General features: G+C 33.1%; 138 protein-coding genes, 2 pseudogenes and 1 riboswitch (2 of these 141 only partly in view). Of the genes and pseudogenes, 34 read left to right on the forward strand and 106 right to left on the reverse strand.

Features of this window, described 5'->3' with window-relative positions; translation table 11 throughout:
- The 11 genes from ABID96_RS12235 to ABID96_RS12285 all read right to left on the reverse strand — a co-directional run.
- On the reverse strand, window positions 1-273 hold the 5' portion of the coding sequence (locus tag ABID96_RS12235; RefSeq protein WP_192602285.1) for a bifunctional cystathionine gamma-lyase/homocysteine desulfhydrase. Its footprint begins 882 nt before the window's first position; the window shows 273 of its 1155 coding nt (coding positions 1-273); its start codon is at window positions 271-273; its stop codon lies off the left edge, out of view.
- A 1-nt stretch (window position 274) separates the two neighbouring features.
- Window positions 275-1198 carry a PLP-dependent cysteine synthase family protein gene (locus ABID96_RS12240; RefSeq protein ID WP_192602286.1) on the reverse strand — a complete coding sequence of 308 codons (924 nt, stop codon included), beginning with the start codon at window positions 1196-1198 and terminating at the stop codon, window positions 275-277.
- Between the two features lie 184 nt (window positions 1199-1382).
- Entirely contained in the window at window positions 1383-1913 is a 531-nt protein-coding gene (locus tag ABID96_RS12245) for a spore maturation protein (protein WP_087999357.1), read from the reverse strand.
- Window positions 1914-2507 carry a nucleoside recognition domain-containing protein gene (locus ABID96_RS12250; RefSeq protein ID WP_192602287.1) on the reverse strand — a complete coding sequence of 198 codons (594 nt, stop codon included), beginning with the start codon at window positions 2505-2507 and terminating at the stop codon, window positions 1914-1916.
- Window positions 2500-3645: a D-alanyl-D-alanine carboxypeptidase family protein gene (locus tag ABID96_RS12255; RefSeq protein WP_192602288.1), complete on the reverse strand. Its 1146-nt coding sequence runs from the start codon at window positions 3643-3645 to the stop codon at window positions 2500-2502. Before ABID96_RS12255 ends, ABID96_RS12250 begins: the two co-directional genes overlap by 8 nt.
- Before the next feature lie 286 nt (window positions 3646-3931).
- The gene (locus ABID96_RS12260; RefSeq protein WP_192602289.1) at window positions 3932-4855 is read right to left on the reverse strand and encodes a superoxide dismutase; all 924 of its coding nucleotides are present in this window, start codon (window positions 4853-4855) and stop codon (window positions 3932-3934) included.
- A 108-nt stretch (window positions 4856-4963) separates the two neighbouring features.
- Window positions 4964-5944, reverse strand: a complete 981-nt coding sequence (locus ABID96_RS12265; RefSeq protein ID WP_192602290.1) for an aromatic acid exporter family protein — start codon at window positions 5942-5944, stop codon at window positions 4964-4966.
- 201 nt (window positions 5945-6145) lie between these two features.
- A complete protein-coding gene (locus tag ABID96_RS12270; RefSeq protein ID WP_192602291.1) occupies window positions 6146-6640 on the reverse strand; it encodes a DUF3907 family protein in 495 nt (164 codons plus the stop codon).
- Between the two features lie 17 nt (window positions 6641-6657).
- On the reverse strand, window positions 6658-7056 hold the full coding sequence (locus tag ABID96_RS12275) for a hypothetical protein (protein WP_087999351.1): 399 nt from the start codon (window positions 7054-7056) through the stop codon (window positions 6658-6660).
- 73 nt (window positions 7057-7129) lie between these two features.
- Complete coding sequence (gene scpB / locus ABID96_RS12280) at window positions 7130-7711, reverse strand: SMC-Scp complex subunit ScpB (RefSeq protein WP_087999350.1); 582 nt, start codon at window positions 7709-7711, stop codon at window positions 7130-7132.
- Entirely contained in the window at window positions 7711-8481 is a 771-nt protein-coding gene (locus ABID96_RS12285) for a segregation/condensation protein A (RefSeq protein WP_192602292.1), read from the reverse strand. The genes scpB and ABID96_RS12285 overlap by 1 nt, the downstream gene beginning before the upstream one ends.
- A 417-nt stretch (window positions 8482-8898) precedes the next feature.
- Here ABID96_RS12285 and ABID96_RS12290 point away from each other — a divergent pair, with 417 nt between their 5' ends.
- Both ABID96_RS12290 and ABID96_RS12295 read left to right on the forward strand, forming a co-directional pair.
- Entirely contained in the window at window positions 8899-9009 is a 111-nt protein-coding gene (locus tag ABID96_RS12290) for a YjcZ family sporulation protein (protein WP_087999348.1), read from the forward strand.
- A 108-nt stretch (window positions 9010-9117) separates the two neighbouring features.
- Window positions 9118-9621 (forward strand): DUF309 domain-containing protein, encoded by a 504-nt coding sequence (locus ABID96_RS12295; RefSeq protein ID WP_192602293.1) that lies wholly within the window; start codon window positions 9118-9120, stop codon window positions 9619-9621.
- A gap of 36 nt (window positions 9622-9657) precedes the next feature.
- Here the strand turns inward: ABID96_RS12295 and ABID96_RS12300 are convergent, their stop codons facing one another.
- Window positions 9658-10017: a GNAT family N-acetyltransferase gene (locus tag ABID96_RS12300; protein ID WP_087999346.1), complete on the reverse strand. Its 360-nt coding sequence runs from the start codon at window positions 10015-10017 to the stop codon at window positions 9658-9660.
- A gap of 637 nt (window positions 10018-10654) precedes the next feature.
- Here ABID96_RS12300 and ABID96_RS12305 point away from each other — a divergent pair.
- Window positions 10655-11281 (forward strand): cupin domain-containing protein, encoded by a 627-nt coding sequence (locus ABID96_RS12305; protein WP_192602294.1) that lies wholly within the window; start codon window positions 10655-10657, stop codon window positions 11279-11281.
- A gap of 55 nt (window positions 11282-11336) precedes the next feature.
- Here ABID96_RS12305 and ABID96_RS12310 read toward each other — a convergent pair whose 3' ends face one another.
- On the reverse strand, window positions 11337-11774 hold the full coding sequence (locus tag ABID96_RS12310) for a peptidylprolyl isomerase (protein ID WP_087999344.1): 438 nt from the start codon (window positions 11772-11774) through the stop codon (window positions 11337-11339).
- Window positions 11775-11964: 190 nt separating this feature from the next.
- On the opposite strand from ABID96_RS12310, the pseudogene ABID96_RS12315 reads away from it, so the two are divergent.
- Window positions 11965-12832 (forward strand): annotated as a pseudogene (locus ABID96_RS12315) (DUF1002 domain-containing protein).
- 58 nt (window positions 12833-12890) lie between these two features.
- Here ABID96_RS12315 and ABID96_RS12320 read toward each other — a convergent pair.
- From ABID96_RS12320 to ABID96_RS12370, 11 genes are all read right to left on the reverse strand, one after another.
- The gene (locus tag ABID96_RS12320) at window positions 12891-14351 is read right to left on the reverse strand and encodes a spore germination protein (protein WP_377896879.1); all 1461 of its coding nucleotides are present in this window, start codon (window positions 14349-14351) and stop codon (window positions 12891-12893) included.
- Window positions 14326-14910 carry a stage V sporulation protein SpoVABEA gene (spoVAEA, locus tag ABID96_RS12325; RefSeq protein WP_087999342.1) on the reverse strand — a complete coding sequence of 195 codons (585 nt, stop codon included), beginning with the start codon at window positions 14908-14910 and terminating at the stop codon, window positions 14326-14328. The genes ABID96_RS12320 and spoVAEA overlap by 26 nt, the downstream gene beginning before the upstream one ends.
- A 3-nt stretch (window positions 14911-14913) precedes the next feature.
- Window positions 14914-15264 carry a stage V sporulation protein AE gene (gene spoVAE / locus ABID96_RS12330; RefSeq protein WP_192602297.1) on the reverse strand — a complete coding sequence of 117 codons (351 nt, stop codon included), beginning with the start codon at window positions 15262-15264 and terminating at the stop codon, window positions 14914-14916.
- A gap of 11 nt (window positions 15265-15275) precedes the next feature.
- A complete protein-coding gene (spoVAD, locus tag ABID96_RS12335) occupies window positions 15276-16283 on the reverse strand; it encodes a stage V sporulation protein AD (protein ID WP_192602298.1) in 1008 nt (335 codons plus the stop codon).
- 12 nt (window positions 16284-16295) lie between these two features.
- A complete protein-coding gene (spoVAC, locus tag ABID96_RS12340; RefSeq protein WP_192602299.1) occupies window positions 16296-16748 on the reverse strand; it encodes a stage V sporulation protein AC in 453 nt (150 codons plus the stop codon).
- A 12-nt stretch (window positions 16749-16760) separates the two neighbouring features.
- A complete protein-coding gene (locus tag ABID96_RS12345; RefSeq protein ID WP_192602300.1) occupies window positions 16761-17177 on the reverse strand; it encodes a stage V sporulation protein AB in 417 nt (138 codons plus the stop codon).
- Window positions 17167-17793: a stage V sporulation protein AA gene (locus ABID96_RS12350; RefSeq protein ID WP_192602301.1), complete on the reverse strand. Its 627-nt coding sequence runs from the start codon at window positions 17791-17793 to the stop codon at window positions 17167-17169. Before ABID96_RS12350 ends, ABID96_RS12345 begins: the two co-directional genes overlap by 11 nt.
- A gap of 162 nt (window positions 17794-17955) precedes the next feature.
- Complete coding sequence (gene sigF / locus ABID96_RS12355; RefSeq protein ID WP_087999336.1) at window positions 17956-18711, reverse strand: RNA polymerase sporulation sigma factor SigF; 756 nt, start codon at window positions 18709-18711, stop codon at window positions 17956-17958.
- Window positions 18712-18723: 12 nt separating this feature from the next.
- Window positions 18724-19164 carry an anti-sigma F factor gene (gene spoIIAB, locus ABID96_RS12360; RefSeq protein WP_087999335.1) on the reverse strand — a complete coding sequence of 147 codons (441 nt, stop codon included), beginning with the start codon at window positions 19162-19164 and terminating at the stop codon, window positions 18724-18726.
- Entirely contained in the window at window positions 19164-19514 is a 351-nt protein-coding gene (gene spoIIAA, locus ABID96_RS12365) for an anti-sigma F factor antagonist (RefSeq protein ID WP_087999334.1), read from the reverse strand. The genes spoIIAB and spoIIAA overlap by 1 nt, the downstream gene beginning before the upstream one ends.
- A gap of 121 nt (window positions 19515-19635) precedes the next feature.
- Window positions 19636-20799, reverse strand: a complete 1164-nt coding sequence (locus ABID96_RS12370; RefSeq protein WP_192602302.1) for a D-alanyl-D-alanine carboxypeptidase family protein — start codon at window positions 20797-20799, stop codon at window positions 19636-19638.
- A 188-nt stretch (window positions 20800-20987) separates the two neighbouring features.
- Between ABID96_RS12370 and ABID96_RS12375 the strand changes: the two genes are divergently transcribed.
- Genes ABID96_RS12375 through ABID96_RS12385 form a run of 3 tightly spaced genes read left to right on the forward strand, consistent with a single transcriptional unit; the run spans window position 20988 to window position 23251 of the window.
- A complete protein-coding gene (locus ABID96_RS12375; protein ID WP_192602303.1) occupies window positions 20988-21371 on the forward strand; it encodes a GntR family transcriptional regulator in 384 nt (127 codons plus the stop codon).
- Window position 21372: 1 nt separating this feature from the next.
- Window positions 21373-22251 (forward strand): ABC transporter ATP-binding protein, encoded by an 879-nt coding sequence (locus tag ABID96_RS12380; RefSeq protein ID WP_192602304.1) that lies wholly within the window; start codon window positions 21373-21375, stop codon window positions 22249-22251.
- Window positions 22244-23251 (forward strand): ABC transporter permease subunit, encoded by a 1008-nt coding sequence (locus ABID96_RS12385; protein WP_192602305.1) that lies wholly within the window; start codon window positions 22244-22246, stop codon window positions 23249-23251. Before ABID96_RS12380 ends, ABID96_RS12385 begins: the two co-directional genes overlap by 8 nt.
- A gap of 49 nt (window positions 23252-23300) precedes the next feature.
- On the opposite strand, the gene ABID96_RS12390 is transcribed toward ABID96_RS12385, so the two are convergent.
- From ABID96_RS12390 to spoIIM, 10 genes are all read right to left on the reverse strand, one after another.
- Window positions 23301-24599 carry an NCS2 family permease gene (locus ABID96_RS12390; RefSeq protein WP_377896881.1) on the reverse strand — a complete coding sequence of 433 codons (1299 nt, stop codon included), beginning with the start codon at window positions 24597-24599 and terminating at the stop codon, window positions 23301-23303.
- A 208-nt stretch (window positions 24600-24807) separates the two neighbouring features.
- Window positions 24808-26115, reverse strand: a complete 1308-nt coding sequence (locus ABID96_RS12395; RefSeq protein ID WP_087999328.1) for a pyrimidine-nucleoside phosphorylase — start codon at window positions 26113-26115, stop codon at window positions 24808-24810.
- A gap of 111 nt (window positions 26116-26226) precedes the next feature.
- Window positions 26227-27045, reverse strand: a complete 819-nt coding sequence (locus ABID96_RS12400) for a purine-nucleoside phosphorylase (RefSeq protein WP_192602307.1) — start codon at window positions 27043-27045, stop codon at window positions 26227-26229.
- Window positions 27046-27057: 12 nt separating this feature from the next.
- The gene (gene deoB, locus ABID96_RS12405; protein ID WP_192602308.1) at window positions 27058-28239 is read right to left on the reverse strand and encodes a phosphopentomutase; all 1182 of its coding nucleotides are present in this window, start codon (window positions 28237-28239) and stop codon (window positions 27058-27060) included.
- A gap of 216 nt (window positions 28240-28455) precedes the next feature.
- On the reverse strand, window positions 28456-29154 hold the full coding sequence (locus tag ABID96_RS12410; RefSeq protein WP_192602309.1) for a TerC family protein: 699 nt from the start codon (window positions 29152-29154) through the stop codon (window positions 28456-28458).
- Window positions 29155-29513: 359 nt separating this feature from the next.
- A complete protein-coding gene (gene map, locus ABID96_RS12415) occupies window positions 29514-30260 on the reverse strand; it encodes a type I methionyl aminopeptidase (protein ID WP_192602310.1) in 747 nt (248 codons plus the stop codon).
- A gap of 103 nt (window positions 30261-30363) precedes the next feature.
- Window positions 30364-31290: a site-specific tyrosine recombinase XerD gene (xerD, locus tag ABID96_RS12420; RefSeq protein WP_192602311.1), complete on the reverse strand. Its 927-nt coding sequence runs from the start codon at window positions 31288-31290 to the stop codon at window positions 30364-30366.
- Between the two features lie 6 nt (window positions 31291-31296).
- Window positions 31297-31515: a YqzK family protein gene (locus ABID96_RS12425; protein ID WP_192602312.1), complete on the reverse strand. Its 219-nt coding sequence runs from the start codon at window positions 31513-31515 to the stop codon at window positions 31297-31299.
- 226 nt (window positions 31516-31741) lie between these two features.
- Window positions 31742-32191 carry a ferric iron uptake transcriptional regulator gene (gene fur / locus ABID96_RS12430; RefSeq protein ID WP_087999321.1) on the reverse strand — a complete coding sequence of 150 codons (450 nt, stop codon included), beginning with the start codon at window positions 32189-32191 and terminating at the stop codon, window positions 31742-31744.
- Window positions 32192-32258: 67 nt separating this feature from the next.
- Entirely contained in the window at window positions 32259-32909 is a 651-nt protein-coding gene (gene spoIIM / locus ABID96_RS12435; RefSeq protein WP_192602313.1) for a stage II sporulation protein M, read from the reverse strand.
- A gap of 170 nt (window positions 32910-33079) precedes the next feature.
- Between spoIIM and ABID96_RS12440 the strand changes: the two genes are divergently transcribed.
- Window positions 33080-34375 carry a methyl-accepting chemotaxis protein gene (locus tag ABID96_RS12440; RefSeq protein WP_192602314.1) on the forward strand — a complete coding sequence of 432 codons (1296 nt, stop codon included), beginning with the start codon at window positions 33080-33082 and terminating at the stop codon, window positions 34373-34375.
- A gap of 68 nt (window positions 34376-34443) precedes the next feature.
- Here the strand turns inward: ABID96_RS12440 and ABID96_RS12445 are convergent, their stop codons facing one another.
- The 3 genes from ABID96_RS12445 to ABID96_RS12455 all read right to left on the reverse strand — a co-directional run bounded on the left by ABID96_RS12445 (window position 34444) and on the right by ABID96_RS12455 (window position 36888).
- Window positions 34444-35355 carry an alpha/beta hydrolase gene (locus ABID96_RS12445; protein WP_377896882.1) on the reverse strand — a complete coding sequence of 304 codons (912 nt, stop codon included), beginning with the start codon at window positions 35353-35355 and terminating at the stop codon, window positions 34444-34446.
- Between the two features lie 239 nt (window positions 35356-35594).
- Window positions 35595-36275, reverse strand: a complete 681-nt coding sequence (locus ABID96_RS12450; RefSeq protein WP_192602316.1) for a DUF975 family protein — start codon at window positions 36273-36275, stop codon at window positions 35595-35597.
- Between the two features lie 67 nt (window positions 36276-36342).
- Entirely contained in the window at window positions 36343-36888 is a 546-nt protein-coding gene (locus tag ABID96_RS12455) for an NUDIX domain-containing protein (RefSeq protein WP_192602317.1), read from the reverse strand.
- Window positions 36889-36975: 87 nt separating this feature from the next.
- Between ABID96_RS12455 and mciZ the strand changes: the two genes are divergently transcribed.
- Window positions 36976-37125, forward strand: coding sequence for a Z-ring formation inhibitor MciZ (mciZ, locus tag ABID96_RS12460; protein ID WP_087999315.1), 150 nt, complete (start codon window positions 36976-36978; stop codon window positions 37123-37125).
- 37 nt (window positions 37126-37162) lie between these two features.
- The gene (locus ABID96_RS12465; protein ID WP_192602318.1) at window positions 37163-38071 is read left to right on the forward strand and encodes an aldo/keto reductase; all 909 of its coding nucleotides are present in this window, start codon (window positions 37163-37165) and stop codon (window positions 38069-38071) included.
- A 24-nt stretch (window positions 38072-38095) separates the two neighbouring features.
- Here ABID96_RS12465 and ABID96_RS12470 read toward each other — a convergent pair whose 3' ends face one another.
- A complete protein-coding gene (locus tag ABID96_RS12470; RefSeq protein ID WP_192602319.1) occupies window positions 38096-38602 on the reverse strand; it encodes a GrpB family protein in 507 nt (168 codons plus the stop codon).
- 232 nt (window positions 38603-38834) lie between these two features.
- Between ABID96_RS12470 and ABID96_RS12475 the strand changes: the two genes are divergently transcribed.
- Together ABID96_RS12475 and ABID96_RS12480 are read left to right on the forward strand one after the other, a co-directional pair.
- Window positions 38835-39299, forward strand: coding sequence for a MarR family winged helix-turn-helix transcriptional regulator (locus tag ABID96_RS12475; protein WP_192602320.1), 465 nt, complete (start codon window positions 38835-38837; stop codon window positions 39297-39299).
- 18 nt (window positions 39300-39317) lie between these two features.
- Window positions 39318-40835, forward strand: coding sequence for an MFS transporter (locus ABID96_RS12480; protein WP_192602321.1), 1518 nt, complete (start codon window positions 39318-39320; stop codon window positions 40833-40835).
- Between the two features lie 116 nt (window positions 40836-40951).
- Here ABID96_RS12480 and ABID96_RS12485 read toward each other — a convergent pair whose 3' ends face one another.
- From ABID96_RS12485 to ABID96_RS12540, 12 genes are all read right to left on the reverse strand, one after another.
- Window positions 40952-41149 carry a tautomerase family protein gene (locus ABID96_RS12485; protein WP_192602322.1) on the reverse strand — a complete coding sequence of 66 codons (198 nt, stop codon included), beginning with the start codon at window positions 41147-41149 and terminating at the stop codon, window positions 40952-40954.
- Window positions 41150-41162: 13 nt separating this feature from the next.
- Window positions 41163-41933 (reverse strand): 2-keto-4-pentenoate hydratase, encoded by a 771-nt coding sequence (locus tag ABID96_RS12490; protein WP_377896883.1) that lies wholly within the window; start codon window positions 41931-41933, stop codon window positions 41163-41165.
- Between the two features lie 3 nt (window positions 41934-41936).
- Window positions 41937-42965 (reverse strand): 4-hydroxy-2-oxovalerate aldolase, encoded by a 1029-nt coding sequence (dmpG, locus tag ABID96_RS12495; protein ID WP_192602324.1) that lies wholly within the window; start codon window positions 42963-42965, stop codon window positions 41937-41939.
- Window positions 42966-42995: 30 nt separating this feature from the next.
- On the reverse strand, window positions 42996-43877 hold the full coding sequence (locus ABID96_RS12500) for an acetaldehyde dehydrogenase (acetylating) (RefSeq protein ID WP_192602325.1): 882 nt from the start codon (window positions 43875-43877) through the stop codon (window positions 42996-42998).
- A 14-nt stretch (window positions 43878-43891) separates the two neighbouring features.
- A complete protein-coding gene (locus ABID96_RS12505; protein ID WP_192602326.1) occupies window positions 43892-44674 on the reverse strand; it encodes a 2-keto-4-pentenoate hydratase in 783 nt (260 codons plus the stop codon).
- Window positions 44675-44693: 19 nt separating this feature from the next.
- Window positions 44694-46166, reverse strand: coding sequence for an aldehyde dehydrogenase (locus tag ABID96_RS12510; protein WP_192602327.1), 1473 nt, complete (start codon window positions 46164-46166; stop codon window positions 44694-44696).
- A gap of 200 nt (window positions 46167-46366) precedes the next feature.
- Window positions 46367-46828, reverse strand: a complete 462-nt coding sequence (locus ABID96_RS12515) for a RidA family protein (protein WP_192602328.1) — start codon at window positions 46826-46828, stop codon at window positions 46367-46369.
- Window positions 46797-47837 carry an amidohydrolase family protein gene (locus ABID96_RS12520; protein ID WP_192602329.1) on the reverse strand — a complete coding sequence of 347 codons (1041 nt, stop codon included), beginning with the start codon at window positions 47835-47837 and terminating at the stop codon, window positions 46797-46799. Before ABID96_RS12520 ends, ABID96_RS12515 begins: the two co-directional genes overlap by 32 nt.
- Window positions 47822-48361: a 3-hydroxyanthranilate 3,4-dioxygenase gene (locus ABID96_RS12525; RefSeq protein WP_192602330.1), complete on the reverse strand. Its 540-nt coding sequence runs from the start codon at window positions 48359-48361 to the stop codon at window positions 47822-47824. Before ABID96_RS12525 ends, ABID96_RS12520 begins: the two co-directional genes overlap by 16 nt.
- 39 nt (window positions 48362-48400) lie before the next feature.
- Complete coding sequence (locus ABID96_RS12530) at window positions 48401-49147, reverse strand: IclR family transcriptional regulator (protein ID WP_087999301.1); 747 nt, start codon at window positions 49145-49147, stop codon at window positions 48401-48403.
- 104 nt (window positions 49148-49251) lie between these two features.
- Window positions 49252-50727: a 4-hydroxyphenylacetate 3-hydroxylase family protein gene (locus ABID96_RS12535; RefSeq protein WP_192602331.1), complete on the reverse strand. Its 1476-nt coding sequence runs from the start codon at window positions 50725-50727 to the stop codon at window positions 49252-49254.
- 55 nt (window positions 50728-50782) lie between these two features.
- On the reverse strand, window positions 50783-51253 hold the full coding sequence (locus tag ABID96_RS12540) for a flavin reductase family protein (protein WP_192602332.1): 471 nt from the start codon (window positions 51251-51253) through the stop codon (window positions 50783-50785).
- A gap of 803 nt (window positions 51254-52056) precedes the next feature.
- Here ABID96_RS12540 and ABID96_RS12545 point away from each other — a divergent pair.
- Window positions 52057-52785 (forward strand): hypothetical protein, encoded by a 729-nt coding sequence (locus tag ABID96_RS12545; RefSeq protein ID WP_192602333.1) that lies wholly within the window; start codon window positions 52057-52059, stop codon window positions 52783-52785.
- Between the two features lie 70 nt (window positions 52786-52855).
- Here ABID96_RS12545 and ABID96_RS12550 read toward each other — a convergent pair whose 3' ends face one another.
- The 8 genes and pseudogenes from ABID96_RS12550 to ABID96_RS12585 all read right to left on the reverse strand — a co-directional run bounded on the left by ABID96_RS12550 (window position 52856) and on the right by ABID96_RS12585 (window position 57525).
- Window positions 52856-53674: an MBL fold metallo-hydrolase gene (locus tag ABID96_RS12550; RefSeq protein WP_192602334.1), complete on the reverse strand. Its 819-nt coding sequence runs from the start codon at window positions 53672-53674 to the stop codon at window positions 52856-52858.
- 185 nt (window positions 53675-53859) lie between these two features.
- Window positions 53860-54102, reverse strand: coding sequence for a hypothetical protein (locus tag ABID96_RS12555; RefSeq protein ID WP_192602335.1), 243 nt, complete (start codon window positions 54100-54102; stop codon window positions 53860-53862).
- A 161-nt stretch (window positions 54103-54263) separates the two neighbouring features.
- A pseudogene (locus tag ABID96_RS12560) lies at window positions 54264-54736 on the reverse strand (DUF2798 domain-containing protein).
- Between the two features lie 215 nt (window positions 54737-54951).
- Window positions 54952-55377, reverse strand: a complete 426-nt coding sequence (locus ABID96_RS12565) for a GNAT family N-acetyltransferase (RefSeq protein ID WP_192602336.1) — start codon at window positions 55375-55377, stop codon at window positions 54952-54954.
- Between the two features lie 226 nt (window positions 55378-55603).
- Entirely contained in the window at window positions 55604-56137 is a 534-nt protein-coding gene (locus ABID96_RS12570) for a permease (protein ID WP_192602337.1), read from the reverse strand.
- Complete coding sequence (locus ABID96_RS12575) at window positions 56134-56616, reverse strand: hypothetical protein (RefSeq protein WP_192602338.1); 483 nt, start codon at window positions 56614-56616, stop codon at window positions 56134-56136. The genes ABID96_RS12570 and ABID96_RS12575 overlap by 4 nt, the downstream gene beginning before the upstream one ends.
- Window positions 56609-56950: a PadR family transcriptional regulator gene (locus ABID96_RS12580; RefSeq protein ID WP_192602339.1), complete on the reverse strand. Its 342-nt coding sequence runs from the start codon at window positions 56948-56950 to the stop codon at window positions 56609-56611. The genes ABID96_RS12575 and ABID96_RS12580 overlap by 8 nt, the downstream gene beginning before the upstream one ends.
- A gap of 248 nt (window positions 56951-57198) precedes the next feature.
- Window positions 57199-57525 (reverse strand): hypothetical protein, encoded by a 327-nt coding sequence (locus ABID96_RS12585; protein WP_192602340.1) that lies wholly within the window; start codon window positions 57523-57525, stop codon window positions 57199-57201.
- A gap of 213 nt (window positions 57526-57738) precedes the next feature.
- Here ABID96_RS12585 and lepB point away from each other — a divergent pair, with 213 nt between their 5' ends.
- The 4 genes from lepB to ABID96_RS12605 all read left to right on the forward strand — a co-directional run bounded on the left by lepB (window position 57739) and on the right by ABID96_RS12605 (window position 60252).
- Window positions 57739-58371: a signal peptidase I gene (lepB, locus tag ABID96_RS12590; protein WP_192602341.1), complete on the forward strand. Its 633-nt coding sequence runs from the start codon at window positions 57739-57741 to the stop codon at window positions 58369-58371.
- Between the two features lie 176 nt (window positions 58372-58547).
- Window positions 58548-58838: a hypothetical protein gene (locus ABID96_RS12595; RefSeq protein ID WP_192602342.1), complete on the forward strand. Its 291-nt coding sequence runs from the start codon at window positions 58548-58550 to the stop codon at window positions 58836-58838.
- A 169-nt stretch (window positions 58839-59007) separates the two neighbouring features.
- Window positions 59008-59436 (forward strand): SRPBCC family protein, encoded by a 429-nt coding sequence (locus tag ABID96_RS12600; RefSeq protein ID WP_192602343.1) that lies wholly within the window; start codon window positions 59008-59010, stop codon window positions 59434-59436.
- Between the two features lie 630 nt (window positions 59437-60066).
- Window positions 60067-60252, forward strand: a complete 186-nt coding sequence (locus ABID96_RS12605) for a hypothetical protein (protein WP_087999286.1) — start codon at window positions 60067-60069, stop codon at window positions 60250-60252.
- Between the two features lie 111 nt (window positions 60253-60363).
- Here ABID96_RS12605 and ABID96_RS12610 read toward each other — a convergent pair whose 3' ends face one another.
- The gene (locus ABID96_RS12610; RefSeq protein ID WP_192603136.1) at window positions 60364-61485 is read right to left on the reverse strand and encodes a low temperature requirement protein A; all 1122 of its coding nucleotides are present in this window, start codon (window positions 61483-61485) and stop codon (window positions 60364-60366) included.
- Window positions 61486-61671: 186 nt separating this feature from the next.
- Between ABID96_RS12610 and ABID96_RS12615 the strand changes: the two genes are divergently transcribed.
- The 3 genes from ABID96_RS12615 to ABID96_RS12625 are packed head-to-tail and all read left to right on the forward strand — an operon-like array spanning window position 61672 to window position 65345.
- Window positions 61672-63096, forward strand: a complete 1425-nt coding sequence (locus ABID96_RS12615) for a spore germination protein (RefSeq protein ID WP_192602344.1) — start codon at window positions 61672-61674, stop codon at window positions 63094-63096.
- 39 nt (window positions 63097-63135) lie between these two features.
- Window positions 63136-64224, forward strand: coding sequence for a GerAB/ArcD/ProY family transporter (locus ABID96_RS12620; protein ID WP_192602345.1), 1089 nt, complete (start codon window positions 63136-63138; stop codon window positions 64222-64224).
- A 5-nt stretch (window positions 64225-64229) separates the two neighbouring features.
- A complete protein-coding gene (locus ABID96_RS12625) occupies window positions 64230-65345 on the forward strand; it encodes a Ger(x)C family spore germination protein (RefSeq protein WP_192602346.1) in 1116 nt (371 codons plus the stop codon).
- Window positions 65346-65738: 393 nt separating this feature from the next.
- On the opposite strand, the gene ABID96_RS12630 is transcribed toward ABID96_RS12625, so the two are convergent.
- The 6 genes from ABID96_RS12630 to ABID96_RS12655 all read right to left on the reverse strand — a co-directional run bounded on the left by ABID96_RS12630 (window position 65739) and on the right by ABID96_RS12655 (window position 70842).
- Window positions 65739-67121 carry an L-cystine transporter gene (locus tag ABID96_RS12630; protein ID WP_192602347.1) on the reverse strand — a complete coding sequence of 461 codons (1383 nt, stop codon included), beginning with the start codon at window positions 67119-67121 and terminating at the stop codon, window positions 65739-65741.
- Between the two features lie 330 nt (window positions 67122-67451).
- Window positions 67452-68018, reverse strand: coding sequence for a hypothetical protein (locus ABID96_RS12635; RefSeq protein ID WP_192602348.1), 567 nt, complete (start codon window positions 68016-68018; stop codon window positions 67452-67454).
- A 115-nt stretch (window positions 68019-68133) separates the two neighbouring features.
- On the reverse strand, window positions 68134-68412 hold the full coding sequence (locus ABID96_RS12640; protein ID WP_192602349.1) for a PspC domain-containing protein: 279 nt from the start codon (window positions 68410-68412) through the stop codon (window positions 68134-68136).
- 337 nt (window positions 68413-68749) lie between these two features.
- On the reverse strand, window positions 68750-69394 hold the full coding sequence (locus ABID96_RS12645) for a hypothetical protein (protein ID WP_192602350.1): 645 nt from the start codon (window positions 69392-69394) through the stop codon (window positions 68750-68752).
- A gap of 66 nt (window positions 69395-69460) precedes the next feature.
- Window positions 69461-70240, reverse strand: a complete 780-nt coding sequence (locus ABID96_RS12650) for a GNAT family N-acetyltransferase (RefSeq protein WP_192602351.1) — start codon at window positions 70238-70240, stop codon at window positions 69461-69463.
- Window positions 70241-70584: 344 nt separating this feature from the next.
- A complete protein-coding gene (locus tag ABID96_RS12655) occupies window positions 70585-70842 on the reverse strand; it encodes a YqkE family protein (RefSeq protein WP_087999277.1) in 258 nt (85 codons plus the stop codon).
- A gap of 149 nt (window positions 70843-70991) precedes the next feature.
- Here ABID96_RS12655 and ABID96_RS12660 point away from each other — a divergent pair, with 149 nt between their 5' ends.
- Window positions 70992-71237, forward strand: a complete 246-nt coding sequence (locus ABID96_RS12660) for a zinc ribbon domain-containing protein (RefSeq protein WP_192602352.1) — start codon at window positions 70992-70994, stop codon at window positions 71235-71237.
- Window positions 71238-71258: 21 nt separating this feature from the next.
- Complete coding sequence (locus ABID96_RS12665) at window positions 71259-72191, forward strand: alpha/beta hydrolase (protein ID WP_192602353.1); 933 nt, start codon at window positions 71259-71261, stop codon at window positions 72189-72191.
- Window positions 72192-72260: 69 nt separating this feature from the next.
- Here the strand turns inward: ABID96_RS12665 and ABID96_RS12670 are convergent, their stop codons facing one another.
- Window positions 72261-73424: an iron-containing alcohol dehydrogenase gene (locus ABID96_RS12670; protein ID WP_192602354.1), complete on the reverse strand. Its 1164-nt coding sequence runs from the start codon at window positions 73422-73424 to the stop codon at window positions 72261-72263.
- A gap of 69 nt (window positions 73425-73493) precedes the next feature.
- Window positions 73494-74069: a GNAT family N-acetyltransferase gene (locus ABID96_RS12675; protein WP_192602355.1), complete on the reverse strand. Its 576-nt coding sequence runs from the start codon at window positions 74067-74069 to the stop codon at window positions 73494-73496.
- Between the two features lie 161 nt (window positions 74070-74230).
- Between ABID96_RS12675 and ABID96_RS12680 the strand changes: the two genes are divergently transcribed.
- The 3 genes from ABID96_RS12680 to ABID96_RS12690 all read left to right on the forward strand — a co-directional run bounded on the left by ABID96_RS12680 (window position 74231) and on the right by ABID96_RS12690 (window position 76248).
- Window positions 74231-74431 carry a CDGSH iron-sulfur domain-containing protein gene (locus tag ABID96_RS12680; RefSeq protein ID WP_087999273.1) on the forward strand — a complete coding sequence of 67 codons (201 nt, stop codon included), beginning with the start codon at window positions 74231-74233 and terminating at the stop codon, window positions 74429-74431.
- Window positions 74432-74601: 170 nt separating this feature from the next.
- Window positions 74602-75624 (forward strand): processed acidic surface protein, encoded by a 1023-nt coding sequence (locus ABID96_RS12685; RefSeq protein ID WP_192602356.1) that lies wholly within the window; start codon window positions 74602-74604, stop codon window positions 75622-75624.
- A gap of 3 nt (window positions 75625-75627) precedes the next feature.
- Window positions 75628-76248 (forward strand): class D sortase, encoded by a 621-nt coding sequence (locus ABID96_RS12690; protein WP_192602357.1) that lies wholly within the window; start codon window positions 75628-75630, stop codon window positions 76246-76248.
- Window positions 76249-76285: 37 nt separating this feature from the next.
- Here the strand turns inward: ABID96_RS12690 and ABID96_RS12695 are convergent, their stop codons facing one another.
- From ABID96_RS12695 to ABID96_RS12750, 12 genes are all read right to left on the reverse strand, one after another.
- Window positions 76286-77227, reverse strand: coding sequence for a phosphotransferase (locus tag ABID96_RS12695; RefSeq protein WP_192602358.1), 942 nt, complete (start codon window positions 77225-77227; stop codon window positions 76286-76288).
- 138 nt (window positions 77228-77365) lie between these two features.
- Window positions 77366-78181 (reverse strand): lipid II flippase Amj family protein, encoded by an 816-nt coding sequence (locus ABID96_RS12700; RefSeq protein WP_192602359.1) that lies wholly within the window; start codon window positions 78179-78181, stop codon window positions 77366-77368.
- A 38-nt stretch (window positions 78182-78219) separates the two neighbouring features.
- A complete protein-coding gene (locus tag ABID96_RS12705) occupies window positions 78220-78510 on the reverse strand; it encodes a hypothetical protein (RefSeq protein WP_192602360.1) in 291 nt (96 codons plus the stop codon).
- Window positions 78511-78532: 22 nt separating this feature from the next.
- A complete protein-coding gene (locus ABID96_RS12710) occupies window positions 78533-79030 on the reverse strand; it encodes a GNAT family N-acetyltransferase (protein WP_192602361.1) in 498 nt (165 codons plus the stop codon).
- A 347-nt stretch (window positions 79031-79377) separates the two neighbouring features.
- Window positions 79378-79872, reverse strand: coding sequence for a DinB family protein (locus ABID96_RS12715; RefSeq protein ID WP_192602362.1), 495 nt, complete (start codon window positions 79870-79872; stop codon window positions 79378-79380).
- A gap of 161 nt (window positions 79873-80033) precedes the next feature.
- Complete coding sequence (locus ABID96_RS12720) at window positions 80034-80486, reverse strand: BclA C-terminal domain-containing protein (protein WP_192602363.1); 453 nt, start codon at window positions 80484-80486, stop codon at window positions 80034-80036.
- Between the two features lie 244 nt (window positions 80487-80730).
- Window positions 80731-80913, reverse strand: a complete 183-nt coding sequence (locus tag ABID96_RS12725) for a hypothetical protein (RefSeq protein ID WP_192602364.1) — start codon at window positions 80911-80913, stop codon at window positions 80731-80733.
- A 321-nt stretch (window positions 80914-81234) separates the two neighbouring features.
- Window positions 81235-82068: a Cof-type HAD-IIB family hydrolase gene (locus ABID96_RS12730; RefSeq protein WP_192602365.1), complete on the reverse strand. Its 834-nt coding sequence runs from the start codon at window positions 82066-82068 to the stop codon at window positions 81235-81237.
- A 390-nt stretch (window positions 82069-82458) separates the two neighbouring features.
- Window positions 82459-82674 carry a DUF2922 domain-containing protein gene (locus tag ABID96_RS12735; protein ID WP_192602366.1) on the reverse strand — a complete coding sequence of 72 codons (216 nt, stop codon included), beginning with the start codon at window positions 82672-82674 and terminating at the stop codon, window positions 82459-82461.
- A gap of 17 nt (window positions 82675-82691) precedes the next feature.
- Complete coding sequence (locus ABID96_RS12740; protein ID WP_192602367.1) at window positions 82692-82916, reverse strand: DUF1659 domain-containing protein; 225 nt, start codon at window positions 82914-82916, stop codon at window positions 82692-82694.
- A gap of 82 nt (window positions 82917-82998) precedes the next feature.
- Complete coding sequence (locus ABID96_RS12745) at window positions 82999-83331, reverse strand: YolD-like family protein (RefSeq protein ID WP_192602368.1); 333 nt, start codon at window positions 83329-83331, stop codon at window positions 82999-83001.
- A 278-nt stretch (window positions 83332-83609) separates the two neighbouring features.
- Window positions 83610-84872 carry a Y-family DNA polymerase gene (locus ABID96_RS12750; protein WP_192602369.1) on the reverse strand — a complete coding sequence of 421 codons (1263 nt, stop codon included), beginning with the start codon at window positions 84870-84872 and terminating at the stop codon, window positions 83610-83612.
- A 166-nt stretch (window positions 84873-85038) separates the two neighbouring features.
- On the opposite strand from ABID96_RS12750, the gene ABID96_RS12755 reads away from it, so the two are divergent.
- On the forward strand, window positions 85039-85233 hold the full coding sequence (locus tag ABID96_RS12755) for a YqzH family protein (RefSeq protein WP_087999260.1): 195 nt from the start codon (window positions 85039-85041) through the stop codon (window positions 85231-85233).
- 57 nt (window positions 85234-85290) lie between these two features.
- Here ABID96_RS12755 and ABID96_RS12760 read toward each other — a convergent pair whose 3' ends face one another.
- The 3 genes from ABID96_RS12760 to ABID96_RS12770 all read right to left on the reverse strand — a co-directional run bounded on the left by ABID96_RS12760 (window position 85291) and on the right by ABID96_RS12770 (window position 86720).
- Window positions 85291-85587 (reverse strand): DUF2653 family protein, encoded by a 297-nt coding sequence (locus ABID96_RS12760; RefSeq protein ID WP_192602370.1) that lies wholly within the window; start codon window positions 85585-85587, stop codon window positions 85291-85293.
- A gap of 16 nt (window positions 85588-85603) precedes the next feature.
- Window positions 85604-86041 carry a hypothetical protein gene (locus ABID96_RS12765; RefSeq protein ID WP_192602371.1) on the reverse strand — a complete coding sequence of 146 codons (438 nt, stop codon included), beginning with the start codon at window positions 86039-86041 and terminating at the stop codon, window positions 85604-85606.
- A gap of 76 nt (window positions 86042-86117) precedes the next feature.
- A complete protein-coding gene (locus tag ABID96_RS12770) occupies window positions 86118-86720 on the reverse strand; it encodes a metal-dependent hydrolase (protein WP_158093213.1) in 603 nt (200 codons plus the stop codon).
- Window positions 86721-86938: 218 nt separating this feature from the next.
- On the opposite strand from ABID96_RS12770, the gene tatC reads away from it, so the two are divergent.
- Entirely contained in the window at window positions 86939-87673 is a 735-nt protein-coding gene (tatC, locus tag ABID96_RS12775; RefSeq protein ID WP_192602372.1) for a twin-arginine translocase subunit TatC, read from the forward strand.
- Between the two features lie 51 nt (window positions 87674-87724).
- Here tatC and ABID96_RS12780 read toward each other — a convergent pair whose 3' ends face one another.
- Together ABID96_RS12780 and ABID96_RS12785 are read right to left on the reverse strand one after the other, a co-directional pair.
- A complete protein-coding gene (locus tag ABID96_RS12780) occupies window positions 87725-88042 on the reverse strand; it encodes a hypothetical protein (protein WP_192602373.1) in 318 nt (105 codons plus the stop codon).
- Between the two features lie 248 nt (window positions 88043-88290).
- Window positions 88291-88686: an FtsB family cell division protein gene (locus ABID96_RS12785; RefSeq protein WP_192602374.1), complete on the reverse strand. Its 396-nt coding sequence runs from the start codon at window positions 88684-88686 to the stop codon at window positions 88291-88293.
- A 430-nt stretch (window positions 88687-89116) separates the two neighbouring features.
- Here ABID96_RS12785 and ABID96_RS12790 point away from each other — a divergent pair, with 430 nt between their 5' ends.
- The 3 genes from ABID96_RS12790 (at window position 89117) to ABID96_RS12800 (ending at window position 90601) form a co-directional block, all read left to right on the forward strand.
- Window positions 89117-89461 carry a YojF family protein gene (locus ABID96_RS12790; protein ID WP_192602375.1) on the forward strand — a complete coding sequence of 115 codons (345 nt, stop codon included), beginning with the start codon at window positions 89117-89119 and terminating at the stop codon, window positions 89459-89461.
- Between the two features lie 16 nt (window positions 89462-89477).
- A complete protein-coding gene (gene bshB2 / locus ABID96_RS12795) occupies window positions 89478-90152 on the forward strand; it encodes a bacillithiol biosynthesis deacetylase BshB2 (protein ID WP_087999252.1) in 675 nt (224 codons plus the stop codon).
- Window positions 90153-90217: 65 nt separating this feature from the next.
- Window positions 90218-90601, forward strand: a complete 384-nt coding sequence (locus ABID96_RS12800) for a VOC family protein (protein WP_377896885.1) — start codon at window positions 90218-90220, stop codon at window positions 90599-90601.
- A gap of 63 nt (window positions 90602-90664) precedes the next feature.
- Here ABID96_RS12800 and ABID96_RS12805 read toward each other — a convergent pair whose 3' ends face one another.
- Both ABID96_RS12805 and ABID96_RS12810 read right to left on the reverse strand, forming a co-directional pair.
- On the reverse strand, window positions 90665-91795 hold the full coding sequence (locus tag ABID96_RS12805; protein ID WP_192602376.1) for a GerAB/ArcD/ProY family transporter: 1131 nt from the start codon (window positions 91793-91795) through the stop codon (window positions 90665-90667).
- A gap of 206 nt (window positions 91796-92001) precedes the next feature.
- On the reverse strand, window positions 92002-92937 hold the full coding sequence (locus ABID96_RS12810; RefSeq protein ID WP_192602377.1) for a VanW family protein: 936 nt from the start codon (window positions 92935-92937) through the stop codon (window positions 92002-92004).
- A gap of 159 nt (window positions 92938-93096) precedes the next feature.
- Here ABID96_RS12810 and ABID96_RS12815 point away from each other — a divergent pair, with 159 nt between their 5' ends.
- Complete coding sequence (locus ABID96_RS12815; RefSeq protein WP_087999249.1) at window positions 93097-93288, forward strand: hypothetical protein; 192 nt, start codon at window positions 93097-93099, stop codon at window positions 93286-93288.
- 89 nt (window positions 93289-93377) lie between these two features.
- Here the strand turns inward: ABID96_RS12815 and ABID96_RS12820 are convergent, their stop codons facing one another.
- The 7 genes from ABID96_RS12820 to ABID96_RS12850 form a co-directional block, all read right to left on the reverse strand.
- On the reverse strand, window positions 93378-94049 hold the full coding sequence (locus ABID96_RS12820) for a GNAT family N-acetyltransferase (protein ID WP_192602378.1): 672 nt from the start codon (window positions 94047-94049) through the stop codon (window positions 93378-93380).
- A gap of 16 nt (window positions 94050-94065) precedes the next feature.
- Complete coding sequence (locus ABID96_RS12825; RefSeq protein ID WP_192602379.1) at window positions 94066-94737, reverse strand: GNAT family N-acetyltransferase; 672 nt, start codon at window positions 94735-94737, stop codon at window positions 94066-94068.
- Between the two features lie 25 nt (window positions 94738-94762).
- A complete protein-coding gene (locus ABID96_RS12830) occupies window positions 94763-95626 on the reverse strand; it encodes a carbon-nitrogen hydrolase family protein (protein ID WP_192602380.1) in 864 nt (287 codons plus the stop codon).
- Between the two features lie 155 nt (window positions 95627-95781).
- Window positions 95782-96783 carry a zinc-dependent alcohol dehydrogenase family protein gene (locus ABID96_RS12835; RefSeq protein ID WP_192602381.1) on the reverse strand — a complete coding sequence of 334 codons (1002 nt, stop codon included), beginning with the start codon at window positions 96781-96783 and terminating at the stop codon, window positions 95782-95784.
- A gap of 128 nt (window positions 96784-96911) precedes the next feature.
- Entirely contained in the window at window positions 96912-97469 is a 558-nt protein-coding gene (locus tag ABID96_RS12840; RefSeq protein ID WP_192602382.1) for a TetR/AcrR family transcriptional regulator, read from the reverse strand.
- Entirely contained in the window at window positions 97470-98168 is a 699-nt protein-coding gene (locus ABID96_RS12845; protein WP_192602383.1) for an MBL fold metallo-hydrolase, read from the reverse strand.
- Between the two features lie 167 nt (window positions 98169-98335).
- Window positions 98336-99784, reverse strand: coding sequence for an amino acid permease (locus ABID96_RS12850; RefSeq protein ID WP_192602384.1), 1449 nt, complete (start codon window positions 99782-99784; stop codon window positions 98336-98338).
- Window positions 99785-99982: 198 nt separating this feature from the next.
- A riboswitch (Lysine riboswitch) is annotated at window positions 99983-100160 on the reverse strand.
- Between the two features lie 233 nt (window positions 100161-100393).
- On the opposite strand from ABID96_RS12850, the gene pdxK reads away from it, so the two are divergent.
- Complete coding sequence (gene pdxK, locus ABID96_RS12855) at window positions 100394-101209, forward strand: pyridoxine/pyridoxal/pyridoxamine kinase (protein WP_192602385.1); 816 nt, start codon at window positions 100394-100396, stop codon at window positions 101207-101209.
- Window positions 101210-101274: 65 nt separating this feature from the next.
- Here pdxK and ABID96_RS12860 read toward each other — a convergent pair whose 3' ends face one another.
- The 13 genes from ABID96_RS12860 to ABID96_RS12920 form a co-directional block, all read right to left on the reverse strand.
- A complete protein-coding gene (locus ABID96_RS12860; protein ID WP_087999240.1) occupies window positions 101275-101982 on the reverse strand; it encodes a nitroreductase family protein in 708 nt (235 codons plus the stop codon).
- Window positions 101983-102098: 116 nt separating this feature from the next.
- A complete protein-coding gene (locus ABID96_RS12865; RefSeq protein ID WP_192602386.1) occupies window positions 102099-102521 on the reverse strand; it encodes an RrF2 family transcriptional regulator in 423 nt (140 codons plus the stop codon).
- Window positions 102522-102873: 352 nt separating this feature from the next.
- The gene (locus ABID96_RS12870) at window positions 102874-104382 is read right to left on the reverse strand and encodes an MDR family MFS transporter (RefSeq protein ID WP_087999238.1); all 1509 of its coding nucleotides are present in this window, start codon (window positions 104380-104382) and stop codon (window positions 102874-102876) included.
- A 35-nt stretch (window positions 104383-104417) separates the two neighbouring features.
- Entirely contained in the window at window positions 104418-104600 is a 183-nt protein-coding gene (locus ABID96_RS12875) for a hypothetical protein (RefSeq protein ID WP_192602387.1), read from the reverse strand.
- Between the two features lie 297 nt (window positions 104601-104897).
- A complete protein-coding gene (locus ABID96_RS12880) occupies window positions 104898-105440 on the reverse strand; it encodes a hypothetical protein (RefSeq protein ID WP_192602388.1) in 543 nt (180 codons plus the stop codon).
- A gap of 3 nt (window positions 105441-105443) precedes the next feature.
- A complete protein-coding gene (locus ABID96_RS12885; protein WP_192602389.1) occupies window positions 105444-106880 on the reverse strand; it encodes an FAD-binding oxidoreductase in 1437 nt (478 codons plus the stop codon).
- A gap of 97 nt (window positions 106881-106977) precedes the next feature.
- Entirely contained in the window at window positions 106978-108399 is a 1422-nt protein-coding gene (locus tag ABID96_RS12890; RefSeq protein WP_192602390.1) for a PH domain-containing protein, read from the reverse strand.
- Window positions 108389-108868, reverse strand: coding sequence for a PH domain-containing protein (locus tag ABID96_RS12895; protein WP_192602391.1), 480 nt, complete (start codon window positions 108866-108868; stop codon window positions 108389-108391). The genes ABID96_RS12890 and ABID96_RS12895 overlap by 11 nt, the downstream gene beginning before the upstream one ends.
- A 243-nt stretch (window positions 108869-109111) precedes the next feature.
- Window positions 109112-109789, reverse strand: a complete 678-nt coding sequence (locus ABID96_RS12900; RefSeq protein ID WP_192603138.1) for a 3-oxoacid CoA-transferase subunit B — start codon at window positions 109787-109789, stop codon at window positions 109112-109114.
- Window positions 109771-110400 carry a CoA transferase subunit A gene (locus ABID96_RS12905; RefSeq protein WP_377897061.1) on the reverse strand — a complete coding sequence of 210 codons (630 nt, stop codon included), beginning with the start codon at window positions 110398-110400 and terminating at the stop codon, window positions 109771-109773. The genes ABID96_RS12900 and ABID96_RS12905 overlap by 19 nt, the downstream gene beginning before the upstream one ends.
- A gap of 65 nt (window positions 110401-110465) precedes the next feature.
- The gene (locus ABID96_RS12910; RefSeq protein ID WP_192602393.1) at window positions 110466-111794 is read right to left on the reverse strand and encodes an aspartate aminotransferase family protein; all 1329 of its coding nucleotides are present in this window, start codon (window positions 111792-111794) and stop codon (window positions 110466-110468) included.
- A gap of 167 nt (window positions 111795-111961) precedes the next feature.
- Window positions 111962-112750, reverse strand: coding sequence for an SDR family NAD(P)-dependent oxidoreductase (locus tag ABID96_RS12915; protein ID WP_192602394.1), 789 nt, complete (start codon window positions 112748-112750; stop codon window positions 111962-111964).
- Between the two features lie 11 nt (window positions 112751-112761).
- Window positions 112762-113742 (reverse strand): MBL fold metallo-hydrolase, encoded by a 981-nt coding sequence (locus ABID96_RS12920; protein ID WP_192602395.1) that lies wholly within the window; start codon window positions 113740-113742, stop codon window positions 112762-112764.
- A 504-nt stretch (window positions 113743-114246) separates the two neighbouring features.
- On the opposite strand from ABID96_RS12920, the gene proC reads away from it, so the two are divergent.
- Both proC and ABID96_RS12930 read left to right on the forward strand, forming a co-directional pair.
- Window positions 114247-115086, forward strand: a complete 840-nt coding sequence (proC, locus tag ABID96_RS12925) for a pyrroline-5-carboxylate reductase (protein ID WP_192602396.1) — start codon at window positions 114247-114249, stop codon at window positions 115084-115086.
- Window positions 115087-115166: 80 nt separating this feature from the next.
- Window positions 115167-115343, forward strand: partial view of a hypothetical protein gene (locus tag ABID96_RS12930; protein ID WP_192602397.1) — the 5' portion only. It continues 87 nt past the right edge of the window; the window shows 177 of its 264 coding nt (coding positions 1-177); it begins with the start codon at window positions 115167-115169; its stop codon lies off the right edge, out of view.

A 115343-nucleotide genomic window follows, 5' to 3' on the forward strand; every position in this document is an offset into this window, starting at 1 on the left:
AATATGATCTCCCGTTTTAAACAAACTAAATACCGTATGAATTGCCGCCATACCTGAAGCAAATGCAAAACCAGCTACACCGTGCTCAATATCTTTCATTAATTCTTCAAGCGCATGACGTGTTGGATTGCCTGTTCTGGAATATTCAAAGCCTCTATGCTTGCCAACAGCATCTTGCTTATACGTACTCGTTTGATAAATTGGAACACTAACTGCACCCGTAGCTTCATCTCTACTTATTCCTCCATGAATTAACGCTGTCTTTTTCTTCATATTAATATCCTCCGCTATATATGTTTTTACTTAGGTATCTTTCACTGCTATCTGGAAAAATTGTTACAATTGTACTTCCTGGTTCAGCTTTTTCAGCTTCTTTTAAACTTGCATAAAGTGCTGCCCCAGAAGAGCTTCCTACTAGTAAACCTTCTTTTCTTGCAATTTCTTTTACTAAATGAAAAGCATCTTGATCAAGTACGGTATAGATTTCATCAAATAAATTAGTATCTACAAAACCTGGAATAAATTCCATTCCAATACCTTCTGTATCGTGTGAACCGGGCTCGCCTCCATTTAATATAGAACCTTCTGGCTCAACGATTACAGTTTTTACATTCTTACAATTTTCTTTTAAATACTGGGCTGTTCCAGTAAATGTTCCACCACTGCCAGCTCCAGCGACGAATACATCTATTTTGCCTTCCAATTGTTCAACAAGTTCCGGCGCTAACGTTTTATAGTAAGTTCTAGGATTTGCTTCGTTACTAAATTGAGAAGGTACAAATGAATTTGGTATTTCTTTTGATAACTCATTTGCTTTTTTAATTGCACCAGTCATACCTTCTGACGTTGGAGTGTTTACAATTTTTGCACCAAGCGCTCTCATTAAAGTTTGTTTTTCCACGCTAAACTTCTCTGGTACAACGAAAATAGCATTCACTTCATACTTTAGAGCTGCTAGTGCTAAACCAATACCAGTATTACCTGCGGTCGGTTCAATTACTGTGCCTTCTTTTTTTAGCTTTCCCTCTTTAAATGCACTTTCTAGTAATTCCATCCCAAGTCTGTCTTTTACACTTCCACCAGGATTACAATATTCTAGTTTTGCAAATAGTCTAGTGCCTTTTGGTAAAGGAAAAGATGTAATTTCAAGTAATGGTGTTGATCCAATCAGTTCGTGTACTGACTTTACAACTTTCATAATTTCAAGCTCCTTTATGCCACAAAAAAAGGTTAGTTTCTTCCAATCCATTATATGCAACATGGGTAAAATTGAACGTTGTCTTAATACCAACTATTCTTATTGGTATTATAAGATATTTATTTTTATCACGCAATAAAAAAGTACTTTTATACCTTTCTATAAGGAATAAAAGTACTTTACATTAAGTAAAGAATATCGTTACAAATACAATAGAAAAGATAATGCTAAGTGCGTCCGCAAGTAAGCCAACCTTTAAGGCATCTCCCATTTTTCGAATCCCTACAGCACCAAAATATACCGTTAAAACATATAAAGTTGTATCAGTACTACCTTGCATAGTTGACGCAAGTCGTCCGATAAAAGAATCTGGTCCATACGTTTTAATTAGATCAGCTGTAATACTTAAACCTGCCGATCCAGATATTGGGCGAATAATCGCCAGAGGAAATACTTCTGCTGGTATACCAAGAGAGGCTAGTAAAGGGCGGAGAAGTTCAACACAAAATTCTAAGGCACCAGAAGCTCTAAATATTGATATTGAAACTAACATTCCTACTAAAAACGGAATTAATTGAACTGCAATTGTAACGCCTTCTTTTCCACCTTCTACAAATGATTCGTATGTAGGAACCTTTTTCCATGTTCCATGAATTAAGATGACTGCAATGATAAAGGGAATGATATATAGCGAGATTGTATTCATAACCCCCATTTATCTTCTCCCCTTTCGATTCCTTCTTCTTGCAAAAAAGCTATTTATCAATAATCCACCAATAAATGAAACGACTTGGGCAAGAATCGTAACCCCGACAATTTCAGTCGGATTAGCTGAATGATAAGACATTCTTATTCCGATTACGGTAGTTGGGATTAAAGTTATTGCACATGTATTAAGCGTAAGAAACGTAATCATATCATCACTTACTTCTTGGCTATTTTTATTTAATACCTTTAATTGCTCCATTGCTTTAATACCTAGTGGAGTAGCAGCGTTACCTAGACCAAATAAATTCGCAACCATATTTGACATAATATAACCAAGGGCAGGGTGGTCTTTTGGAATTCTCGGAAACAAAAACGTAAGAAATGGCTGAAATATCTTTGATAAAATTTTTAATAATCCTGATTCTTCTGCGATTCTCATTAATCCTAACCAAAATACAAGCACACTGACTAACCCAATACAAATGGTGATTGCTTGTTTCCCTCCATCAAACACCGCTTTATTAACTTCCTCGATTGTCCCATTTATCATCGCAAATACAAAACCAATAATCGTAAGAGCAACCCAAATGATATTAACCATTTGAGTGCTCTCCCATTAAGTTTAGTAACACTTCTTTACTTTGCTCAAAAACCTCTTTTGTAAAGACTTTAACTTTACTTTTACTATAAAAAATATTCCTAGTTCCTAATTGTTCACCTTCTAATTCAATGATTGCTTTACCGACAATTTCATCATTCTCAAATCGTTTATCAGTCGGTTTTTCCAATTCAATCGTCACAGTAACATGTTCTTTCTCTTTTTCTTCTAGTGGATAAAAGAAATCATTTTTTAAATAAACATGACCTTTATAAATCTTGTCCTTAACTTCTCTAATTCCGCCCTTACTCATTACTTTTGTTAAAGGGTAATGATCAAATCCGTATTCAAATAGTGCAATATGGTCTTGCCAATCTTGACCATCATTTAAAGTGACAACAATTAAATCCATTCCATTTTTCGATGCAGTCGATACGAGCGTTCTTCTAGCTTTTTTAGTGAAGCCCGTTTTTCCACCTGTACTATACTTGTACATAAATGTCAGTAATTTATTTTTATTTTTCCATACATAATCCCAAGACTCAGCTGTATTTTTTGCTCTATGTAATTTTGTTCCAGCTATTTTTGCATACATTGGATTCTCCATTGCGTATCTTGTTAGAAGTGCCATATCATAAGCTGAAGAATAATGTTCCTTCCCATTTTCATCTAGACCGGATGGATTACTAAAAAAAGTATTGCTCATCCCAATTTCTTTCGCTTTTTCGTTCATCATATAAATAAAACCTTCAATACTGCCGCCGACTGATTCGGCAATAGCATTAGCAGCATCGTTACCTGACCTAAGCATTAATCCATAGACTAAATCTTCCAGTTTAATTTTTTGCCCTGGTTTTAAATAAATAGAAGAACCTTCAGTTTGAACTGCTCTAGAACTAATCGTAACTGTATTTTGAAGTTTTCCTGACTCTACAGCTAAGATTGCTGTCATAATTTTTGTAATACTCGCAATTCGTTCCGGGTCATGCATTGCTTTTCCATATAAAATTCTTCCTGTTTTTTGATCCATTAGTACTGCATTTCTAGCACTAACTCCTCCAAATGCTTTTACATTATTCATTGGAATTATGATTCCAATCAGAAATAAGCTAATGATTCCTAATATTAGCCATTTTTTCATTTTCGCATCACTCCACAGTTAGTCCTAATTAGTACAAGTTTACGAATTGAAAGATAAAAAAATGACTTTTTTTTAAAGAAAAAATGCCGAATACTTTTCCTTGGAAGGGAAATGTATTCGGCAATATCTTTTTATTAGTTATGTTAACAGAAGATTTTTGATATACAATCCAAGGTTGCACGCTTTCCGTGGGGCGTGAGTTGAAGCCTCCTGGGCACACCGAGATGGGTGCATGCGTTCAATAGAAAGTCGTGGTTTTAGTAATTTGCTTAATTAGACTCTATCATTAATAAAATGGCTTCCATTTTAATTGGCTTGCATATTCATATCGATAATTCACATCTTCCCAGTTTACAATGTTCCAAAAATTATCTACATATGAATCTTTATCAAACTTATATTGAAGATAATATGCGTGTTCCCAAACATCTATCACAAGTAATGGAATCGTATCCCATTGTGTAAAGAATTGGTGTTTTTCAGTTTGCAAAATTTCGAGTCGATTCGCTCTTGGAACCCATACTAAAATAGCCCAACCTACACCTTCTACTTTTTTTGCTGCCTGTGTAAAGTGCTCTTTAAATTCCTCATAGCTTCCAAAATCATCTTCAATTTGTTTTAACAGTTCTGCTTGAGGTTTCCCTCCACCCGATTTACTTAAATTGTTCCAAAAAATAGTGTGTAAATAGTGCCCCGAACCATGAAATGCTAGTTCCCGCTCCCAATGCTTTAATAAATCATATTGATTATTCTTTCTCGCTTTTTCAAGTTCAATTTCTGCCTTATTTAAACCATCTACGTAACTTTTATGATGTTTATCGTGATGAAGAATCATAATTTCTTTTGAAATATATGGTTCCAATGCATTATATGGATATGGTAGTGGCGGTAATTCGTGTTTACCAATTTCAATTTTTTCTTCCACTTCCATGACGCGATATGCATAACTATCATCATATTCTTCTTCATTTAATAAAGATATTAATCTTTCTTGTATATCGTCTACATCCATAGAAATTTCATCTAAAAATGAATTTTGATCCACATAATAACTCGTTGTACCCATACGGTTTAGTAATAATTTTACTTTATATTCTAATAGTTCCTTTTCCTGTAGTTGATCAAATCTTTCCGCAAGTAATTGCAAGACGTTTCCACACCAATCCTCAACTTCTTGAAAGTAAGTGATTAGTTCAGATTGATTTACCATATTCCACCTCCACAGAGAAAATGCATTCTCTTCTACTTTCAATTGTATGATGGTTATGATAACGGTATTACCGGTAAGAAATATGGACTAATTATTAGAATAGCTATTTTATTCTGTCTCGAGTACCGTACGATGTTCAGCATAAAACTCAAGTTTTAGAGTAATGACTTTTTCTAGTTCATACACAACCTTCATTAAATTTGCTCGTGTTTCAAATTCATCTCTAGTCTTTGGTAAAGGCATTCTTTTGAATTCTTGCATCATATGGTTAAATTCACCTAACAATTCAATACCAGTTGATTTTTCCTTCAAATAAACACCAGTATCCTCAAAAAATTCAGCAATGATCTTAGCATGCTCAAAGTTTATATCAATTTGTTTTAAGATTGGTATGATTTGATTGGTGATGATTTCAAATTGTCTTTCTCTCATTTCAAAATATGTTAAGTAGTAAACATTTGTTTTAATAAAACTATTTTCAACTTGTCTAAATGCTAATGCTTTCGCATTTTGTAATAAAATATTTGTTTCTTTTATGTATTCTTCTAAATCCTCATCTTTGCCTTTCATTTTTAATGAAATCCCTAACAGGAGCATTTTAAAATTTTGTTCGATTTTCTTTTGTGTCTCAACCATTTTCTTTTCAATACTCGGCATATATGTATTCATAATCAACGCGATCCCAATTCCGATTGCAAGGATTAATACTTGATTATATAAAAAGCCAATAGACTTATCGGTACTAACATAAATTTGCAGTACTATCACCGAACTCGGAATGATGCCTTCTTGTAGCTTTAACGTTACTAGTAAAGGGATCGTTAATAAGAAATAAATTACAACTGTTAGAGGATGGTAGCTTAAGTATTCAAACAACATCCAACCAAAAAACATTGCAATAACAGAAGCAATAAATCTTTGAATTGCTACAAAAAATGATTTTCGCTTTGTATTTTGGATACTTAATAAAGTGACCACAGCCGCTGTACTATAATTTTGCAAATGCATTGCTTCTGCGATGATCAGTGATATTCCGCTTCCAATTGCGGTTTTGATCGTTCTTTGTCCTATTGAAAACATAGATTTCATTTTTATTCCTCTTCTCATTCAAAACAATTTATAACATATTGTAACGTAACTAATAAGAAAAAGACGAGAAACATTTACATTTTCTAGTCTTTCAGACAGTCTGAATCTCTTGGTTTTTATATATAGTCTACAAACTAAAAGACTAGAAATATTTTCTAGTCTTTACCTTTTATATATAATTTACAATTTATGAATGAATCATTACTGTTTATATTGTTGCATCTTCTTAGTCGAATAATCAGTTTCATAATACTCAAGTTCTTCTCTCATTTGTTGGAAAACCTTTTCTAATTTTGCAAACAATGCTTGAATTGAATTTGGTACTTCTTTGTAAAAAGTTATCGCCTGATTGCCAGTGTATGCAGCACGACTATTTTCATACCACGCATCATTTTTTGGAGAGAAAAACTCCGCAATACATCTGTGATAAATTTTATGTAATGTTTCTTCTGCAGTTGCCTTATGAAACCCGCCACCTAAAATCTTCTCACAAACTTCTCTTGCATCTTCACAATAAACCGAAATTCTACGTAAAGAAGTAAGAATACTTTCCATATAAGATTGATTGATTGTTGAATTTTCCTGTTGAAATGACGGTAAAGAATGTTTATTTAAAAACATATTACACTCTAATCCCACAATACCTAATTGATGACCAACTATTTTTAATTGATGCTCTACCATCTTATTCGACATTGTATTCCCTCCATAAATTAGATCGTTACTTCAACTCTTTTACTTGTACTTTGTTTAATTCCTCTTGCATATCCAACTAATTGATCAAAATCCACACCTTTTAGCTCGTTAACAAATTCATTTATTTCATTTATATAAATTCGTTTACGACCACGATAAGATGGATTATTAATAATAAAAGCAAGAGCGACTAAATCACGGAAATAAATTGACTCTTCTCCATTATCATAAAGTACGGTTGTTTTCACTTCACTCAATTCTGGAAGCTGTTCTTCAAAAAATCTTACATATAATACTGAAGTTACAAGCTTTTGACCATTATATTCATATTCAACTTCTGAACGATTAAAAAAGTCTTCTGAAGTGTTTGACTGAGCTTTTACTAATTCATATCCATGACAATTATAAATATACAATTCTTTCACCCTCCAAAGATTTCCATAGTTTTAGTGTAACATAGTATGGTTAGATAATTGCAGAATTTTTTAACTAATCTTCCTTTTCAAACTTACTAAAAAATAAATCAGCTTCTTCTTCAATTTCTTCCATTTTTAGATCCTCTGGAAGTGGTGGTAGTTCTTTAATATTTTTCAAACCAAAATAATCTAAGAACTCAGATGTTGTTCCATATAAAATTGCTCGTCCAGTACCTTCAGCACGACCTACTTCTTTAATTAAATATTTCGAGACAAGCGTTTGAATTGGTTTTTCAGTTTTCACGCCACGTATATCTTCAATTTCTGTACGAGTTATTGGTTGTTGATACGCAACGATTGCCAATGTTTCAAGTGCTGCTTGAGATAAAGAAGAATTTGATGGGCTTTCAATTAGCTTTTTAAAGAATTCTCCATGTTCTCTTTTTGATGTTAATTTATATCGATTTGCTAAAATTCTTACTTGTAATCCTCTGGATGATTTATCATATTCTTTCTTTAAGCTCTCGATTAAATCTAACACTTCAGTTTGAGTACATTCTAACGTATCCGATAATTCCAGAATTGAAATCCCTTCATCTCCAGCAACGAATAATAGGCCCTCAAGAACACCTATTAATTTTTGTTCATTTTCCATTACGAGTACACCTCATCTTGCTTTTTTTCGAATATTTCTCGTGAAGTTAGAAAAATTTCCGAAAAATTCTGTTCTTGCTCTACAATTATTTCTTTTGTTTTCATTAACTCTAAAATTGCTAAAAATGTAACAACTATACTTTCCTTGTCATTATATGGGAATAAACTAATAAAATTAGTACGTTTCTTAAGTTGTTTTAAATAGTCAACAATTTCACCCATTCTTCGTTCAATGGAAATTTCTTCTCGGACTATTTTTGTTTGCAATGGTTCTTGAAGCTTTTTTCGTTTAAACAGTTTTTGTAACGCGCCTAACATATCATAAATCGTTACATCGGTTGGTATTGTAATATCCTCAGGTCCTGGTCCATACTCAGATAAGTCAGTAGGATTACGGGTAAAAATCATTGCCCGCTCAGATTCTTTTTCCTGAAATACATTTGCTGCTTCTTTAAATTGTTTATAAACTAATAATCGATTCATTAATTCTTCTCTAGGATCTTCTTCAAAAACAGCATCCCAATCAGCTTGTTCTTCATGATTTGGTAAGATGCTTTTACTCTTCATTGCTAACAACTCAGCTGCCATTACTAAATACTCACTTGCAATATCTAACTCTAATTCTTTCATTGTATGAATATATAAAACGTATTGGTCGGTTATTTCAGATACAGGTATATCGTATATATCAATTTCAAATCGTTGAATTAAATGCAGTAATAAATCCAAGGGACCTTCAAATGCATCAATTTTAACTTCATATTGCTTCACAAACTTTTCACCAACTTACTAATATGATTGCTCCGTTAAACATTTGTTGATTTCTACTTGCAAGAGCCTGATGTTCATTGCTTTTCGATCATCCTCTTCGTGATTTTCTCCAATACAATCAAACCTGTCCAATTCTCTAACAATGGAATAGCAACTTTCAATCAACTTCTTATTTTATCGTTTATTTATGTTCAATTCACTTACTTTTGAATAATAAACAGTAACAAAGCCTTATGATAAAAATTATATCTTTTATCAGTATAAAGGATAATTGAACAAAACTGTATAGTGAAAAGGATTTTTTGGATTTGAAATAACTTTGTTTAAGAAATCTTTAGATATCCGCCTATACCAATTTTATATAAATTCATAATATATGAATGCAAGAAGAATTATTTGCAGTAAGGAGGGTTAATCATGAGTAAAGGCGGCAATGTATCTCCAGGATACGGACATGGTAATGGCTTTGCTTTAATCGTAGTATTATTTATCTTATTAATCATCGTTGGATGTGCTTTCATCTGTTAGTTTAACTTGTGAATAAACAAAATGTGAAAGCCTAGACATTGTTCTAGGCTTTCTTCTTTTTTATTACTTGGCTTTCTGTTACATTTATTATCAAAGAGGTGAAGAATTTTGGTACATTACAATCAAAACGAACGCTACATAAAATATTTGTGTCATTTCCACTATGACCATGATTTCTTTGAATGCCACGAAGTACTTGAAGAACAATGGAAACTAGAGCTTAATAATGAATATAAAAAAGTGTGGCTTGGTCTCATCAGACTAGCTGTTGTGCTATATCATTATCGTCGTGGAAATTATGCAGGTGCAAAAAAATTAATGCGCCATGTCCATGCATATGCAAATGACCCTACTCTAACTAAAATGGCTGGACTTGATCATAAAACTTTTCAAGAAATCGTTAATAATTTACAAGCTAACATAAACGACCACAAACAATACAAACACTTTCATTTACCAATTAAAGATCACAAATTATATCAAAATTTCATAAAACAAAAAAATAACTATTCATCATTCACTGAAGATTTGATCCATAAACACAGTACAAGGGACAGATCAGACGTAATATCTGAACGAAATAAACAACTTCAAATAAGAAAAAATCAATAACAAAAAAGTGTTCGACAATGAAGTCGAACACTTTTTCTATAAAACTTTCAAACTAATTTTACAATGATCAATAAACGAAGCTATTTCTTCAGTGGTAATGATCGTATAATCCACATACTGATTTCGGATAGCATCATATAAAGAGGTTGCAATACCTTGATTTCGGAATGAAGGGTTTACACTTAGATGTTTAATCATAAGAACTTTATCTGGTAAAAGTTGAATTCCAATAATTCCAACAATATCGTCTAATTTCCAAAGGAATAAATGATTATCTTCATTTGTTTCATAGTCTTTTATTGTATTAACTAAGCTTTTCACATTCTTTTCATTCGGCATAAACGATAGCAGGCCCATTGCAATTTTTTCATATGTTTTTTTATACCTAATTAACATGTTTACCCCTCTTAAAAATTAATAAAACTCTTAATCTTCTAATAAAACATTCAAATATATGCTTTATTACCTTACTATATTACGAAAAATCTAAAAATACGTTCCAACTATATCAATATTTCAAATATATAATTTACACATTTTTCTGTCAAGAAGAAAAGTGGAAGCGCCTACGTTCAGCCCCGACAAGCATAAGAAAAAGAACACTGAAAGTTGCTCTTTAACTTTCATGGGCTTTGGCTTATGACTCGAGGGGCTAGGCGCTGGAACTAGACAGACCGAAAAGTGGAAGCAACTCGCTCTGACCCGACAAGCATAAGAAAAAGAACACTGAAAGTTGCTCTTTAACTTTCATGGGCTTTGGCTTATGACTCGAGGGGCTAGGCGCTGGAACTAGACAGACCGAAAAGTGGAAGCAACTCGCTCTGACCCGACAAGCATAAGAAAAAGAACACTGAAAGTTGCTCTTTAACTTTCATGGGCTTTGGCTTATGACTCGAGGGTCAAGTTGCTGGAACTAGACAGACAAAAAAAGTGGAAGCGCCTACCCTCAACCCCTTTTGTAATATGGAACCATTTGCCCAATTCTTGAATACATTAAACTTTAAATAAATGAATTGTTAAAGGAATGGTGAAAATGAGATTGGATTTGGATTATACTTCACCCTCAACCCAATTTAGTTTCGATTTAAATACAAATACATCTTTTAAAAAAGACAATCAAAATTACATCAATAGCTTGAGTATAAATCAATTAAATACACTAGATCAGCTTTCGTTATTGGATATTTATTTAAGTACAAATAATGTAGTTGAACCGCATTATCATCAGAATTCATCTGAGTTAGTATACTGTATTTCAGGCTCAGCTGTTGTATCAATTTTCAATCCATATACAAAACAGCTTCATCATTACCCGATTACACCAGGACAGGTGGCAAATGTTCCACAAGGATGGTGGCATTATGAAATTGCTACAACTGATCAAACACATTTACTGGCTATTTTCAATGCACCTTCACCTGATGTTATTTTATTCTCAGACCTATTAAAGTTCACTCCATCCAATCTTGTAGCCCATACTTACTGTCTTAATGAAAATCAATGGAACCAAACACTATCACCACTTCAGCCTTCTACTTTTATTGGCCCACCAATTACTTGTCATCAAGAAAATGGTAGCCAAATGTCACCAACTCAAAATCATCAAATCTATTCCCAAGTCGCTTATCAGCCATATTATCAACAGCCTCGTTATTGGTAATGTTTGGATAAAAAAAAACTCTTTTCTGTTAACCAGAAAAGAGTTTTTTATTAAATTATTGTTCGTCCCAAACTTTTACTTCTTTCATAACGTCGCCGTTACGCATTCTTAAAACTGTATCCATCCCTTCAGTTACTTGACCAAATACAGTATGTACACCATCTAAATGTGGTTGTGGCTCATGTACGATGAAGAATTGACTTCCACCAGTATCACGACCAGCATGCGCCATTGATAAAGCACCTGCTTTATGTTTATGTGGATTTCCTGCAGTTTCACATTTAATTGTGTAACCAGGACCACCTGTACCATTGCCATTAGGATCTCCACCTTGAGATACAAATCCTGGGATAACGCGGTGGAATGTTAATCCATCATAAAATCCTTTTTTTGCTAAGCTTTCAAAATTTTCAACTGTTGCTGGAGCATGCTCAGCAAATAAGTCGATTAAAATTTGCTCACCGTTCTCAAATGTAATACTTGCCTTTTTCATAAAAAATTCCTCCTTATGTATTACAAACTTCTAAGACTATATTGTCCTATTATTACCATTACTTAAATAAACTAGTAACGCTTTTATAATCATACAAAAAACAAAAAGTAATGACAAGTTTTCGAAAACTACTATAATAGGGTTATAAGATTTTTAATTTGTATTAACTTAAAAAGGGAGTGTTTCTTTGTTGAAACAAAAAATTTTAGCATTCACCTTATCAATGGGATTAATTGCTATGCCATTATCAGTATTAGCAGATTCTGTTCCTGGTGAAACAATCGTAACTCTTGGACAAAACTTAACTGAAACTCAGAAAAAAGCATTATTATCAGAAATGGGTGCACCTGCTGATGCTAGAACTGTTACAGTTTCGAATCAAGAGGAACATAAATATTTAGATGGAACAGTGCCTAAAGCTCAAATTGGTACTCGTGCACTGTCATCAGCGATGATTACAATTGGTGAAAAAAATACAGGGATTATTGTTCAAACAAACAACATCTCATGGGTTAGTAATGCAATGTACACAAATGCATTAATTACAGCTGGTTTGAAGGATGCAAATATCGTGATTACAGCACCGTTTGAAGTTTCTGGTACTGCCGCTTTAACTGGAATTATGAAAGCATATGAGCTTAGCTCTGGCGAAGCAATTCCTGAAGAAGTTAAAAAAGTAGCAAACGAACGAAATGGTGAAAACAGCTAAACTGGCAGATACAGTTGGAAATGAAAAAGCTGTCCAACTTGTTGCACAAGTAAAAGAAGAAATTGCTAAAAATCCAAATATGACAACTGATGAGTTAAAAGACTTAGTTAATCGTTTAGCTGATGAATTAGGTATTAATTTAACATCAGATCAAATGGCTAGTTTAATGGCTTTATTTGAAAAAATGAAAGATTTAAATATTAATTGGGATCAAGTAGGCGATCAATTAACAAAAGCAAAGGAACAAATTTCTGACTTCTTAAATTCAGAACAAGGACAATCATTTATTCAAAAATTAAAAGATTTCTTTTCGGCTTTATTCGATGCCATCCTTTCATTTTTTAAGTAGGGTAAAAAAGTAATATAAAAAACCTCGATCATTTTACATGATGATCGAGGTTTTTATTTTATAATGTTGCATCTCCGATTGTTTTTCCACCTTTTTTCTTTTCACTTTCACTTGCCTTCGTTCGAATAACTAAGTGCAGGAATGCTCGACCATCAAATGGGATAAATGGCCATAAATAAGGTGTATTTAACGTACTTAAGCTAGCTAAAAATAATATAAATAATGTTGACCCAATCATAAAGCCTTTTATACCTAATATTGCAGTTAATATCAAAATAACAAATTTGGCTAGTTTATTGGCTAGTGCTAATTCATAGCTTGGTGTAGCATATGAACCAATCATGGACACTGCTGTATATAGTACTACTTCTGGTTGGAATAGTCCAACATCGATTGCAACTTGTCCGATTAATACAGCTGCAATAATACCCATTGATGTCGAAACAGCATTAGGTGTATGTATACTGGCCATCCTTAAAAACTCAATCCCCATGTCTGCAATAATTAATTGTAAATAGATCGGGATATTACTTGTTTCTTTTGGACCGATATAACTTAGTTTTTCTGGTAAAATTTCTGGTACATTACATAGTAATAGCCAAAACGGTAATAAAAACACACTCATAAAAATTCCAATATAGCGGATCCATCTTAGGAATGTACCTACTGAAGGAGTTTGACGAAATTCTTCAGCATGTTGCATATGATGGTAATATGTAGCTGGCGTTATGATGACACTCGGCGATGTATCTACAATGATGATGACATGACCTTCAATAATGTGATTTGCAACTACGTCTGGTCTTTCCGAATACCTTACTAACGGAAAAGGATTATAACCTTGTTTAAAGATAAATTCCTCAAGCTTTTTATCGGCCATCGACATCCCGTCGACATTAATTTTTTTTATACGGTCGATGATTTCCTTTACTAATTTTTCATTTGCTAAACCCTTAATATATGAAACACATACATCTGTTTTTGAACTTTCGCCTACTTGTAAAATTTCATTTCGTAAATTTTCATCACGAATTCGTCTGCGTATTAACCCTGTATTATTAATAATGTTTTCTGTAAACCCATCTCTTGAACCACGTACGACCCTTTCTGTATCAGGTTCAGTTGGCCCACGACCTGGATAACTTCTTACATCTACTGCTAAAGCTTTCGGTTCACCATCAACTATTACTACAATTAAACCGGATAATATATTTTTAATTACTTCTTCGATTGTTAATATAGCAGTTACTGATTGATGTACAATTGTTTCTTCCACTGCTTTAAACACTGGTTTATTTTTATCTTCTATATCTAATCCAATTAAATCATCTAAGATCCTTTGAATAAAACCAGTATCTGTTAATCCATTTACATAATACAATTGTACTTCAACTTTATTTACATAAATAATCCGTTGACCTAAGTCGAAGCTTTTGCCAAATCCCAATCGATCTTTGATAATATTTGCATTCGTTACTAACTTTGGTGATAAATCAGTTGATTCCGTTTTTGTTGTCAAGGAATTCACTCCTTTCTAAGATATATTCAATTGCTTTCCTTGTAATCGGAGAGCCTTTTTCTATGTCATCACGTCCTCCCATTTTCCCTATATCTCCAATACCAATTATTAATGGAATATTTAACTGATCTAAATTATAAACAGTGTCCCCATTAATTCTACCTAGCTCAATATCTGGTACACCGAATTTATCTACACCATATTCAGTTAAATTCCCTTCATTATCAATACTGACATCTACTCTTGTCCATTCTTGATGATGCGTATTTGATGCAACTGCTAAGGCAGCAATTACTTCTATATGTTTGTCATTAGCAACATACTTTAATGCTTTTTCTCCTGGTCCTTCTCCCATAAAACCACTATCATCAAATAAGACAAATATTGGTTCCTTTTGGGCTTGCATGATAATTTCTACCATTTTTTTACCTGAGAACTTTGTCGGATTACCTTGCGACTGGGAAATTGTACACCCACCAAATTGTTTTGCTAAATGTTCAATACTCCTATGAGCATAAACATCTCCATCAGTTATAATGATGACTTTTTTAGTCTTCATATGTTAGCCTTTTGGTTTAAATAGTAAGGCAATAATGAATGAAAATAGGATTGCAGCTGATATCCCTGAAGATGTGAGTGAAAAGATTCCCATACCAATTCCGACAAACCCGTGTTGATTCGCTTCTGCCATTGCACCATGTAATAAAGAATGTCCGAAACTTGTAATCGGAACTGTTGCACCAGCTCCTGCAAATTCGATTAGTTTATCATAAATTCCAAATCCATCTAATATTGATCCAATTACAACAAAGATACACATAACATGACCTGGAGTTAATTTTGTAAACTCAAAAAGTAATTGACCAACTACACAAATGAGCCCTCCCACAATAAATGCATTAACAAATTCCATTTTTACACCTCCTAACAGCTTTCAAAGACAACAGCATGTGAAATGGTTGGGATTGACTCTTTCTGTTGAATCATTGTAGGACTTAATAGTGCGCCGGTTGCAGCAACTAAAATCTTCTTATAAGTTCCTTTTTTCATTTCCTGGAATAAGTGACTATATGTAACAACTGCTGAACATGCACATCCACTACCACCAGCAAAAACCTCTTGATTGTCTCTGTCATAGATGAGGAGTCCACAGTCATTATATTTACCTGACATGTCGTAGCCCTCTTCTTTTACTAGTTGTTCACAAATCGGTGCGCCTACTGCTGATAAATCACCAGTTACAATTAAATCGTAATCTTCTGGTGTTGTATTTGTATCTTTAAAGTGTTGAACAATTGTATATGCAGCAGCAGGAGCCATTGCAGAACCCATATCGAAAGGATTTTTTAATCCTAAATCTTGTACTGTACCAATTGTTGCACACTTTACTTTAATCCGACTTTTTTTACTTGATAACAAAATACTTCCAGCTCCAGTTACCGTAAAAGTTGCCGAGTCAGGTTTTTGTCCTCCATACTCAGTTGGATAGCGGTATTGTCTTTCAGCAGTAGCATTATGACTACTAGTCCCAGCTAATGCTAATTTTGCATACCCACTATCAATTAATTGAGCACCAAGTGCGGCTGTTTCCATTGACGTCGAACATGCGCCAAACATACACAAGAATGGTAATTGTAATTCCCTTGCGATAAAATTTGCAGTGACATTTTGATTTAGTAAATCACCTGCTAAAAATACATCTATATCTTCTACATTTTTATTTGCTTTCTTTAAAGTTGTAGAAATAGCATTTCTCAATAAAGCACGCTCAGCTAATTCCCAATTATCCTCATTACAATGTAAATCTTCATATGCATAATCATATGTTCCTTTTAATAGCCCTAAATTTTCTCTTGGTCCAACCGCAGTACCTGAGGACTGAACATACACGCCATTAGTAAATTCCCATGTTTGTTTTCCAATAAGTCCCACAAATTTCACCTCCTAAAATAGTACTTTAAATGCATATCGAATCATACCAACAATATAGGCAGATACAACTCCGTATACAATGACACATCCTGCTAATTTAAACATATTTGTAGCTACACCTAACACAAGTCCTTCACTTCGATGTTCCATCGCTGCACTCGTCATTGAATTAGCAAATCCTGTAACTGGTACCGCTGAACCCGCTCCGGCAAATTGTCCAATTTTATCATATAGACCTAATCCAGTTAATAAGCTTGAAATTAAAACGAGAGTTGCAACAGTAGGATCACCTGCATTTTTATCAGTAAATCCAAAATAATTTATATATATTTCTGATATGGCTTCACCTAAAAAACAAATGAATCCTCCGACTAGAAATGCTCGAATACAATTACGTAGAACATGTTTTTTAGGTTGATATTGTTTAATACCTTCTTGATAATTTGATTTTAATTTTCCACTCATTACCTTCATCCTTTACTCAATAAAATAGATCCAATGAAATAATGATCCAAATACTTTTCCTAGTGCAATTGCCATCAATAGGTAGACTATTTTTCTTTGAATACCTATACGTTTTGCTAATATTGGAAACACATTTAGTACTTCTGTTAATGCTGCTGCAAGCATACCGATGAACATACCTGCTAATAGTCCTATTGGGACAGAAAAATATCTTGGCATGAAAAATACCGTATCTCTTAGACTAATCCAGCAACCAAATAGTGCGCCAACGACAACTGCGAATTCATATGCTCTAATTTTTTTGATTGTTTTCGTTATTTGGGTTAATCTCGGAATAATCCCAATAACGGATAAAAAAGCAACAAAGCCAGTTCCAACAGCTATGCCACCTGAAAAACCAATAAATGCTACAAATAGATCATGAATCATCTTCATTCACACTTTTCGTTGGTTTTTTATTTTCATTCACTAATACATACTCATCCATTGATCTTTGATATTGAAACATTTCCACTTCTAAAGGACTTGGCTCCTCATTTAAACGGGTTTTAAACCACTGATTAAAAAATAAAACCATGCCTATACCTAAACCTAATGAATAAGGCACTTGTAATAGTAAAGGCTTACGATTGTATTCTCCCGTTATTAAATAGTAAATTCTTTGTTGCACTTGTTGCATACTAACGTCCTCATGAAAATAAATAATCGCAAGTGATGAGCCTGCAAATAGTAATATCCAAACAAATAGAAATAATATGATATTCTCTTTTTCCACTGCATTCTCTAGCTCTAAAATACACATTGTTACACCAATTAATTCAAATGAAACTTCGGAATCAACTGCTTGAATGAGTGGCAAAAGTTCCAAAATATCGATTACTGTATGTGTACCATCCTCCTTTTTCGCTTCGTGTACGATAATATTTTTAATTTCATCTAACTGAATGTTTATACCTTGTAGTCTCGCTATATCACCTAGTCGTACACTCTTACCCACTTGAACTACTACTCGGTTTAGTAATTTAATGTATAGTACCTTTTTCATACTTTCCCCTCAGTTTCAAAGCAATAAGTATTCGATTACAACTAGTATGTGAAAACTTCCCAAAAATAGTCATAACAACTAAAACTACTTCAAATTTGCGTACATAAAAAGAGGAAGAAAAGTAGCAACTTGCTACATTTCTTCCTCTTCTAACGAATCATTTCATTTAATTTTATCTTTCATTTGTTGGAGAATTTTTTTCTCGAGTCTCGAAACTTGTACTTGCGATATACCTAACCGTTCGGCAACTTCAGATTGAGTTTGGTCTTTATAATATCTTAAGTAAACAATTAATCTTTCTCGATCATCTAGTTGTTTAATTGCTTCCTTTAATGCAAATTTCTCAAACCAATTTGTTTCATGGTTATCGGCAATTTGATCTAACAATGTGATCGGATCCCCATCATTTTCATACACCGTTTCATGAATCGATGAAGGTGCTCGACTTGCTTCCTGGGCAAGTACTACATCCTCAGGTGTAATTTCCATATATGTAGCGATCTCATTAATTGTCGGCATTCTACCAAGTGACTTACTCAATTCTTCTTTTGCTTTACGAATTTTATTGTTTGTTTCTTTTAATGACCTACTTACTTTTACTGTGCCATCATCTCGGATAAATCGTTGGATTTCACCGATAATCATAGGAACAGCATAGGTTGAAAATCGAACATCATATGATAAATCAAATTTATCAACTGATTTTAATAAACCAATACAACCTATTTGAAATAAATCATCTGGTTCATAACCACGGTTAATAAAGCGCTGAACAACTGACCAAACAAGTCTCATGTTGTGCCCGACGATGCTGTCTCTAGCCATTTGATCTCCAGCCTGACTACGCTTAATTAACTCTTTTAATTCGCTATCCTTTAACTGCGTACGGGGTTGATCTTGCTTGACTTCTACGTCCATAGGCGATTCTCCTTAATTACATAGAGCATTGCTATTTGATAAGTACTTTTTTACAGTAATTGTCGTACCAACGTTTTCAGTAGAAACAACTTCACAGTGATCCATAAAGTTTTCCATGATTGTAAAACCCATTCCCGATCTTTCTAAATCTGGTTTAGATGTAAATAATGGTTGCATTGCTTCATCTAGGTCAGCAATACCAATACCTTCATCTCTAATTGTTAATGTAACAGACTGATCTTCTAGGACAACTGAAATATATACAATACCTTCTGGATTGTTTTCATATCCATGTATGATCGAATTTGTTACAGCTTCAGAAACGACAGTTTTAATCTCTGTCAATTCATCTAATGTTGGATCTAACTGGGTGATAAATGCTGCCACAGTTACCCTAGCAAATGATTCATTTTGACTCAATGCCGAAAATTGAAGGTTCATTTCATTACGCATTACGCCACCCCCAAAACAGTCAGTCCATTAGACTCGTCTTCTGCTAAATGTACAATTTTAAACAAACCAGACATATCAAATAATCGTTTAATTGATGGTGAAATAGAACATACGACCATTTCTCCACCTTTGTTTCGAATGACCTTATATCTTCCTAAAATAACACCTAATCCAGAACTATCCATAAAAGATAAGTGTTCAAGATTTAATAAAATATGTTGTATTGGCTGTGTTTCTAATACTTCATTCACCTGTAAACGTAAATCTTCGGCAGTGTGATGATCAAGTTCACCTGCAAGTCTTACACAAAGGATCGCATTTTTCACTTCAAGCTCGATATTAAGACTCACTTCAATAACCTCCTTATTATGACGGTTAAATGAAAGTTTCGTTATCTTAACTTGAAATTCCTTCATGCTGACAAAACTAGTGTAAATACGTCAAAAGTCTACGTTCTTAAAAAGAATGAGATTAATTAAATCCACCGATTGTTCGTTTAAATAAGTCATACCATTTAGCTTTCGGAATGGTGTTCTTTGCAACTAAATCGGTAGTTGATAAAACTCGATTACCTTGTTTCAATTCTAATTTACCTACAACCTGGCCCTTTTTAATTGGCGCTTGTAGGTCTTTTTTCAACTTAATGTTTTTTGTCACTTTATTTAAAGCTTCACCTTTTTTAAGCACGAGTGAAACTGGTGATTTTGTTACTACATTTACATTTTTTGTTTTACCTTTACTAATTGACAATTGCTCAACATTGTCGCCTTGTTTAATTAGTTGTTTTACTTGAAATTGATTAAATGCGTAATCAAGTAGTTTAGACATTTGTGCATTTCTTTCCTTCGAAGTAGGTGCACCCATAATCACACTAACAACTCTCATGTTATTTTTCTTTGCAGTCGCTGTTAAGCAATATCTTGCTTCAGCAGTAAATCCAGTTTTTAAACCATCAGCTCCAGGATAAAAGCGAACTAATTTATTTGTATTGACTAACCAAAATTGTTTTTCTGTATTTTGACGTAAATAATCCTCATACGTACCTGTATACTTTGTAATAAGAGGATGCTTCAATAGCTCTCGACCCATAATTGCCATATCATACGCAGATGAATAATGATCTGCAGCAGGTAACCCTGTTGGATTTTTAAAATGTGTATCTTTTAAACCAAGAGACTTTGCTTTATTATTCATTAAATTTACAAATGCCTCTTCAGTTCCTGCAATTTTTTCTGCCATGGCAACCGAAGCATCGTTCCCTGAAGCAATCGCAATCCCTTTTAACATTTCATTAACTGTCATTTCTTCGCCAGGTTCTAAAAAGATTTGTGAACCACCCATTGACGCAGCATATTCACTTGTCATTACTTTATCATCTAGCTTTAAATTACCTTTATCGATTTCTTCCATAATAATTAGCATTGTCATAATCTTCGTCATACTTGCTGGTGGAAGCTTCTTTCTCGCATCTTTTTCATATAAAACTTCACCAGTATCTTGCTCAATAATAACGGAAGATAATGCATTTTTAGCTAATTCAACGTCTACGGTTCTTGTCTCTCTTGCATTTACTGTAGGCAGTGATAATGAGAAGATCAATGCACTACTAATAAGTGTAAAAACTACCTTTTTCATTTATAACCCTCCATTCTATTCATACATATTTTTTCCAAATATAAGTAGTTTAATCAAAGTGTGAAGAAAATATTAGATTGTATGGAACTATTTACTACATTCATTGCATATGATATAAATAAAGTGTATTAATCATACTCATACACTCAGTACAATTAATACACCTAATTTTGTAAGGTGGTGATTATTTGATTATTGTCTTAGACGCAAGAAGTCATTTACCATTGTGGGAACAAATTGTTCTACAAGTGAAAGAACAAATTTTAAGAAATGTTTTACTAAATGGAGATAAGCTTCCATCTGTCAGAGAGTTAGCAACAACATTACTTATTAATCCGAATACAGTTAGTAGAGCATATCAAGAGTTAGAGCGAAGTGGAATAATTGAAACTGTCCGAGGTAAAGGAACGTTTGTCATTGGTTTAACAAAGGAGTCCGTTTCAGAACAAACCCTTTTAAAATATCAAAATAAATTTTCAAACCTTTTAATTGAAAGTCTAATGGAAGGTATTGATGAAGAATTGATTATAAATTGGGTAAAAGAAGTTTATTCAAAAAAGGGAGTTGAATAATGTGTTAAAAATTCATCAACTAAGTAAAAAACTTGATGAAACAGAAATATTAAAAAATATATCATTTGAGATAGAGCAAGGAACAATTACAGGATTAATTGGGCGAAATGGTGCTGGCAAAACGACTTTACTTCGTACAATTGTAGGGATTCTGTCGCCTGATGAAGGCGCTATTTTAATCGACAATAAAGATATTACAATTGAGCCAAATACGAGAAATCAAATCGCCTATATGAGTGATACGACAAACTTCATTAAACAATTTAATGTGAAGGAACTCATTACAATCTATGAAAATTCTTATCCAAATTTTGATAAAGAGAAGTTTCTAGATGCACTTAATAAATATAAATTACCGCATGGGTCTTTACGTAAATATTCAAAAGGTATGAAGACACTGTTATATTTACTGTTAACATTTTCAACGGGAGCAAATTACGTGATTTTAGATGAACCAACGAATGGTTTAGATCCAGTTGTGAAACGTACAGTTTTACAATTGATCATTGAATATGCAAGTACAAATTCCGTTGGTGTATTAATATCGTCACATCATCTTGTTGAGCTGGAAAAAATTATTGATCAATATTTATTCTTAAAAGAAGGAACAATTGATAATGTTGCAACAATGGAAGAAAGTACAAATAAACATTTTAAATTACAAGTAGCGTTTGAAAATGGATTACCTTCTGAAATAGAAGAACTTGAGCATGTATCCGTCTTTTCTAAAACAGGAAAGGTTGCCATTTTAATTGTAAGCGGACAAAAAGAAGAATTTTTGCAGACATTAGGAAAAAGGAATCCACTTTTACTTGAGGAACTTCCTTTAACATTAGAGGATTTATTTTTCTTAAAAGACGGAGGAGAATTATATGTTTAGTAAAGCATTGTGGCTAAAGCATTCTAAACAATCAAGACTTGCACTTATCTTATTATATTTGGTTTATGTAGTCATTTTACCGTTTAGTTATTATAACAACATATTTGAAATGAACAGAGCATTAGAAGCTTCTTACACTGAATACCCTTCTATTTATATTGGCGAATTTAGCACGTTAGCATTTATATCACCAATTCTTGTTTTAATTTTGAGTATATTATTAATTGGAATTGAACGTAATACTGGCGGTATTGACTTTCAATTCTCTCTACCTTATACACCAAGACAATTATTTTTATCAAAATGGATTTTTGGTGTCGTTCACATTTTTATCGCAACTGTATTATTAAGCATATCAACACTCATAATCCATTACTCTACTATTCTACATCAATATATTGATACTAGTGGATTTTTACCCATCTTTGTTACACTTTTTCTATTTTCAATTGCATTTTTAACAATTGGCTTAGCAATCGGTACACTGACTGGTCACTATTTTTCACAAACACTGTTTACTATTTTTACTATTTTTTCACCCATTATAATCTTTTTTAGTGTGCTATCAAATTTAAAAGGACTATTTAATAAGGATTTTAATGGTTTATTAGAAATTGAGAAGAAAATAGTCGATTGGTCGATTTCTTTCCAATCTGGTCGTTTAAGTATTACAAAAGATTTTGATCAGCAAAATGTGACTTATCCAACATTTGATTTCCATAACCTAGTTGTCATTTTCATTTATATTTTCGTGTTTTTAGTGATTGGCATACTTTGTTATAGTCGAAATGCAAATGCGAATAATGGAAAACTATTTGTTTATAAAAAGTTTGGCCATTTTGTAAATATTCTATTTGTTTATTTATCAGCAACTTGTATTGCAATTCTTACTTCAACAATTGCAAACGGAAGTAATGTGGTTGTTTATGCGATAGGATTACTGATCGGGTTAATTGCAGGTTTCTATTTCTATAAACGACTTAACAAATTTTTTGAATGAAGTAAAAAAGCGCTATTTTCTCTTAAATTGAGAAATAGCGCTTTTTATTTTAAGAAATTAAGTTTAATGCAAAACGTACAAAAAATAATGCAGAAATTGCCACCATATATGGTGTAATTTCGGTTTTTTTACCTGCCGCTAACTTAACTAGCGGATATGCGATAAAACCAAAAGCAATTCCATCAATAATACTATATGTTAAAGGAATGAATGCTAATATTAAAAAGGCTGGTATTGCCTCAGTAGGATCATCCAATTGTATATCAGTGATGTGTTTAACCATTAATGAACCGATAATAATTAAAATCGGCGCGATTGCAGATGTAGGAATATAAGCAATCAGTGGCATAAACAGTAAACATCCTAAAAATAATAGACCTGTTACAACAGAAGTAAGACCTGTTCGACCTCCTGAACTTATACCTGCACTACCTTCTACGGCAACGACAGTAGGACTTGTTCCAAAAATACCTGATAACAAGATCCCTAAGGCAGTTCCTTGTACGACCTTCTGCTGCTTACTCTCTTGATTCATCATACTTAGTTGTCCATGTATGATTCCAATTGATTCAAATAAAATGACCATTGTTAACGAAAATACTGCGATCCAAAACGAAAAACTCATAATATGCGTAAAGGTCAGTTGTCCGACAACTTGATTCGCAGATTCAAATGTAATTGCAGTTGTTTCGTGTGCTTTTTCAATGCCACCATGTAGTAAAAACGAAATGAACGTTCCTAGAATAACTGTAATTAAAAAATTGGCTGGAACATTTTTAATAAATAAGTAAATCGCAATTCCAAGTGTAATGACTGTCGCTAAAACATCAGGATTTGAGAAGTTTGCAATTGATACAAAAGTATCTTCATTTTTTACGACAATTCCACCTTCTTGAAGACCAATGAACGTTAAGAAAAATCCGATTCCTACTGTTATTGCACTTTTTAATGATAATGGAATCGCAGTTGTCAGTTTCTTAACTAGGCTTGTAAACGATAAGATGGACAATATTACGCCGCTAATAAATACGACTGCAAGCGCTTCCTGCCAGCTCATGCCCATTTCTCCAACCATTGTGTAAGTGAACAGTGCATTAATACCCATACCTGGTACTAATACTAAAGGTGAGTTGCTCCATAATCCGATCATCACGCTTCCTAAAAACGCTGATAGGATAGTTGCAATCATAGCCCCTTGAAACGGTATTCCAGCATCATGTAGTATTGTACTGTTTACTGAAAGTATATAGACAAGTGTTAAAAATGAAATAACGCCTGCAATAACCTCCGTTTTAATGTTTGTACCGCTTCCTTCAAGATTAAATTGTTTGTTTAAAAGATTTTTCAAGTGAATTCCTCTCTTATAGTGTCTCCCTCGCCCACCCATGCACTAAGGCACGTTAAACATTATACTAGAGATCGTCAAATATGAAAACAAAAATTTACTTTTTAAATGGTGAACTTCCCATTCGAATTTCTTACATTTCAAATTAATATTTTTACATGTAAAGAAAAAAGCCATTCTCAACTAATGAGAATAGCTTTTATTCTTAATCTTAAGCTTCCATAATTAAATCATAAACTAAAGTAGGCTCTTCTACTTTTTCTTTAGAAAGAATGATATTTTCAAGTAAGTCTTTCTCTACTTCACTAATATCCTCTGTGTTTGAGTATACAGTTACTAATGATTCACCTTTCTTCACTGCATCTCCAACTTTTTTGTTTAACATTAATCCAACAGCTAAATCGATAACAGATTCTTTTGTCGCACGACCTGCTCCTAATTTCATAGCCGCTGTTCCAACTGCATCAGCAACGATTCGTGATACATAACCATCTTCTTTTGCGACAACTTCTTGAATGTATTTTGCTTGTGGTAATCTTGAAGGATCATCAACTACAGAACCATCTCCACCTTGAGCTACTAAGAATTTTTTAAATACTTCTAACGCTTTACCATTTTTCATATTTTCAACAAGTTTAGCTCTTGCTTCATCAAGTGTTTCAGCTTTTTTCGCTAAAACAACCATTTGACTACCTAAGATTAAACATAATTCTTCTAAATCTTTTGGACCTTCACCTTTTAATGTGTCAATTGCTTCTTTTACTTCTAAAGCATTACCAATCGCAAGTCCTAGTGGTTGGCTCATATCTGAAATGATTGCTACAGTTTGTCTTCCAACATTGTTACCAATCTTAACCATTGCTTTTGCTAGATCACGAGCATCTTCAATGTCTTTCATAAATGCGCCAGCGCCAGTTTTAACATCTAATACAATCGCATCTGCTCCAGCAGCAATTTTCTTACTCATAATTGAGCTAGAAATTAATGGGATTGAGTTTACTGTTGCAGTTACGTCACGTAGCGCATATAACTTTTTATCTGCAGGTGTTAAATCTCCAGTTTGACCGATTACAGCTACTTTAATATCATTTACTTGTTTTATGAATTCTTCCTCAGTTAGTTCAACGTGGAATCCTTCAACTGCTTCTAACTTATCAATTGTGCCACCAGTATGACCTAAACCTCTTCCGCTCATTTTTGCAACTGGTACATCTAATGAAGCAACTAATGGTCCTAATACTAATGTAGTTGTATCGCCAACTCCACCAGTAGAGTGCTTATCTACTTTAATTCCTTCAATGTTTGAAAGATCGATTGTATCGCCAGAATGAACCATTGCCATAGTTAAATCGCTATATTCTACTTCAGTCATGCCTTTTAAAAATACTGCCATTGCAAAAGCACTCATTTGATAATCAGGAACGCTACCATCTGTAAATCCATTAATGATAAAATTGATTTCTTCAGTTGTTAAAGTTTTTCCATCGCGTTTTTTTTCAATTAAGTCTACCATTCTCATGTTTGGAATTCTCCTATCTGTTATGTCTCTTCTATTTTGTATTATTTATCTAATCTAGAACGAAAAGGGACTTCTACAACAGCAGTGCAGAAGTCTTTTCATTTAAGGTTCTTATCCTAATTTACGAACAATTTCTTTTACTAATGATAAAAATTGTGATCTTACTCTTTGAGTTGTTTCTATTACCTCTTCATGGTTTAAAGGTTGATCTAAGATACCTGCAGCCATATTTGAGATACATGAAATCCCTAATACTCTTAAGTCGGCGTGACGAGCAACCATAACCTCAGAAACTGTTGACATACCGACAGCATCAGCACCCAATGTTCTAAACATACGGATTTCTGCTGGTGTTTCATATGAAGGACCAGTAACTGCTAGATATACTCCCTCTTGAAGGTTTACATTCACTTCTTTTGCGGCATTTCTTGCAACATCGCGAAGTTCACGATCGTAAGGATGAGACATATCAACAAATCGTAAGCCTAATTCTGGATTATTAGGTCCAATTAAAGGACTAGTTCCAGTAAAGTTAATATGATCAGTGATTAGCATTAGATCACCTGGTTCGAATGAAGTATTCACTCCACCAGCTGCATTTGTTACAACTAAAATGTCAACACCTAACTCCTTCATTACTCGAACAGGGAATGTTACTTTTTCCATGTCATAACCTTCGTAATAGTGAATTCTACCTTGCATAGCGACAACGCTTACACCATGAATATCACCGAATACTAGTTGGCCTTCATGTCCTTCAACAGTAGAAGTAGGGAATTCAGGAATCGTATGATATGGAATTTTCACTTGATTTTCGATTTCATCTACTAAGATCCCTAAGCCTGAACCAAGAATTAAACCTATTTTTGGTTTATGATTAATTTTTTCTTTAATAAATGAACCTGCTTTTTCAATCATTTCTTTATTCATTTTAACTCCACCTTATCTCAATTTTCCTAAAAAACTTGATCCATGTGATGGTAATTTAACATCAAAATTCTCAGCGATTGTCGCTCCAACATCTGCGAATGTTTTTGGAATAGGTAACTCTTTACCTTCAGTAAACTTTTTACTATAAACAATTAAAGGTACATATTCTCTAGTGTGATCGGTGCCAGCAAAAGTTGGATCATTGCCATGGTCTGCAGTAATGATTAATAAATCATCTTCTTTAAGCAGTTCAAATACTTCTGGTAATCTTGCATCGAACTCTTCAAGTGCTTTACCATATCCTAATGGGTCACGACGATGGCCATATACTGCGTCAAAATCAACTAGATTTAAAAAGCTAAGACCAGTAAAGTCCATATTTAATGTATCTACTAATTTATCCATTCCGTCCATATTTGAAACTGTACGTAATGCTTTTGTAATTCCTTCACCATCAAAAATATCTGAGATTTTACCGATTGAAATCACATCATAATTCGCATCTTGTAATTCGTTCATTACAGTTCGTCCGAAAGGCTTAAGTGCATAATCATGACGGTTTGGTGTACGTTTAAAATCACCTGGTTCTCCTACAAATGGTCTAGCAATAATTCGACCAATCATATATGGATCATCTAAAGTTAACTTACGAGCAATCTCGCAATATTTATATAGGTCTTCTAATGGTATAACATCTTCATGTGCTGCAATTTGTAAAACAGAATCAGCAGAAGTGTATACAATTAAATCTCCTGTTTTCATATGCTGCTCGCCAAGCTCTACTAAAATTTCCGTTCCAGAAGCTGGTTTATTACCGATAATTTTACGTCCAAATTGGCTTTCAAGCTCACTGATTAACTCTGCAGGAAATCCATCAGCAAATACTTTAAACGGCTTGTCAATATGAAGCCCCATCATTTCCCAATGTCCTGTCATCGTATCTTTTCCAACTGATGACTCTTCCATTTTCGAATAAAATGCAGGTGGTTTCTCAGCCTTTTTAATTCCTTGTAATTCGCGAATATTACTTAGTCCTAGACTTGCCATATTTGGCATATGTAATCCATTCATTTTTTCTGCAATATGTCCTAGTGTATCTGAACCAACATCATTAAATTTTTCTGCATCAGGAGCTTCTCCTATACCTACAGAATCCATAACAACGAGGAACACACGCTTAAATTCTTTACTCATCTGTTTTCCTCCTAACGATCGCTACAAACTGAAACTAAAGTGTAGAGTCAGATGTCTGACAACTAAAGTATACTTATTGTCCTAATTCTTTTCAACCATTATATTTTCCATTTTGTGTATATTGATACGATTTTTCCCTTTAATTTTAAAAAATTTCATAAATAATTAATTAGAAAAAAGCCCAACCTATAATAAGTTGGGCTTGTTTTTGTTTTATTAAGCTGTTTGATTTTGAGATGAACTCTCGTTGTGTTTTTGAGCTTTTTTCTTTGCTACTAAAGTACCAGCAACTACTACAACTACAGTTAATACAAGTTTAAAAGCTACAGCAATTATTTTATTTTCAAACACATCTTTAATCATATGATCATGTGTAATCATTCCTGCGGCAGTCCAAGCTAAAATAGCAGAACCGATCGTTGTAATGATTGGATATTTGTTCATAACTTTCATTAAGAAAGAACTTCCCCATACAATTAATGGGATTGATATAAGAATACCGATTACGATAGCAGTTAAATCTCCATGTGCTACACCAGCAAGTGCCAATACATTATCTAAACTCATTAAAGCATCTGCAATAATAATTGTTTTGATAGCGCCCCAAAGTGTTGCACCACTTTTCACTTCACCATGTCCTGCATCATCCACTAATAATTTAAATGCGATCCATAATAGCATTAAACCACCGATTGCATAAATTAATGGGATTTGTAGTAAATATACTACTATTGCAGCAAATATTACTCGAAGACCAATTGCACCTGCTGTACCTAAAAGTACCGCTTTTTTCTTTTGCTCTTCAGGTAAATTTTTAGCAGCTAAAGCAATTAAGATAGCATTGTCTCCACTTAATAACAGGTCGATAAAGATTACGTTTACTAGTACGCCTAAACTCAGTCCAAATATTTCCATATCTCTTCCTCCTCATAATCTACTATTTTATTAAACAACCTGTATCCGTGTCTACAAAAATAAAAAGACCTTTACCTATAGTTGTAGAACTACGGCAAAGGTCTTGCTGAGCATACGCTAGTTGTATGCCAACAAAGCCGATGAGAATAAATTCTCATGAATTGACGACTTTGTTTCAGGATTTCTCCTGACGCTACTCCCCTTTGGAGTATTCGATTGTTTGTAATATAATATTATGCCAACTCGTCTATTATGTCAATAATTGTTAATCAAATTTTAATTTTTGTTTTTCATTCATTCAGATTGATGTAACGATTCTTATCTTAAATCACTGATCATTTATTATCAATGTTAATATTTTACTGCATTGTTAATATTTTTGGACCTTCACTTGTTATTGCCAATGTATGCTCATATTGTGCTGAATTTTTACCATCTCTCGTACGAGCTGTCCATCCATTCCCATCCATTTGTGAATGCCATGTTCCAATATTTATCATTGGTTCAATCGTGATAACCATACCTTCACGAAGTCTAAGTCCTTTTCCTGCCATGCCAAAATGTGGTACAAAAGGTTCTTCATGAAGTGTTGGCCCAATTCCATGACCAGTAAAATCTCGAACAACTGAATAACCTAATGATTCAGCATATGATTGAATCGCATATCCAATATCACCTAGACGGTTGCCTACAATAGCTTGTTCAATACCTTTGTATAAACATTCTTTAGTAACTTTTAGTAAATCTTTATTTTCTTTTGTAATATTTCCTACACCGTATGTCCATGCTGAATCTGCAAGAGCACCATTTAAATTAACAACCATATCAATTGTTACAATGTCCCCATCCTTTAAAGCCTTTTTACGAGGGAATCCATGACAAATCTCGTCATTAATTGATGCACATGTTGCATATTCATATCCACGATATCCCTTTTGTTCTGGCTTTGCACCATTTTCAGCTAAAAACTTCTCTACAAATTGATCAATTTCCCAAGTTGTAATCCCTGGTTTAATCATTTTTGCAATTTCTTTATGTGTTGCTGCTAATAACTTCCCAGCTTCATGCATTAAATTGATTTCCCGCTCAGTTTTAATCGTAATCATTTTTATTCATCCTCTCTTACGTATCCACTTAATGACTAATTTAATATATTATGCATTTACTTGGCAACAAATCCTACAATATAAAAAGAAAAAAGAGCCTATTTTAAGCTCTTGGGTGAAATTCTTTATACACATCTTTTAATCTATTTTTCGTTACATGGGTATAAATTTGTGTTGTAGAAATGTCAGCATGTCCAAGCATTTCTTGCACCGACCTTAAGTCTGCACCGTTTTCTAATAGATGAGTTGCAAATGAATGTCGCAAAGTATGAGGAGTTAACTCATGCTGAATATTTGCTTTTTCAGCTTGTTTCTTTAAGTTTTTCCAAAAACCTTGTCTCGACATTCGATTACCATGATGGTTTAAAAATAACGCATCGTTTTGTTTTTTTCCCATCAATTTAATCCGTGCCATTTTTAAATACTGCTCTATCGAGTTAATTGCTATTTTCCCTAATGGAATAATTCGTTCTTTACTCCCTTTTCCTAGGCATCGCACAAAACCCATTGTTAAATTTACATCTGAAAGATTTAATGATAGTAGCTCAGAAACACGCATTCCCGTGGCATATAATAATTCTAGCATCGCCTTATCTCTTAATCCAAATTCAGAGCTGTCTGATACCTCTAACAACGCCTCTACTTCAGCAAGTGAGAGAACTTTTGGTAACACTTTTGGCGCTTTTGGAATTTCGATTAAAAGTGAAGGATCATCCTTCATTCCATCTACTTCTCTGATTAGAAATTGGTGAAACGAACGAATAGTAGCTAATTGACGAGCCATTGTTCTTGCCGTTAAATCTCTTTCTTTCAAATATTTTAAATATCCAATAATATGAATTCTCATAATATTAGAAAGTCCTTGTATACGCTCAACTTGGTCCATATACATACCATAGCTTTCTAAATCATTACCATATGATAGTATTGTATTTTTTGATAATCCTTTTTCTACTTGAATAAAATGGATAAAGTCTTCTGCTGCATAATCAAATTCTTTTTTAAATGGCGTTTTTTCATTAGTTGTCACTCTGCATTACTCCCCGTTTTGATAAAACCGTACCAATTGATTTAAAGTACCATGATTATGGTCTTTTTCAACTTTTAACATTGATCCTTCTGGTCGGTCATATCTATGCATATCCTCATATTCTGAATGTATCCATTGTATAGCAAAATAAAATAAGATAGTACATGTAATAAATAAAATGGCTACCTTTAACACATTCAAAAAAATAACTGCTCTTTTTTTCATATGACCACCCCCTTTTTGCTTGAAGTAAAGACATCATTACTACATACTATGCAAAATTTGGACAAATCATACTTCAATTCTTAAGTTAGGTTTATTCTTCTCTAAGAACATGAAAAAGAGCAGACCTATTTTGATGAACTGCTCTACTCGCTTTTTATTGATCCATATTCAAGGATACTTCATAAAATGTAATTTTTAGTTTAAACACCCATTAGTTACCGATCTTTTATTGTTCTTCAGAATCATGGCAACGATGACATACACCATGAAACGATAAACGATGATCTTTAATTTTAAAATTCCAACGTTCTTCAACCGTTTTTTCAATATCACTTAAGAGATTTTCATGAATTTCATCTACTGCTCCACAAATAGTACAAATTAAATGATGGTGAAAATGTTGAGCACCTTCATGTCTTAAATCGTATCTTGAAACGCCATCACCAAAATTTATTTTATCAACAATTGTTAACTCAGTTAGTAATTCTAACGTACGGTAAACAGTAGCAAGTCCTATTTCTGGCGATTTTTCTTTCACTAGGAGGTAAACATCTTCTGCACTTAGGTGATCTTCTTCGTTCTCTAATAAAACACGAACTGTAGATTCCCGTTGTGGTGTTAATTTATATCCTGCTAAATGTAGTTGTTTTTTTATTCGTTCAACTCGTTCTTCCATTTTTTTCACTCCCTCGCCACTTGATAATAATTATAACAAAGAAAGAGAAAGTGTCAAAAATTATTTGTTAATTTTTTGAAACTATTATTTCTGAAATAGCTTTTAAAAAGTAAGAAGAACCATAAGCTTCGATCACACTAGCAATACTCAGACAGATTGCTACTATGCAAAAAACGATTGAATAGGATACTAATTGTTTCATAATTGCTTCATTATCATTTTTCATAAATTGTTTTCGAATCATTCGAATTGATAATTGAACTGCTAAAACAGTTAATAATATATATAGAGGTAATACGATAACATTTTGCGGAAAGACAGATGAAAATGCTAATAATATTCCGTGCCACCCTAGCTGGTTCACTAAAAATCCAACTGTAAATCCAACTACTAATCCTTTCATAAATAATAAGATTAATATAATTGGTAATCCAATAATTGAGATTCCTAGAATCCAAATTAATGCTAAAAACTTTAAATGAGTCGAATAACTCGACAGAAACACTTCATTACCATTTATAAAGCCATCATTATTAACTTGTCCAAAAAATTGCGTAATAAATGAAAGTATATCCTGTTTTTGACTTACGTTCATACTATTTACAATGACTGCTCCGAAAACAACACCAAATAGTAAAATGACACTTACAAAAATATAAAGTGGCATATAATCCTTCACATGATTCTTCATCGTTAATTGGACTGAGCTTCTTGTCATATCATCAACTCCTGCGTTGTATTCTCTATTCATTTTATGATTGGACAAGTAAATTATTCTTTGAATTTATAAAAGTTTGAAAATTGATGACAAAATAGTAACGAAGAATTAATTTTTTCCGATAATAAGAATAGGGTTAAATTTTATTAAGGCAACGGAGGAATTTATTTATGTTTACGTTCAAGAAAAAAACAAATCGTAAAGGTGTAGCGACAGTGAAAGCTGATCAAGTGAAGGTAATTGTTGATTTATCTCAAAAACATTTAGATCAATTCCAAATGATTAGTTACACAAGTGAAGATATAGCGCTTAAAGGTCAGTTTTATTCGACTTATATTAAAAAGCATGAAAAAGAAATTACTGAAAATGTGATGGAGAGCCTTGGAAACAAAATGGATACAGTATTTCGTATCTTAGGTGATGCTGGTGAACCAACTACATTAATCAAAAAACAAATTGAGTTACATTTCACAACAGTTTATAATGCTAATTTCGTTGATATGATTAAACGATTAACAGCAGTTTATACAGCAAATAACCCTGAATTCTATATTGGAACTTTCCAATGTTATTTAACAGAATATATTAGAGTGGCATTCCTTGAAATTGAAGATGCGATTGAACGCACAAAATTTATTACTGCCATAATGAAATCATTAAATTTTGAACAACAATTATTCACACAATTCGTGAAAGAAAATATTTTAGAAGAAACTGAATTACATAGTAAATCTGAAGAAGAATTAAAAGCACAAATTCAAGAAATCGCTGAAGAGCTTGTTGCACTTACTCAACAAACAAATGCAGCAGTTGAAATGCTTGTAGAACAAAGTCACCAAGTAAAAACCCAAGTTCATGACTCTAATTCACAAGTAATTAAAACACAAGAAATTGCTGGTACTGGTAAAAATCAAGTAAAAGATTTAGCTGATAGTATTGGCGTTATTTCTACAAATACTCAAAAAGTGATTGAAATGGTCGAGCATTTAAATAGCTCATATCAAGATATTGCTGATGTAATTAAAATTGTACAAAGTATTGCAGACCAAACGAATTTACTTTCTCTAAACTCTGCAATCGAGGCAGCTCGTGCTGGTGAGCATGGTAAAGGATTTGCAGTAGTAGCATTAGAAGTACGTAAATTAGCTGAGCAAACGAAAAATTCAATCTCAAAAATCGAAGAAATTATCGAAGTCTCAAATACTTACTTACACGATGTAGTAACATCAATCAATGATGTGTCTGGTATTGTAAAAGATGGACGCGTTCATGCTGAATCTACACAAGTTTCATTCGTAACAATCGTTGAGGAAATGGGCAAAAGTATCGCAGGCGTTGAAAAAACTGAGAAAGAAATTAATCAGCTTGCTGAAACGATTAATGAAATTGGACAAGCTACTCACCGTGTAACTTCTTCAGCAGAAACATTAATGAATGTTGCAACAAAAACTTTAGTTACAAATTAATTTTTTACAAAATAAGCTGTTCTAGTCCATGACTAAAACAGCTTTTTTCATTTATCTTGTTTGGGTTACTAAATGAATAATTCGATTTGATTTCTAATCAACTGACTAATATTTTTAGCAGTTTCTTTATTATTTCCGTAGATAGAAGAATGTGTGTAGCCTTCAATTGTTTTATGACTACCTTTTAATGACATTCTTGCATATTGCAGATGATAATCCTCTACTCTTTGTAATAGTTCAGCCTGGTTCTTTTTACCGAATGATAAACCACTTTGTTTTGAAGCAGTTAAAACGAGCAATGGAATATCTATTTGTTTTTTTAGTGCTTCACCAATTCTTTGATTACTGTAATAAAGGTTTTTCCATTCACTTACGACAGTTTTCCAGTGTTTTAAGCTTTTTAATGCCCTTAACATTTCAAATCGTTCTTCTGTATGCTGTTTAAACATTTTGCTAATAAATTGACTTGGTAAAAGATTTGTTATCTTTAGTTGATTTGCTCTCTTCATTAATAGCGCATATTGATAAAGTAATTTATCATATAATTTTTGTTCATTATCCTCTAATTGAGGATGAGTTGGATCAAGTAGAATCATCGATTGAACTCTATTTGGAAATAAATGATTCAGTTGATATGTAACATACGCCCCAAGTGAATGCCCTACAGCAATCAGTGGACTAGAAATATTTAATGTCATTAATAAATCATAGCATTCATAAGCTTGCTGCTCAGTTGATCGTTCACTTGTCCAATTCCCACTTTTTCCATAGCCAAGTCGGTCATACGCAATCACTTTCGCAAATTGACTAAGCTCCTTTTGTAAATACTGCCATTGATGAAGGGTATGCATCATACCGCATTCTAATAATATGGTAACCTTTCCCTCTCCCATTATTTTAACATGATATGTTCCTAATTCTCCTGTTACAAACAAGGTTTTCACCTCAGTAATGATCTTATTTGGATTATTGTATTCCATTTCCTTATTTTCTATTTTAACAAAAACTTCTTTTATTAATGAGTATTTAGACCAATTTCTTGAAACTTACTTTCTAAACCAAGTGCTGTGCGCGTTTTAATGTATCTGCCCGTTTGTCCTTTATCGATTCAATAACTGGAACTCCACGCTTTTTCGAATCACTAACTTTCGAAATACCAATTTTTTTAGAAAAGTTCACCAACAAAAAAAGACGCCTTAAAAAGCGCGTCTTAAAAACATTAAATTAATTCACCTTTAGCTTCATAAGCTTCCCTTACTTCTTCATAGAATTGTGTCACTGCAGCATAGTAGTAAGGACCAACATATAAAAGAGCAATTCCTAAAGTAATCACAACTAATAATGCCCATCCGATAAATGATAAACCTAGTAAGAAGTACTTCCACTTGTATCCATCCATCATTCTTCTGCTTAAGGTAATTGCATCTAATGGTTTCATATCTGGATGATCTTTTAGGATATATCCAACCTGAGAATAAGCAATTCCTTTAATAATTCCAGGAATCACTAATAATAATAACCATAGAAACACGAAAATAGTTACAAGAATAGTTGTAAGTGCTGCTCTTACAAATTGATGACCGCTTTTAAAATAGTAGAATAAATCCGAAAAACTACGGTCTTCATCTCTAATTAGTTTTAATAAATACACCGAAAACCCATAACCTGTTACTGCAGATAGAATAGTTGTGATGAAAGAAATAATTGTTGTCGGCCCAGCAGGAATCGTCTCTTCGTAACCTAGAAACAATTGACCATGATAGTATATGTTTGCTGGTCCATTAAATATCATATGAATAAGACCTTGTATTACACCAAAGAAGACTAGTGTTAAGATTGTTTTACCCCAATTACCAGACAATCGTTCTTTGGCTGTTTTCTTGATAGATGATATTTTCATTATCTCATTCCTTTCTTTTTTAATCTTTACTATTCTATCTACAAGCTAACAATAAATTGACACTTTTTTAATTTTTATTTAATAATTGTAAGTATTGAATCGCATAACAAGTCTTTGCATCATGAATTGAACCCTTTTTTAACTCTTCTAAACATTCTTCAACTGAGAGCTCTAGCAATTCAACAAATTCATCTTCATCCAATTGTGCACTGTTTTCTAATTTTCTTAATCCTTTTGCAACAAAAATATGTATGTACTCATCAGCAAAACCTGGTGATGTATAAAAAGATTGAATATGTTCCCACTCATTTGCTTCATAGCCAGTTTCTTCTTCTAATTCTCTTTTTGCAGTATGAATCGGTTCTTCCCCTTTTTCTAACTTACCCGCTGGAATTTCTAGAATACTTCTTTCTAATGCTTTACGATACTGTTCTACTAATACAATTTTCCCATCTTCTGTAATCGGAATGATTGCTACTGCCCCAGGATGTTTTACGATTTCGCGACTACTTGATTTACCATTTGGTAATTCAACTTCTTGATGATAAAGAGAAATGACTCTTCCTTCGAATATTTTTTCTTCTGACAGTGTTTTTTCTTCAAATTTTTTCATTTTTTTCATCACCTGTTCTAATTTGTATAGTTTTCACATACATTTTATCACTAAATTATATAAATTGCGTAAAATTGGGGGAGTAAAATGAAAATGTCTCGAACAAACACATCCGTTATTTTAGTGGGGTCTAAAACTGAAATTTTAAAAACACTTCAAGTGATGAGTCAACAGTATGAAACAGTCCAAGAGTGGATTAAAAAGTCCGATGGTCGGGCTCTATATGTTGTAAAATAAATGACAATTCCCTACAATTACAATTGGAGGGATTACGATGAAAAAAAGAATGCTCGGATCAACACAACTGGAAATTAGTGAAATTGGTTTAGGTTGTATGTCATTAGGAACAAATGAAAATGAAGCGATTCATACAATCCATGCCGCACTTGATTCTGGTATAAATTATTTAGATACTGCTGATTTATATGATTTTGGCCAGAATGAAAAAATAGTTGGAAAAGCAATAAAAGGTCGTAGAGACCAGGTTATATTGGCAACAAAGGTTGGAAACCGTTGGACTACAACACAGGATAAATGGACATGGGATCCATCAAAGAAACATATTTTACAAGCTGTCAAAGAAAGCTTACGCAGATTAAATACCGATTATATTGATTTGTATCAGCTACACGGTGGAACAATTGAAGATTCATATGAAGAAACAATTGAGGCATTTGAGGAACTTGTTAAAGAAGGTTACATCCGTCATTATGGAATTTCCTCCATTAGACCAAATGTAATAGAACGTTTTGTCAATCATTCAGCAATTCAAAGTGTAATGATGCAGTATAATCTACTAGAACGTCGCCCTGAGGAATTTTTCCCATTATTTGAGAAACATCATATCTCTGTTATTACAAGAGGATCAGTCGCAAAGGGTCTTTTAAGCAATAATTGGAAAAACAAACTCACCAGTAAAGGATACTTACATTATTCAGAACAAGAATGTAAGGAAATAATTGAACAGCTTCTCCAAATTAGGCAAGACAAACAATCATTACATAGTTTAGCTTTGCAGTTTATTTTACAACATAAAGCTGTTACTACATTAGCGATTGGCGCTAGAAATAAAGAACAATTAATGGAAAATCTAAATGCTTATTACGCAAAACCGATAAATAGTCAGCAATTAGATCGGATAAATGATATATGTTTAATTGAAAAATATGAAGAACATCGTTAACTCCTTCCTATTTGGAAGGAGTATTTAATTCTTCCATTTACTTGCTTGTTGATCTACCTTTTCTAGAAATTCACTTCTACCTTTTTTATATTTAGCTTCATCGTTTGAAAATTGATTAGCTAATTCTTTTTTTAATCTACTATATTCTAATGCTTGTTCTGTATGGGCAATCATAAACTCTCTGAATGCAATCCGACGCTCAATTCCAGGATTTCCCTGTTGAAAAATGTGAATATGATAACTACAATCTCCATCACATTTCATAAAGATTCGTCTTTCTTCTTCGCATGTTTCCCCCATCGGCTCATATCCTATAGTACAAAGTACTTTACTATATCTGTCGAACTCTTTTAAGCTTTGGACAGCTATCATTAAATCTACAATAGGAACTGCAAACATATTTGGAATGGAAGTACTCCCTATATGATAGATCTCCACTTTTTCAGGCAATATATTTTGGATTTTTTTATTTTCATTTTGAAAGTCTTTTTCCCAAGATGATTTATAAGGAACTACATTTATTCGTTTCATAAAAATTTCTCCTTTTATCAGGTCTTCTTTACTATTGTTACCGACTTTGAACTGGCTAAATCAAATGAAATGTTCTATTTTCTATCTCTCAAATTTATAGATTAACTTTTGGTTAAAATACAGTATATTCCTTCTTTATTTCAATTTGTTGATTTATAATTATTTTACATTATAGGCTAGTTTACTAGACTTATAGTTGATTGTACTTCTTAATTATTAAGGAGGAAATAAGATGTCAGAAGGTAAAATCTCAAGAGAAAAATTTATTTCATCACTCGTTATCGAAATGCGGAAGTTTCATACTTCAATTGTCTTGTTTAACGAAGGTATCGCAACAAAACTACATCTAAATGCAACTGATTTACGGTGCCGAGAATTACTTAGCCATACAGGACCAATCACAGCTGGTCAATTATCTCTATTAACTAATTTAACGACTGGAGCGATAACAGGCGTCATTAATCGACTTGAAAAAGAAGAATTAGTTGAGCGCATAGATGATCCACACGACCGAAGAAAAGTAATCATTCAGCCCTTATATCACCGTGATGATGAAATTACATATCTATTTAAACCCTTATCTGACTCACTTACTGATATTTTTGAAAAGTACAATGACGAGGAATTAATATTATTATCTAAGTTTTGGAATGATATTAACTTGTTAATTCCTAAAGAATCAAAAAAATTAACATAATCATAAGGGGGAAACTGAATGGTTTCAAAAGAAAGTAAAGTTGGCCTAGTCGTCACTGGACTACTATTAGGAATGCTAATGGCTGCAATGGATAATACAATTGTATCTGCTTCAATGCCAACGATTGTAGGAGAACTTGGCGGGTTAGATCAATTTGTTTGGGTAACTTCAGCATACTTAGTAGCTACTATGGCAAGTATGCCGATATTTGGTAAATTATCTGATATGTATGGGCGAAAAAGATTTTATTTATTAGGTCTTGCCATTTTCTTAATCGGATCAGCATTATGTGGAACTGCAAATAGTATCGAACAATTAAGTATATATCGTGCAATACAAGGAATCGGTGGAGGTTCATTAATGCCGATTGCTTTTACAATCATATTTGATATTTTCCCACCAGAAAAACGAGGGAAAATGACGGGCTTATTCGGAGCTGTTTTCGGATTATCAAGTGTTTTTGGTCCTCTATTAGGAGCTTATATTACCGATCAAATTGACTGGCGCTGGATTTTCTATATTAATTTACCATTAGGCATCATTTCATTATATTTTATTTCTCAATTTTATAAAGAAACGCTACATTTAAGAAAACTAAAAATTGATTGGCTAGGCGCAATTGCATTAGTCGGCTCTGTAGTAAGTCTAATGTTTGGACTTGAGCTTGGTGGCAATGAGTATGCTTGGGATTCACCTCAAATTATTAGCCTTTTTGTCATTTTTGGAGTACTTTTCATTTCATTTATTTTCATCGAAAGAAAAGCAGAAGAACCAATTATCTCATTTAGTTTATTTAAAAAACAATTATTTGCCGCAACGCAAGGTGTTGCTTTCTTCTACGGAGCTGCATTTATCATTACAACTGTTCTAATCCCACTTTTTGTTCAGGCTGTTTATGGCGGAACTGCAACGAATGCTGGTATTATTTTAATTCCAATGATGGTTGGATCTGTAGTAGGTAGCCAAGTAGCAGGCCAATCTGTGAGAAAATTTAGCTACAGAACGATCATGCTTGTTTCAGTTGTTTTATTCTTCATTGGAATGGCATTACTTAGTACGCTAGATATTGAAACTTCACGTAAAACTGTTACATTCTTTATGATTATCGCTGGTCTTGGAATGGGTTGTTCATTCTCGCTGTTAAGTATGGCAACGCAACATAAAATTGAACCACAAAAACGAGGAATTGCTACATCTACAAATACATTCTTTAGAACTTTAGGAATGACAATTGGTGTAACCATTTTTGGTTCAATACAAAATCATGTATTTAAAAACAACCTTAGTGACGCACTAGGTAGCATAAAAGGTTTTGCTGGAAACATTGATTCTCGTGCATTATTATCAGCCGATGCTCGAGCTCAAATTCCACCGGAAGTTCTTCATAAAATTACCGAAGCAATGGCAAATTCAGTTGCCACAACTTTTAAATGGACTTTAGTTCCGATCTTATTCGGTTTTATCGCAATTGTTTTAATGGGTAAAGAACGTTTATCAGTAGAGATTGCTGAAAATAGAGCTAAAAAAGCACAATAGTAAAGAATGCCATATCTTAATTGATATGGCATTTCAGACAGTCTGAATCTCTTAGTTTTTGTACTTTGTTTCAAACTGAAAAGCCATATCTTTATTGATATGGCTTTTTCTTTTATCTATTTATTTTTTGATAAATCTGCCTTGGAAATTCCACCAATGGACCAATTTTCTTCTGAGTATTCATTTAATAAGATTCTAACTTGATTAGGAGAAACATCCAATATACGACAAACTACTTCATTCATTTCTTTCATCAGTTTATTTTTCACATCTGTACTTCTTCCTTCTAACATTTGAACTTGAATAATTGGCAATACAAGTCACCTCTCACTTTTCAACTCGTAATGTCATATTTTCTAATCCTTCAAAATGTGCTTCTATGAGATCCCCTGCTCCAACGTGGACTGCCTCTGTAATTCCACCTGTTAATATAATCATACCTGCATCTAACTGGTAGCCATTTTTACTAATCATTTTTACTAGTTTAACAACAGATTCGACTGGGTGATTAAGCACATCAGAGCTAACTCCACTTTGGACCTTTTCTCCATTTTTATATAACTCAACATTTATTTGTTCCCATGCCGTGTATGTAGGAGAATATGTTTTTTCACCAAGAATGAATTTAGAAGATGAGGCATTATCTGCTACCACATCTGTTAGCGTAAAAGAGAAGTTCTTGTAACGACTGTCAATCACTTCTAATGCTGGTACAATATATTCAGTTGCATTCCAAACATCTTCAGCTGTGATGTCAGAACCAAATAATGGTTTATTCAGAACAAAGGCAATTTCTGGTTCGACACGAGGATGTATTGTTCCTTCCATTTTAAGGACTGAAGTTTGTAATTCCATTGACTGAGTTAATCTTCCGTAGATTGGTTCATCGACATTTACTGATTTTTGCTTTGCAATACTTGTTAAACCCATCTTCCAGCCAATAAGTGGATCACCATTCTTAATTGCATAATCAATGCTAACCTTTTGAATTTCATAAGCATTACTAACATTTAGTTCCGGATAGTGATTCGTAATTTTATCCATTTCTTCACCATTTTTTTGATGTAAATAGATTTTATTCGCAATTTCAGTGATCATCATTTATTCCCCCTTTAGTAGTACAGCTCTTTCCTTTGCTATTTTACTGGCAACATCTTGTATCATATCTTCTTGTCCGCCTACTACTCTTTGTTTTCCCAGTTCTACCAATATATCTCTTGCATCTACATTCCACTTTTTTGCTGCCCGGTTCGCATGAAGTAGAAAACTAGAATAAACCCCAGCATAGCCTAAAATTAAACTACCTCTTGTAATCTCTTGAGGTGTATGTAAAATCGGCGCAACGATATCCTCAGCTAAATCCATCATTTTATAAAAATCGATTCCTGTTTTTATGTTTAATCGATCTAGTACGCCAACTAAAACTTCCGTTTGTGTATTTCCGGCTCCAGCCCCTAGGCATCGTACGCTACCGTCAATTCTCGTTGCGCCTTCTTCGATTGCCACTAATGTATTAGCCATAGCTAACGACAAATTATTGTGTGCATGAAACCCGATTTCAACTGAAAGAGCTTGTCGCAATGCAGCTATACGTTGTCTTACTTCATGTGGTAAAAACGCACCAGCTGAATCAACCATATAAACTACATCTGCACCATAGCTTTCCATGAGTAATGCCTGTTCAACTAATTTTTCAACAGGTACCATATGAGACATCATTAAAAATCCTACTGTTTCAAGTCCAAGCTCTTTTGATTTCGAGATGTGCTGTTTTGATACGTCAGCTTCAGTGACATGAGTTGCAATCCTTGCCATTTTTACGCCTAAATCAGCTGCACCTTTTAATTCCTTAACTGTCCCAATACCTGGTAAAAGCAAAACGGCTATTTTTGATTGCTTGCAAGTATGAACAGCAGCTTCTATTAGTTCGAATTCATTTGTTGTTGATAATCCGTACTGTAATGATGATCCCCCTAATCCATCACCATGAGAAACTTCAATATAAGGAACATTTGCTTCATCAAGTCCTTTTGTAACACTTACGACTTGATCGACTTTATATGAATGTGCGATTGCATGACTTCCATCTCGAAGAGCCACCTCAGTTATGAGGACATCTCTTTCACTCATTCTACATCCCTCTCATTCTATTAAATAAGATTAAACTGTTTTTGCTAAATCATACTGTGCAATTTCTTCAGCTACTTTTACTGCAGCGGCAGTCATGATATCTAAATTACCAGAGTAGCTAGGTAAGTAATCTCCTGCACCTTCTACTTCTAAGTGAACGATGACAGTATTACCTTCAATCATTGGCTCCATTCTTAAACGATAACCTGGTACATAGTTCCTTACATTTTTAACCATTAAGTGAATTGAATCTTTAATTTCTTCAGGATTGAATGATTCATTTTCTAATACACAATAGATCGTGTCTCTCATCATAATTGGAGGTTCCGCAGGATTTAAAATAATGATTGCCTTTCCTTTTTTAGCTCCACCTATTTCTTCTAATCCACGAGCTGTCGTTTCAGTGAATTCATCAATGTTGGAACGGGTACCTGGACCTGCACTTTTACTGCTGATCGTTGCAACAATTTCAGCGTAATTTACTTTAGCAACTGTACCAATTGCATGAACAACCGGGATTGTCGCTTGGCCGCCACATGTAATCAAATTAACATTACCTTCCCTAATATGTGCTCCTATATTAACAGAAGGTACAACGAAGGGTCCTAGTGCAGCAGGTGTTAAATCTATTACTCTTTTCTCTAAATCACTTAAAATCTTTGCATGAACGATATGTGATTTTGCAGATGTAGCATCAAATAACAAATCGGCTATATCTTTACGATCAATAAAACCTTCAATACCGTTTTCGATGACTTCTAATCCAAGTTGTCTAGCACGTTTTAATCCATCTGATTCTGGGTCAATCCCGATCATTGTTGTCAATTCAAGAAAATCATGATTGATGAGTTTCATCATTAAATCAGTTCCAATATTGCCTGACCCGATAATACCAACCTTTACCTTACGCATTATTTACACCTCTTTTAAGAAAATGAAATTGAGACATCCCCCAATAATGGGAATTTTGCGGTAAAACAATCACCGGCAGTTGCATTTATTGCGGCCGATAATGCACCTGATAAAATGACTTCTCCTGCCTTTAATGAAATGCCAAATTCGCTTAGTTTGTTTGCTAACCAAGCAACACATGTAATTGGATTTCCTAGAACTGCATTTCCTTTTCCAGTGTTCATCAGTTCACCGTTTCGATACAATTCCATCATGACATTTGGTAAGTCAATTTCATGAATGTCAAATCGGTGATTGCCAAGGACATATAAACAACTTGATGCATTGTCAGCCACAGTATCCTCTAAACGGATTTTCCAATTTTCAATTCTACTATCTACTACTTCAATTGCAGGGACAATGTAATCTGTTGCATTCATTACATCTTCAACCGTTACATTTGGTCCAACTAAATCCTTTTTTAATACAAATGCAATTTCTGCCTCAACCTTTGGTGCAATCGTTTCATTTATAGAAACATCACCACCATTTTCTATATTCATAGTATCTAATAAATGTCCATAATCTGGTTCATCAACACCTAATAACTCCTGCATGGCAATTGATGTTAAACCAATTTTTTTACCAACAATTTTTTTCCCTTGGCTTACTTTAAAATCAATATTGGCTAATTGAATTTGATAAGCTTCCTGTATCGTAAAATGTGGATGTTGTTCAGATAATGGTTTTATACTACTTCTATTTCTTTCTGAATCTAGCAAAAGTGTTGAAATCTCATCTATTTTAGTCGTTTTCATATTCATCACCTTTCAAATCTTATAATTTAATTGTGATATTGGATAATTCACTATAAAACTCAAAACTATGAATACCACCTTCACGTCCAATCCCACTTTGCTTCATACCTCCAAAAGGTGTACGTAAATCTCTTAAATACCATGTATTAACCCAAATAATCCCCGCTTCAATTTGATGTGCAACCCGGTGTGCTTTTCGAAGATCATTCGTCCAAATCGTTGCGCCTAAACCGTAATGAGTATCATTTGCCCGCTCAATCACTTCATCCTCAGTATCGAATGGTAATACTGTTACAACGGGACCAAAAATTTCTTCTTTCACACATCTCGAGTCATGACTAAGTCCGCTAATAATTGTAGGTGAAATAAAATATCCGCTTAAAAGATGTGCCGGTCTACTACCACCAGTTAAAATCGTTCCGCCGTCTTCTTTTGCAATTTCGATATATGATAATACTTTGTCATAGTGCTCTTTTCCAATTACTGCGCCTACTTTAGTACCTTCTTCAAAAGGATCGCCAATTTTCAACTCATTTGTTTTCTCTACAAACTTTTCAAGAAATTCTTGATAAATTGAACGTTCAATATATATTCGTGAACCACATAAACAAACTTCACCTTGATTCATAAATGAAGATTTTAATGTTGTTTCAATCACTTCATCAAGATTAGAGTCCGCAAATATAATATTAGGATTTTTCCCACCAAGCTCAAATGAAAGCTTTTTAAGTGTAGGTGCTGCTGCTTTCATAATAGCAGTTCCTGTTTTCGTTTCACCCGTGAAAGTAATTGCATCAACATCATGATGTTCAGTTAAAGCTGAACCTGCTCCATTTGCGCCAAATCCATGGACAATATTGATGACACCATCAGGTACGCCTGCTTCTTTGCATATTTCAGCTAAAATTGTTGCCGTCATTGGCGTTAATTCGGCAGGTTTCATCACCGTCGTATTTCCCGCTGCTAAGCAAGGTGCTAGCTTCCAAGTTAAAAGAAGCAATGGAAGATTCCAAGGATTAATCATTCCGACTACACCTACTGGACGGCGGTATGAATAATGCAATGCGGTTTGATTTTGCATATGACTCTCTGTGCCTAAAGATGTAATGTAATCAGCAAAAAAATAAAAATTGTAAGCTGAACGAGTAATGTCTACCTCAAGCGCAAGTTCATATGGCTTACCAGTATCCATTGCTTCTAAAGCAGCAAGCTCTTCTTTTCTTGCTAAAATTCCATCACCTATTTTTCTTAAAACAATCGATCTTTGCTCAGTCGTAAAATGTTTCCACTCACCTTTTAAAGCTCTTTTAGCAGCTTTTACGGCCATATCAATTTCTAGTCTTCCACCTTCAGCAATCTTTCCTAATACTTCTTCTGTCGCTGGATTTATATTTAAGAATGTTTTTTGATTAAATGAAGAGATATATTGACCATCTATGAAATGCTTACAATCAATCGGTAATGTTTTATTTTTGTTCAATTGTATTTGCATAAAGGACACCTACCATTCTTTATAAAATAAAAGGTGACACGAATGTCACCACAGACAATTGCAAAACGCTTGCTTTCATCATTGCTTCGCTTGTAGTGCTCATTACCTCTAATGGTAAATATGCTTCTTACCTTGCTGTGCCTTTTGAAAGTCAAGCGTTCTCAATCAGACTGAATATCTTTTAGCTTTACTTTACTAACTTAATCTTCAATTTCTACAATCATCTCAATTTCGATCGCTGTATTATTTGGAAGCTGTGCCATTCCAACTGCCGAACGGGCATGTTTTCCTTTTTCACCAAACACTTCAACTAGTAAATCCGACGCCCCATTCATTACTTTCGGCTGCTCAGTAAACGTATCTGTACAATTAACAAAGCCTAAAATTTTAATAACTTTTTTGATCCTTGAAAGTTCTCCAAGTTCGTTCTTTAAAGCGCTTAATAAATTTAACATCGATTGACGTGATGCTAAGTATCCCTCTTCAATCGTTAAATCACGCCCAAGCTTACCGTGGAATTCATCTACCCCTTGCCCGGCTGTAAAAATTAGATTTCCTGTTCGAACAAGGCTAACATAATTACCTACAGCTGCTCTAACAGGTTTTAATGTAAATCCTAAACTATTTATTCTATCTTCTGGAGTCAATACTTTGTTTTCCATATCGCAAGTTTGTCTCCTTTATATTTAAAAATTGTAACGCGTTTTTACTAAAAATAGCTTCTCTTACTTCATTACTTATATCTTGTAAGCGATCGATTACTCTACCTGGTGGCACTTCTCTTAATAAAAACGGATAATCCGAACCAATTACAATTTTTTCATACCCAAATCTATCAATTAAAAACTGAATATTTAATGGGTCATAATGTAAAGAATCAAAATAAAAATTTTGAACATAATGACTCGGCGGCTTTGATGTTTTTCTAAGATGCGGCCATACTTCCCAACCTTGGTCTAATCTAGGTAAGATGAATGGAAAAGAACCTCCTCCATGTGCAAAACAAATTTTTAAATTCGGATATTTTTCAATGACTCCACCGAATGTTAAACTTGCAGCTGCTAAAGCAGTTTCACTTGGCATGCCAACTGTATACATAAAATTATGATCTGGCGTACGATCCTTAGCCAAAGTTTCCCAAGGATGAATAAATAATGGAACATTCCATTTTTCAGCCATTTCGAAAAATGGTTGAAACTGCTCACTATCCAAATTCACACCATTCACATTTGTTCCAATTTCTAACCCATGTAGTCCTAAATCATGAATACAACGGTCCATTTCTTTAATCGCAACTTCTGAATCTTGCATTGGCACCGTGCCTAAACCTAGAAACTTTGTTGGATATTTTTTAACCGTTTCTGCAATAAAGTCATTTTGAATGACCGCCATTTCTAAAGCAGCATGAGGGGGTGCCCAGTATGAAAATGTTACTGGTATTGGGGATAATACTTGCATACTTACCCCTTCTTTAGCCATGTCCTCGATTCTTTTTTCAGCGCTCCAAACTTGGTCCGTAACTTCTCTAAAGACTTTACCTCCGACCATAATATTGGCACCGCAGGAACATGTTGGCTGTAAAATCGGCCAACGCTCCTGCCCATATTTTTCAAAGAAATTAGGTAATTGATCCGGAATGATATGTGTATGAAAATCTATACGCATACCCATTCATCCGCTTCCTCTTTCATGACATGGCCACAATGCTTACAGGTTCTAAGCTCTAAGCTACCATTGAACTGTTCAATCGCTTCCTTCACTTGTGTACCGATATCTGTTAATTGAACAGTTGTTTTATGCATTTCTAAATTACATTCATCACAATGCCAGACGAAGCTTTCTAATTCACCAACAGCTCTTTTTCTTTCAATCACGATTCCATAAGAATCTTTCACTCGATGTGGTGAATGTGGCACAAATGAAGGTAGCATAAATATCTCACCTTCACCTACTTCTACTACCTCTCGCTTTCCTTCGCCAGTAATACATTCAACGTAACAGCTTCCTTTTATTTGATAGAAAAATTCGTCCGCCGGATCAACATGGAAATCCCTACGCTTATTTGGGCCACCAATAATCATGGCAATATATTCTGAATCCTCCCAAATAACCTTATTATTTACAGGTGGTTTTAATAACTCTTTATTGTCCTCTATCAATTTAACAATATTGAAAACTCGACTTTTAAGATTCATTTTTATCCTCCTAGGCGTTGTTTTTGTAACCGTTTACAATTACGTGTTAATATATCCTAATTGATTAGAGACTAACTTAGCCGTCTTCATTACATCTTGAACCATTCGGCCAATGTCTTGACTCATCATATAGGAAACAGGTCCTACCATGTTTAATGCAGCAAAAGTGTGTCCTGCATATGTTTGAATCGGTGCTGCGATCCCAAATAAACCTAAATCATTTTCATTATTACTAATGCTATATCCATTTTCTTTAATAGCTGCTAATTCCTTTTGTAATGTATCAATACAAGTAATTGTATTAGTTGTATACGCGGTTAAGCCTCTTTCAATTGTTGGCTTTATATATTTTGGATTATACGAGAGTAATATTTTCCCTGTACTCGTACAGTAAGCTGGTCTTTTCGCCCCTACAAATGTAGGTACCGGTATCGAATTTTTTGAAGAAACCTTTAATACAAATCTTACATTTCCTGCATCAAACATACCGATATGTACAGTTCCATTATAGTTTTTCAGTAGATTTTCTAGTAAAGGAATGGCCTCACTGTATATGTCTTGTTGATGCATTACATGATTACTCCATTCTAATAACTTCCAACCTAAACGGTATTTCTTTTTACTATCTTGAATTAAAATACCAAGCGAACACAATGTTCTAACTAAATGGTGCACAGAACTAGCATTCATATTTAATTTTTCAGCTATTTCTAAATTTCCTAAGACTGGTTCATCTTCTGTAAAGCAATCTAATATTCTAGAAATCTTATGAACTGAAGAGATCATGAGATATTCCCTCCCCACGAAAAGCTAAAAAATTTCATAAACACCCAACTTTCCTAAAATTAGTCGTTAAATTTTAGAATTCGCTAGATGATTCGATTGTCCTTTTAAATTGGTTCACCTATTAATTTATTCGCACCATTTAAAGCGTCATCAACCATTGTAAATGATTTTTTGCGCTTCATTTGATTGTAAAAGATTGCTCTTTTTCTAATTGGATCACCAGTATAATATCTTTCGTATTGTAGAGCTCTTTGTCCAAATGCCTCTCCACATAAATCCCATGCTAGCTTAAATAATTGCACTCGCTCAAGAGATGAAACGCCTTCTCTACCTACATAATATTTATCTAATGAATTTCTTAGTTCAGGATGTTGAAAGTCTGCCTCAGTAGGTGACATTAGCAAGCCTCCTGCACCAATCGTTTGGATTACTTCTATCGCTCTAGGATACATTGTTGGTAATAATCCTCGAATCGTTTCAAGAGGTTCCATTGCCGGTCTTACTTCCCCAGAAGGTAAAGTTTCATATTCATTCTCGGCAGTACGCAGTAAAGCTCTGATTGTTTCAACTGATTGAAGTAGTTCTCCTAAATCATTTTGGACATTTAAATAGCCATCTACGCCAATTGAATCAGCTAGTTTACAAGCTACTTCTGTTGCAAACGCTAGTTTAATATAGCCTCTAATGCCAGATTGATGGGCAGGTTGCTGAGCAATGCCTGTTTTTGGATATAGATTATTAGCTGCCTCAACATTATTATGGATAAATACTCGATTCCAAGGGACTAATACATCCTCAAAAACTAGTACCGCATCCATTTCTTCAAATCTAGAAGCTAAAGGATGATCAAAGAATGATCTTTTTCCATCTTGCATTTGTTCTCTACAAATAATTTTTAAACCTGGTGTATCTATTGGTAAAGCAAAAGCTAACGCATATCGCTCATCACCTTCATGGAATCCAGGGAATGAATAAATAATAACTTCATCTGTAATTGGAGCAAGCGTAGCCAGCATTTTTGCGCCTCTAACGACTAAACCCTCAGCGGTTTCCTCAACAGCTCCTAAATGAGTAAATAGATCTTTTTGTTCATATGAAGGCTTGCTTCGGTCATTTTGTGGATTGATTATGGCATGAGTTAAAAATAGATCCTGATCTCGGACAAATTTAAAATAGTTTTGAACATTTTTAGACCATTCAGGATTGTATTTATCCAAAAACCAAGAATTACTGGCCATAGATGTTAATACAACATTTAAGAAATCTGGTGTTCTTCCCATTAATCCGAAAGTTGACTTTGCATATGCCTCAAATAATTCACCACGAGCTTTAATATCTTCAATCGTTTTTGGCACTAAAAATGCATTTGAAATTCTTTCACCAGTTTCACTACAAATATGTGTAATTTTCTCCTGATACTTAGCATCAAATTGTAAATCAAATAATTTCGCAATTTCTAGTATCGGTTGCTTAAATACTGGATGATTCACAAGATCCTCTACCTTTTCACCGCCAAGCCATACTTCAGGTTTTCTCGACTTTAATCCTTCAATATACTCTGCACCAGTACGAATTCCCACTAAACTTCCCCCTTAACCGCTTCATTATATTTGAATAAATTGAAATCCCCTCAAACTAAGATTGATTAACTTTTGTATTTAAAAATGAACCATTAAAAAACATTAAAGCGCTTTCATTTTGGTATGAAAATTCTTTAACTTCACCAACAAACAATACATGATCCCCACCGTCATATTCTTTCCAAGGTAAGCATTCAATTGTTGCCAAAGCACCACCAATTTTAGGACCGATCAGTGTATCTTCCCAATTGATAACTAAATCATCTTGTGGACGACCAGCAAATTGCCATGCAATATTTTCCTGATCAGAAGTAAGGATATTCACGATAAAATTTCTTTTCTTTAAACCATGTAATGCTTTTGCTCTTCTATCGATTGATACTAAAACAAGTGCAGGATCTAATGATACAGATGTAAATGAATTAACCGTAATTCCACTTCTATTGCCATCATCATCTTTAAACGATACAACAGTCACTCCAGTAGCAAACTTACCAAAGCAATTTCTTAATTCTCTTGTATCCATTTTTAAAGAACCTCCATTCATGTTTTTTAAATCTAAATTCAATATAATTAATTTAAAAATTATGAACAATCAAATAATTTCACATTATGAAATTTAATATATTTCTTTAAAGAAAAATTGATTTTTTCTTCATTAAATAAAAAGTAGTCATTTTTTCCGTTTTCACAGACTTTAAAAAGAAAGAGCATGCCACGTTCAGCATGCTCTTTTTATTATTCTTAATTAAAAAAACTGAGGAAAGTAAATCGAGAGAGTTTCATATCTTATTAATATAGCACCTTTGTTTTCACAAACTTTTAATACAATATTCTTTTTTAAAAATAATTGTGACAAGTACTACAGTTTTGGGAACCACCTTTAACTCTTTTTACTTTACTACTACACTTTGGACATACGACATATAAAGAGTCGGGACTACTACTTAATGAACCACTTGTAAAAATGCTATTATACCTCTGTTAACTTTCTCGAATGACATGATATAGATCCCACCTAATATACCGATTACAATACAAGCTAGAATCATAGTACCTCCTAAAAATTGGAAAATTTCTATATATTTATCATAATGGTTTCCCAATGTTTCATCAATCTATCATGATAACAATTTAATTCATACAGACAAATTAATGAAAGTTTCAAACAAATTTTTCTTGCTACTGATTAGATATAAAATGCGGTTTGACTATATTTTCCGTACATGTTTTCCATAATAGAGTATTCGTCGATTTTAACTTACGTTCCCCCTTCTGTTTTTTGTGCATAAATTATCGTATCAATAATGAAAGGAGGGAGAAAAATTCATGGGATTATTTATTAATAAACATGATCATCCAGATGTTTATAAAAATATCGAAAAAATTCAGGCCCAAAATCAAAGTTTAGTTCGACATACTGCCTTAACAGAGCTTATAAAAGAACAACAATTAAGTAATACGAACCTAGCAAATTCAATCGCTGAACTGAAACCCCAATATGAACAACTTGAAGAGATGCAAACCACTCAGTGGAATCGAATGAAAGAACAAATAAATAATCTAATTGTTAGTAGTCGTAATCGTGAGGATATAGAAAACATGATATTAAAAAGGCTACATTCAATAGAAGAAAGTGAAAAGTTATTAAAAGAATCGATTATTGATCAAATGAATAGCTTAAGTGAAACTTATCAAGAATTGGTAAGTCGCATGAAAAAAAATGAATCATTAAACGAACATCTTACATTACTACTGAACAAACAGCTTGAACTACAAAAAGAAGTAGCTGATACTTTACAAAAACAAGAAGAATTCCAAACAGGGGTACTAAATCGATTAGACACCCAAGAAGCTTTAACCGAAAAAATCTCCCGCCAACTCAATCATATCCGTTCCATTATTTTTGAACGAACAGACTATATTGCTACTAAACTAGAAGACAGCTATAAAAAAACATCAGCATATGTCTATAAACTTATGAATGGAACTGAACAACCAACTTATTCTACGTTGGTCAATAGTAAAAAGAAAAAAAATCAACAAAATACTGACTGATCATATCATTCAATATTAATAAAAAAAATCCCTGATTTATAAAAAATTCAGGGTTTTTTATATGTTTTATTTATACTTTATTTTTATCATTCAAAATCGAGGTTACTATGTGTAGTGAATCCCATTCCCCGCTAGAAAATTTTATAATAGGATATTTTTTTGGAAATAGCTTACTACTGATTTCTTCCGCTGTAACGCCTTCTTTTTGTAAAGTTAAAACATCATGTTGAAGTGATAATAAATAATCTTTCTTTCGTTCCATCGCTGCGCGACCATCCTCTACAAAACCTACATGACTGCAAAATACATCTTCAAAATCATAAGCTAAAACTCGCTCTAAAGAATGAATAATTGTTGGGATATGCTCTTCTGCTAATACAACTTTTGTCCGTTCGGTTACATATAAATCACCAGTAAATAATTGTCCTGTATCACGATTCAAAAATGCATTATGATCTTTAGCATGCCCTGGTGTCGCAATGACTTCCCAAGTCGCATTTCTGGATTGAAACTGCTCAGGAATTGCTTGCGCATCAAATGCCTTTCTTCTTCCCCAAAACAGTTGTCGGTATAAAGGATAATCTGCTCTTCTTTTACATTCATCAATCGCTTTTTCACTTAAAAATATAGGCACTTTTTTCATTTTTCCAACATAAGCCGCGTTGCCCGAATGATCCTCATGAGAATGAGTCAGCATTACTTGATCAAAATCTGTTTGCTCAACAAACGATTTAAAATATTTATGTAAGGACTGTGCTCCAGTATCAATTAATACTCCATCAACTACATAACAGTAAACATTCAAAGTAACACTTTGAAATTTTACGACTCCATTCATGTACTTTACACCATTTTTCTTTCCTAAGTATGATTTTTTCTTAAGAAACAAACTAATCCCCTCCCTATGCTCACACAAACATTACAAAAGCTGACCACGATTTACTTAAGTTTTGTCGATCATAATAAACTTTCAATTAACTTAATTCGAAATATTAAGAATAATGATATTAGACGATGCCCTTCAAATATTGATTAAATAACTGTTTATATTACTTTTTTATTATTCCTTAATAATTATCGTTTGGCGTTTCCGTTTTTACGAAAAATCATATACGCTATTAGGAACAGAAATAAAGGTACGATGACAAAAAAGTGACTTAGTTCGTTAAATACACAAATCCAAATATACAATAATGAAGCAAAGATCCCACTGCTAATAAATGCGATGACTGACTTTTTCCAGATGCCCCAGATGATGGTTACTGGTACAGCAATGATACTAGTCCAAAGCACCATGCTGACGATAAAAAACAACATCTTAAAACCTCCGTTTTATGTAGACTCTTACAAAAGTTACTATTTTTTGAAATTTACTCAATTATATTCTATAGTACGTTTGAATGGGAAGTTATTGAACTAAACTTTTTGGTCAAACATAATTGAAAGCTAACTTAAACTTCATAAAAGGATTTTGGATTCTATACACTACAAGACTTCATCATTCTTTGACTTTTTACGAATTTAGTAAATAAGTAGCGTACAACTGGTCCCATGATGAGAAGCTGTAGTGGCAATGCAAATATAAAATTTCTAGAAGCAATCGGAAAGTAACTTTTAAGTAATGATTCTTCTAGACCATTAGATAAATAGGCAGTAACTAATCCATAAAGGGACATACAGAGAACCATTCCAATCACCAAAGAATTACAAAAAGCTTTTTAGATTTATCATATGGTAGCGATAATGCTAATTTTTGAGCAACTGGTCCCACAATAAATGACTCCAATATGAATGCAACAATAAAACCCAGTAAAAGTTGTATTAGTATTCCTTTTAGAGGTATTTCTCCAATCAAGTCATTGATTATTAAATTATAAAATGTCATGACCACTACCATCCCAGCACACATCATTAATCCATAATAAAAACTTTCTTTCTTCGTTGTTGGCATCTCCATCATCCTTTCTTTTAACACCTTCGTTATTATAGCGTTAGTGGAAAGGTCTTCATAAGTGAACATTTTGTGAACTTTTCATTGTATATTTAGCTATTTTTTTTCAAGCTAAATGTAGACTTTTTTATAACTTTAGTACCTTCAGCAAAATAAATAGGACTACCGAAGCAGTCCATATTGATAGTTTATCGCATGCTTAGTCACAATTCATCTTATTCACGCGTAAGTTTCTTTTCTAAATAATATTGCTTAAATCCTTTCGGATGATCTTCTACAATCCCCACTACCTTAAAGCCTAGTTTCTGATAAAAGTCTGGTGCTTGAAAGCTAAATGTATCTAATAGGATTAGCCTACAATTATTTTCTATTGCCGTTTTCTCGATATGTTGTAACAACTTTTCACCGTAACCTTTACCTCTTAATGCATTGTCCACCCAAAGATAATCTATATGTAAATGGTACCAGACAATCGTTCCAGTAATGCCTCCAACAATTTCGCCGGTATCATTTTTAAGTATACAACTAACATTAAATGATGCTTGTTTCACTTCATCTGGAAGCATTGCTAGATTGTATTCAATTACCTTATTTCGAATATAATCACAATCCTCTTTAACCCATTGATTAGATATGTGCATGTTTTTCCTCCTTCCTACCAAAATAATGAAATTTTGGTGACATATTGAGAATCTATTTTTCTTACTTATTAAGTTAAGAGATTCAGATTCCAATTAAATTGATAATGATTAAATGTATATTTCTATTTCATCTTTTAGCTAACCTGCCTGCCAAAATAAAAAAAACAGCCCTTTTACCGATAAAATAGCTGTTTTTCAAATCATCTATTAAGTTAAAAACTTTTCTCTACATTGATTTTTCTTCATTCAATTCATATTTCATCAAGCTTCTTCCCTCATAAAACTTTTCATATATTATACCCAATATATAGTAGAATACGAGACCAAAACAAATATGAATCAGTGTAAACTTAATGCCAAATGAAGTAAATTCATATATTGCTGTTGGTATTTTTGCTGTTGTCCAAACCCCCAAGAAAAACACAATATAACGAATGCTTGCTCCTTTTTGTAAAAAAAGGACTGCCATTGGAAAAGCTACATATAAGGGACCTGCTGCAATTACTCCTAAAACTAGTGAGAAAACTGTGCCATAAATACCTGATTTTTTCCCCATATATTTGATCAGTGTTTCTTTCTCTACCCATTTATCTAGTAGACTAACAAATATTAAAACAGGAGGAAGTAGAAATAGCATATTTATAATGCTGTTTCCTGTTAATTGAAATGCCTTCCAACCTAGCCTTTGATTTAAAAAGGTAAGAATCAAAAATCCAATTAGTAATACGAAAAAGAAACGATATCTTTTTAATGCATTCATCCCATCACCACCCAAATTATATATGCAAATAAAAGTGACATAACAATTCCTGCTGCATTACGTGAATATGCAAAGCCTCGACCAAATAATTTTTGTTCCATTGGTATCGTAATCACTCCAACCGCCATCATTGTCGACATTAAAGCAGCAACTTGTGGGAGGCCAGCACCATTTTGGACTAATGTATCCCCTAATGGAAATACGATAAAACTTGGTATTAGTGCAAACGAACCTATAATTGTAGAATAAACTATACCCATCAATCCAGATTTTTCTCCTAAAAATGATGAAATGAAAGATGGTGTTAGTAAAGATAGTGAAAGTCCTACGAAAAGCATAATTGATAAAATATCAGGTAAAATATTACGAAACATCTTCCATGACTGTTTTAGAGCTTCTTTTGTCTTGTTTCTGTCCTTTATAAAAGAAATACTGACAAGAATAATAGCAATAGAGTACAATATGATCCCATTAATCATGGTTAGATTCCTTCCAAACTTGATATTTTTCTAAGAAAAATGATAAGTTCTTAATTTTTCTTTCAATATTTATTTGAAATTCTTCTAATTTTTCTTTACCAACCTCAGTAATCTTATACATTTTTATCGGCTTATCTTGTTCAGTTGTACCTAAATATGACTCTACAGCACCTTCACTTTCTAATTGTTTTAATGTGCGATATAAAATGGAGCTATCAATTGGATTGATAGGAAGCTCTTCCTCACATTTCTGCCAAAGCTTTCCCCCGTAGCTATCTCCCTCTGTTAAAAACAGTAAAAGAAATGCTCCAGTATGTCTCCCTGTATGCTTCATGACACTTAACCTCCTAAATTTAATGTAAAAGAAATCAATAACGATTAATACTCCGTATATACTGTTAATCACATTGTACTGTTATTAACAGTATAGTGTTATTAACAGTATATGCAGGTATCAATATAATTTCAACAACAATCCACCATTAATTGAACAAAAGTTTGATCCTGAATCAAAAAAACCGATTTCCTTTTTGGAAAATCGGTTTAAAAAAATTAATTTTGTCTTGTATTCAATCTTAAAAATTAAAATTCAGTCCAGTAGTAAACGACTGTCGTAAGTAAGGATATAATTGTAAATGATAAAGACACTAAAAAAGAGAATGACTTTTGTGTTACTGCGATAGGCCCTTCTGTCCCGGTAACTTTCATGCCCGTTTGTGATTGTGTACTCAAATTAACACTATTCGATGCAAAACCTCCACTTCTCGTGAAAAAACGAATAACAATCGTTACAATTAGTCCAACAAAAAATGCATAGTCGATCATTTTAGCATTCATTAAATCTGAAACGAACCAAGTTAAACCAATTAGAACTCCTAATGTGATGATTGCAAAAATTAACTTCTTCAATTCCATCTCCCTTTCGAATGACAAATACTTGTTACGAAACAATTTAATTTATGGTAAATATATCCATATTTATTAAATACTTCTATTTACGTTCGATCATTTCCTTCCAAACCCATACAAATTTATTCCGCTTTTCATTACAGTTCTAATCATAAATAGATAAAAGGTAATGATTACCATCAAATAGAATATTGATATAAATGGAGGGATCTTATGAAACACTTATTTTTTATTTTCGCGATGTGCCTCATTCTTGTCGCTTGTCAACAGAAAGAGAAATCGATTGTAATAGAAACAATGACAGATACCACTACTCTTGAAGATGTCCCCGTAGTTGATTCAGTTGGGTATTCAGAAATAGATTACTTATACGATGCGATGTATCGTGGGCACAATGAGTATGCAGGTACTTTAGTGGTCGATAAGGATTATTACATTAAAAATAAATTTCAACGTGGTGAGGTTGTATTCTTCAAAACACCAAAAACTGGTCAGAAAAATGTTGCTCGAGTAGTTGGATTACCCGGGGAAAAACTTGAAATCAAAGATGGTAAGATATTTATTAACAATAAAATATTAAAAGCTTTCTATGCAAAATCTATGAATAATGGAATTTCAGACTTTCATACTTATCAAAAAATGATGAAAGCAAATGGGAATGAAATCATAGGTGAAAATGATTGGAAAGAATATTTTCATAGAAATCTTAAATCAGTGATCATTCCTAAAAATGAAGTGTTTATACTCGCTGATAATGGTTGGAGAATACAAGACAGCTTTGAACTTGGACCTATATCTCAAGACTATATTGAAGGGAAAGTTTTGGGTATGGCTGAAGATTACTAATAGTTGAGCGAATTAATTTTGATTCATTTCATAATGTAAAGAAGGGTTTTTAGGTCCCCTTCTTCTCACTTGAAAGTAGTTCTGTCAAAATTGAAAAGTAATCTTATTCATTATTTGTTTTAGAATTTTACTATACATTTCAATATTTTTCCATTTCATGAAAGGAAGCTAATCATTTGGGTAAAAAAGTTCTTGATATTGTGAAGCTTAGAAAAATTGCCATTCTTTGTTGGCTCATCTCAATTCCGCTGAACTTCATTGGCCGACTCATTTACGGGTTTAATGTCTTTTTTTATTTAGGCATTTTCTTCTTATTCTTATTTGTGGTGATTACCCTATTTTTCTGGAGATGCCCTAATTGCAAAGAACGGTTGCCATTTCAAATTAATTTTGACACAGAAGTTTACGATTATGTGAGATGCCCACATTGTGAAATAAAAGTGGAAGACGGCGAAATCATTGAATAATTCAAATGTATTTGATTTATCTTCCTCTTTACTAAAAAATTGGGTTACTACTTAGGCTTATGGAAATAATGATTAAGTAGCATAACCTTTGGAAATCATTTACAATGTAGTTAGCAGCTTTTGTTCAATACATAATAAAATATTCTTATTTTGAAGGGCGGTAAATGAAATGCAAACATTTGAAAATGTAACAATTCAAGCAACTGTTCAAGCACCAATTGAAAAGGTATGGCACTATTGGAACGAGCCAGCTCATATTAAAAAATGGAACACTGCTTCAGATGACTGGCATACACCTTTTTCTGAGAATGATTTAAGAGTTGGTGGGAAATTCGCATCAAGAATGGAAGCAAAGGATGGAAGTTTTGGTTTCGATTTTGGTGGAATTTATGATGAAGTAAATACAAATGAGTATATTGCATATACACTAGGTGATGGTAGAAAAGTTACAATCACTTTTAAGGATTTAGGAGACGCTACTGAAATCGTTGAGACGTTTGATGCTGAAACTCAAAATCCAGTTGAGTTTCAACAACAAGGCTGGCAAGCAATTTTAAATAATTTCAAAAAGTATGCAGAGGAAACATCTAGATTCTAACGATCGTTTTTATTTAGATAGTAACTAAAATAAATTTGTGGCATTAACTGTGGCTTTGTTTATTTCAAAGTCCATGGTCATGCCACTTTTTTAATTATGCCTTCCTTCCTAAGCATTAGAGATTTCTTTCAACTGTCTTTTTGCATGTTATTCTTATTCAGCAATTTCTGTACATGCTCATTAGGGCTCCAGCAATCAAATTTATAGGTCGTTTTTGTTTCGAAACCTAAACGACTGCAATAATATTTCATATTTCTTGATTCTTTCACTGCTTTAAAATGTTTACAAGTAGCACATCAATGAAAATCTTTCATTAAGACATGCACCTTTCCCTTTTTCTAATCCAAATTAGATAGTTCATACTCATTCTCCTATCAATTTATCTCTTAAACTACTCATATAAAAAACAGTAAGTACGACTTTAGAATCATCCTTCTTCTAACCTCATTTTACCTTTTCATATTTATTACTTTATTTACATTTTATCTCTAAAATTGAAGCATCAAACCTTTGAAAGGGTTTTCTCTTTGAGAAAGAGCATGATAAACACACATTTTTTATAATAGCCTGTCTTTGATTCAACATAACTATCATTTGTTCATAAAATATATTGATAGGGGGGATAACTAAATGGATCGCGCTATTCTTTTAATGTTAGCTAGTATTTTAGCAGGTTTTGCTTTATTAAGAATTCCTTTAGAAGGTACTTTCTTAGCAAGTTTAGAACCAGTAACTACTATAATTGGTATTTTAGCTGTTGTAATTTTCTCTCTTGTTCTAATCTATAAAGGTTTTATGTCTTTACTGGGTAAATAAAAATTTCTTTTTGCCCAGATCATCAATATATATATGGACTTATATTTTACTATATACCACCTGTATCTATGGAAATCTAAGGTACAGGTTATTTTTATTTTTACGATTTTACTAACGATTTGTTAGCTTTTCGTAAATCATACTTACATTTGAATAAAAGTGAACAATTAAAAAAAATAGTAATAGTTCAATCATCACGCCAATTGGAGGAACGATTAGTATTAAATTCATTATAAATATGATGATGAGAATCACTAATAATAAAACAATATGGTTTATTTTCAAATCCAATCTATTATTCTTACATTTGTGAAAAACAATAGAAGTTGATAAAAAATAAATCAATACAGAACCGAAAACGAAATAGATCATATATGAATAACTTACTTCATTTACATACATTAATTTAATAGATGCTGCAATCATGCTTAGAGACATTAATATAAATAAATGCCCATAAATAATGGTCTGTCCTGCCCTTTTAGCATGTTTGGTTACCTTCCGTTCGATGTTATGAAAATAATGCAACCAGATCAAAATAATAAAAATAAACGTAATAATTGAAAAGAATATTGCATGCCAACTTCCACTTAATGGTTGTAGTATAGTAATGGTGCTAATGACGGATTCTCCAAATAATATTAAAGTAAATAAAGCAAAGCGTTCAAGCAAATGAGCCGGATTTATTGGTGCTTTTACCAAATACTTACGTCCTAATATTGGAACAATAATATCAACTATTATCCCCGCATACAATATTACGTACCTCATCCAGGAGTCAAAAAATAATGACAGAAATGAAATGAAAATCCCAATCCAAAAACGCGTTCCTAAGTACATAGCTACCTGTTTTCTATGACCATTTTCAAGCCTTAATACTCGCAGATATTGTATCGCTGTGATCGCTCTAATTCCAATATAACCAATTAGAAATGAAAAATAGTATTGGTCAAAATCCACTGATAAGCTCGATACCAAAATGAGTACAAAAAACATTTGAAGAACCATAAAAACCTGTTGATTAATATGATCTTTTCCAAACCGATTTGTAAACATGGTTTGACCAGTCCAAGACCACCATATAGGGATGAACATTAAGACAAATTTAAATAAATATTCTGGATGTACTATCCCATTCTCCACGTGGATTAGTACATGTGTTGAAGTTGTTACAGCTGAAACAAACAGTAAATCATAAAATAGTTCTAACCATGTTACTTTCTTCTCTTCCACATTTTCCATTCCTTTTCCATCTACCAATTTTTTCTATAATTCTTTATTCGACAATAGTATATTGAATTCCTACTTAGATAATCAATTGAAAGAATCAGTGTTCATTCAATTGACTAGAATAATTTAATTCTCTCTGTTGATACTAAAAATTAGCATGAATATTTTCACTTTGAGAGGATACAGACTGTGGAATTTTCAAAAGAAAAATTTAAAAATACTTTTAAAAGTAATGTGAGTATCGTTAACGACATCAATAAAAATACAGACATTATACGTGGATTATTTCCTACTTCAGATTTAGTTGAAAAAGATCTTTATATTTATGATATTTCTGCAAAGTTATTTCATTTAGCAGGTTTAATCGATCAAGTTAAGCTTAATGATCTTATGAATAAAATTAATACCGATGAATTCGATGTTTTTGTTAAAAATAATATGACTATAACAAACCAAGTGAATGTTTTGAAAGAAAATATTTTAGCTGGGAAAATCGTTTTATTTTTTGAAGATCATCCTATGGGATATATTTACGCAACGGAAAAGATGCCAGAACGGTCGTTTTCCCCTCCCAGTATTGATAATTCCTTAAAAGGTGCAAAAATCTCTTTTGTTGAAACACTTCAAACAAATATTTCTTTGCTAAGAAGGTTTATTAATAGCAACGAATTACAAGTAAATCAAAGTGAAATTGGTAAGATGAATAAGAAGAATATAGCTATTGCTTACGTTGAAAGTGTTGTTGATTATAAGCTATTACATGTTATCAAAGAGAAAATCTCTCTCATAGAACAAGATAAGATTACAAATTCTAATCAATTAGCTCAGCTAATTGAAGAGTACCCATTTTCACCATTCCCACAAATTTTTACAACAGAAAGACCTGACGAAGCTGCTTCAGAAATTTTAGCTGGAAGAATTGCAATTATTTTAGATAGTTCTTCTGATGTTATTATTTTACCTGCCCCCTTTTTAACTTTTTTTAAAAGTATTGACGATTACTCTTCTAGATCGGTAGTCGCTTCATTCAATAGAATACTAAGGGTGGCTGCAATATTAATTACACTTTTTTTACCTGGAATTTATATTTCTATTATCTCTTATAACTTTGAGATCGTACCTGTGAAATTGTTACTTTCTATTGGAGAATCACGGGCAAGGGTACCCTTTGATCCTTTAATTGAAGCTTTTTTAATGGAATTTACACTGGAGATGCTTAGAGAAGCTGCGATTAGACTACCCTCCCCTATTAGTACGACTGTAGGAGTAGTTGGTGGTATTGTTATTGGACAAGCCGCAGTTCAAGCTGCAATTGTCAGTAATATTATGGTTATCGTAGTTGCTTTAACAGCAATATCTTCTTTTATCATTCCAAATTATGAGATGGCTTCAAGTTTAAGAGTTATTCGGTTTCCTATTATGATCATGGCATCATTTTTTGGGTTAGTTGGCTTAATGATTAGTACACTGATACTCATTATCCATGTTTTAACACTTAAAAGTTTTGCTTATTCTTATAGTAGTCCTTTTTCTCCTGTAAAGGTAAATCAGCTTTTAGATACGTTCATTAGGGCTCCTCTTAAATACATTTGGCGTCCTTCTAAAAAGAAATAAAACAACCAACGTATTCAAAAATGAATGGAGTAAAATGTAATGCAATTATCTAAGCTTAAAATTACTTGGCTACAATTTATTTTAATGATTAATGGTGTACAAGTTGGTATAGGTATAGCTTCTCTTCCAAGAACATTAGCTGAAAAAGCCGGTTCAAGTAGCTGGATTGCAATACTTTTTGGCGGTATCTTATCAACTATTTTCAGTATGATAATTGTAAAAATTAGAGAAAAAGAACCTAATAAATCCATTTCAACTTACTTTCAAAGTTTTGTAGGAAAAATATTTGGAAAAATATTAACTTTTATTTTTTCTCTTTATTTTTTAATTTTTGGATATGTTGTACTTGAGAGAACTGTTTTGTATATAAAAACATATATACTTCAACAGACAGATTTTTTGATTTTATTGATCTTATTTCTTATACCAACACTACAACTACTCGTTGGAGGAGTTAGTGTAATAGCAAAATATGCTGAAGTTTTATTTCCAGTTGTTATTTTCATTTTTTTTATGTTACTGTTCACTCTTAAAACAGCTAATATAAATTTCATACTTCCTATTATTAAAGATGGTTGGATTCCTATTTTTAAAACAATACCTGTTACAATTATGTCTTTTTTAGGGTTAGAAAGTATTTACTTTCTTTATCCCTATCTGGATAAAAAGGAAAAAGCAATGTCAGGCGTAATTATTGCAAATTTACTCACTACTGGCATTTATTTATTCGAAACAATTATATGTTTTATTGTCTATAGCCCAGATGAGATATTGACTATTTTCGATCCTCCATTAGCAATCCTAAATGTTTTAGAATTTCAATATCTGGAACGAATAGATATCATTATCATCATACTTTGTATTTCTATTGCTTCTACCACTTGGATTCCATATATGTGGATGGGATTTACAGGATTAACTGAAAGCATTAATATTAAGCGTTTTATCTATTTTATACTTTGTATCTTTTTAATCTTTATTTTGTTTTCAATTTATAAAACACCTACTTTTAAATTAAACGAGCTATATATTAAAGTCCTCTCTAATACTGGAGCAATTGTTGTCGTATTGATGCCAATCTTATTGTGGGTTGGTAAAAAACTAAAAAAGATATTTCAAACAAGGTGAATGATGTGAAAAAAACATTTGTTTTGCTACTTTGCTTATTATTAACATTTGTAACTGCTGGTTGCAATGATAAAGTCAATATTGAAGATATTACAATGGCCTTAATTTTAGGGGTTGATGTGAATGATCAGGGTGAAGTTGAGATGTATATTTCAAGTCCAGTTTTTAGCGAAGAGGCTAAAGAAAAAAGCGAAAATTTCAAGGTCAAAACTGTATCTATTCGTGAAGCAAGAAATTATTATGATACGATGGCTACTGGTATAACTGCAGGTGGTAAACTTCAAACAATTTTAATCGGTCGTAAAGTTATAGAAGAGACGGAATGGACTTCCATTTTTGATTTATTATTTAGAGATGCAAAGACGCGGTTAAATGCACATGTTGCAATTGTAAATGGTAGTGTCAAAGATATTATTAATTTTAGCCCTAAAGACAAGCCTAGAATTTCAATTTTTATACCTCAATTAATTGATACCGCTAACTTGAGAAACGTTGCATTTCGTACTACGTTAAGAAGTTTTAACCAACAAGTTCTTGATAAAGGCATTACGCCTTTTTTACCTGAATTAACTTTTAATAAGAATCTACAGATATCCGGAACTGTGTTATTGGATGATAGTAATGTATATAAAAGAACCTTACCATTATATGAAACCCAATTGTTAAAAATATTGAACGGTGACATTAATGGTCAGTTATCGCTCACAATACCTGTTGACATGAAACAAAAAGGTACAAAAACATTCCCCAAAAATAGAGCTAGCTTTTTTGTCCAAAAAGTAGAGAAGAAAGTTAAGAAACATTTTAAAAATGGTAAATATCATTTCAATATAAATTTAGAAATCCCTGTAGAAATTACCGAATCTCCAATTAAATTAACTGGAAAAAATACTGGTAAACTGGAAAAAAAAATTGAAGAAAATTTACAGAATGACTTAAATAATTTTGTAAATTCTTTACGTAAAGATAAAGTTGATCCAGTTGGTTTTGGTATTTTAGCAAGATCATTTAAATATGATCAATGGAAAAAAGTTAATAATAACTGGGTTAATGCTTTTCAAAATGCAGATATAAAAATCAAAGTTAATTTAATCATTACAGATAGAGGAAATATTTTGTAATTGATTAACACATGAGTTGGTAAAAAGTTAGGTTAGAGAATAATGCGAAGTCAATACAACACATTGAATTTTACCTAATAATAAATAAGGAAAAGGACCTTCGTTTCTTGCGAAGTTCCTTTTCCTTTATATAACTACATTTCATTTACATTCTTTTTAGCATTTGTCTTCCCCTTATCACCTTTATTAAAAACTCTCAAAACATCAATCTTTTATTCAAACTGAATATGAAATATATAATTCTTGTTATTTACATATATTCCTTTATATACAAAAAAACGAGTCACCTTAAGCAACTCGTCAGTTTGTAAAATAAAATTACAATTAATTATTTATATATTTGAAATAAAAATTCGATAGCCAATGATGACTATCCAATTTTATACGTTAATTTTATGCTTCTACTACATTTGGCTGTTGGTATACTTCATTTTCGAATTCACCTGTCGCCTTACTTGTTAGAATACCAGATGTCATTGCTCCACTAACGTTTAATGCTGTACGGCCCATGTCAATTAGAGGTTCAACTGAGATTAAAAGCCCTACGATTGCAATTGGTAGATTCATAACAGATAGTACGATTAAAGCAGCAAAAGTTGCTCCACCGCCGACACCTGCTACACCAAATGAACTAATCGCCACGATTAAAATTAGAGAGATGATAAATGATATACTTGTAGGGTCAACACCAGCAGCTGGAGCAACCATTACAGCTAACATCGCTGGATAAACCCCCGCACATCCATTTTGCCCTATTGAAAGTCCAAATGAACCAGCAAAGTTCGCAATTCCTTCTGAAACACCAAAATCTTTTGTTTGTGTCTTTATTGTCATCGGTAAAGTTCCAGCACTTGTACGTGATGTAAAGGCAAATGTTAAAGTTGGTAATCCTTTTTTTACGTAATGTAAAGGACTTAGTTTTGCAAATGATAATAGTAGTAAATGTACAATAAACACTAAAATTAATGCTACATATGAAGCCACTACAAACTTACCTAATTTGACAATTGCATCATAATCACTAGTTGCTGCAACTTTAGTAATAATCGCTAAAATACCATATGGCGTTAATCGAAGAATTAATGTAACAACTCTCATAGTTATGGCGTATAAAGTATCAATAATTTTAGAGAAGAATTCTGCATGTTCAGGATCTTTTCGTTTTACACCTAGGTAAGCAATTCCTACAAAAGCTGCAAATATAACAACTGCAATTGTAGATGTAGCTCGTGCACCTGTTAAATCTAAAAATGGATTGCTTGGAAATAATTCAAGGATTTGTTTTGGAATAGTCATATTTTCTACAGCCACAACACGATCCTGTAACTCTACATTTCTAGCATTCTCTGCATCACCAGCAGTTAACTGGATTCCATCAAGTCCAAATCCTAATGCTGTTCCGATTCCAATTGCTGCAGAAATAGCAGTCGTTCCAAGTAATAAGCCAATTACAAGGAAACTGATTTTCCCAATATTTTTCGTTAACTTTAATTTTGTAAATGCTCCGACAATAGAAATGAAAACCAGTGGCATAACAATCATTTGTAATAGTTTTACATAACCACTACCAACAATGCTAAACCAATCAATTGTACCTACTGTTACTTCATGATCTGTTCCATAGATTAAATGAATGATATATCCAAAAATAAGACCTAAACCTAGACCTATGAATACGCGTTTTGAAAAAGATACATTCTTTTTCTGCAATAAATATAAGCCAAACATAAGCAATAATAAGACCGCGACATTCAAAATAATATAAAATGTGTTCATCCTTTTCCCTCTTTTCGTTATTTGGTCTATTTTACGAAATTTTAATCCAAGTATTCATATAAATCAAGTAGGAATTTATTTTTTATTTATTATTCTTACTTTTATGACGATTAGTACACATATATGCTTCTAAACACATCTCTTAGAAAAACCAATAAAAAGCATAGATCACTCAAAAATAGCCATACTCAAATGATCTTAAAACTAAAAGCTTTAGGTAATAAAAAAAGGACCTTCAATTGAAGATCCTCGTAATAAACCCAATGTTCTTTTTTTGTTTTGAAATTTTAAAAAGCAATACAAATACTTCGAACTACCTTAAGGAATCTATCATTTTACCTTTTCCCGTTTAGCAGCCTCATAATAAGAAGTGAAAATACCGAAACAGCCCATAAAACCAACATGTAAAGTATGATATAAGGTTTGTAAATCATACCTGGAATCATTTTTTGAGTTTAGTATATATAATATTTGCTTTTGAATCGACTTACATCTGTTGATTGTATACGTTAAATAAGACTCTGTTTCTTGAGAAAAGTTTTTTTCTGACTCTAACTCCATTAAACTTTCCTTTAATATTTTCATATCTTCATAAAGACGATATAGATTAGATCGTTTCATTTTAGATGGTTCTTCATTTACTAGCCACTCCTGCTCAGACATTAATACTAAGTAGTCCACCCTAGAAGTTATATCTTCTGAGAAAACATTTTCTTTCAGATCGTTTTTATAAACTTTTTTAAAATCTCGTAATTCCTTAACATAGCCTCTCACCATTACATTATCAGCATTATATGAATATGACTTATTTAAACTGAGATTTGAATAGGGATAAAAATACGTATTAGCTAATAGTAATAAAATTGCTATAATGATCCATTTTCTTTTTTGCTTCATCGTGGTTCCTCTTTTTGTGTTTTAGTATTCTATTATTTTCAATATAAACCAATAAAAAAACTGCCGAAGCAGTTTATTATAAAGAAGTAAAAAGCTAGCTTAAAAACTACTTCCCTCAAAGACTATTAAAAAAGATTACAACGATTGCAGATAAAACAAGCGCTAATAATACTGTTTTAAACGTGTTGTTCTTTTTATACCGATAATTACTATAAAGTGATTCATCCTTGCCCATTAGTGCTCCCAAAATTAAATAGAGTACTATTGAAACTGGCAAAAATATAAATACCAATCTAACGATAAATGATGGAATCAAAAGCCCTTCTGCAATTCCACCACAAACACCTAAAAATACGTAGTCCGTATTTGACTTCATTAACCGATTTCTGTTCATTACTATTTTCTCCAAAATCATTTTAAACCTTCAACATTCTATTTCTAAAACTAAAGAGAATAGATTTTCTAAAAGTCTCTAAATTACTATATCTTTTATATACATGTTCGACAATATAAACTTCATCATTATTAATTACCAAACTTTCCCTCTATTGTTGATGCTTTAGTTAAACAACGTTACGACAGGACATCGTGGTTTTTACATGCCTACCATTTTCTAAGAGGCTCAGCTCAGGCCCCACGAAAAAGGGAGTATCCTGAGTTGTCTTCAATAATGATTTCATAAATAGCATGATTGTCTTAGAAGGCAGTCTAAAATCTTTTACAAATTATACCTACATCATTTGATTTGCGATATTCGTAACATATTGTTTAATCTCTTCTGCAGTACCATTATTTGCTACAAATGCAAGTTCATAATATAAACCAGCTTTTTCAAAAACAAGTGTATTTTGGATTAAAGTTTTTTCAAAATTCTCTCCATCAGCTTTTTCCGTTTTATCAAGTTGATATGAAACGCCAAGAGATGAAGAATCTCCTGTATAAGCACCGCTTACGCCGTCTTTTAGTTGAACAATTTCATTCTGTTCTCCTGAATCAAAATCAGGTTCAAGTTCACGATTATAATTATAAACCGTTACATTCATGACAAAGAATTTTGATTTATTAAGGTGGGAAAGCATATAACTCACATTCAATTTCTTGCCATTATGACCAACATCACTAATGTACAATGATTCAATCGGTTTTACCTTAAACGGTAGTTTATTAGGTATTTTTATTGTAAATGGAATTGCCTTTAACCCTTCTTCTAAAGAAGGAGATGTATATGTTATTGGAATCATCTTTCTTTGTTCCTTTGTAAGACGTGATTGATCTGATTTTTTTAAATTAGAAGTATCCAATGTATTTTTCTCACGTTTTTCACATCCAAAAGGAATTAAAAGTAAAACCAAAACGAGTATTAGTAATTTTTTCATGTGCATTCTCCAGTTGTATGATTAAGTTTTATATTTTATCTTGTATAAGAATTAAAGAATTTAAAATCAATAGATAACTTTGAAGTTTAATAATCTAGTTTTAGATACCATACAAGCACTTTCTAATGTTTGTTTTGAATGTACATTATAATACCAGCAACCACAGATCGGATTTAATTGATGTTCATAACACCATTCTTTCAAATGATGTATCATCGTTCTACCAATCCCTTTTTTTCTATACAGTTCATTTGTAAACATGCCGATACTTGCATATCCGTTGAGTAACTTACTTCTTTCTGCAATCCCTATTCCAATTAGTATGTTTTGTTCCATTAAAGTGAAAATTTGTTTGTTTTCAATACGTTTCTCTAATTCATCAATGAAGTCCTGACATACCTCTTTTATTTTTGTAGCATCGCTTTGGACTGCGACTTTAAATTCAACGTTTTTATATAATTTCTCTTTTGGAATTTCCATTTTATTATCTTGAAAGAAATAAGCTTGTTTTTCGATTTTAAAATCATGATCTAATACCAAGCTTAAAAAAAGTTCGTCGCATGTTGGGACCATTATGGATTGAACCGAATGATCCTCAAGAACTTGATTAAAGATCTTTTGCGAAACATGATAATAAGGTGAGTCTAAATAAAATTGTGTAAGGCATTGATTATGATGTATCGCATAATAACCTATGACTTCAGAACTGTCATAAATAGAATAAAATGAAGATTGAATAATATGGTCCTCTAAAAAGGAATCAATAGGAGAACTTAGTTTATTTACATATTCCGAGATTAGATGTTCAACATCACTTTGTTTACATTCTTTAAATTTAAATCCCATGGCTGACCTCCTATTTACATTTTTTAATGTAAGATTTCGTTAGGACAGAAATCTAAATATTGATATTAGAAAAAGATAATGCTACAAACGGCACTAATTTTAGAAATAGACCAACAAAATACCCATATATGGCTATTGTAATCACAATTAACATTGTAAACAGATTGATGTTTCTAACCATAGTTCTTCCCCTTATTATCTTTTTGTCTAAATTAGTATGCATTTACAATTATAATTGTTTTTTATCTTTACAAACAGTTAGCAAAATAAAAACCTCTAATGCAATGCATTAAAGGTCATATATTTTGCTCAGCGAAGATTCTCAATCTCACTAAAACCGTTATTTATTTAAAATCTTTCCATGATATATTACTCTCATTTAATAGCTCTTCGAATGATTTATTCTTTTCTTTTAATCTTTTTTCTTCACGAATTCTCGCTTCTTCTTCTTCTTTTTGTTTTACTTCTTGATCTTGTAATTGTTTTTTTGTAGCTTTTAATTTTTGAAGTAATTCTTCATTCATTAATGACCCTAATGTATTTTTTTCTTTTTGCTCATATGAGGGTTGTTGCGTTTGTTGTGTTTTTCTTTTTTTCGCCATTTTGTTCCACCTACCGTAATCATCAATCATTTTTATTAATTTTATCATGAAATAGAGATTTGTGAAATTCACTTGATTTATGTTAAAATTAATTTCCAAAAAATTCTAATTTTTCATGTTCAACAAATTTCTGGTAGAGGGGTTTTTGTATGTCTAATGCAGGTCAAATGATTAAAGATAAGTTTGTATGTTCAAAGTGTCAACAAACAAATGCTAAAATAAAAGAAGTATCAATGTCTGGGGCTGGTTTAAGTAAGTTATTTGATATTGACTATAATCATTATTTATTTGTCTCTTGTTTAAACTGTGGTTTTGTAGAAGTGTATAATCCTTCTATTTTGGAAGGAAAAACGCGTGGTGAGCTTTCAACTATATTAGATATTTTATTTGGTTAAAGAAAGAGTGATGTTTAAAACATGTTGTTTTTTATCGTTTTCCTTTGCATTTTTTTAGTGTACTTTATCGTTGTTGGTTTCTATTTTACAAAGCAAGTTTTGTTTATGAAAACAAATTCATTAGACTATATATACCAACGCGAGTCAGAAAATTTACGATTCGACGAAGGTTGGTATCGTTCAATTGATAAGCAATCCTTTACTGTTCCATCCCATTATGGATATCAATTAAAAGGATTTTTATATGAAATGTACGACACAAACAAATGGGTTATTATTACGCATGGTGTAACTGTGAATAAGAATAATTCAATTAAATATGTTGAGCTTTTTTTAAAGCTTGGTTTTAATGTATTAACATATGACCATAGACGTCACGGTGAATCAGGTGGTAATACAACTAGTTATGGTTTTTATGAAAAATACGATTTACAAACCATCATACATTATTTAAAAGATTTGAAAGGTCATATTTTATTTGGTATCCACGGAGAATCAATGGGAGCTGCTACATTATTACAGTATGCAGGATTTGTTGAAGATTCAGCTGATTTTTATATATCTGATTGTTCATTTTCTACATTTGAGGAACAGCTAGTGTATCGTTTAAAAGTTGAATATAATATTCCTAAATGGTTGATTCTGCCTGTGGCTAGTATTTGGTTAAAAATTCGTGAAGGTTTTTGGATAAAAGATATTTCTCCATTAGATGCTATACCACATATTAAAAACCCAATTCTTTTTATCCATAGTAAACCAGATTTATATATCCCTTATTCTCATTCGATGCAATTATACGATGCAAAAACTCAAGGAAGAAGAGAATTATTCCTTACAGAAAATGGTGGTCATGCTATGAGCTTGAATGAAAATAAATCAGAATACTATGCCGCTGTTTCATCCTTTTTAGACGAAATTGTGAAACAAAGTACGATGAAACAAAAAACGTTATAGAAATGTAATTTTCGAAATACTTAATCATAACAAAAAGGATAGAGATTAATTCTCTATCCTTTTTCTCTATTAAAGTGCTGCTTTTAAGATTTTTAAAGCATCTTCTCGATCTAATTTTTTAAAGTATCCAAATGGTCCGTACTTCACGGTTTTGGCTGACATTTCTTCAAGTTGATCTTCTGTAATTCCATATTCACTTAGCTTGCTAGGTGCACCGATTGAATTCCAGAATGAACGCAATGCTTTTATTCCTTCTAATGCCCATTCTTCTTTTGATTTTGTTCCTTGTTCAATGCCGAAAACTCTTTCTGCAAATTGACCAAAACGATCAACATTTTCACTCATTACATACTCCATCCAATGTGGGAATATAATCGCTAATCCTCCACCGTGTGGAATATCTGTTACTGCAGAAACAGCGTGCTCGATATTATGAGTAGCCCAATCTCCTTGTACGCCCATACTTAGTATGCCGTTTAATGCCATTGTGCCACTGTAAAGAAGCGTTTCTCGTGCTTCATAATTATCTAAATTTTCGACTGCAATTGGAGCTGTTTCAATGACAGTTTTCAATATTCCTTCACAAAAACGGTCTTGGATTTTTGTATTTGTTCCATGATGGAAATATGACTCAAGAACATGAGACATAATATCCACTGAACCGTATACTGTTTGATCACGTGGAACTGTAAATGTGTTTTGTGGATCTAAGATTGAAAATGTTGGGTAGCTAAACTTACTTCCCCATCCTAATTTTTCATTCGTTTCCCAGTTTGTAATAACTGATCCTGCATTCATTTCAGATCCAGTTGCTGCTAGTGTTAAAACTGTTCCAAATTTTAATGCGCCAGTCGGAACTGCTTTACGAGTAATAACATCCCAAATCTCACCATCAAATTTTGCACCTACAGCAATTGCTTTCGTACAGTCAATAACTGATCCACCGCCAACTGCTAAGATGAAATCGATATGCTCATCTTTACAAATTTGAATCCCTTTATGTACCGTAGATAATCTTGGATTTGGTTCAACTCCACTTAGTTCGTGAATTGTTTTATCAGCTTCTTTTAAAATCCCTACAATTTGGTCATATAGACCATTTCTTTTTACGCTACCGCCACCATAAACAAGTAATACATTTTTTCCAAAGCTTTGTGCTTTGTCCTTTAGTTTTTGTACACTATCTTTACCAAAAATTAATTCTGTTGGATTTGCAAATGTAAAAAAGTTCATATGTTTCCCTCCTATTCTTTTCATCTTAATTTTAACTGAATTCATAGAAAGGATGCATCTGAAACGACTTTAGATTCGAATATTTCTTTCAATAACTGGAAAAACTAAATAATCGTATGGATTTCCCATGATTTGTTGGACCTTTTCATATCCAAAACCTACTTTTTCATACAAACGACGTACTGCTTGTTTATCTTGATCGACATTTAAGGAAACTCTTTTTACTCCGATTGTTTTCGCATGTTCCAATAAGCCGTTTAACAGCTCTGTACCAATGCCTAATCCTTGGTATGCTGGATTTACCGACACTGTATCAATATAGAAATCACCTTCTTCTGCTTCTTTATCTACCTTGGCATCCTTTTTTGCATTTCGATTGATGATTTCTAGCATCTCTTGATCAAGCTTTGCTAATTCTGAAACATGATAGGCAATAATGACACCAATCACTTGTCCTTCATGTACTTTTACAAGACAGTTGTGATAACTTAAGCGATTGTTCTCAGATTGCACGTAATATTTTAATAATTTTTCTGCTTCTTCATAAGTTTTTGTTCCTGTTAACATAAAAGCAATATCTTCAATAGCTTGTATGATTAATGGAACAATTTGCTTTGCATCTTCTTTTTTTGCTAAACGAATCATGATTTCACCTTTTATTCTTTAATTATTACTTTAATATAACATATTTACTTGTAACCTTCGTAACATTCATAACGAAATTGTTTAATTTGTATGATTTCCCCCTTTTTTTTTAATAGTAATTTAATGTATAATTAATCTAAATGTGTTTAGGAGGCAATATTATGTCTGATGTTCAAATTAAAGTACTAGATAATGGTCCTTTACGAGTTACTGGAACGGTTGAGCTAATTGATGCTGAAGGAAATAAATTCCCTCAAAAAGCCGCTTTTTCATTATGTCGTTGCGGATTATCAAGTAACTTTCCGTATTGTGATGCTTCACATAAAGGAAAGTTTGAATCTGTAGTACGTGCTCCGAAATAAGTTCAGTACATTGTAAAACCGATTCGTTCGTTTTCGCACAAATCGGTTTTACTCTTGGTGTACCACTTTTCTTATTTTTGATGATAGTTTGAAAGATTCATAATCTACCTAATAGACTTGCGCACATTTCATTTTTTATCTAATAGGATAATACTTAGGGGGAAAGCAACATGAAGAAAATCGTAGCATCAATCGTTTTATCCGCAGCTCTAGTTACACCGGGAGTAACTGCTTTAGCAGCACCAGACCAAACTGAGTTAGATGCTTATTTAACAAGCATTAACATGACTCAAGATGAGTTAGAAGAGTACTTAAATTCATACTATGGTGAGTCTATTGAAGATTATGATTCTGTAGAAGAATTAGAAGAAACATTAGGGGATCCTTTAACTAAAGAAAGTCTAGCAGCTCTTTTAGATGAGTACGGATACACAGAAGAAGAAGTGAAAGAACTTGCAGTCTTTTATGATGATATGGATGAAGATGCAACTTTATTAGATACTTATTACTTTACATCAGATGTTGAGTATTTAATTTTAATGGAAGAAGAAGATACTGGTTCTCCTACTATGGAAGACTTTGCTGATATTTTCGAAATGATGGGTATTACTGAAGATGAAATTAATCATTTAACAGACTATATAGATAATGTGATGTCAGACGACCCTGCAGTTGAAGCTAAGTTAGAAGTTTTAGCTGAGAGAATGACTGATTTGTCTGATCAGTATGAAGATATTTTCTCAATGGAAACAACTCCTGAAGAACTTCCAGCTGCACTAACAGCTGAATTGGCAAATATCGTAAAAGAACTTCAATCTACATTAAAAATTGATGTGAAAGTTTCAATTGAACAAAACGGTGTAAAATCACCTCTTACTTTTGCTCAAATGCTGACAATGGACGATTCATTGGAAACTGCTGAAAACGTTAAGCTTTATGTAGATATTTTTGATAATGCTGGTAATTTATTATTAGATGCAGTTTTATCAGATGAATTATTCTCTGAAATCGACATTCCAGGATTAGTTGATGATGTAAAAACTGTAGTGAGTAAACCACAAACAATTTCTAGAACTGAAAATGGCGGAAAACTACCAAAAACTGCTTCTCACACAACTGAGTGGGCGTTAGCTGGTGCATTCATGATGTTATCTGCACTTGCATTACGTAAAAAAGCAAACGCTAACCGTTAATCGATGAATCGCAAAAGGAAAATTCTTTTAACGCTCTCAGCTTTCCTTTTTCTAATTGGCTTATTTTTCGCTACGACAAATGCTTTTACGATGATTAAAACATATGTGCTTTATAAGCAGACAAAAGATGAATTTAAAGAATCTGTGAATAAAGAAACAGAAAAAAAGTTAGAACAGAAAAAAAAGAATGAACCACTTTATAAGTCTTATCCAAAATTTGGCGATGAGATGGGGACATTAACGATCCCTCGGATCAATGCTAAGATTCCAATTTTTCATGGTACTAATGAGGACGAGCTTTCTAAAGGGATTGGCCATTATGCTAAATCGGTTCTACCAGGTGAGAGAGATAATAGTGTACTAGCGGGCCACCGTGATACAGTATTTCGCCAACTTGGCGATGTGAAACTTGGCGATCAACTCATTGTAACAACTTCAGCTGGTACGTTTACGTATGAAGTGCGAAAAATTCGTATCGTTGATAAAGATGATCGTACCGTAATTATTCCAAAACCAAGACCGACTTTAACTGTTAGTACTTGTTACCCTTTCCGCTATATCGGTCCTGCACCACAGCGCTATGTACTTGTTGCTGGTTTAGTAAAATCTGAAGTAAATAAATAATGAAAAGACTCACTACGATTAGTGAGTCTTTTTTATGTTATTTCATATAATCTTTCAGTTCTGTCCAATACGTTTCATTGTTTAAATTTCGAACGCTCCATTCATAGTGACCATCACTACAATTTTCTGAAAAGAAATTCGCTGAATAATAACTATAATAAAGTGCGTAAAAGTATAAAATTTCCTTTACTTGCTCACCTAACGTTTCGATGATCATATTTACGTAATGATTTAATTTTACCGCTCCTAGTTCATCATATAGGTCAAATAAAATCCAACTTAATGCGACATCAAATAAATAATCACCAGACATTGTCATTAGCCCAAAATCAATAACACCGTTAATTTTACTGTCATCACTAACTAATAGATTAGATGGGTAGAAATCTCCATGAATTAAGTCATACTCTCCTTCATATTTCTTTGATAATACGTTTAGAAAATAAAGGTATTTACTTTCGTAATCTTTTACATCCTTTATTAGGTATTTTTCTACTTCTTTATTTTTTTGAATCAGAGATTGTTTTAAAAACTCATTCCAATCTGCTGGCTGATTTGGGATTTCATAATCCTTTAATAATTTATGTCCCTCTATTTTCTGTTCAAGTTTTATTTGTTTTATGTTTAAAATCGTTGATAAGTACTGTTTAAAAAAGGCATTCAACTGATCGTAATCGAAGTTAGACAAATCCTTTTGTATATTCCTACCTTCAATTCGCTTCTCGATTGTGATGACCACTTCTTTTTCTTTTATAATTTCATATATTCTTGGTAAATTGAAATCAACGACATTTGCATTTATCGATTCATAAAATGTCTTTAAGATTTTTTGTTTTTCAAATGCTGAAACTCGGTACAACTTGAATACTCGATCTTGATGATACGAATAAACCTCTGCTTCCTGCCCCTTGCCTAAGAAATCATTTTCATTAATATTATATTTTTTCAAAATGGATGACCGGACATTTTGTTTTATCATCTCTTATTCTCCATTACGTATAATTTCTTGTTTACTATTTTCCAATAAAACTATATTCTCTGTCTATTAATTTTAGAATTTTATAGACAAGATAAATAAAAAAAGCGATTCAACTAAATGAATATCGCAAGTTTTTTCTCATGTCATGAATTGTGTAACCCAAGCAATATACTTCGCCCCAGGGATAAATAGCACTTGAGCAAATATTGTTCCAAATAATCTAGAAGAAACCATCATGATTGAAATTCCTTTTAATTTTGCATAACTGCCTCTATTATTTACAACATCATCTGCTAAAACTGAAATTTTCGGATCAATTAAAAGTGCTAATAATATCGTCGCTATTCCATTGATCAAACCTGACGCCATAGTTGTACTTGTCGTTCTTTCAGGAGCTAATACAGATGCATATAAGGCAGATAACACACCAATCGTATAAATTGCTGTGACGATTAAATTAATCAAAAACAACTTATATGGTATTTCTTTTAAATCAATTTCCTTTAAATATGATAATCTAGGCATTCGAAAGTGCTTAAAGCTTCGTTTAAACATATCAATCGTAAATGATTTTTTTAGGACAGTTAAAATAGATCCCCGCTCATTACTTAATTCAATAATTGCTCGGGAGAATAAAGCTACAAATGTTGGCATCAGTAGTATACCAATGATTGTCCCAACAGTTGATGCCCCGATTAATACTCTTATTTGATCGTCTATCAATTCTAATTGATGACTGTTTCTCGCACGATCTACTAATCCTCCAGTAAATGGTTGTTGGATCATGTTTGACATCCGTGAAACAATTACCATCGTATTAAATAATGATAAAGCAGACGCGATCAGTTTAACTCTTGCCCCAGAAAGTCTGACTGAATAAGCAAGCGTTTCGATACTATGTATAATTAAGATGAACAAAGAAATCATGATTACATTTCCCGTTATCATTCCCATGAACTTCACTTCTTTTCATCAACTTTTACAGTCGTATTTTAATGTATGAATGGTAATATCAGTAAACAACATGATAGAATCACTAATAAACGTGTAGTTTTTTTCGAAAGCTTATCCATTTTCTTCCCATTATACCAACCAGAAAATTGTATTTTATTTCGATACAATACAAATAGTAAAAGAAAAATACTAACACCGATGACCCATCCATTTTGATTGCTGATCGATACATTTAAATTCGTATAAATTACTTGTAAGATCCCACTAAATAGCGCTCCTAATATAGTGAAAATAGCTATGATTCTAATGATTTCTAATATAAACCTCATCTTCTGCACCAACCTGTTGTGTTTATCGTATTTTAGCCATATAAAATTCGTCTAAAAATTGATTTTTAACTAAAAGGGATTTTCTTTTCATTCCTTCAACTTCAAAACCCATTTTTTTATATAAATTTACTCCTACTTCATTTTGTGTAACAACTGTCAGCTCTAATCTTACGATGTCATGTATAAACGCCCATTCATCTAGTTGTTCAAATAATGCAGTTCCAATTCCTTTCCCTTTATGTCCATCTAATACTCCAATTACTACATATGCAGTATGTTTTTTCCTTTTTGTTGTGCCACCAATTGTTATTAAATACCCAATTAATTTGCCTTTTTCTTCTGCTAAAAGAATCGTTGCATTCTTTTGTTTTACGATCATTTCTAGCTGCTGGCGTTGTTTCTCCACTGTAGTTTTTCTTTCACCGGCTTCAAACAACATATAATCTGCATTGCTTTCAACTTCCAATAGTAAGTTTAAAAACTTCTCTGCATCATTTGGTGTTACTTCCCTAATTTGCATGTTCCACACTTCCAATGCTTTTATATATGGAATATTATACCACCATTTTCAAGTTATTTTTTCATTTTTTCGGAGGCTGTTTTCTTAATTTTTAATAGAAAGATCGTTGTATACTCGGCTCACTTTTTCGTGAAGTGTGCAGTGAGCTCCCACGATTCATTTTTACCTACTTCCCTTCAAAAGGCTCAAGCTTTCTCCAATTAATTTCTTTAACACTCGTTATCACAAAAAAAAACACCATAATAGGTGTTCCAGTGTGTAGACAAAGTTACAAAAAATTAGATTATTAGACTAATTGAAAACGCTTGTGTTTCGAGGCGTGAAGTTTGAAGAGTGGTTCTTCTGTTTTAATCTTCTACAATATGCCATGATCCTTGTGCTTTTCGAATATAGATGATTTGTCCAATATGGTATGTATTATGGGTACAAAGATTGGAAATTGCTTGCCACCAAATTGCATCTTCTGGAAATGTCGGGATATGCTCATGGAGTTTTGATTCAGTTGTTTCCTCTATTACTTGCTGCCAGCTTGCCAATCCTTCATCTAACTTTTTAACAAGCGTTTTCCAGCTTTCCTCTGTAACATGATCAATATCAAAAAATGTATCTGCATTTCGCTCAACAATTTCTGTTGGTAAGTCTCCTTTAAATCGCTTTAACCATCTTTCATTATAAAAATGTAAATGATTTACTATTTCAAGGATTGAATGCATTTTTTCTGATTGCTTCCAAACTATATCTTCTTTATGTAAGCCTTCTAATGCTATACTTAAAGGCTTAATCCAGCTTTCGTCATTTCTACAGATAGTTAACTGATCTAATAACAATTCTTTTTTACTCATTCATTTCTCCTTTTCCAAACATATTTCTTCATCTATCTATTTCGTTATACTTTATGATTACCCTCTTTTGATTTTATCTTGTCCACAATAAAAAATGCACTACCTCATAATGATCAGTAATGCATTTTTGAATCCTAGATACCCTATCTTGGCTTACTATATTAATGAATTTTATATATTGTAAGCGTAGCTCCTGCTCCTGTTGCTAAAGTCGCCAATCCTACAATTCCAAACAATTGAAGAGAAATCGTATCCCCTGTTTCTAATGGTAATATAATTTGATTATTATACTGTGTTCGACCGATGACAGGCGTGATTGTCGTAGCATCTACAGGTCGACGATTGACTAGTAATCTAGTAGAAAGCGTTGTTTCCGTAGTTGTATTTACTGAATAAATAATAAAATAATTTCCTGGGTGTTCGATTGTTAATCTATCATTTGCCTCATTGATCGTGATTTCCTCTCCAATATTTTGGAAAGATGAGAATGTAACGTCTGTTCCTTCATTCAATACTGCAATTACTCCACCACTATTTGTAATATGTGCAAAATGTCTTCCACCTAGACCTGGTGGTGTTGGTCTATGCGGTTTTGGATGTCTTCCAAAATCCATACTATCACCTTATTCATTATATTAGACATTGATCCTCCACCTGAAAATAACGTCCTTAAAGCTTGTCTATATTTCCTATAATCTATTAATATGATTTACTTTCACTTTCGTTACTATTTTCTTATGAATTTAGTCAATATTTACATGGAAATTAAAAATCCTTAGTTCTTGGAAGACTAAGGATTTTAGGATATTATACTAATCATGCATAATACTTCATGCACTTGATATTAGACAAAAAGGTTTATGTAGACCTTTCCATGATACTAGCGATTCTTTCTAGTGCTTCTGTTTGTTTTTCTAATTCAATATTCCTTTTTTTCGCTAAACGTTCATATTTCTTATAAAAAAAGTAGACAATAGCTACCGGTATTCCAATATAAAAAATAAGAAAGTATATTGGTAAAAAGCCAATGATTGAATGCATTGATTCCACTCTCCTTTAAATTGGTTCTATAACCTAACTACTGTGCATCTTCTCTTACTACTACTACCAACAGAATGCTCTAACGCAACCTGTGATTCTATCCTCCAAGTTATTGTTAGTCTGTTCTTTTTCTATGTCTACCTATTATTTTCTATAACTAGGGAGATTTCCCTTTACTAGTTTTTTAACCAATCGATTTCACCTCCTTCCTGTCAAATTCAGGAATGGGTAAATCTTTTCTCACAGATTTCGAAAAATTTTAAAGGTCTTTTTAAACGCAAAAAACCTTATCCGTTAATGGATAAGGCTTTCACACTTTATTTAGTTTTGTTTTTGTTTTTGACTTAAGAAATGATAAATAGCATGTGCTACTCCTGCTTCATCATTTGTTTTTGTCACAAATGCACATTGGCGCTGAAGCTCCTCTTTTGCATTCCCCATTGCTACTGGAAAACCTACACGATTAAACATCGATACATCATTAAAGCTATCTCCAATTGCCATACTTTCTTTTAAATCTACACCTAAAATCGGTGCCAGTTTTAACAATGCAGCTCCTTTGCTTACATTTGCTGCATTAATCTCAACATTATTTGAATGCGAAGAAGTAATTAATAAATTCTCTTCTTGCATAAGTCTTAGTCGAATTCTATTAATGACTTCTGGATCATTCGAAAGAAATAATATCTTATATACATCAAGATTTTTAAAATCCTCTACCGATGTATAATTACGAACCTTTCTTAAAGTAGCCGTTACTTTATGAACTTTTCCAGTTTCCTTATTCGTAAAAAACTCTTCATATAAAGTATCTCTACATTTAGTAAAAGAACCTTCACTTGTACTGATAATAAATGTCTTATTTTCCTCTTCACAAATTGCCAAAGTCTTTGCAAATACTACTTTATCCATTGAATCATTATGCAAAATATTGGCTTCATTGTCATAAATTTGAGATCCATTTAAACAAACAATCGGACAAGTTAAACCTGCTTCATCCAAAGTTTCTTTTGCACTTTCGTACATTCTACCTGTAGAAATGACAACATGGATTCCTTCCTTTTGTGCAGCTCGAATGCTTTCTACGTTTTCCTTTGGTATTCCATTCTGACCATTTACAAGCGTGCCATCCATATCAATTGCAATCAATGCCATGTCGTTCGCTCCTTTTCTACTATTCTATTACTATCTTAAGCCTAAGTATTCACTAATTACTAGTAAAAACATATTTATTCATACATTCTTATTATAACGCATAAAAAAACCTCCTGCATTTGCAAGGAGGTTTCAAACTGTTGACAAACGCTCGCTTTCTTCGTTGCTTCGCCTGTTCGCGGTGCTCATTACCGTTAAAGGTAACTCCGCTCCTCATCCGGCTCCTGAGCCTCGAAAGACAAGCGTTTTCAATCAGTCTGAATCTCTAGTTTTTATACTTTGTCACAAACTAAAACCTCCTGCATTTGCAAGGAGGTTTCAGTCTGTCTTGTTGCTTCCATTTTTTACATTTTCAATTCAGATTTTGAAGCGTTCGGACGCTTCATTTTTTTAAAGATCAATATTGATTACTTCTTTACCAATAAGGCGAGCACTTTGTACTGCTACAACAGTTCCACCAGTTGAGGTAAAAACATTATTTGCTACAATTTTATCCATTACTTGCTTAATTAGTGCTGGATTAACTGGAATCGTAGGATTATCGACAGTTAATGTAACAATTTTCTCTTGTTCATTTAAAAATTTTAACTCTAATGTTTGGATCATTTTCCATCTCCCCATTTCTATATATTGTTTAAAAGCACCCCGTTACTTAATACTTCCAATTCTGCTACAGGTAAATCTTGAAGTGATGCCAGTGCATTACCAATCAGGATTAGCTTCTCTAAATCCACACCGACCTTCACATTCTTGTATACCTTTTTCTTAATGATGTCTTTCCCCTCTGCATCTTTTCCTGCATGTAAATTTACATACAATGTTAGTTGTTGAGTAGCGATTTGCGCCATTTCCAACTCCCCCTTTCGTTGTATATATAAAAATAAGGGAGTTATTTTTCGCTAACATAAACAATATTTATGATTTGGGTCTTCACGTTCCAATCTTTACATCAACAATATCACTTAATATTAGTTCCATATAACCTGCTTGTTCTTCGTATATAGAAAGTCTATTTTGGTGTAAATTAATTTTCCCTACTTTTCCACTCACGAAATGATGATGGTGATCTTTATAATACGTAATCTGTACATTTTCATCTTCAAAAACAGCTTGCTGAAGATGGCGATTCATCTCTTCTAATAACTGCTCATCCACATCTCTTTGCTGTTCATAGTTTTGTGACACTTTCCAGTCGCGAAGCATCTTTACATGTTCAGGTAACATCATTGACGTCCATTTGATCGTACCTCGGTCACGAATCATTTAAAATCTTCTCCTTTTATCTATCTTTCTTAGTAACGTTTTGGTATTCATCACGCCTTCTATATCTCGATGTCGTTCTAGCTAGTTAGCAGTCCAAGTAACGAACATTGGGATTTATGCTTGTCGGGCAAGGCTATTTGCCTCCACTTTTCTTTCTGTCTAGTTCCGCCTCCTAGCTCCTCGAGGTCGTAAGCCAAATCCCATTGAAAGTAAAAAGCACTTTCATTGGGATTCGTCTTACGCTTGTCGGAGCTGAGCAGTCGCCTCCACTTTTCTTGTTACCCTTTATGTCCTCCTACTAGCTTACTTCTAGCAAGTGCGGTGCCGCCTTCTGCGTAGGAAACTGCCCATAGAAGTGCATTGGAGCCGTATTTTTTTCTTACTGCATCCATCACGTAGCCTAGATTTCGTTTTTGGGGCTTTTTCTGATCAAATAAATTTAGTTGCATCAATTCATCACTGACAATATTAGACAGAGTAATAAGTACTTGTCGCACAGTTTTTCCTTCGTAATATTGATCGAAAAGTCTCATACAAACTTCATACAAGTCCGATGTGATATTTGTTGGTTCATCCATCGTAAATGCATGAGAGAAGCCTCCTCCAAACTCCTCGCGACTATATCCGATTCCTAGTGTAATTGTTCTGCCTGCCTTTTTAGCATTGCGCGTACGTCGCGCTACTTCTTCACACATTTCACGAATAACAAATTTAATTTCTTCTACTTTTGTATAGTCTCTCATCAATATTTGGCTTTTTCCAAAACTAATCTGACCATTCATAATTGGCGCACCAAGCTCAGAGAGATCCACTCCCCATGCATGATGATATAGTTGGTTTCCCATCACACCAAACTTTTTTTCAAGCAGGTGAAGTGGGTATTTCGCTAGCTGTCCTACTGTAAAAATGCCCATTGAATTAAGGGTGCGTTCAATTTTTCGACCAATCCCCCACATCTCACTAAGCGGACTAACCTCCCATAGTTTTTTTTCTACATCTTCATATGTCCACTCTGCAATGCCTTTCTTTTTCCCTTCTAAGTCAAGACAGAGCTTTGACATTAACATATTAGGGCCAATCCCAATTGAACATGGTAATTTAAAACGAGCTAAAATGTCAGCTTGAATTTTTTCAGCAATTTCCCATGCGTCGCCCCATAATTTCTTCACGCCATCAACCTTTAAAAAACATTCGTCAACACTATATACATGTAAATCCTCTAATGGCACATATTCATTTAATAACTTCACAATGTTTGTTGATATTTCCAAATACTTTGCCATTGATGGATTAACAATTTTAATCCGCGGATCTTTTGGAATTTCAAACACTCGTGAACCTGTTTTAATACCAAACTCTTTTTTTAATTGCGGTGAAGCTGCTAATACAATACTTCCTTCTCTTTCAACATCTCCAACAACTGCTAAGTAACATGTTAATGGATCTAATTCGAGCATGACCGCAGAACAACTTGCATAAAAGCTTTTCATATCGATGCATAATATACGATGATGTGGTAACTCTTCATAACAAACGCTCATACATATCACTCCCAATTCTTCCAAAAAATAGCAGAACTCATGTTCTTATTTTTATTATAAACATATATTAAACGAATATACGTTCTATTTCAATTAATTTTTTCTCTATGAAGTAATGAAAAATTTGGATATACTTAAACTAACTCGGGGGGAAGGAACGATGTAAGTGGATGGACAGTTTGTAAAGCTAATGATAAAGCGAGCATTAACACAATATGGGGGAGAACATGAAGAGTGGATTACAAATGATATGCTAGATGAACTGTACAAACAAATTTTAGCCGAGCAAGAAAAAAGCGAACGTTCGTTACATGAATTAGTACAAGATATTGTTTACGAATACGTAACAAATTATGCCTAACATCTAGCTTAAAAATAGAAAAACCCGAGATAGAACAATTCGTTCCTCTCGGGTTTATTAGTATGTAAATGATACTTCGCTTGTGATTCCTTCATCTTCATGAAAATGAATGATAATTTCCATTGAGTGAGAAGAAAATCGATGTACTTCATCAAGAAAAAAACCGATGGCATCTGACATTTGTTGTTCACCGTAATTGAAGCTCCGGTTATACATTTTCACTAGACAACTTACACCTTCGCCTTCATTGAACAAAAATTCAATTTGCACTTCTTCAGGGTGAATTCGTTCTAAATCAGCAACAAATACACAAATTGCATTTGCCACGTCTTGTTCATTTAGATAGATTTTCATCAGTCACCTCAGTTCATTAATAATGATCTCTGTTTCCTCTTCGAAAGATTTTTTTAACAAACCAAATAATGGCAACGATAATTAAAATATCAATTAAAAGACTAAAAAATGAAAATCCAAATTGTTGTCCACCATAATAACCACCAAATGGATGCATCATCGAACCAAATAGCGATCCAATTCCAAAAGCACCAGCATATCCTAAAAAGTTCCTACCCGTACTTCTAGGGGTACGGTAATTAGATCTAGGAGCAGTTGGACGATAGCTTCTATTTGAGCGATAAGATCTTCTTGCTGCATATTGCATCGATGATTGCTTACTAGAGAAACTCGTTTTTGTAGAAACCTTCACAGTTTGCTGATTGTGAAAATGAGTGTTTGCATTAACTGGAACTGAAAAAGTTAAAATCAGAACCATAGTAAACGCAATATACCAAAGATTTGTTTTCTTCAAATTATGCCCCTTCTTTCATTATCAACATCCTTTTTAGTATGGATATTTTCAATAAAAAAATGTAAGAAAGAAGAAACTAGAGCCACTTTATACTCTGTTTTGTAAACAGTTGGTCAGCTAGAAGATGAGAAAAATACCCGACTGTCCCTGCCAACCAAAGGCCATCAATTTGTAGGTCTTTTTGAATAAAAAAACAAATACCACTCCAAATCGCTAAAAAGTAAAGTGAATGGGTTGGACCACGGTGCTTTAACCTTGAAGAGATAGCAATAAAGAGCCCAAGTGCAATGATTGACCAATTTCCATAAAAAGCAAACCAACCTATAAATGATATTAATAAGCCAGTCAACATTAAAATCGTTTTTAAATTCCGTAGCCAACTAATACAAAACAAAAATAGAACTAATATTCCTACACCATATATCCATGATCCAGAATAAATCAACTTCCCCGTTTTCATGATGATAAATAAAGAAACTGCTAAAAATAAAAAGCTAAATAAAATCTTAAGCGGTGTAGAAACTTTCTTCGTTAATGAACCATTATGATGATCTAAATCTGGAGCCAAACTACTGATTGCACCAACAATAAGTGGAACGGTCATTGCATCATTGTTTGTTGCATACATTGTTACTCCTGTTGCGAATAATCCTACAATTACATGACTTTTTCCATCCAATATTACATACCTTCCTTGTCTTAACAAATATAAATGTTCATATAACTCATTATAGTCGGACAAGAATAGAATGCCTATTACTATATAAGAAAAAGTTGGAAATTACTTGATTCTTAAAAGTCCCTTATATTCATTGACGATTGAACTTTTTTCTGACAAAATGAAGGAAACTAAGATGTTATCATAAAATACTTTCACAGTTTGCGTTGGGGGAAAATATGCAAGAAAAAGAAATGAGTGTCATTGATCATTTAGATGAACTTCGAAGTCGAATAATAAAAGTAATTGTTTCATTCGTTTTATTTTTAGGAATTGGATTATATTTTACAAAAGATATTTTTCATTTTCTAGTAAGAGGCCTGAATGAAAAGCTATTGGCATTAGGTCCTAGTGATGTCCTTTGGATTTATTTTATGATTGGAGGCGTATTCGCTATAGCGTGTAGCATTCCAGTCATTGCATACCAATTATGGGCATTCGTCAAACCTGCATTACATATAAAAGAACAAAAAACAACAATGCTATACATACCTGCACTGTTTATTTTATTCATTTGTGGCATGGCCTTTGGATATTACTTTATCTTTCCAAATGTTTTAGCATTTTTAACAGAAATAGGTTCTGAACTCGTAACTGTTACTTTTACAGCAGAGCGATATTTTAGCTTTTTATTTAATTTAGTGATACCATTTGCATTTTTCTTCGATTTACCGGTTATTATTCTCTTTTTAACAAGTATCGGAATCATAACACCAGCATTTTTACGTAAATCACGAAGATTTGCATACTTTATTTTAATTATTATCGGGACAACAATCTCACCCCCTGATTTTGTATCAGACATGATGACAAGCATCCCTTTACTAATTATTTATGAATGTAGTATCATCGTCTCTACTTTTGCATATAGAAGACGTATGAAACGTGAGCAATTAGTACAAGATGAGCAATAAAAAAATGGACAGCATTGTAAGATGCTTGTCCATTTTTTTTATACTAACCTTTTAAAAGATTTGAGACGAATACAACGTAACGACTAAACCAGAGAAACTATACATTAGCGAAGCTTTAATTGCTAACTTTCTTTTAAAATCTTTATGTAATTCATTTAATTCTAAGCCCACAGCACGTAACCACTGATATTGTTGGAAAGGTGTATAACTTTGTTTTTTTGCGCTTCTCCAATAAAGGAAGATTGTCGTTGCGAATCCTATCATAATAGCAGAATTACCAGGAGATGAATCCGAAAGAACACTAACAAGGAACGTCAAAATCAGTTGTACAATTAAAATAGCAAATACATAAATGAACTTTTTCAACATGTTAATCCTCCTTATTTTAAGCTTATTTAAATTATAACAAAGATACATTTTTCAGAATAGTGAAATTTTTGTAGAAATCATAGGATATTAGAATCAAAAAAAGGACATTTGTAAGAAAATAGGAATAATTTGCCTATTCACGAATACACATTCGTATATTCTACTTTATACTTGCATTTACAGAACAATCGTTCTATAATAGAAATAGAAAAAGATTCCCATACGAATGAGAATCTTTAAAATACATACTATTTATTATTTTGTTCAAGTTCTTCTTTTGACTTTGGTACGATGATAATTGTTTCCCCTTTTTTAGAGAACATATACTCATCACGAGCATAGTTTGCTATATAGTCTGGGTTATTTAACAGTTTGATTTGTCGATCAAGTGCTTTTTCCGTAACTGCTAATTTTTTCTGTTCTTCTTGTAGATTATGTAATTCAGTTTGTTTTGCTGAAACGATTTGATGTTGACTAAACCAATAAATTCCAGCTACAACAAATAAAGACAAGTATAATAGAGCTAATACAAGTCTATGTAGTCGAATTGATTTCCCTTTTTGAACCTGTGGAAATTGATTACGAGAAGGCTTGTTCATTACTTCTCTTTGTTGACTATATAATTTTCGCGCTTCTGCCTTCACGTATAACTACCTCACTTTCAAAAATATTATTCTAGTCTAGTGTACCAATTAATAAACTAATAGAAAAGAGAAAAAAGGTAAATTAAGTAAAAAAATGTATTTTTATCACTAAAGTACCGTTATTTTGTCGAGTTATTGCACATACATTTAATCGGCATAAATTACAAAAATGTAAAGTCTCTTTTTTATTTTTAGAATATTTTAAAAACTTTAACTAAAGTTATTGACGAGGATTTTTATATCGTGTATATTTAATTTAAATTAACTGAAAATTTAAACAGTTAAATTTTAGTAATCATGTTATACACATCCCCCCAATCCCTATCACCCAATTTGATAGGGATCTTTTTATGTTTCCAATTGTCGAAACCATCTCATTACCATTTTTAGAAGAGTTCGATTATAATACACATTATAGGAGGTATGAACGATGCAAAAATTAGAACTAAGTGCAGTACAAGATGCACTTCAAAACTTTATAGATCAAACAGTTTATTTACATTTAGAAACAACTAATGGTGCTTATGCTAATCACTTTAACGAGAAAGTCATGACAGTAAATGCATTTATTCGAAATACAAAAGTAAATATCAGCCGTGCAACTGTAACAGGAAAAAATCCTTATAGAGTTGGATTAAAGTTAGATGAGGGTTGGGTAGTTGCTGAAGGCTTAACCGATTTTGAAATTGATGATGAAAACCGCCTTCTACTAGCAGGCCATAATGAAGAAGGTAAACTAGCAATTGCACTACAATTAAGTCACACACCATTTTAAGAGAGGAGCACTACTAATGAAAGAAGAAAAAGTATTAATCGTGTTCCCTCATCCCGATGATGAAGCATTTGGAGCAGCTGGAACGATTTCACAATTTACAAACAAAGGAATTCAAGTTACATATGCTTGTTTAACACTTGGAGAAATGGGACGCAACATGGGGACTCCATTTTTTGCAACTAGAGAAACCCTTCCTAAAATTCGTAAAAAAGAATTAATAGACGCTTGTAATGAAATGGGTATCCAAGATTTAAGAATGCTAGGATTTCACGACAAAACAATTGAATTCGAGGATCCAGAAATAGTTGTATCTGCAATTAAAGAAGTGATTGATGATGTGCAGCCTACATTAATGATCACTTTTTATCCAGAACACGGTGTTCATCCCGATCATGATGCTACTGCAAGAGCAGCAATTGAAGCAGTTAACAGAATGGCTTCAGATGAAAGACCAGTTGTATGGTGTATCGCAATCACCAAAGAGCGTTTTGATGTACTAGGCAAACCTGACATTGTTAATGATATTATGAATGTTGCTAGTCAAAAACTTCGAACAATGAAGGCTCACCGTTCACAAACAGAAGCCATGTTAAAAGACATTACAACAATTGAAAAATTTGAAGATATTGCAGACGATCGATTAAAAATGTTTTTTGCAAAAGAATCATTCTACACTTATCACTTTGAATAAGAAGGTTTAACTCAGTTATCTGTAGAAGTAGTGAGAGATTTAGTAACCATTCTGGAGGTAAACAAATGTTAAAAATGAGATACTTAATTTTATATGTTTCAAATCTAGAAAAATCCCTTACTTTCTACACAGAATCATTAGGCTTCCCTGTTCGTGGGAATCACGGTACATATGTAGAATTAGACACAGGGCATACAATTCTAGCATTAATCGAGCGTGACAACGTACAGGAATTGACTGGATTAACTTATAACAGTACACCTGAATCTTCGCAAACATTTGAAATTGGTTTTGTAACTGAGGATGTTGTCGCTACAATAGAAGCACTACGCGTCAAAGGTGTAAAAATAATAAAAGAACCAATTACAAAGCCTTGGGGTCAAACAGTTGCTTATGTGGGCGATCCGGATGGACATTATATCGAAATTTGCAGTTCAATGGATTCATAATCCATCAAATAGACAGAAAAAGGATAGAAAAGCAGACATATACTCTGCGATTTCTATCCTTTTTTATGGTTCACTCTTGGCTCCTTCCATTTCGTTTTTTACTTTTGTTTTCTTTTGTATTAAAGCAATGATTAACAGAACCGTCGGAATAATCATTTGAAATGGTATATGCATGTAATAAGGAACAATTTCTAAGCCTTCTTTAAAGTGATGTAGAACATTTGGTGCCATCCATAAAGAACTAATCACAACAAGGAAACTAATTGGATAAACAACATCGCTACTTTTCTTTACTTTAAAAAGTTCAGCAGAGCTCGTCACTGCACAATAGAAAAAAAGAAAAATTTTAACAAAACCACCGATCACCATGATAATAACAATAAGAGGATCCATTCTTTGAACAAAATTGGCAATATTAATATAACTAATTGCAGTTAAAAGTGGAAAAGTAGCTCTTTCATAACCAGAAACTCCTAAAATCATAATGTCTTTAAGTGTAAAAAAGATTAATACCATACCCGAAAAAATTAATGCTGGAATCCCTACTTTTAATGCCTTATTTGTTTTATTTAAATGTGGCATAATCATCGTAAATACGATCACTTCACCAAAAGGAAATGTCGTAGTAAGTGGGAAAGTTGCTTTAATGACTGGCTTCCAACCATTTTCTAAAACGGGTCTTAAATTATTGATCTGATAGATTTTAGCAATACTCTCAAAGCCTACAATAATCAAAATAATAATAGAGATAAGAAAAAAAATGAATTCATTTGCACGTGCAAACGTTTCTAATCCTTTATGAGCTCCGTACATGACAATAAACATCATTAAAATACCAATTAAAATTAACGAAGATGCATTAAAAATTGTAATGACTAATAATTCTTCAAAATCGCGTAAATCCCTAGCAGCTATATAGATAAAATAGATCATATAAACTACTGCTACTAATTTACCAGCATACTCACCTAATATCTCTTGAGTAACTTTCGTAAACGTTTGTTGAGGAAACAATTCATATAATTTTATATACACATAAAACAAGATACAGCCAAAAAGTGAACCAAGCAGTAAACTAATCCAAGCATCTTGCTTCGCATCACTCGCAAGCCCATATAATGATGAAGTTCCAACTTCAAACAAAAAAATCATACAAAAAAATTGAAAACCACTAATCGTTGTTTTTCGATTCATCTACTTACCTACTTTTTTAACTGTCATAAGTGACAAATTCAAACTGAATACGTTCCATTTTATGTTTACCTAAAATTCCCATATCATGTGTTTAATTTAAAGTTTCAAAAGATTTCTTCCTGTAAAAAAAACAAGCTGCCGTAGCAACTCGTATTCATTCAGAAAAGAACTGTATAAAATTATTCACAAGACGGTCTTCACATATTTTAATGTGAATTGAAACTAGGTATTTCAGGTTTTGTATTAATTTCCTTAGGTAAACGCGATGGAGCTTTAGGTACTTTTCGAATTTCGTAATTAATGACATCTGAAGAGTGAAGCGTAACAACAATACTACCTCCATATTGCTTAGCTCGAATCAAAATCGGTTGATTATATTTGTTTTGGAAGCGAAAGTCAGGTCCATACCAGCTTACAGTAGCATCACGTCCAGGTGGAACATATGAGACATGCCTACTATGCGAATACCGCTCCACAATTTGTAGTCCAGCACGATCAACAGCATTGAACAATGTTGAAGACACCTGACAAATACCTCCTCCAACTCCTTCAGATAATTCCCCTTTAACGATAATGGCAGCACTCAAGTACCCTTTATCTCTGCTTCTCTTTCCCACAACCTGATTAAATGAAAAAATCTCATTTGGGAAAACAACATGATTATCAATTGCTTTTGCCGCAAGTGAGATATTGTTTAAACGGCTTTTATTGTTTGGATTGAAATAAGTCACGTACTGACCAATCTGTTGTATTCGTATATGAGCAAGTAACTCACTGTCAACTTTCGGATAAATGTCTAACTCAGGCACTTCGATCTTTGCAGGGCCACTTCCATAAAAATAAGAGTGAAACTGCTCTTTAAACTCCTTTTTATAAAGTCTGTACCCTACCTGCCCAGGTACAATACTTCCCTGTTCATTAATTTTAGCATTAATCGGTTCCTGATAAATTTGCTGATCAAGTTTGTCGATAAATTGATTATATTTATTTTCATCAATCGTTGGAATACCAGGAATAGGTACGTTAAAGTTCTCACGGCTAACGATGGCAATGGGTTGTCCTTGTTGATTAATCGTTAAACTGTCTGGAAGATGAACAGGTTGAGTTAATAAAAAGAAACTAGCTATCCAAGTACGGATCATAAATGGCATACCTCCCAATATTAGTATGAACAAGAGGTTATACTTTAATGTGATTCTCTCTTTTTAAATAAGAAACGATCAAATAAGCTATGATCAGTGTGTTTTTTTCATGAAGCTAGTAAAGAATAATGGCGAACCTTAAAAAATGGAGGTACTGTAATGAAAAAAGATGAGTATACAAATGACATGAATCAACTGTTAGAAATTATTAATGCCAAAGGAGATACTGGTGAACTCTTGGAAATTGTAGACAAATACAAACAAACAGAAAATGAAGAAAGCAATCATAACCATGATCTTTTCTATCAAGAACTACGTGTGATTGCAGAGGATAGTGCAAGAGAAGATTAAACATAAGTTTAATGAGAAAAAAGCATAAAAAAAGCTTATCGACTAGTCTAATCACAGGGACTTTATCGGCAAGCTTTTTATTTCCAAAATTAAAAGTATAATAACTCCACTTTTTCTTTAGCTTCTAAGTTTTCAATCATTGTAAACCATGATTCAGGCTTATTTGGTAAAACAGTATAATAACGTTTTAAGAATTTCACAATTAAATCCGTAGGTAGCTCATAAATATCGCCGTCCATCGGAACGAAGCAAAGATCTAAACCTGTAATAGCCTCACCATCATTGTGCCAAGAAGGATGAACATATGAGAAATTAAGACGCTTATAGCCAAGGTGAGCCAACACTTCACGACGTACATATGGATCCATCGGCTTAACTCCGCCAAACTCATAATGATCTACACGATATGGATCATAGATTTCAGCAAACATACCTGATAATTTTTTACCATTTGCAGTAGCTAATGCATGCAAATCTTCTAATCTTTTTTTTGCCAAAAACGGCCCAACACCCAAACCAGCTTGGCCAATGATTGTAAAATCTGTCATAGCAACATTAAAATCCTCGTAATAACGATACTCTGTAGCCCCCACTACTTTTCCTTCGTGAACAGCAACAAAAACACGAATACCTGGGTCCTCCAAAGGTTCCTTCCAAAGATCAAATTCAAGTACTTCTTCAGGGGGAAATACATCTTGCATTAATTGATGCATTTGTGAAAATAACGGATCTTTGATATTCACAATTCTACTAAATTCCATTACATGACCTCCCATCTTAAATTGAATTCACAAATGGATTTTTCCATTCCATTAACGTACCGTAATGACACGATTCTTCATCCTCTAAGTAATCTGCTACTACTTTAACTGGCGTACGACCGCAGCGAAGTAAAAAGGAGATAACTGGATCTTTTAATTCTCCATTAATAACAGCATCCAAATACTGCTCGGGAGACAATTCTTTTGCAACTTTATGATATCCTGGCATTCGTCCTCCCCCGAGCAGTCGTTCCAAGCGCAAATGAACCACAATATCATACATTGAAAACATCAACCACTTGCCTAAACCTAATTTACGGTAGATTGGTCTAACTCCAATATCAACAACATACAGAGTATTTCCACTCGGGTTATGGTTACGAATATATCCACTATCTGTCATCTCGTCCCAGGTGTGATTTGGATGATTCGAATCAAAATTCACAAGTAATCCAGTCATTGAACCTGCCATTTTGCCGTTCACTTCAATACATAATGCTCCTTGTGGAAAAAGAGTCACGTGATTAGTAAGCTGCTCTTCATTCCACAAAAGCTCAGATGGAAATGGAGGCGGAAAGCTTTCCTGTTGGATTCGAATTAAGTCAGGAAAGTCCTTTTCTACATATTGACGAATTACGACAGGGACCGGTTTGTCTTGGTCGAAAACAAAGAATTCTTTTCGATACATATTAAAACCCCCAAATGCGAATGACTTAATTTGTTTCCCAATCTGGGTAAAGATCAATTCGGCGATCACGCCATGTAGTCACAGAGCCCTTTTCACGAACTTGATATAAAAGCTCTAAATTCAAATCCGCTGTAACAATCATATCTTGATTAATCTCCCCTTCCACCAAAATACCTTTTGGAGGGAATGGAATATCATTTGGCGTGATGACCACTGCCTGGCCAAAATTAGCTCGCATGAAATCAACAGTTGGAAGTGAACCAACAGTACCAGTATTTACAACATAGACTTGATTTTCGATTGCTCTAGCATGACTTGTGTAACGAACTCGATGAAAGCCATGACGATCATCAGTGCATGAAGGACAGAAGATTACATCTGCACCTTTTGCCTTTGCCATTCGAACGATTTCTGGAAATTCAATGTCATAACAAGTTAACATCGCAATTTTTCCTTTTTCAGTCTCAAATACTTCAAATGTTTCACCAGGGCTCATGTTCCACTCATTCACTTCAGTTGGTGTAATGTGAAGTTTAGCCTGTTCTGCAACTCGTCCATCCGGATAAAATAGATGAGCAACATTGTATAATCGATCGCCTTTGCGAATTACATGAGTTCCTGCAACAATGTGCATCTTGTATTGCTCAGCAAATTTTATAAATAATGCACGGTATTGCTCAGTAAAGTTAGGCAATTCTTGAATCGTTAATGCTTCACCTTTGTCATTGCCAATCGACATAAGCTGAGTTGTAAAAAATTCAGGAAAAACAATAAAATCCGAACCAAATTCTTCCGCTGTTTTTATATAATGCTCCACTTGATTTGCAAATTCTTCAAAAGAATTGATTGTGTGGAGATGATATTGAACAGCTGAAACTCTTAATTGCATACAATCCCCTCTTCCCAATGTCAATTATATATATTGTATAAACCTTATTTGATAATTTAACTAAATGAGCAAAAAACTCCTATGCTAAAACTATCATAGCATACGGAGTTTACGAAAAGATAAATAATTAATTACTATAGGATAACAAGTATATTTTATTCTGCATTGAACCTTTGATTTTCAACAATTACCTTTCCATATTCAACTTCTTTGTTTTCAAAATATTGATGAGCTGCACTTATTTCTTCAAATGTAAAACGCTGTGGATTTATAAGTGGCCTTACTTTTTCGGACTCTACAAGATTAGCTATTTTATGTAAAATCGCACCATGTTCTTTACGCCCTTCCTGTGTTTTTTGAGTGAGCATGATAAAAATAACATGTAATGATAAGGATTTACTATGAAATGGCGTTAAATCATGAGTAGAGCGAGCAGCGATCGCTAAAACCGTCCCTTTTGGTTTAACAGCTTGAAAAGATTTATCCAGATTATCAGTACCCACAGTATCAAAAACAACATCAAAGCCTTTACCATTCGTCAGACGCTCAACGTAGGCTAAGACCGGCTCATCTTTATAGTTTATGACGTGATCTGCTCCGAGCGATTTGACTAATGCTGCTTTTTCATTAGAGGAAACAGTAGTAGAAACAGTGGCACCTAAGGATTTAGCTATTTGTATCGCTACATGTCCAACTCCACCTGTGCCTCCATGAATTAAAATGTGGTCCCCTGCTTTTATATTCCCTCTATCAACTAAAGCCTCCCATGCTGTAATTGAAGTCAAAGGTAAGCTAGCAGCATCTTGAATTTGTATATTATTAGGTGCTTTTGCCAAAATTGACTCATCGACTAATAAGTAATCTGATAAGGCTCCGCCTGATGCATTAAACCCGTATACTAGATCTCCAACTGAAAAACGTGAAACAGTCTCACCAATTTCTACAATTTCACCAGAAAAATCACTATGTAGAATCATTGGAAAATTAGGTTGAAATGCGTTTTGAACAACACCTTTTCGAATTTTCGTATCAATCGGATTCACACTAGTTGCAGCAATCTTAACAAGAACTTGATTTCCTTTAGGAAACGGGTAAGGAACATCTATTTTTTGAAATTCAGAACTATTTCCATACTGATGAATAACCATTGTGTTCATGTATACTCCTTCTTTCTCAAAGCGAATTTTTCTATATTTTAACATATATTTTGTTTATTCAATAAATTAGAAACCCAGAAAACAAAGACAAAAAAACCTTTCATTTTTAAAAGGTTCTTTTACTTATTTTAAGATTCAATATTTTTCATATAATGTTTCAATACAAATCTAATACTCTCGTCTATCGGAATGTTTATACCGAAGCCGTCATGATCTTCAAGTGAAACAAATCCATGAAGAATACTTCTTAGCCCTCTGACAATATGGATTTGATCAATTTCATTTACATCATATGGTTTGAGAACTTCAAAAATCAACTCTAAAATTTGAGTTGCAACTACAGTGTATTGATCACCGACAGTGTGAGTTGATGACAGAGTTGATTGATATAATCCAGGGTGCTTTCGAGCAAAATGTATATATGCAAACGCTAAAGAAAAAATTGCCTCCTTGGATTGATCACAAATCGAAGAGTGAAGCTGCTCATAAAGCTGCTGGATACCATAAAGTGCAATACTATTTTTCAGTTCATCTAAATTTTTCACATGATTATAAATTGAAGGGGGCTGAATCGTTAATTTCTTAGCTAAATAGCTAATCGTTAAGACATCCCAACCTTCATTGTCTACGATTTGAATAGCGGTTTTCAGTAATTCATTAAAATTTAAACCAATTCTAGGTGACATTCACGAATCTCCTTTATTTAATGCATGATCAATTGCTTCTTGTGGATTTTTTAACATTGATCCATGACCAACTGCCAATAATGTTGGTTTCAATTGACTTATTTTACGAGCACTTTTGATTGCATCCTCTTTGCTCCACGTTGCCCATGCAGGAAATGGAAATAATAGGTTTAATTGCCCTGAAATTGCAATACCACCTCTTAATGTAAATGCATCTCCTGCAATCACAGCGTTTGTACGTTGATCTAAAAACGACATCGAACCAGGTGTATGGCCAGGTGTTTCAATTGCTAATAATGACCCAATTGTATCACCTTCTTGTAAATATCGATCAGGTGTGGTTTGAATATTTTTAGGTACTCCACCTCTTATAGGCAAATCAGGTTCATTTGGCTCTAAAGTAACATCACCCTTTAATAATTTCGCATCTCTTTTAGAAATTGATACAATAACATCAGGCATCATAGATTTTAAACGATCTAATGAACCAATATGATCCCCATGAGCATGAGTCAGTATAATGTTTGTAATTTTTTTCCCAAGTTCATTCGAAACAGAAATGATTTTATCCGCACTGAATGATAAAGCAGTATCAATTAAAGTAAGTTCATTTTCTTCTTCAACTAAAAAACAATTTACAGGGAATAAATTAGGTAAAAAACTGATTTGATAAAGAAAATTAGATTTAGTAACCTTCATCACAATTCCTCCTAAATAAAAACTAATGGTATTAGTTTTATAATACTAATGCCATTAGTTTTTGTAAACACCTAATTTCAATATATTTCCAATCAAATCAAAATAGAAGCTTAAACTAGCTTAATCGCAAACAAAAAACCCCTCCACCAAGATGGAAGGGTTACAATTTATTTTCTGCTTAAATCCATTTCATTATAAGCAACTACTTTTGTTTTATATTTAAATTTATAGCCTAACCAAACAATTAAGAATACTGGTATACCAATGTATGAAACAAGCACACCTTGCCAGTCAATTACATTGCCAGTGAACGCTTGATAGTTTTGAGCTAGTACGATAAATAAACAAGCTAAAAATGCTAGAATCGGACCTAGTGGGAACCATTTTGCACGATATGGTAAATCATTTAAATCTTTTCCTTGAACAACATATGCTTTACGGAAACGATAATGTGAAATCGCAATACCTAACCAAGCAATAAATCCTGATAAACCTGATAAGTTTAATAACCAAGTATATACTTGACCTTCACCAAAGAATGACGTTAAGCATGCTAATGAACCAACTGCAAGCGTTACATATAAAGCATTTGTTGGAACACCATTTTTGTTAATTTTTGTTAAGAATTTTGGCGCTTTTCCTTCAATAGCTAAAGTATATAACATACGAGTAGAGGCATACGTACCACTATTCCCTGCTGATAATACAGAAGTTAAAATAACTGCATTCATTACAGAAGCTGCAAAAGCTACACCTAATTTTTCAAAAACTAAAGTAAATGGACTTACTGAAACGTCCCCTCTTAATAACTCTGGGTCAGTATAAGGGATTAATAAACCGATCACAAAAATTGCTAATACATAGAATAAAAGGATACGCCAGAAAATTTGTCGAATCGCTTTCGGTACATTTTTCTCTGGATTTTCAGTTTCCCCAGCTGCAACACCAATCAACTCTGTACCTTGGAATGAGAATCCAGCAACGATGAAGATTGATAACACACCTAAAAATCCATTATGGAACGGTGCTCCACCAGCAGTGAAGTTTTTAAATCCAACACTATCTCCACCTAAAATACCAAAAATCATTGCAATACCAACTACCAAAAAGACAATAACAGTTACGACTTTAATTAAAGCAAACCAAAATTCTGATTCACCATAGCCTTTAACTGATAATAGGTTTAAACCTAAAATAATCACTAAGAAAATGGCACTCCATAATACAGCAGGAGAATTTGGGAACCAATATTTCATTAACATTGCTGAAGCAACTAATTCAAAAGCTAATGTGATTGCCCAGTTATACCAATAGTTCCAACCCATCGCAAATCCAAATGCTGGATCTACATAGCGAGATGCATACGTACTAAAAGAACCTGATACAGGAAGATAAGTAGCCATTTCCCCTAAACTTGTCATTAAGAAATACACCATTATACCAATTAAGCAATAAGCTAATAAAGCTCCACCTGGACCAGCTTCACTTATTGAAGCGCCACTTGCTAAAAATAACCCTGTCCCAATAGAGCCACCAATTGAAATCATCGTTAAGTGTCTTGCTTTAAGTCCTCTTTTTAAAGAACCTTCATTTTGCGGGAGATTTGATTGTCCCATCTTTGTTGCCTCCTCTTCATTCTTGCAATACTATCTTTACGCAGAATTTGGGGCGCAAAAGTGTTGTTTGCTGTGTATTTTACTCAAGAAATTCCTACATTATGTAATGTTGGAATTTCCTAGAAAAAACACAAAAAAAACACGTGAAGAATGTTCACGTGTTTAAGACTCAGTTTATATGCGTCTAACAGCCAACATCTCTTCAATAGCCCTCCACAAGTAAACTTGTGACAGTCCTACGCTTATTCAGCAATAGGCCCAGCAACAAAATTGAATGGCAACTTTGTTACTTCGGCAGTTTCGCCTTTCATTACTTTTCTTTGGTTCCATAAACCTCCAAGTAATAACTCATCAAAACCGCGCCTCTATCCATACGAGATAAAGATCATATTTAATTAAATTTTATAAAATCACTATACCAATCTAATAATCTAGTTGTCAATTATTTTCTACAAAATTCTACAGAAGCAATTGAAGAATCCTTTAGAATTCTTGTTACCATTCCATTTATGATTCTTGTTTACCATCTACAAACTGCGCTACTTCCTGTTTTTTAGTGTACTTTTTGCTATAATGAAAATTGTATTTGAACAAAGGAGGAATTTTGATATGACAGTGTATAAAGCATTAACTCTTGCAGGATCAGATAGTAGTGGTGGCGCAGGTTTACAGGCAGACATAAAAACATTCCAAGAGAGAAATGTCTATGGAATGAGTGCAATTACTACATTAGTTGCAATGGACCCACATAATCATTGGCACCATCAAGTATTTCCGATTGATATAAGTACAATTGCAGCGCAATTAGAAACAATCGTTGTTGGTGTAGGCATTCAGGCAATGAAAACAGGAATGCTTGGATCTGTGGAAGTTATTGAATTAGCAGCTGAAACAATAAAAAAACATAATATAAATCGTGTAGTAGTTGACCCGGTAATGATTTGCAAAGGGAATGACGAAGCTTTACATCCTGAAACAAATGATGCATTAAGAGATGTATTAGTCCCTTTATCAACTGTAGTAACACCAAATTTATTTGAAGCAGCACAATTAGCAAATATGGCTCCGATTAAAACAGTTGAACAAATGGAAGAAGCAGCACGTAAGATTCATGCATTAGGCGCAAAATTCGTACTTGTTAAAGGTGGAAGCAAAATTCAACATGAGAACGCTGTTGATGTTTTATTTGACGGTGAAAAAATTGAACTTTTAGAATCTGACCGAATTAAAACAACTTATACACATGGTGCTGGTTGTACATATTCTGCAGCAATCTGTGCAGAATTAGCTAAAGGAGTAGAACCTAGAGAAGCGATATATACTGCTAAAAAGTATATTACTGAAGCAATTCGCCACTCATTTAGATTAAATGAATATGTAGGCCCAACAAACCATATGGCATATCGTTTACATGGTGAAAAATAAAATAAAAAAGAAAAGAGCAGGTTAAGGACTATCCCTTTACCCTGCTCTTTTTACTTTACTTGAAATTAAAACTGATCCCAAGTAAGAACTTCGTCTAGCGTCAAACGAACTTTTTCAAAACCAGCTTTGATTCCCTTACCAACAGAGATTAACATAACTGGTTTGAAGTTTTCAGGTACATTAAATGCTTCTACAAATTTCGCTTGATCAAAGCCACCCATTGGTACTGTATCTAAACCTTTTGCTTTTGCCGCAAGCATAAGCTGCATTGATACTAATCCACCATCAATCATCGCTACTTTTGTTGCGATTTCCTCTGGGAAATTACCATAATTTTTAACAATTGAGCCTACGTAAAAATCTTTAACCTCTTGAGTCATCATACCTTTTTCAACTAATTCATCATAAATTCGATCGGCATTTACATATGCTTTTGTATCACCTAAAACTGCAATAACAACTGAAGCATCAACGATTTGTTGTTGATTATTAGCAATTGGAAGTAATTTTTGTTTCGTTTCTTGTTTATTAATAACTAAAAATCTCCATGGTTGTAAGTTTGAAGAAGATGGAGCTTGAACTGCAATTTCTAATAGTTCACGAACTTCTTCATCACTTAGTTTGAAATTTGGATCATAATGACGTACTGAACGTCTTTCTTTTGCTACTGTAAAGAAATCAGAACTATCTAGATGTTTAGGAGCCTCATTTCCAAAATCTATTTCATTCACTTTATTTAAATACTCTTCTCTATCTGATGATACTTTTGTCATTTAAATCTCTCCTTCAAAACTGTATTATTTACAGATACAGTATAAAACTTTAACTGTATAAAAGTCAACTACAGTTTATCAAAAAAAATAAAACCGAAACAATGTTTCGATTTTATTTATCTAATTTCTTTTGGTAGTAAATCAGCGACAGTCTTCTTTGCAAGACCTTCTACAAGCCAACTTTCCATTTCATCTTTTAAATTATATAAAGCTGAACGAGTTGAAGCTGTGAAGCATTCATGGCTATTCACATCTAAAAATCCTTGTGAATATGGATCAGACCTCATTGCATCATAAACATCTTTTAATGAAATTTCACTTGCATCTCTAGCTAAGTAATAACCACCCTCTCGCCCTTCTTTTGCTGAAATAATCCCAGCTTTTACTAAATTGGCAAGAATTTTTCTTAAAAAGGTCGACTGTGCTTCAAGTTTTTGAGCCATCATAGAACTTGGACAAATTCCATCATGCTCTGCCAATACAAGTAAAGACTGAAGAGCAAGTCCAAACCATTTCGTACTAGAAACCTTGTCTTTCAAAAGCTTTCACCTCAAATACTAGTCTATACGATTTTTGAAAAAAGACAACCTACTTTCAGATAGCTAAAGCAAATACAAGCATTAAAATTGAAATGAATTAAAAAAATAGGCTCTGTTAAAAAAGAATGTTGAATTCCATTCCGGTACTTCGCTTTCCATGGGGCGTGACGACTTGAGCCTCCGGGGTCTCAAGTTTCCCGCATTCCCATAGGAGTCATCGCACCTTCCATTCCAATTACTCTCGAACCGGCTTTTCTCTTTATAAACTCTTAATGTATTTAGCTAAAATCAACAATTAATATTAACAGAGCCAAAAAATAAAAAAAAGAAGGCCAATAAATAGCCTCCTTTCTTATGATGCATTACTTTGTGGTAACTCTTTATTCGATAATTTTTCATTCCCCATTAAGAAAATTGAGATCATCGCTAAACCAACTGGAATTAAAGTCCATAAGAAAGTATGAGCGATAGAAGTAGCAAACACTTCTGATATTTTATCTAAAACCGGAGCAGGAATCATTTTACTTGCCTCAGGTGTTAACGCTTGATTGATATCTAAATTTTGAGGCGCACCACTATTCCCGAGTGCACTTGAAATTTTATCAGAAAAGACATTTCTTTGAATAACACCAAATACTGTAATACCAACAGTCATTCCTAATGCACGAAGGAATGAGTTCGTAGAGCTTGCTGAACCACGGTTTTCATTATCAAAATGGTGCATAGCTGCCATACCTAAAACTGAGAATGATACACCTACACCAAGTCCAACAATGATCATATACAGTACAATTTGGAATTTCGTTGTATCAGGTGATAATGTTCCTAAGCATAAAATACCTGCTAATAATAGCACGACAGAACCCGCCATTAAGTTACGATAGCTAGTTTTATTTGCTAATGCTCCACCAAATGCAGCAGATATACTTACACTAACCATCATTGGTAATAATACTAATCCAGAGTTTGTTGCGGTACCACCTTGCACAAACTGGATAAAAATCGGGATATAGATTGTTGCTGCAATAAACGCAGCACCATAAAATAAGCCTACAAAATTGCTTGCTGCAAAAAGACGCATTTTGAACATTTCAAACGAAATAATTGGCTCGGGAACTTTTCTTTCAATGAATAAAAAGATGATAAAGAAGACCGCAAAAGCACCAAATAAACCTAAAATTTGAATAGAATCCCACGCGTACTCTTTTCCACCAAGTTCTAGTGCAAACATTAAACTGACAATACTAATGACGAATGTAGTTGCACCCCACCAATCAATTTGTTGTTTTTGATGGTTTGTTGATTCTTTATAATAAAAACTAATTAATCCAAGTGTTAACAAGCCGAATGGAATATTGATATAGAAAATAAATCTCCAATCAATGTAATCTGTAATATATGCCCCAATTAATGGACCTAAAACACTAGAAAGACCAAATACAGCTCCAAAAATCCCGCTCATTTTCCCTCGTTTCTCAACAGGAAACACATCCCAAATGATTGAGAAAGCGATTGGCATTAATGCACTACCACCAATCCCTTGAATTGCTCGGTAAATACTAAGCTGAACGATAGACTGAGCAGTACCACAAAGAATCGATCCAAGTAAAAATAGAATAATACCTAACATAAAGAATCGTTTTCTTCCATACATATCAGACAGTTTACCAAAAATAGGCATACCAGCCATTTCCGTTACTAAGTATGCTGAAGTTACCCAAACAAACTGATCGTAGCCACCTAGATCTTTTAACATTGTAGGCATCGCCGTAGATACAATCGTATTATCTAATGAGGCAAAAAATATACCTAATAATAATGCAATCATAACTGGAACCAATTTCGTTTCCCTTTTTTGCATGTTTCTCTCTCCTTTTAACGCTCAATCTTTAAAAATCAATCCTTATTAATATACAGTACTGCATTGCTTAAAAGACCTAAACCTATTCCAATTCCAAAACCAAGAAATCCACCAGCAATTAAATGCGATGTAAAATAACCAACACCTAAGCCTATTGTTAATCCTAATATAACAAATGCAGCGTAAAATATACCGACAGCCTCTTCATGTCTTAACATTTTATCATTCCCTCTCTATCACTATTATAAAGGCATAGAAATTCTTCCAAACATTTCATAGCCTACTTTTAGATAATATAACATTGTTTCGTTACTTACACAATATCCATCTTATAAAAATAATATTAGATTTTTTTAATAAACTATCTTTTATATAAATACAGAGGTATTACAATGATGTAACTAGTACCGACAATCCGATCCAATTAGAATCTATTAAAAAATACGATAAAACAAGTAACAAAACATTGTTGTGTAACAACTTCTATTTACAACACCTCAAATTGGCTAAACAAGTCAACTCTTCTCATCTTTATTACTTCTAAGAATAAATTTAGCCCCAAGACCAAATCCACTTAATAAAAACAACCATGCTGCTAGATTAAACATAAAGCGAATATCAATTGAATCAAATAAAACTCCTACTCCAATAATACAAAGTGCAGTGACAAAAGAAGTCCAAAATAAATAACTACGATAAAATTCAGAAGTTGCATTCAGAAATAATCTTTTCTCTGCAAGCTTGAAAAGGGCCGTAAATCCACCGAATAAAACCTGCCCAATATACACGATTTTAATATTTTCAATCATATGAAGTGAGAAAAATAGATAACTACAAAAAAACGAATGAAGCATCATCAATAAATATGGAGAAAATCGTTCAAAAAATTTACCACCAAAGTAGACAACAATACTTAAGCTTAATGAAAAAAGCCCATACAATAAACTAAACACATCATAGCTATCTCCAATATTTCTTAAAAAGAGAACATAATATGGAAATACTAAAGAACTACTAAATCCAACCACACTTAAAATTGCTACTACTAGTTTATTCATATCCTACTCTCCATAATTTTTGTAAAAAGTATTCATAAAAACACCATTTTGATCGAATTCTCTTTTCATATTGAAAAATTCATTTGTTCTTGGATAAGCTAATTTCATTTGCTGCTTTGTTTGATATGGATAGTAAGGAAGGTAATAAGATCCGTCATGTTGAATCGTAATATCAGTCCATTTTCGAACTACTTCTTTCGCATATTGAATAGACTTTTGATCTCTTCCATGTTGAATGAGTATGACAAAAGCAAACATGTCCTCTTTAGCATAGTTCATGACTGTTTCATCATCTTTTTCTACATATCGAATTGTAATGTTAAGTACATTTAAATTTTCAGATTCCAAATACTCTCTTACATCATCTATATAAGGAATAAATTCATCTACTGGCACAAAAAACTCTTGAAGAACTTGAGTATCTTGTCGATCTTCAAACTCCATAAACTTACTTTCAGAACGCATGACATTATTACGAGATTCAAAGTTTCCGTCTAATGCATCAATAAAATAATATTGAATATCCCAAAATATATTTTTTCCTTGATCAGATCCTCGAGACATTCCTAAAGCAAGCTTCGGGAAAAATGCTGATTTATCTTCTTTTAATTCTTTATCTGACTTAGTCATTTTCCGAGAAGTATCCATATAGTTAATTGAATACACTTTATCTAAAAAACTATCAGGTGCAACTGAAATTCGTCCGATATGCATTTTAGCATCCTTATTTCCTAATACTTCACTTTTAAAGTAGGAAGAATACTCATCATATTCCATTGTACTTGTTTCTATCTTATACAGCTCATTATCAGTAAGCTGAAGCTCTACATCAAGAATGATCCCAAATAAACCATAACCACCTAATACATATGAAAATAATTCACTATTTTCTGTTCGACTAACTTTTATGATGTTTCCATCGGCTTGAAGTAATGTAAACCAATTAACTGTACTAGCTAATGAATGATTTCGAAGATCACGACCATGTGCATTTACACTTAATGAGCCACCAACTGAAAAAATTTCTTGTGACTGTGTTACTTTCAGAGCCAGGTTATAAGGATTGATAGCTTCTTGAATGTCTCCCCAAGTTGCACCACTTTGTACAACAACTGTTTTTTTGATTGGATCAACTTTTTTCACTTTATTAAATGTTTTCATATCGATTACAACGCCATCTTTATAGTAAGTATGTCCTCCTTGGCTATGGCGCTCCCCTGCAATTGATACTGTTTTATGTTGACTATTTGCATCAAGAACAATTTTCCTTAGTTGTTCTACTTCTTTCCCTTTTACAATTCTATCAATTTTGGTCGGAAGCAAATGAGCCACATCATCAATCATCCCATCTTTTAGCGAAATTGGTTTATTCCACAATGTATAAAACACTATGACAAACACTGTAATCAGAATGAAACCAATTGATATTTTTTTCCACAAAATGACTTTCTCCCCTTAGAACAAATTGAATATTAGCGCAGTAAAAAAGACGTGTTACAAAATGTATGCACGTCTTTTATAGTACATTTAAATGTTTTTAACTAAACCAACCAATCATACGATTCACGTCTTTTTCATCTAAATGCTTAACTTTATAAGTACGACCAAATTGACTTGAAAGAATTGTAATATAAATTGACTTTAACTTTGCACGTTTTTGAAGCATGCTTTGTTTCCCAATTAATACTTGAATTCTTTCCCTTGGTATAATTGCTGTTGTTCTAGAGAAAAATCCAGACTGCAATATAACTGTTCGATCCAATAAAGTATAACCAGCATATCGATATCTAATTTCTCCAATAAATACACCTATTAAGACTAGTCCTAGTGCCCAAAATTGGACAAAAGGAAGTAACACGATTGCCAATGCTACAATGAGGAAAATAAGAATACTCCAAGAATAGTAACTTTTTCTAGCTCTTTTTGGAGCTCGATGAGAAATGGCATCGTATGAAATAGAAGGTATAAAATTAGTTAAAAATTCTGGCACATGTTTCATCTTAATAAATGGATGTAAAACATGTCTTCCATTCTCCTGGGAATCACCCATTCCAACCGCTTCTACATAAATTGTTGCATAACCAAATAATTGTCTAAAAATGCCTTCCTCAACGACTACACCTTGAATTCTCTTGATAGAAACGTTAAATTCATTTTTTTCAAAAAGACCTCTTGTAATCATTAATTGAGTTTCTTTTCTATGGACAGTAAAGTTAGCAAATTTTAAGACATATCTTAACGTAGTAAAAAATAAAGAAAGTAGTAAACAACCTAAAAATAGGATGAAAAACATCATATATGTAAAAGATTGAATTTGATTATAAATTGCCTCATAAACACTGTTTGGTAGCAAGTCCTCTATTTGTGAAAATAAAGAAGCTAAAACTGCAAACGCTATTCCTACCTCAAATGACGTAATTCCTGCCAAAATAAGTTTTTTAAAATCCACTTTCGCTGTAAAATCAACAGAAGACTCATCAACCGGTTCACTTTTTTCTGTGGTCTGAACTTCATCTATTTTTTTCTTTTTAAATTGTAATATTTCATTTCTGAGTGCAAGTGCCTCATCCTTTGGTATTGCATTCAGTACTCCTTCTGCTTTCTTTCCTCCAGCAGTTTCAATTCGTACACTAACTACATGAAAAAGCTGTTGAATAAAACCAGCATTAATGGCAACAGACTGAATCCGCTCCTTTTGAATAAATGTGTTTTCAATCACAAATAATCCAGAACGAATCCTAAATCCATCTTCAGTTACATAATAAGTAAATCTATACCATTTTATAATTGCTGAAACAACAGGGAAAACAACCAAAACAATCGCGAACAAATATTGAAAAATAGATCCTTTATCACCCGAAACAAATAAAATAATGATTGGAATAATGATATTTCTAATTTGTTCTATTAAAACTGATAAAATATATGCTGGATGTTGTCGCTTTGGCTCATACATCATCATCACTGATCCTTGCTAAGTAAACGATTTTATCTCTTAGCTTCTCAGCAACATGGTGTTCTAAACCTTCAATTTCATGTGTGGTAGCTGCCGTGGAAATATTTACAGTAGATAATCCATATCTGCGAAGTAAAGGACCTACTTCAGTCGTAACATGTTGAACCCTAACCATTGGAATAATAATTCGTTTAATGATGAACATACCTTTTTGAATTTCTAGCTCATTTTCGTATATTTCATAAGCTGTATATTTCATTTTTAATGACGGTAAAAATAAAGTTAAAAATAAAATAGCCGCAAATACAATACCAGTAAGTATCATCAAAACAAATGAAGGAAATGAAAAGTATCTCATCAGAAAATAATAAATGATTGGTAGCGCCAGTAGAGAAATACTACTTAATAATGAAATAATTCTCCAAACAGACCTCATTTTCGGTGATGGTCTTTGAGATGGATCTGCTCTCATTTAATCACCTTTTTCTATCTCATTAATATCTCACTTCTATATAATAACATGAGACAAGCTTTTCACAAACCTCCTATTTATCGACAAAACATAATAAAATGTTTAGAAAATTTGTTAAAAAAGTTCAAAAAATAGATGATTGAATTTCACATCAGATTAATTAAGAGGGGTTCATGTGGTGAGCCTATTTAGCCAACGACCTACAGAAAGTTTCCCCCGACAAAAAGCTCCCACATGAATTTATTACTCCCAATTGTGAACGATAATATCTTGATTTACAAAAAGTGGTGCACCTGTCTTTTCTATCACATCTCGTATTGAATAAGGTGCCATTACTTCATTAAGCCACAATTCACCACTATCTTTTTTCACTTCAATTACAGCCATTTCTGTAATAATTAAGTCAACACATTTAGGCGAAGTTAGAGGTAAACTACATTTTGAAACAATTTTGGGTTCGCCATTTTTATTTGTATGATTCATAAGAACGATCACTTTTTTGGACTTTTGTGCTAGGTCCATCGCCCCTCCGATGCCTGGTACTCTTTTACCTGGAACAATCCAGTTGGCTAAATCTCCATTTTGGCTTACTTCTAATGCACCAAGAACCGTTAAATCTAATAAACCTCTACGAATGATGGCAAAAGCAATACTGCTATCGAAATAACTTGAACCAGGAATTAACGTGACAGGTAGACCTGCAGCATTGCATAAATTTTCATCCTCCTCCCCCTTCCTAGGAGTCGGACCCATCCCTAACACACCGTTTTCAGCGTGGAACATAACAGATGCATCTTTTGCTAAATAATTAGGAATCAATGAAGGAATGCCAATACCAAGATTTACAATCATACCGTTTTTTACTTCTTGTGCGGCTCGTTTGGCCATGACTTCACGGGCAGTTATTTTTCCCAGACCCACTTCCAATCCACTCCTTCCGATTGAACAATATAATGAACAAATGCGCCTGGGACGATGATTTCCTCTGGTTCTAGTGCACCTAAAGGAACGATTTCATCCACTTCTACAATCGTTATATTTCCAGCCATTGCCACATATGGATTCGAATTACGTGCACTTTTGTCAAAAACTAAATTACCAAATGGATCTGCTTTTTTCGCATAAACAATTGAAACATCAGCAGTTAAAGGTGTTTCCACTAAATATTCTTTACCTAAAACAGTAACTCTTTGTTTATTGATATCTATTACACTATCTATTCCAATATCAACAAGAACACCACCCAATCCTACACCGCCTGCTCTTACCCGTTCTATAAAAGTACCTTGAGGACTAAATTCAATATCTAATGTACCATCTGTCATTTGTTTACCCGCGTTCGGGTTTGATCCAATATGCGTTGTAACCATCTTTCTGACTCTTTTGGCTGTTACTAATTGCCCAATACCTACATCTGGAAAACCTGTATCATTTCCTATTAAAGTTAGGTTTTTGATCCCTTTTTCTAAAATGCCTTTTATCAATGTAGGAGGATTACCGATTCCTCCAAAGCCACCAAACATTAGTACCATATCATCTTGAAAGAATGACAAAGCTTCCTCAATATCAATTATTTTCCCAAATGTATTGATTTGCATTAAATAACCCCTTTCACTTCCTGAGATAGTTCATGAAATACTTCTTTTAAAACAATCAATAATTCATCAACTTGTTGCGCTGTGATCACAAGTGGTGGCGAAAGTAAAAAACTATTTTCCAATCGTCCATTCGGTCCACTTACAGCCGGATAAAGTAAAAGTCCTTTATTTCTAGCAATCTCAATAATGTGGGTTGTTAAACTATGTTTCTCAAATAGAGTTTCATCGAGCTCAATTCCAATTAGTAATCCTTCACCACGCACATCAAATATGAATGGAAATTGCTTTTTCCATTCTTTTAATGTTTTCATTATTTTCTTACCTTGTTTTTTGGAATTTTGGACTAGATTATGCTTTTCAACATAATGTAATACTGCCAATGCCACACTCGCAGAAAGCGGATTCGCACTAAATGTATGACCACTCATGACAAGTCGACTACCTTCAATTATAGGCTGCATTACACGATCACTAGCAACCGCAGCAGCAATAGGCGTGTACCCAGCAGCTAAACCTTTTCCAAGCACTAAAATATCAGGAACACAATTCCAATGATGAATACCAAACATTTCTCCTGTTCTACCAATTCCGGTCATTACTTCGTCTGCAATAAACAATACATCATGTTTTGTACATATTTCTCTAATTTTTTCATAATAGCCTTTTGGAGGGGTTAATGCTGCACCTGCTGCACCAACAATTGGTTCTGCGATAAAAGCAGCTACATTTTCTGCTCCTAATTTTTGAATTGTCCGTTCAAGTGAAGTCGCACATAAAAGTTCACATCTGCCTTTTTCTAAACCGTACGGACACCGTTTACAATAAGGCGCCTCAACCATTGGATAATCCTCAAGTAAACTAGTAAACCTTTTTCTTCTAAGTGGGTGACCTGACATAGATAACGCACCAATTGTAATACCGTGGTAACTCATCACTCTTGAAATGATTTTCGTTTTTGTATGAATTCCTCTTTCTTGAAAATGCTGAATTGCCATTTTCATAGCTGTTTCTGTTGCTTCGGTCCCACTGTTGACAAAAAAACTCCAGTTCAAATCACCTGGGGTTAGCTCACTTATTTTTTTTGCTAAGTTTTCAGCTGCATCACTAGTAAACTGTGACCTATATACAAATGCCACCTTATTTGCTTGGCCAACCATTTCATCAATCACTTCTTTCACACCATGCCCAATACTTGCAGCCACAGCACCTGATGAACCATCAATATATTTTTTTCCTTGCTTGTCCCATAAGTAGATTGATTCTCCTCGATCAATTGTTGGATAGATTTCTCCTACTAGCGGTTTGATTAAGTATTCTCGCTTAGCCACACTACCTCACCAACTTTCAATTCATGCTTATTACTATATATAGTTGTGCGTGCAAAAAGTTAGACTAGATAAAAAGAAAATACACTCACTTAAAGTAGTGCAAAACAATCATAATGAAACGAAGCAAAAAAAGCTTAGAGACTAGTCTCTAAGCTTTTTTTCATATATTATTTTTTATTTCCAAACTTCATCATGACTCGATGGCTTATTTTCGGGAAAAGCGAGTAAATCTTTGCACCAAATCCCATCCATGAAGGCAGATCAACATCGTGTATATCTTGACCAATTAAGGAAATCACCTTTGATGCAACTTTTTCAGGATCAAGCATCATTTTCCGAACAGATTTTGCATAAGTACCTGATTCGTCTGCGATATCAAAAAATGGAGTGTCCATTGGTCCTGGATTTACATTTGTGATGAAAATCCCGTCCTTTTCAACTTCCTGGCGCAATGCATTACTAAAACCAAGTACAGCATGTTTCGAACCAGCATAAGCAGCTGCTTTAGATGTAGCCACTTTACCTGCTAAAGATGCAATATTGATAATATGTCCTTTACCTTTCAGCTTCATAGAGGAAAGTGCCAACTTAGAGCAGCACATTACGCCAAAAACATTCACTTCAAACATTTGCTTCATGTCTTGAAGTGACATTTGTTCAACCGTTTGAAAAAGACCATATCCGGCATTATTTATTAAAACATCTATTCCGTCAAACTGCTCTTCAATTTGATGGAATGCATCATATACTAAATTTTCATCTGTCACATCTACTACAAAATAATGACATTTAACAGGATACATTTCTTCTAGCTTTGTCTTTAGATTTTTCAGTTCTTCTTCTCTTCTCGCAATCAGAACTACATTTGCACCTTCTTTTGCTGCAGAAAATGCTAAGTCTCTACCTAGACCACTAGAAGCTCCTGTGATAACGATTGTTTGATTCCTTAACCTCAAACATTTCCACCTCAATTACTGACTGAATGCTCATTCGCTTTATAAACAAGTATACCATCATTTCTTTCATCTAAACGAATAAAACCAAGATTCTCTAAATAATCTAGTTGACCAATTGTTTCTGATAAAGTAAGTGATAGTTGTTTTTCATAAATTTTTGGAAATAACATCTGACATACTTCAAATGCAGTTAATGGTTGGTTCCTAATCATTTCTAATACTTTTTCTGCTCTTGCTCTTTGTTTTTCTAATCTAATCTCGACTAAACCTTTTACATCAGTAACTGGATCGCCATGTCCTGTATATAATTTCGTAATCGGTAACTCAGCTATTCTTTGTAAAGATTGATTATACTGAATTAATGGCTTTGGTCGTTCCAATTCACCTTCTAAAGGTGGTTCAAGTAACGGATTTGACGACACCTTATCTAATAGTAAATCGCCACCGAATGCAATTCCATCATCTTCGCTATATAGAGCAATATGTGAAGTTGCATGGCCAGGTGTATAAAGTACTTTTACATTAAATAAATTTTCTAACTGATCGCCTTCACTAATTACATCAGTTAATGAACGTTTGCATGAGTACGGGATTTTTTTAATAGAACGAGGCATTTTTTGAACAAATAGACTTGGAACACCATATCTTTTTGCATTTTCAATGAAATATTCACTGTAATAGTCTAAGAAAGATTGTTCTTGTTTTAGATATGGTTTATTTCGTTTATGCCCTAAAATCTTTACATCCTCTTTAAATACTTCAAGAAGTCCAGAATGATCCGGATGATGATGCGTTAAGATGACTTGTTCAATATCGCTTAATTCGAAACCAATTGACTTTACACCACTTTTTAACGCTTCTAAAGTTTCCGATGTATTTGTTCCTGTATCAATTAATGTTAGTAAATCACCTTCTACTAAAAAAACATTTACTGTTTTCATCGCATATGGAACCGGAAGAGTAATACTGTGGATTTTATTAGTAGGAATCATGTAATGCCTCCTTATGTGAATCTATATAAAATATATTCTAATATATAAAAGATGAATGACAAACAAATAATTTACCTATTTTACTATTAACTATACTTCATTTTAATCAACTTATCTAAAATAATAAATCATCTTTCACTAAATCAATAATGTCTTTCTCCTTAAAAGTAAGCCTCATGAAAAAAGTTTGTTGATTTTAGACTCCACCCTGTTGGGCGCGTGGAGAGCTTCGCATTAGGTATATACACCTGTATCGTCTCACCTGTCCCGATTCTTTCCCGAATGTTTGTACTATCTATTCTAATTAACTTTTAAGAGATTGTTATTTTTCAACAGTAAACATTTTTCAATATAAACAGCTGTTAAAATAAACATTTAATTAAATTATCATTAAAAAACATTAACATCACCCAAAAATTATTTTTTTAGACGATGTCAACAAGGAATATACAAATCATTTCTCTAATATAAATATCTATTACAATATAGGTGAGGTGAAATGTAATGTTTCTTGGAAAAGTTGCGTTTATCGGTGCAGGTAGTATTGCAGAAGCATTAATAGTTGGATTGCTAGAGAGTGGCTATCTTGAGAGTGATCAAATTGCCATTACAAATAAAGAGGACCTTGAGCGTCTTGATAGTTTACATAACAAGTATGGAGTATTAGCAACTTCAAACAGGCAGCTTGCGATTACAGGTGCTAGCGTTGTGTTTTTAGCTATGAAGCCAAAGGATGTAGGAGCAGCACTTGAACAATGTAAAGATTTAATCAATGAGAAACAACTTATCATTTCATTAGTTGCAGGTGTCTCTATTAATACAATCAGACAATTATTAGGAAAAGAATCAATAAATATTATAAGAGCCATGCCTACAACATCTTCTTTAGTTCGGAAATCAGCTACTGCTATTTCATATAGTGATGAACTACCATTTGAAAAAGCACAGATCGCAAAAAGATTATTTGAACGTGTAGGAATTGTGGCAAAAGTTGAAGAAAACGAATTACACGCAATGACAGGACTATTTGGTAGTGGACCTGCCTATATATATTATGTGGTAGAACAATTTGAAAGAGCAGCAATGTCACTTGGTATACACCGTGATATTGCAAAACCATTTATTCAGCAAACATTAATTGGTTCAATTTCCATGCTACAAGAAACAAATAAATCCCCACTGACATTAAGAAAAAAAGTTACTAGTCCAAACGGAACAACTGAAGCAGGTATCTCCGTGCTAGAAGACCGCGAAGTCTCTTCATCATTTTTAAACTGTTTTATTGAAGCAACCGTTCGTTCTAGAGAAATACAAGAGGAATATGAAAAAATGTTAAAAATTTAAAAGCTTGTCATGACTCTGCTCTTTAGGTAATACAATGATACAGGTAACTGTACGTTGTCCTAAGGAGGAGAGTTTTAATTATGAAATTAACAAGCAACGAGATATTACGAGCTAGCATTAAACGTATTCTCATCACAATCGCTTTAATCATTACACTCATCATTCTAGTAGGGTTTATCACTATTAGTTATATTGTTGGAAATTCGATGGTTGAACCAAAAAACAACTCCAAATCCTACTCTCAATTTGACACAACT

It is taken from the genome of Gottfriedia sp. OAE603, assembly GCF_040543965.1.
Classification (GTDB): Bacteria; Bacillota; Bacilli; order Bacillales; family Bacillaceae_G; genus Gottfriedia; species Gottfriedia solisilvae.

Coding starts and splice junctions, on each gene's coding strand:
- spoVAC (WP_192602299.1), bottom strand. CDS start 16,748: ATGAGTGGAAAATTAAAATCAAATTATCAAGAAGGTATTAAACAATAT.
- ABID96_RS12580 (WP_192602339.1), bottom strand. CDS start 56,950: ATGAAGCATACAGGGAGACATACTGGAGCATTTCTTTTACTGTTTTTA.
- ABID96_RS12245 (WP_087999357.1), bottom strand. CDS start 1,913: ATGGGGGTTATGAATACAATCTCGCTATATATCATTCCCTTTATCATT.
- ABID96_RS12630 (WP_192602347.1), bottom strand. CDS start 67,121: ATGAACACATTTTATATTATTTTGAATGTCGCGGTCTTATTATTGCTT.
- ABID96_RS12650 (WP_192602351.1), bottom strand. CDS start 70,240: ATGGGATTTAAATTTAAAGAATGTAAACAAAGTGATGTTGAACATCTA.
- ABID96_RS12700 (WP_192602359.1), bottom strand. CDS start 78,181: ATGGGAATGATAACGGGAAATGTAATCATGATTTCTTTGTTCATCTTA.
- ABID96_RS12410 (WP_192602309.1), bottom strand. CDS start 29,154: ATGGAAATATTTGGACTGAGTTTAGGCGTACTAGTAAACGTAATCTTT.
- ABID96_RS12400 (WP_192602307.1), bottom strand. CDS start 27,045: ATGAATAAAGAAATGATTGAAAAAGCAGGTTCATTTATTAAAGAAAAA.
- tatC (WP_192602372.1), top strand. CDS start 86,939: ATGCAAGAAAAAGAAATGAGTGTCATTGATCATTTAGATGAACTTCGA.
- bshB2 (WP_087999252.1), top strand. CDS start 89,478: ATGAAAGAAGAAAAAGTATTAATCGTGTTCCCTCATCCCGATGATGAA.
- ABID96_RS12395 (WP_087999328.1), bottom strand. CDS start 26,115: ATGAGAATGGTAGACTTAATTGAAAAAAAACGCGATGGAAAAACTTTA.
- ABID96_RS12545 (WP_192602333.1), top strand. CDS start 52,057: ATGGGATTATTTATTAATAAACATGATCATCCAGATGTTTATAAAAAT.
- ABID96_RS12510 (WP_192602327.1), bottom strand. CDS start 46,166: ATGCAAATACAATTGAACAAAAATAAAACATTACCGATTGATTGTAAG.
- ABID96_RS12555 (WP_192602335.1), bottom strand. CDS start 54,102: ATGTTGTTTTTTATCGTCAGCATGGTGCTTTGGACTAGTATCATTGCT.
- ABID96_RS12670 (WP_192602354.1), bottom strand. CDS start 73,424: ATGAACTTTTTTACATTTGCAAATCCAACAGAATTAATTTTTGGTAAA.
- ABID96_RS12720 (WP_192602363.1), bottom strand. CDS start 80,486: ATGGATTTTGGAAGACATCCAAAACCGCATAGACCAACACCACCAGGT.
- ABID96_RS12480 (WP_192602321.1), top strand. CDS start 39,318: ATGGTTTCAAAAGAAAGTAAAGTTGGCCTAGTCGTCACTGGACTACTA.
- ABID96_RS12645 (WP_192602350.1), bottom strand. CDS start 69,394: ATGAAAAAATTACTAATACTCGTTTTGGTTTTACTTTTAATTCCTTTT.
- ABID96_RS12815 (WP_087999249.1), top strand. CDS start 93,097: ATGAAAAAAGATGAGTATACAAATGACATGAATCAACTGTTAGAAATT.
- ABID96_RS12310 (WP_087999344.1), bottom strand. CDS start 11,774: ATGAAAAAGGCAAGTATTACATTTGAGAACGGTGAGCAAATTTTAATC.
- ABID96_RS12740 (WP_192602367.1), bottom strand. CDS start 82,916: ATGGCGCAAATCGCTACTCAACAACTAACATTGTATGTAAATTTACAT.
- ABID96_RS12305 (WP_192602294.1), top strand. CDS start 10,655: ATGAGATTGGATTTGGATTATACTTCACCCTCAACCCAATTTAGTTTC.
- ABID96_RS12680 (WP_087999273.1), top strand. CDS start 74,231: ATGTCTGATGTTCAAATTAAAGTACTAGATAATGGTCCTTTACGAGTT.
- ABID96_RS12385 (WP_192602305.1), top strand. CDS start 22,244: ATGTTTAGTAAAGCATTGTGGCTAAAGCATTCTAAACAATCAAGACTT.
- ABID96_RS12665 (WP_192602353.1), top strand. CDS start 71,259: ATGTTGTTTTTTATCGTTTTCCTTTGCATTTTTTTAGTGTACTTTATC.
- ABID96_RS12880 (WP_192602388.1), bottom strand. CDS start 105,440: ATGAATAAACTAGTAGTAGCAATTTTAAGTGTGGTTGGATTTAGTAGT.
- ABID96_RS12605 (WP_087999286.1), top strand. CDS start 60,067: ATGGATCGCGCTATTCTTTTAATGTTAGCTAGTATTTTAGCAGGTTTT.
- ABID96_RS12255 (WP_192602288.1), bottom strand. CDS start 3,645: ATGAAAAAATGGCTAATATTAGGAATCATTAGCTTATTTCTGATTGGA.
- ABID96_RS12290 (WP_087999348.1), top strand. CDS start 8,899: ATGAGTAAAGGCGGCAATGTATCTCCAGGATACGGACATGGTAATGGC.
- ABID96_RS12515 (WP_192602328.1), bottom strand. CDS start 46,828: ATGGAAAACAAAGTATTGACTCCAGAAGATAGAATAAATAGTTTAGGA.
- ABID96_RS12450 (WP_192602316.1), bottom strand. CDS start 36,275: ATGAAAATATCATCTATCAAGAAAACAGCCAAAGAACGATTGTCTGGT.
- ABID96_RS12805 (WP_192602376.1), bottom strand. CDS start 91,795: ATGAATCGAAAAACAACGATTAGTGGTTTTCAATTTTTTTGTATGATT.
- spoIIAB (WP_087999335.1), bottom strand. CDS start 19,164: ATGCGTAATGAAATGAACCTTCAATTTTCGGCATTGAGTCAAAATGAA.
- ABID96_RS12685 (WP_192602356.1), top strand. CDS start 74,602: ATGAAGAAAATCGTAGCATCAATCGTTTTATCCGCAGCTCTAGTTACA.
- ABID96_RS12695 (WP_192602358.1), bottom strand. CDS start 77,227: ATGATAAAACAAAATGTCCGGTCATCCATTTTGAAAAAATATAATATT.
- ABID96_RS12875 (WP_192602387.1), bottom strand. CDS start 104,600: ATGTTAAGACATGAAGAGGCTGTCGGTATATTTTACGCTGCATTTGTT.
- ABID96_RS12850 (WP_192602384.1), bottom strand. CDS start 99,784: ATGGGACAATCAAATCTCCCGCAAAATGAAGGTTCTTTAAAAAGAGGA.
- spoVAE (WP_192602297.1), bottom strand. CDS start 15,264: ATGGAATTTGTTAATGCATTTATTGTGGGAGGGCTCATTTGTGTAGTT.
- ABID96_RS12825 (WP_192602379.1), bottom strand. CDS start 94,737: ATGTATCGAAAAGAATTCTTTGTTTTCGACCAAGACAAACCGGTCCCT.
- ABID96_RS12860 (WP_087999240.1), bottom strand. CDS start 101,982: ATGACAAAAGTATCATCAGATAGAGAAGAGTATTTAAATAAAGTGAAT.
- ABID96_RS12350 (WP_192602301.1), bottom strand. CDS start 17,793: ATGAAAAAGGTACTATACATTAAATTACTAAACCGAGTAGTAGTTCAA.
- fur (WP_087999321.1), bottom strand. CDS start 32,191: ATGGAAGAACGAGTTGAACGAATAAAAAAACAACTACATTTAGCAGGA.
- pdxK (WP_192602385.1), top strand. CDS start 100,394: ATGACAGTGTATAAAGCATTAACTCTTGCAGGATCAGATAGTAGTGGT.
- ABID96_RS12565 (WP_192602336.1), bottom strand. CDS start 55,377: ATGCACATATCTAATCAATGGGTTAAAGAGGATTGTGATTATATTCGA.
- ABID96_RS12820 (WP_192602378.1), bottom strand. CDS start 94,049: ATGGAATTTAGTAGAATTGTGAATATCAAAGATCCGTTATTTTCACAA.
- ABID96_RS12250 (WP_192602287.1), bottom strand. CDS start 2,507: ATGGTTAATATCATTTGGGTTGCTCTTACGATTATTGGTTTTGTATTT.
- proC (WP_192602396.1), top strand. CDS start 114,247: ATGTTTCTTGGAAAAGTTGCGTTTATCGGTGCAGGTAGTATTGCAGAA.
- ABID96_RS12540 (WP_192602332.1), bottom strand. CDS start 51,253: ATGGATACAAGAGAATTAAGAAATTGCTTTGGTAAGTTTGCTACTGGA.
- ABID96_RS12835 (WP_192602381.1), bottom strand. CDS start 96,783: ATGAACACAATGGTTATTCATCAGTATGGAAATAGTTCTGAATTTCAA.
- ABID96_RS12490 (WP_377896883.1), bottom strand. CDS start 41,933: ATGATCACTGAAATTGCGAATAAAATCTATTTACATCAAAAAAATGGT.
- ABID96_RS12300 (WP_087999346.1), bottom strand. CDS start 10,017: ATGTTAATTAGGTATAAAAAAACATATGAAAAAATTGCAATGGGCCTG.
- ABID96_RS12705 (WP_192602360.1), bottom strand. CDS start 78,510: ATGAGGTTTATATTAGAAATCATTAGAATCATAGCTATTTTCACTATA.
- ABID96_RS12890 (WP_192602390.1), bottom strand. CDS start 108,399: ATGATGTATGAGCCAAAGCGACAACATCCAGCATATATTTTATCAGTT.
- ABID96_RS12620 (WP_192602345.1), top strand. CDS start 63,136: ATGCAATTATCTAAGCTTAAAATTACTTGGCTACAATTTATTTTAATG.
- ABID96_RS12370 (WP_192602302.1), bottom strand. CDS start 20,799: ATGAAAAAGGTAGTTTTTACACTTATTAGTAGTGCATTGATCTTCTCA.
- ABID96_RS12270 (WP_192602291.1), bottom strand. CDS start 6,640: ATGTCGAATAAGATGGTAGAGCATCAATTAAAAATAGTTGGTCATCAA.
- ABID96_RS12470 (WP_192602319.1), bottom strand. CDS start 38,602: ATGAAACGAATAAATGTAGTTCCTTATAAATCATCTTGGGAAAAAGAC.
- lepB (WP_192602341.1), top strand. CDS start 57,739: ATGAAACACTTATTTTTTATTTTCGCGATGTGCCTCATTCTTGTCGCT.
- ABID96_RS12870 (WP_087999238.1), bottom strand. CDS start 104,382: ATGCAAAAAAGGGAAACGAAATTGGTTCCAGTTATGATTGCATTATTA.
- ABID96_RS12750 (WP_192602369.1), bottom strand. CDS start 84,872: ATGAGCGTTTGTTATGAAGAGTTACCACATCATCGTATATTATGCATC.
- ABID96_RS12730 (WP_192602365.1), bottom strand. CDS start 82,068: ATGGCATTGATTGCAATTGATATGGATGGCACGCTTGTAAATGGTCAG.
- ABID96_RS12505 (WP_192602326.1), bottom strand. CDS start 44,674: ATGAAAACGACTAAAATAGATGAGATTTCAACACTTTTGCTAGATTCA.
- ABID96_RS12675 (WP_192602355.1), bottom strand. CDS start 74,069: ATGATTCGTTTAGCAAAAAAAGAAGATGCAAAGCAAATTGTTCCATTA.
- ABID96_RS12760 (WP_192602370.1), bottom strand. CDS start 85,587: ATGAAAATCTATCTAAATGAACAAGACGTGGCAAATGCAATTTGTGTA.
- ABID96_RS12905 (WP_377897061.1), bottom strand. CDS start 110,400: ATGGTACTAATGTTTGGTGGCTTTGGAGGAATCGGTAATCCTCCTACA.
- ABID96_RS12635 (WP_192602348.1), bottom strand. CDS start 68,018: ATGAAGCAAAAAAGAAAATGGATCATTATAGCAATTTTATTACTATTA.
- deoB (WP_192602308.1), bottom strand. CDS start 28,239: ATGAGTAAAGAATTTAAGCGTGTGTTCCTCGTTGTTATGGATTCTGTA.
- ABID96_RS12800 (WP_377896885.1), top strand. CDS start 90,218: ATGTTAAAAATGAGATACTTAATTTTATATGTTTCAAATCTAGAAAAA.
- ABID96_RS12690 (WP_192602357.1), top strand. CDS start 75,628: ATGAATCGCAAAAGGAAAATTCTTTTAACGCTCTCAGCTTTCCTTTTT.
- ABID96_RS12780 (WP_192602373.1), bottom strand. CDS start 88,042: ATGTTGAAAAAGTTCATTTATGTATTTGCTATTTTAATTGTACAACTG.
- ABID96_RS12715 (WP_192602362.1), bottom strand. CDS start 79,872: ATGAGTAAAAAAGAATTGTTATTAGATCAGTTAACTATCTGTAGAAAT.
- ABID96_RS12920 (WP_192602395.1), bottom strand. CDS start 113,742: ATGATTCCTACTAATAAAATCCACAGTATTACTCTTCCGGTTCCATAT.
- mciZ (WP_087999315.1), top strand. CDS start 36,976: ATGAAAATGTCTCGAACAAACACATCCGTTATTTTAGTGGGGTCTAAA.
- ABID96_RS12570 (WP_192602337.1), bottom strand. CDS start 56,137: ATGAATGCATTAAAAAGATATCGTTTCTTTTTCGTATTACTAATTGGA.
- ABID96_RS12440 (WP_192602314.1), top strand. CDS start 33,080: ATGTTTACGTTCAAGAAAAAAACAAATCGTAAAGGTGTAGCGACAGTG.
- ABID96_RS12840 (WP_192602382.1), bottom strand. CDS start 97,469: ATGTCACCTAGAATTGGTTTAAATTTTAATGAATTACTGAAAACCGCT.
- ABID96_RS12810 (WP_192602377.1), bottom strand. CDS start 92,937: ATGATCCGTACTTGGATAGCTAGTTTCTTTTTATTAACTCAACCTGTT.
- spoIIM (WP_192602313.1), bottom strand. CDS start 32,909: ATGACAAGAAGCTCAGTCCAATTAACGATGAAGAATCATGTGAAGGAT.
- ABID96_RS12345 (WP_192602300.1), bottom strand. CDS start 17,177: ATGATTCATGATCTATTTGTAGCATTTATTGGTTTTTCAGGTGGCATA.
- ABID96_RS12260 (WP_192602289.1), bottom strand. CDS start 4,855: ATGGTAAATCAATCTGAACTAATCACTTACTTTCAAGAAGTTGAGGAT.
- ABID96_RS12710 (WP_192602361.1), bottom strand. CDS start 79,030: ATGCAAATTAGGGAAGTAACACCAAATGATGCAGAGAAGTTTTTAAAC.
- ABID96_RS12735 (WP_192602366.1), bottom strand. CDS start 82,674: ATGATCCAAACATTAGAGTTAAAATTTTTAAATGAACAAGAGAAAATT.
- ABID96_RS12475 (WP_192602320.1), top strand. CDS start 38,835: ATGTCAGAAGGTAAAATCTCAAGAGAAAAATTTATTTCATCACTCGTT.
- ABID96_RS12445 (WP_377896882.1), bottom strand. CDS start 35,355: ATGGAATACAATAATCCAAATAAGATCATTACTGAGGTGAAAACCTTG.
- spoVAEA (WP_087999342.1), bottom strand. CDS start 14,910: ATGAAGACTAAAAAAGTCATCATTATAACTGATGGAGATGTTTATGCT.
- ABID96_RS12660 (WP_192602352.1), top strand. CDS start 70,992: ATGTCTAATGCAGGTCAAATGATTAAAGATAAGTTTGTATGTTCAAAG.
- map (WP_192602310.1), bottom strand. CDS start 30,260: ATGATTACGATTAAAACTGAGCGGGAAATCAATTTAATGCATGAAGCT.
- ABID96_RS12790 (WP_192602375.1), top strand. CDS start 89,117: ATGCAAAAATTAGAACTAAGTGCAGTACAAGATGCACTTCAAAACTTT.
- ABID96_RS12845 (WP_192602383.1), bottom strand. CDS start 98,168: ATGAAGGTTACTAAATCTAATTTTCTTTATCAAATCAGTTTTTTACCT.
- ABID96_RS12455 (WP_192602317.1), bottom strand. CDS start 36,888: ATGAAAAAATTTGAAGAAAAAACACTGTCAGAAGAAAAAATATTCGAA.
- ABID96_RS12655 (WP_087999277.1), bottom strand. CDS start 70,842: ATGGCGAAAAAAAGAAAAACACAACAAACGCAACAACCCTCATATGAG.
- sigF (WP_087999336.1), bottom strand. CDS start 18,711: ATGGACGTAGAAGTCAAGCAAGATCAACCCCGTACGCAGTTAAAGGAT.
- ABID96_RS12725 (WP_192602364.1), bottom strand. CDS start 80,913: ATGCATTCAATCATTGGCTTTTTACCAATATACTTTCTTATTTTTTAT.
- ABID96_RS12895 (WP_192602391.1), bottom strand. CDS start 108,868: ATGAGAGCAGATCCATCTCAAAGACCATCACCGAAAATGAGGTCTGTT.
- scpB (WP_087999350.1), bottom strand. CDS start 7,711: ATGGAAAATGAACAAAAATTAATAGGTGTTCTTGAGGGCCTATTATTC.
- ABID96_RS12500 (WP_192602325.1), bottom strand. CDS start 43,877: ATGCGTAAGGTAAAGGTTGGTATTATCGGGTCAGGCAATATTGGAACT.
- ABID96_RS12425 (WP_192602312.1), bottom strand. CDS start 31,515: ATGAAAAAAAGAGCAGTTATTTTTTTGAATGTGTTAAAGGTAGCCATT.
- ABID96_RS12600 (WP_192602343.1), top strand. CDS start 59,008: ATGCAAACATTTGAAAATGTAACAATTCAAGCAACTGTTCAAGCACCA.
- ABID96_RS12575 (WP_192602338.1), bottom strand. CDS start 56,616: ATGATTAATGGGATCATATTGTACTCTATTGCTATTATTCTTGTCAGT.
- ABID96_RS12265 (WP_192602290.1), bottom strand. CDS start 5,944: ATGAAATCTATGTTTTCAATAGGACAAAGAACGATCAAAACCGCAATT.
- ABID96_RS12830 (WP_192602380.1), bottom strand. CDS start 95,626: ATGCAATTAAGAGTTTCAGCTGTTCAATATCATCTCCACACAATCAAT.
- ABID96_RS12640 (WP_192602349.1), bottom strand. CDS start 68,412: ATGAACAGAAATCGGTTAATGAAGTCAAATACGGACTACGTATTTTTA.
- ABID96_RS12525 (WP_192602330.1), bottom strand. CDS start 48,361: ATGAATCTTAAAAGTCGAGTTTTCAATATTGTTAAATTGATAGAGGAC.
- ABID96_RS12465 (WP_192602318.1), top strand. CDS start 37,163: ATGAAAAAAAGAATGCTCGGATCAACACAACTGGAAATTAGTGAAATT.
- ABID96_RS12240 (WP_192602286.1), bottom strand. CDS start 1,198: ATGAAAGTTGTAAAGTCAGTACACGAACTGATTGGATCAACACCATTA.
- ABID96_RS12745 (WP_192602368.1), bottom strand. CDS start 83,331: ATGATTCGTGACCGAGGTACGATCAAATGGACGTCAATGATGTTACCT.
- dmpG (WP_192602324.1), bottom strand. CDS start 42,965: ATGAGTGAAAGAGATGTCCTCATAACTGAGGTGGCTCTTCGAGATGGA.
- ABID96_RS12520 (WP_192602329.1), bottom strand. CDS start 47,837: ATGGGTATGCGTATAGATTTTCATACACATATCATTCCGGATCAATTA.
- ABID96_RS12530 (WP_087999301.1), bottom strand. CDS start 49,147: ATGATCTCTTCAGTTCATAAGATTTCTAGAATATTAGATTGCTTTACA.